General features: G+C 34.8%; 130 protein-coding genes and 1 riboswitch (2 of these 131 cut by a window edge). Of the genes, 93 read left to right on the plus strand and 37 right to left on the minus strand.

Going from position 1 to position 115,343, the window contains the following annotated elements; translation table 11 throughout:
- From HCJ45_RS00405 to HCJ45_RS00450, 9 genes are all read left to right on the plus strand, one after another.
- On the plus strand, positions 1-793 hold the 3' portion of the coding sequence (locus HCJ45_RS00405; protein ID WP_187123691.1) for a phage tail protein. The gene continues 233 nt to the left of window position 1, outside the view; the window shows 793 of its 1,026 coding nt (coding positions 234-1,026); its start codon lies beyond the left edge, outside the window; the stop codon is at positions 791-793.
- The gene (locus HCJ45_RS00410; RefSeq protein WP_187123692.1) at positions 794-1,822 is read left to right on the plus strand and encodes a hypothetical protein; all 1,029 of its coding nucleotides are present in this window, start codon (positions 794-796) and stop codon (positions 1,820-1,822) included. It abuts the gene before it with no gap.
- Positions 1,822-2,895, plus strand: coding sequence for a BppU family phage baseplate upper protein (locus HCJ45_RS00415; protein WP_187123693.1), 1,074 nt, complete (start codon positions 1,822-1,824; stop codon positions 2,893-2,895). The genes HCJ45_RS00410 and HCJ45_RS00415 overlap by 1 nt, the downstream gene beginning before the upstream one ends.
- An 11-nt stretch (positions 2,896-2,906) precedes the next feature.
- Positions 2,907-3,224: a hypothetical protein gene (locus tag HCJ45_RS00420; RefSeq protein ID WP_185419624.1), complete on the plus strand. Its 318-nt coding sequence runs from the start codon at positions 2,907-2,909 to the stop codon at positions 3,222-3,224.
- Between the two features lie 5 nt (positions 3,225-3,229).
- A complete protein-coding gene (locus HCJ45_RS00425; protein WP_185419625.1) occupies positions 3,230-3,388 on the plus strand; it encodes a CD1375 family protein in 159 nt (52 codons plus the stop codon).
- A 28-nt stretch (positions 3,389-3,416) separates the two neighbouring features.
- Complete coding sequence (locus tag HCJ45_RS00430) at positions 3,417-3,782, plus strand: Gp23 family protein (protein WP_119722547.1); 366 nt, start codon at positions 3,417-3,419, stop codon at positions 3,780-3,782.
- A 16-nt stretch (positions 3,783-3,798) separates the two neighbouring features.
- A complete protein-coding gene (locus HCJ45_RS00435) occupies positions 3,799-4,080 on the plus strand; it encodes a holin (protein WP_031643043.1) in 282 nt (93 codons plus the stop codon).
- A complete protein-coding gene (locus tag HCJ45_RS00440; RefSeq protein ID WP_246456411.1) occupies positions 4,080-4,877 on the plus strand; it encodes a DUF5776 domain-containing protein in 798 nt (265 codons plus the stop codon). The genes HCJ45_RS00435 and HCJ45_RS00440 overlap by 1 nt, the downstream gene beginning before the upstream one ends.
- Before the next feature lie 464 nt (positions 4,878-5,341).
- On the plus strand, positions 5,342-5,926 hold the full coding sequence (locus HCJ45_RS00450) for a PBECR4 domain-containing protein (RefSeq protein WP_246456413.1): 585 nt from the start codon (positions 5,342-5,344) through the stop codon (positions 5,924-5,926).
- Positions 5,927-5,992: 66 nt separating this feature from the next.
- Here the strand turns inward: HCJ45_RS00450 and HCJ45_RS00455 are convergent, their stop codons facing one another.
- From HCJ45_RS00455 to HCJ45_RS00465, 3 genes are read right to left on the minus strand one after another with little or no spacing between them, the layout of a single operon-like run.
- Positions 5,993-6,490 carry an AP2 domain-containing protein gene (locus HCJ45_RS00455; RefSeq protein WP_176902761.1) on the minus strand — a complete coding sequence of 166 codons (498 nt, stop codon included), beginning with the start codon at positions 6,488-6,490 and terminating at the stop codon, positions 5,993-5,995.
- 11 nt (positions 6,491-6,501) lie between these two features.
- On the minus strand, positions 6,502-6,930 hold the full coding sequence (locus tag HCJ45_RS00460; protein WP_069015712.1) for a helix-turn-helix domain-containing protein: 429 nt from the start codon (positions 6,928-6,930) through the stop codon (positions 6,502-6,504).
- Position 6,931: 1 nt separating this feature from the next.
- Entirely contained in the window at positions 6,932-7,333 is a 402-nt protein-coding gene (locus HCJ45_RS00465) for a hypothetical protein (protein WP_176902760.1), read from the minus strand.
- A gap of 287 nt (positions 7,334-7,620) precedes the next feature.
- On the opposite strand from HCJ45_RS00465, the gene HCJ45_RS00470 reads away from it, so the two are divergent.
- From HCJ45_RS00470 to HCJ45_RS00495, 8 genes are all read left to right on the plus strand, one after another.
- Entirely contained in the window at positions 7,621-7,854 is a 234-nt protein-coding gene (locus HCJ45_RS00470; RefSeq protein ID WP_046376635.1) for a hypothetical protein, read from the plus strand.
- Complete coding sequence (locus HCJ45_RS14900; protein ID WP_069027513.1) at positions 7,851-8,054, plus strand: hypothetical protein; 204 nt, start codon at positions 7,851-7,853, stop codon at positions 8,052-8,054. Before HCJ45_RS00470 ends, HCJ45_RS14900 begins: the two co-directional genes overlap by 4 nt.
- 320 nt (positions 8,055-8,374) lie before the next feature.
- On the plus strand, positions 8,375-8,509 hold the full coding sequence (locus HCJ45_RS14905; RefSeq protein ID WP_425489864.1) for a hypothetical protein: 135 nt from the start codon (positions 8,375-8,377) through the stop codon (positions 8,507-8,509).
- Between the two features lie 108 nt (positions 8,510-8,617).
- Complete coding sequence (locus tag HCJ45_RS00475; protein ID WP_187123694.1) at positions 8,618-9,163, plus strand: ankyrin repeat domain-containing protein; 546 nt, start codon at positions 8,618-8,620, stop codon at positions 9,161-9,163.
- Complete coding sequence (locus tag HCJ45_RS00480; protein WP_187123695.1) at positions 9,150-9,491, plus strand: immunity protein Imm33 domain-containing protein; 342 nt, start codon at positions 9,150-9,152, stop codon at positions 9,489-9,491. The genes HCJ45_RS00475 and HCJ45_RS00480 overlap by 14 nt, the downstream gene beginning before the upstream one ends.
- A 356-nt stretch (positions 9,492-9,847) precedes the next feature.
- Positions 9,848-10,177, plus strand: a complete 330-nt coding sequence (locus tag HCJ45_RS00485) for a hypothetical protein (protein ID WP_187123696.1) — start codon at positions 9,848-9,850, stop codon at positions 10,175-10,177.
- Between the two features lie 690 nt (positions 10,178-10,867).
- On the plus strand, positions 10,868-11,392 hold the full coding sequence (locus HCJ45_RS00490) for a matrixin family metalloprotease (RefSeq protein ID WP_185349518.1): 525 nt from the start codon (positions 10,868-10,870) through the stop codon (positions 11,390-11,392).
- 22 nt (positions 11,393-11,414) lie between these two features.
- Complete coding sequence (locus tag HCJ45_RS00495) at positions 11,415-12,035, plus strand: hypothetical protein (protein ID WP_187123697.1); 621 nt, start codon at positions 11,415-11,417, stop codon at positions 12,033-12,035.
- 55 nt (positions 12,036-12,090) lie between these two features.
- On the opposite strand, the gene HCJ45_RS00500 is transcribed toward HCJ45_RS00495, so the two are convergent.
- Positions 12,091-12,684, minus strand: a complete 594-nt coding sequence (locus HCJ45_RS00500; protein WP_187123698.1) for a YdeI/OmpD-associated family protein — start codon at positions 12,682-12,684, stop codon at positions 12,091-12,093.
- Between the two features lie 115 nt (positions 12,685-12,799).
- A complete protein-coding gene (locus HCJ45_RS00505) occupies positions 12,800-13,207 on the minus strand; it encodes a VOC family protein (protein WP_185349524.1) in 408 nt (135 codons plus the stop codon).
- 164 nt (positions 13,208-13,371) lie between these two features.
- Here HCJ45_RS00505 and HCJ45_RS00510 point away from each other — a divergent pair, with 164 nt between their 5' ends.
- The gene (locus HCJ45_RS00510; protein ID WP_187123699.1) at positions 13,372-13,983 is read left to right on the plus strand and encodes a histidine phosphatase family protein; all 612 of its coding nucleotides are present in this window, start codon (positions 13,372-13,374) and stop codon (positions 13,981-13,983) included.
- Between the two features lie 44 nt (positions 13,984-14,027).
- Here the strand turns inward: HCJ45_RS00510 and HCJ45_RS00515 are convergent, their stop codons facing one another.
- Positions 14,028-14,288, minus strand: coding sequence for a hypothetical protein (locus tag HCJ45_RS00515; protein ID WP_187123700.1), 261 nt, complete (start codon positions 14,286-14,288; stop codon positions 14,028-14,030).
- A 124-nt stretch (positions 14,289-14,412) separates the two neighbouring features.
- Between HCJ45_RS00515 and HCJ45_RS00520 the strand changes: the two genes are divergently transcribed.
- The 3 genes from HCJ45_RS00520 to HCJ45_RS00530 all read left to right on the plus strand — a co-directional run bounded on the left by HCJ45_RS00520 (position 14,413) and on the right by HCJ45_RS00530 (position 16,743).
- A complete protein-coding gene (locus HCJ45_RS00520; protein ID WP_187123701.1) occupies positions 14,413-15,825 on the plus strand; it encodes a DEAD/DEAH box helicase in 1,413 nt (470 codons plus the stop codon).
- Between the two features lie 24 nt (positions 15,826-15,849).
- The gene (locus HCJ45_RS00525; RefSeq protein WP_187123702.1) at positions 15,850-16,113 is read left to right on the plus strand and encodes a DUF3116 family protein; all 264 of its coding nucleotides are present in this window, start codon (positions 15,850-15,852) and stop codon (positions 16,111-16,113) included.
- A 153-nt stretch (positions 16,114-16,266) separates the two neighbouring features.
- Complete coding sequence (locus HCJ45_RS00530) at positions 16,267-16,743, plus strand: NUDIX hydrolase (protein WP_187123949.1); 477 nt, start codon at positions 16,267-16,269, stop codon at positions 16,741-16,743.
- Between the two features lie 41 nt (positions 16,744-16,784).
- On the opposite strand, the gene HCJ45_RS00535 is transcribed toward HCJ45_RS00530, so the two are convergent.
- Together HCJ45_RS00535 and HCJ45_RS00540 are read right to left on the minus strand one after the other, a co-directional pair.
- Complete coding sequence (locus tag HCJ45_RS00535) at positions 16,785-17,036, minus strand: hypothetical protein (RefSeq protein ID WP_187123703.1); 252 nt, start codon at positions 17,034-17,036, stop codon at positions 16,785-16,787.
- The gene (locus HCJ45_RS00540) at positions 17,033-18,238 is read right to left on the minus strand and encodes an MFS transporter (protein ID WP_187123704.1); all 1,206 of its coding nucleotides are present in this window, start codon (positions 18,236-18,238) and stop codon (positions 17,033-17,035) included. The genes HCJ45_RS00535 and HCJ45_RS00540 overlap by 4 nt, the downstream gene beginning before the upstream one ends.
- A gap of 204 nt (positions 18,239-18,442) precedes the next feature.
- Between HCJ45_RS00540 and HCJ45_RS00545 the strand changes: the two genes are divergently transcribed.
- Positions 18,443-19,102, plus strand: coding sequence for a Crp/Fnr family transcriptional regulator (locus tag HCJ45_RS00545; RefSeq protein ID WP_187123705.1), 660 nt, complete (start codon positions 18,443-18,445; stop codon positions 19,100-19,102).
- A gap of 44 nt (positions 19,103-19,146) precedes the next feature.
- On the opposite strand, the gene HCJ45_RS00550 is transcribed toward HCJ45_RS00545, so the two are convergent.
- The 3 genes from HCJ45_RS00550 to HCJ45_RS00560 all read right to left on the minus strand — a co-directional run bounded on the left by HCJ45_RS00550 (position 19,147) and on the right by HCJ45_RS00560 (position 20,714).
- A complete protein-coding gene (locus tag HCJ45_RS00550) occupies positions 19,147-19,338 on the minus strand; it encodes a hypothetical protein (RefSeq protein ID WP_185349619.1) in 192 nt (63 codons plus the stop codon).
- 64 nt (positions 19,339-19,402) lie between these two features.
- Positions 19,403-20,248, minus strand: coding sequence for a YitT family protein (locus HCJ45_RS00555; protein ID WP_185349617.1), 846 nt, complete (start codon positions 20,246-20,248; stop codon positions 19,403-19,405).
- A 328-nt stretch (positions 20,249-20,576) separates the two neighbouring features.
- The gene (locus HCJ45_RS00560; protein ID WP_185349514.1) at positions 20,577-20,714 is read right to left on the minus strand and encodes a hypothetical protein; all 138 of its coding nucleotides are present in this window, start codon (positions 20,712-20,714) and stop codon (positions 20,577-20,579) included.
- Positions 20,715-20,862: 148 nt separating this feature from the next.
- On the opposite strand from HCJ45_RS00560, the gene treR reads away from it, so the two are divergent.
- The gene (gene treR / locus HCJ45_RS00565) at positions 20,863-21,579 is read left to right on the plus strand and encodes a trehalose operon repressor (protein WP_185349512.1); all 717 of its coding nucleotides are present in this window, start codon (positions 20,863-20,865) and stop codon (positions 21,577-21,579) included.
- A 29-nt stretch (positions 21,580-21,608) separates the two neighbouring features.
- Here treR and treC read toward each other — a convergent pair whose 3' ends face one another.
- Both treC and treP read right to left on the minus strand, forming a co-directional pair.
- Entirely contained in the window at positions 21,609-23,252 is a 1,644-nt protein-coding gene (gene treC / locus HCJ45_RS00570; protein ID WP_187123706.1) for an alpha,alpha-phosphotrehalase, read from the minus strand.
- An 18-nt stretch (positions 23,253-23,270) separates the two neighbouring features.
- Positions 23,271-24,755, minus strand: a complete 1,485-nt coding sequence (gene treP / locus HCJ45_RS00575; protein ID WP_187123707.1) for a PTS system trehalose-specific EIIBC component — start codon at positions 24,753-24,755, stop codon at positions 23,271-23,273.
- 116 nt (positions 24,756-24,871) lie between these two features.
- On the opposite strand from treP, the gene HCJ45_RS00580 reads away from it, so the two are divergent.
- Complete coding sequence (locus HCJ45_RS00580; RefSeq protein ID WP_187123708.1) at positions 24,872-25,333, plus strand: NUDIX hydrolase; 462 nt, start codon at positions 24,872-24,874, stop codon at positions 25,331-25,333.
- A 37-nt stretch (positions 25,334-25,370) separates the two neighbouring features.
- Here HCJ45_RS00580 and HCJ45_RS00585 read toward each other — a convergent pair whose 3' ends face one another.
- Complete coding sequence (locus HCJ45_RS00585) at positions 25,371-25,835, minus strand: hypothetical protein (protein WP_185349498.1); 465 nt, start codon at positions 25,833-25,835, stop codon at positions 25,371-25,373.
- Positions 25,836-26,023: 188 nt separating this feature from the next.
- Between HCJ45_RS00585 and HCJ45_RS00590 the strand changes: the two genes are divergently transcribed.
- Complete coding sequence (locus tag HCJ45_RS00590; RefSeq protein WP_187123709.1) at positions 26,024-26,950, plus strand: alpha/beta fold hydrolase; 927 nt, start codon at positions 26,024-26,026, stop codon at positions 26,948-26,950.
- Positions 26,951-26,971: 21 nt separating this feature from the next.
- Here the strand turns inward: HCJ45_RS00590 and HCJ45_RS00595 are convergent, their stop codons facing one another.
- The 4 genes from HCJ45_RS00595 to HCJ45_RS00610 form a co-directional block, all read right to left on the minus strand.
- Positions 26,972-28,219, minus strand: a complete 1,248-nt coding sequence (locus HCJ45_RS00595; protein ID WP_187123710.1) for a glutamate-5-semialdehyde dehydrogenase — start codon at positions 28,217-28,219, stop codon at positions 26,972-26,974.
- Positions 28,212-29,033, minus strand: coding sequence for a glutamate 5-kinase (proB, locus tag HCJ45_RS00600; protein ID WP_185349492.1), 822 nt, complete (start codon positions 29,031-29,033; stop codon positions 28,212-28,214). Before proB ends, HCJ45_RS00595 begins: the two co-directional genes overlap by 8 nt.
- Positions 29,034-29,195: 162 nt before the next feature.
- Entirely contained in the window at positions 29,196-30,335 is a 1,140-nt protein-coding gene (locus HCJ45_RS00605; RefSeq protein WP_185349490.1) for a PrsW family glutamic-type intramembrane protease, read from the minus strand.
- A 79-nt stretch (positions 30,336-30,414) separates the two neighbouring features.
- Positions 30,415-30,810: a helix-turn-helix domain-containing protein gene (locus HCJ45_RS00610; protein WP_187123711.1), complete on the minus strand. Its 396-nt coding sequence runs from the start codon at positions 30,808-30,810 to the stop codon at positions 30,415-30,417.
- A 150-nt stretch (positions 30,811-30,960) separates the two neighbouring features.
- Between HCJ45_RS00610 and HCJ45_RS00615 the strand changes: the two genes are divergently transcribed.
- The 24 genes from HCJ45_RS00615 to HCJ45_RS00730 all read left to right on the plus strand — a co-directional run bounded on the left by HCJ45_RS00615 (position 30,961) and on the right by HCJ45_RS00730 (position 52,343).
- Complete coding sequence (locus HCJ45_RS00615) at positions 30,961-31,176, plus strand: helix-turn-helix domain-containing protein (protein ID WP_187123712.1); 216 nt, start codon at positions 30,961-30,963, stop codon at positions 31,174-31,176.
- Positions 31,177-31,520: 344 nt separating this feature from the next.
- A complete protein-coding gene (locus tag HCJ45_RS00620; RefSeq protein ID WP_222717870.1) occupies positions 31,521-32,015 on the plus strand; it encodes a T7SS effector LXG polymorphic toxin in 495 nt (164 codons plus the stop codon).
- Between the two features lie 5 nt (positions 32,016-32,020).
- A complete protein-coding gene (locus HCJ45_RS00625; RefSeq protein ID WP_187123713.1) occupies positions 32,021-32,170 on the plus strand; it encodes a hypothetical protein in 150 nt (49 codons plus the stop codon).
- 13 nt (positions 32,171-32,183) lie between these two features.
- Entirely contained in the window at positions 32,184-32,594 is a 411-nt protein-coding gene (locus HCJ45_RS00630) for a hypothetical protein (RefSeq protein WP_185380634.1), read from the plus strand.
- Positions 32,595-33,052: 458 nt separating this feature from the next.
- Complete coding sequence (locus HCJ45_RS00635) at positions 33,053-33,355, plus strand: hypothetical protein (protein WP_187123714.1); 303 nt, start codon at positions 33,053-33,055, stop codon at positions 33,353-33,355.
- Positions 33,356-33,371: 16 nt separating this feature from the next.
- On the plus strand, positions 33,372-33,758 hold the full coding sequence (locus HCJ45_RS00640; protein ID WP_187123715.1) for a hypothetical protein: 387 nt from the start codon (positions 33,372-33,374) through the stop codon (positions 33,756-33,758).
- 806 nt (positions 33,759-34,564) lie between these two features.
- Positions 34,565-35,503 (plus strand): hypothetical protein, encoded by a 939-nt coding sequence (locus HCJ45_RS00645; RefSeq protein ID WP_187123716.1) that lies wholly within the window; start codon positions 34,565-34,567, stop codon positions 35,501-35,503.
- Positions 35,504-35,618: 115 nt separating this feature from the next.
- A complete protein-coding gene (gene tig / locus HCJ45_RS00650; RefSeq protein ID WP_187123717.1) occupies positions 35,619-36,902 on the plus strand; it encodes a trigger factor in 1,284 nt (427 codons plus the stop codon).
- Between the two features lie 184 nt (positions 36,903-37,086).
- Entirely contained in the window at positions 37,087-38,346 is a 1,260-nt protein-coding gene (gene clpX / locus HCJ45_RS00655; RefSeq protein WP_185380862.1) for an ATP-dependent protease ATP-binding subunit ClpX, read from the plus strand.
- Between the two features lie 117 nt (positions 38,347-38,463).
- Positions 38,464-39,030: a type I signal peptidase SipX gene (sipX, locus tag HCJ45_RS00660; RefSeq protein ID WP_187123718.1), complete on the plus strand. Its 567-nt coding sequence runs from the start codon at positions 38,464-38,466 to the stop codon at positions 39,028-39,030.
- A gap of 33 nt (positions 39,031-39,063) precedes the next feature.
- Entirely contained in the window at positions 39,064-39,633 is a 570-nt protein-coding gene (gene sipY / locus HCJ45_RS00665) for a type I signal peptidase SipY (RefSeq protein WP_187123719.1), read from the plus strand.
- Positions 39,634-39,735: 102 nt separating this feature from the next.
- Positions 39,736-40,278: a type I signal peptidase SipZ gene (gene sipZ, locus HCJ45_RS00670; RefSeq protein WP_187123720.1), complete on the plus strand. Its 543-nt coding sequence runs from the start codon at positions 39,736-39,738 to the stop codon at positions 40,276-40,278.
- Between the two features lie 9 nt (positions 40,279-40,287).
- Entirely contained in the window at positions 40,288-41,151 is an 864-nt protein-coding gene (ylqF, locus tag HCJ45_RS00675; protein WP_187123721.1) for a ribosome biogenesis GTPase YlqF, read from the plus strand.
- On the plus strand, positions 41,148-41,933 hold the full coding sequence (locus HCJ45_RS00680) for a ribonuclease HII (RefSeq protein WP_187123722.1): 786 nt from the start codon (positions 41,148-41,150) through the stop codon (positions 41,931-41,933). The genes ylqF and HCJ45_RS00680 overlap by 4 nt, the downstream gene beginning before the upstream one ends.
- Before the next feature lie 133 nt (positions 41,934-42,066).
- Positions 42,067-42,927: a DNA-processing protein DprA gene (gene dprA, locus HCJ45_RS00685; protein WP_187123723.1), complete on the plus strand. Its 861-nt coding sequence runs from the start codon at positions 42,067-42,069 to the stop codon at positions 42,925-42,927.
- Between the two features lie 270 nt (positions 42,928-43,197).
- Positions 43,198-45,276 (plus strand): type I DNA topoisomerase, encoded by a 2,079-nt coding sequence (gene topA / locus HCJ45_RS00690; RefSeq protein ID WP_185348576.1) that lies wholly within the window; start codon positions 43,198-43,200, stop codon positions 45,274-45,276.
- Positions 45,277-45,340: 64 nt separating this feature from the next.
- A complete protein-coding gene (trmFO, locus tag HCJ45_RS00695) occupies positions 45,341-46,645 on the plus strand; it encodes an FADH(2)-oxidizing methylenetetrahydrofolate--tRNA-(uracil(54)-C(5))-methyltransferase TrmFO (protein WP_185348574.1) in 1,305 nt (434 codons plus the stop codon).
- 285 nt (positions 46,646-46,930) lie between these two features.
- Positions 46,931-47,833: a tyrosine recombinase XerC gene (gene xerC / locus HCJ45_RS00700; protein WP_187123724.1), complete on the plus strand. Its 903-nt coding sequence runs from the start codon at positions 46,931-46,933 to the stop codon at positions 47,831-47,833.
- Between the two features lie 20 nt (positions 47,834-47,853).
- Positions 47,854-48,393, plus strand: a complete 540-nt coding sequence (gene hslV, locus HCJ45_RS00705) for an ATP-dependent protease subunit HslV (protein ID WP_014092680.1) — start codon at positions 47,854-47,856, stop codon at positions 48,391-48,393.
- Positions 48,394-48,406: 13 nt separating this feature from the next.
- Positions 48,407-49,816, plus strand: coding sequence for an ATP-dependent protease ATPase subunit HslU (gene hslU, locus HCJ45_RS00710; protein WP_185348570.1), 1,410 nt, complete (start codon positions 48,407-48,409; stop codon positions 49,814-49,816).
- Between the two features lie 20 nt (positions 49,817-49,836).
- Positions 49,837-50,616 (plus strand): GTP-sensing pleiotropic transcriptional regulator CodY, encoded by a 780-nt coding sequence (codY, locus tag HCJ45_RS00715; RefSeq protein WP_003747412.1) that lies wholly within the window; start codon positions 49,837-49,839, stop codon positions 50,614-50,616.
- Positions 50,617-50,716: 100 nt separating this feature from the next.
- Positions 50,717-51,136 carry an acyl-CoA thioesterase gene (locus tag HCJ45_RS00720; RefSeq protein WP_187123725.1) on the plus strand — a complete coding sequence of 140 codons (420 nt, stop codon included), beginning with the start codon at positions 50,717-50,719 and terminating at the stop codon, positions 51,134-51,136.
- A 21-nt stretch (positions 51,137-51,157) separates the two neighbouring features.
- Positions 51,158-51,478: a hypothetical protein gene (locus HCJ45_RS00725; RefSeq protein ID WP_185348566.1), complete on the plus strand. Its 321-nt coding sequence runs from the start codon at positions 51,158-51,160 to the stop codon at positions 51,476-51,478.
- Positions 51,471-52,343, plus strand: a complete 873-nt coding sequence (locus HCJ45_RS00730) for an aldose 1-epimerase family protein (RefSeq protein WP_187123726.1) — start codon at positions 51,471-51,473, stop codon at positions 52,341-52,343. Before HCJ45_RS00725 ends, HCJ45_RS00730 begins: the two co-directional genes overlap by 8 nt.
- A 41-nt stretch (positions 52,344-52,384) precedes the next feature.
- Here the strand turns inward: HCJ45_RS00730 and plsY are convergent, their stop codons facing one another.
- The gene (gene plsY, locus HCJ45_RS00735; RefSeq protein ID WP_185348562.1) at positions 52,385-52,981 is read right to left on the minus strand and encodes a glycerol-3-phosphate 1-O-acyltransferase PlsY; all 597 of its coding nucleotides are present in this window, start codon (positions 52,979-52,981) and stop codon (positions 52,385-52,387) included.
- Between the two features lie 158 nt (positions 52,982-53,139).
- Between plsY and HCJ45_RS00740 the strand changes: the two genes are divergently transcribed.
- The 4 genes from HCJ45_RS00740 (at position 53,140) to HCJ45_RS00755 (ending at position 58,708) form a co-directional block, all read left to right on the plus strand.
- Positions 53,140-53,547, plus strand: a complete 408-nt coding sequence (locus tag HCJ45_RS00740; protein WP_187123727.1) for a CoA-binding protein — start codon at positions 53,140-53,142, stop codon at positions 53,545-53,547.
- Positions 53,548-53,737: 190 nt separating this feature from the next.
- Complete coding sequence (gene parE, locus HCJ45_RS00745; RefSeq protein ID WP_185348558.1) at positions 53,738-55,705, plus strand: DNA topoisomerase IV subunit B; 1,968 nt, start codon at positions 53,738-53,740, stop codon at positions 55,703-55,705.
- The gene (parC, locus tag HCJ45_RS00750; RefSeq protein WP_187123728.1) at positions 55,702-58,161 is read left to right on the plus strand and encodes a DNA topoisomerase IV subunit A; all 2,460 of its coding nucleotides are present in this window, start codon (positions 55,702-55,704) and stop codon (positions 58,159-58,161) included. Before parE ends, parC begins: the two co-directional genes overlap by 4 nt.
- 79 nt (positions 58,162-58,240) lie before the next feature.
- A complete protein-coding gene (locus tag HCJ45_RS00755; RefSeq protein ID WP_187123729.1) occupies positions 58,241-58,708 on the plus strand; it encodes an S-ribosylhomocysteine lyase in 468 nt (155 codons plus the stop codon).
- A 40-nt stretch (positions 58,709-58,748) separates the two neighbouring features.
- Here the strand turns inward: HCJ45_RS00755 and HCJ45_RS00760 are convergent, their stop codons facing one another.
- The gene (locus tag HCJ45_RS00760; RefSeq protein ID WP_187123730.1) at positions 58,749-60,608 is read right to left on the minus strand and encodes an acyltransferase family protein; all 1,860 of its coding nucleotides are present in this window, start codon (positions 60,606-60,608) and stop codon (positions 58,749-58,751) included.
- Between the two features lie 207 nt (positions 60,609-60,815).
- Here HCJ45_RS00760 and HCJ45_RS00765 point away from each other — a divergent pair, with 207 nt between their 5' ends.
- From HCJ45_RS00765 to glnA, 8 genes are all read left to right on the plus strand, one after another.
- Complete coding sequence (locus tag HCJ45_RS00765) at positions 60,816-61,523, plus strand: glycerophosphodiester phosphodiesterase family protein (protein ID WP_187123731.1); 708 nt, start codon at positions 60,816-60,818, stop codon at positions 61,521-61,523.
- A gap of 226 nt (positions 61,524-61,749) precedes the next feature.
- Positions 61,750-63,426 carry a glycerol-3-phosphate dehydrogenase/oxidase gene (locus HCJ45_RS00770; RefSeq protein WP_187123732.1) on the plus strand — a complete coding sequence of 559 codons (1,677 nt, stop codon included), beginning with the start codon at positions 61,750-61,752 and terminating at the stop codon, positions 63,424-63,426.
- A gap of 128 nt (positions 63,427-63,554) precedes the next feature.
- The gene (gene miaA / locus HCJ45_RS00775) at positions 63,555-64,472 is read left to right on the plus strand and encodes a tRNA (adenosine(37)-N6)-dimethylallyltransferase MiaA (protein ID WP_187123733.1); all 918 of its coding nucleotides are present in this window, start codon (positions 63,555-63,557) and stop codon (positions 64,470-64,472) included.
- Positions 64,473-64,584: 112 nt separating this feature from the next.
- Positions 64,585-64,818, plus strand: a complete 234-nt coding sequence (gene hfq / locus HCJ45_RS00780) for an RNA chaperone Hfq (protein WP_003719566.1) — start codon at positions 64,585-64,587, stop codon at positions 64,816-64,818.
- Positions 64,819-64,924: 106 nt separating this feature from the next.
- On the plus strand, positions 64,925-66,148 hold the full coding sequence (gene hflX / locus HCJ45_RS00785) for a GTPase HflX (RefSeq protein ID WP_187123734.1): 1,224 nt from the start codon (positions 64,925-64,927) through the stop codon (positions 66,146-66,148).
- Positions 66,141-67,400 carry a methionine gamma-lyase family protein gene (locus HCJ45_RS00790; RefSeq protein ID WP_187123735.1) on the plus strand — a complete coding sequence of 420 codons (1,260 nt, stop codon included), beginning with the start codon at positions 66,141-66,143 and terminating at the stop codon, positions 67,398-67,400. The genes hflX and HCJ45_RS00790 overlap by 8 nt, the downstream gene beginning before the upstream one ends.
- Positions 67,401-67,567: 167 nt before the next feature.
- Entirely contained in the window at positions 67,568-67,936 is a 369-nt protein-coding gene (locus HCJ45_RS00795) for a MerR family transcriptional regulator (RefSeq protein ID WP_185348541.1), read from the plus strand.
- 70 nt (positions 67,937-68,006) lie between these two features.
- Positions 68,007-69,341, plus strand: a complete 1,335-nt coding sequence (gene glnA / locus HCJ45_RS00800; protein ID WP_185348539.1) for a type I glutamate--ammonia ligase — start codon at positions 68,007-68,009, stop codon at positions 69,339-69,341.
- Positions 69,342-69,429: 88 nt separating this feature from the next.
- On the opposite strand, the gene HCJ45_RS00805 is transcribed toward glnA, so the two are convergent.
- Together HCJ45_RS00805 and lexA are read right to left on the minus strand one after the other, a co-directional pair.
- Positions 69,430-69,951, minus strand: a complete 522-nt coding sequence (locus HCJ45_RS00805; protein ID WP_187123736.1) for a GNAT family N-acetyltransferase — start codon at positions 69,949-69,951, stop codon at positions 69,430-69,432.
- Positions 69,952-69,982: 31 nt separating this feature from the next.
- On the minus strand, positions 69,983-70,597 hold the full coding sequence (gene lexA, locus HCJ45_RS00810; RefSeq protein ID WP_185348537.1) for a transcriptional repressor LexA: 615 nt from the start codon (positions 70,595-70,597) through the stop codon (positions 69,983-69,985).
- Positions 70,598-70,753: 156 nt separating this feature from the next.
- Here lexA and yneA point away from each other — a divergent pair, with 156 nt between their 5' ends.
- From yneA to HCJ45_RS00830, 4 genes are all read left to right on the plus strand, one after another.
- On the plus strand, positions 70,754-71,083 hold the full coding sequence (gene yneA, locus HCJ45_RS00815) for a cell division suppressor protein YneA (protein ID WP_185348535.1): 330 nt from the start codon (positions 70,754-70,756) through the stop codon (positions 71,081-71,083).
- A gap of 97 nt (positions 71,084-71,180) precedes the next feature.
- Positions 71,181-71,408: a DUF896 domain-containing protein gene (locus tag HCJ45_RS00820; RefSeq protein WP_187123737.1), complete on the plus strand. Its 228-nt coding sequence runs from the start codon at positions 71,181-71,183 to the stop codon at positions 71,406-71,408.
- A 146-nt stretch (positions 71,409-71,554) separates the two neighbouring features.
- Complete coding sequence (gene tkt / locus HCJ45_RS00825) at positions 71,555-73,549, plus strand: transketolase (RefSeq protein WP_187123738.1); 1,995 nt, start codon at positions 71,555-71,557, stop codon at positions 73,547-73,549.
- A gap of 220 nt (positions 73,550-73,769) precedes the next feature.
- A complete protein-coding gene (locus HCJ45_RS00830) occupies positions 73,770-74,009 on the plus strand; it encodes a YneF family protein (RefSeq protein WP_003723442.1) in 240 nt (79 codons plus the stop codon).
- 68 nt (positions 74,010-74,077) lie between these two features.
- Here the strand turns inward: HCJ45_RS00830 and HCJ45_RS00835 are convergent, their stop codons facing one another.
- From HCJ45_RS00835 to HCJ45_RS00855, 5 genes are read right to left on the minus strand one after another with little or no spacing between them, the layout of a single operon-like run.
- Entirely contained in the window at positions 74,078-74,809 is a 732-nt protein-coding gene (locus HCJ45_RS00835) for a class I SAM-dependent methyltransferase (RefSeq protein WP_185397692.1), read from the minus strand.
- Between the two features lie 20 nt (positions 74,810-74,829).
- A complete protein-coding gene (locus HCJ45_RS00840; RefSeq protein ID WP_187123739.1) occupies positions 74,830-75,336 on the minus strand; it encodes an IbrB-like domain-containing protein in 507 nt (168 codons plus the stop codon).
- Positions 75,337-75,345: 9 nt separating this feature from the next.
- On the minus strand, positions 75,346-76,650 hold the full coding sequence (locus HCJ45_RS00845) for a phosphoadenosine phosphosulfate reductase (RefSeq protein WP_187123740.1): 1,305 nt from the start codon (positions 76,648-76,650) through the stop codon (positions 75,346-75,348).
- A complete protein-coding gene (locus tag HCJ45_RS00850) occupies positions 76,640-77,839 on the minus strand; it encodes an SNF2-related protein (RefSeq protein ID WP_187123741.1) in 1,200 nt (399 codons plus the stop codon). The genes HCJ45_RS00845 and HCJ45_RS00850 overlap by 11 nt, the downstream gene beginning before the upstream one ends.
- Positions 77,823-78,197, minus strand: a complete 375-nt coding sequence (locus HCJ45_RS00855; RefSeq protein ID WP_187123742.1) for a hypothetical protein — start codon at positions 78,195-78,197, stop codon at positions 77,823-77,825. The genes HCJ45_RS00850 and HCJ45_RS00855 overlap by 17 nt, the downstream gene beginning before the upstream one ends.
- Before the next feature lie 301 nt (positions 78,198-78,498).
- Between HCJ45_RS00855 and pyrH the strand changes: the two genes are divergently transcribed.
- The 19 genes from pyrH to pnp all read left to right on the plus strand — a co-directional run bounded on the left by pyrH (position 78,499) and on the right by pnp (position 100,407).
- Positions 78,499-79,227, plus strand: coding sequence for a UMP kinase (gene pyrH / locus HCJ45_RS00860; protein ID WP_003723449.1), 729 nt, complete (start codon positions 78,499-78,501; stop codon positions 79,225-79,227).
- A complete protein-coding gene (gene frr / locus HCJ45_RS00865) occupies positions 79,227-79,784 on the plus strand; it encodes a ribosome recycling factor (protein ID WP_185349041.1) in 558 nt (185 codons plus the stop codon). Before pyrH ends, frr begins: the two co-directional genes overlap by 1 nt.
- A gap of 230 nt (positions 79,785-80,014) precedes the next feature.
- Entirely contained in the window at positions 80,015-80,773 is a 759-nt protein-coding gene (gene uppS, locus HCJ45_RS00870; RefSeq protein WP_187123743.1) for an undecaprenyl pyrophosphate synthase, read from the plus strand.
- A 13-nt stretch (positions 80,774-80,786) separates the two neighbouring features.
- Positions 80,787-81,575, plus strand: a complete 789-nt coding sequence (locus tag HCJ45_RS00875) for a phosphatidate cytidylyltransferase (protein ID WP_185349045.1) — start codon at positions 80,787-80,789, stop codon at positions 81,573-81,575.
- A 14-nt stretch (positions 81,576-81,589) separates the two neighbouring features.
- On the plus strand, positions 81,590-82,732 hold the full coding sequence (locus HCJ45_RS00880; protein ID WP_187123744.1) for a 1-deoxy-D-xylulose-5-phosphate reductoisomerase: 1,143 nt from the start codon (positions 81,590-81,592) through the stop codon (positions 82,730-82,732).
- A 13-nt stretch (positions 82,733-82,745) separates the two neighbouring features.
- Positions 82,746-84,008 carry an RIP metalloprotease RseP gene (gene rseP, locus HCJ45_RS00885; RefSeq protein WP_187123745.1) on the plus strand — a complete coding sequence of 421 codons (1,263 nt, stop codon included), beginning with the start codon at positions 82,746-82,748 and terminating at the stop codon, positions 84,006-84,008.
- Between the two features lie 34 nt (positions 84,009-84,042).
- Positions 84,043-85,749: a proline--tRNA ligase gene (locus HCJ45_RS00890; protein ID WP_187123746.1), complete on the plus strand. Its 1,707-nt coding sequence runs from the start codon at positions 84,043-84,045 to the stop codon at positions 85,747-85,749.
- 103 nt (positions 85,750-85,852) lie between these two features.
- Entirely contained in the window at positions 85,853-90,187 is a 4,335-nt protein-coding gene (locus HCJ45_RS00895) for a PolC-type DNA polymerase III (RefSeq protein WP_187123747.1), read from the plus strand.
- Between the two features lie 180 nt (positions 90,188-90,367).
- Positions 90,368-90,835: a ribosome maturation factor RimP gene (gene rimP, locus HCJ45_RS00900; RefSeq protein WP_185349055.1), complete on the plus strand. Its 468-nt coding sequence runs from the start codon at positions 90,368-90,370 to the stop codon at positions 90,833-90,835.
- Between the two features lie 26 nt (positions 90,836-90,861).
- The gene (gene nusA / locus HCJ45_RS00905; protein ID WP_187123748.1) at positions 90,862-91,980 is read left to right on the plus strand and encodes a transcription termination factor NusA; all 1,119 of its coding nucleotides are present in this window, start codon (positions 90,862-90,864) and stop codon (positions 91,978-91,980) included.
- A 14-nt stretch (positions 91,981-91,994) separates the two neighbouring features.
- The gene (gene rnpM, locus HCJ45_RS00910; protein ID WP_185349059.1) at positions 91,995-92,279 is read left to right on the plus strand and encodes an RNase P modulator RnpM; all 285 of its coding nucleotides are present in this window, start codon (positions 91,995-91,997) and stop codon (positions 92,277-92,279) included.
- Entirely contained in the window at positions 92,272-92,571 is a 300-nt protein-coding gene (locus tag HCJ45_RS00915) for a YlxQ family RNA-binding protein (protein ID WP_185349061.1), read from the plus strand. Before rnpM ends, HCJ45_RS00915 begins: the two co-directional genes overlap by 8 nt.
- Before the next feature lie 22 nt (positions 92,572-92,593).
- Positions 92,594-94,921, plus strand: coding sequence for a translation initiation factor IF-2 (gene infB, locus HCJ45_RS00920; protein ID WP_185349063.1), 2,328 nt, complete (start codon positions 92,594-92,596; stop codon positions 94,919-94,921).
- Positions 94,918-95,196, plus strand: a complete 279-nt coding sequence (locus HCJ45_RS00925; protein ID WP_185349064.1) for a DUF503 domain-containing protein — start codon at positions 94,918-94,920, stop codon at positions 95,194-95,196. Before infB ends, HCJ45_RS00925 begins: the two co-directional genes overlap by 4 nt.
- A 16-nt stretch (positions 95,197-95,212) precedes the next feature.
- Positions 95,213-95,557, plus strand: coding sequence for a 30S ribosome-binding factor RbfA (rbfA, locus tag HCJ45_RS00930; RefSeq protein WP_003719600.1), 345 nt, complete (start codon positions 95,213-95,215; stop codon positions 95,555-95,557).
- Between the two features lie 95 nt (positions 95,558-95,652).
- Positions 95,653-96,567 carry a tRNA pseudouridine(55) synthase TruB gene (gene truB, locus HCJ45_RS00935; protein WP_187123749.1) on the plus strand — a complete coding sequence of 305 codons (915 nt, stop codon included), beginning with the start codon at positions 95,653-95,655 and terminating at the stop codon, positions 96,565-96,567.
- Positions 96,568-96,637: 70 nt separating this feature from the next.
- Positions 96,638-97,582 (plus strand): bifunctional riboflavin kinase/FAD synthetase, encoded by a 945-nt coding sequence (locus tag HCJ45_RS00940; protein WP_187123750.1) that lies wholly within the window; start codon positions 96,638-96,640, stop codon positions 97,580-97,582.
- Positions 97,583-97,719: 137 nt separating this feature from the next.
- Positions 97,720-97,989: a 30S ribosomal protein S15 gene (gene rpsO, locus HCJ45_RS00945; protein ID WP_003719603.1), complete on the plus strand. Its 270-nt coding sequence runs from the start codon at positions 97,720-97,722 to the stop codon at positions 97,987-97,989.
- 246 nt (positions 97,990-98,235) lie between these two features.
- Positions 98,236-100,407, plus strand: a complete 2,172-nt coding sequence (gene pnp / locus HCJ45_RS00950; protein ID WP_187123751.1) for a polyribonucleotide nucleotidyltransferase — start codon at positions 98,236-98,238, stop codon at positions 100,405-100,407.
- 134 nt (positions 100,408-100,541) lie between these two features.
- Here the strand turns inward: pnp and rsgA are convergent, their stop codons facing one another.
- The 3 genes from rsgA to HCJ45_RS00965 form a co-directional block, all read right to left on the minus strand.
- Positions 100,542-101,597, minus strand: a complete 1,056-nt coding sequence (gene rsgA / locus HCJ45_RS00955) for a ribosome small subunit-dependent GTPase A (protein WP_187123752.1) — start codon at positions 101,595-101,597, stop codon at positions 100,542-100,544.
- 178 nt (positions 101,598-101,775) lie between these two features.
- The gene (locus HCJ45_RS00960; protein ID WP_187123753.1) at positions 101,776-102,255 is read right to left on the minus strand and encodes an endolytic transglycosylase MltG; all 480 of its coding nucleotides are present in this window, start codon (positions 102,253-102,255) and stop codon (positions 101,776-101,778) included.
- Between the two features lie 28 nt (positions 102,256-102,283).
- Positions 102,284-102,640, minus strand: a complete 357-nt coding sequence (locus tag HCJ45_RS00965) for a hypothetical protein (RefSeq protein WP_185349076.1) — start codon at positions 102,638-102,640, stop codon at positions 102,284-102,286.
- A 195-nt stretch (positions 102,641-102,835) separates the two neighbouring features.
- On the opposite strand from HCJ45_RS00965, the gene rpmG reads away from it, so the two are divergent.
- The 6 genes from rpmG to HCJ45_RS00995 all read left to right on the plus strand — a co-directional run bounded on the left by rpmG (position 102,836) and on the right by HCJ45_RS00995 (position 107,660).
- Positions 102,836-102,985, plus strand: coding sequence for a 50S ribosomal protein L33 (rpmG, locus tag HCJ45_RS00970; protein WP_003719608.1), 150 nt, complete (start codon positions 102,836-102,838; stop codon positions 102,983-102,985).
- Positions 102,986-103,042: 57 nt separating this feature from the next.
- Positions 103,043-103,582 (plus strand): 5-formyltetrahydrofolate cyclo-ligase, encoded by a 540-nt coding sequence (locus HCJ45_RS00975; protein ID WP_185349078.1) that lies wholly within the window; start codon positions 103,043-103,045, stop codon positions 103,580-103,582.
- 98 nt (positions 103,583-103,680) lie between these two features.
- Positions 103,681-105,219 (plus strand): rhomboid family intramembrane serine protease, encoded by a 1,539-nt coding sequence (locus HCJ45_RS00980; protein ID WP_187123754.1) that lies wholly within the window; start codon positions 103,681-103,683, stop codon positions 105,217-105,219.
- 12 nt (positions 105,220-105,231) lie between these two features.
- The gene (locus HCJ45_RS00985) at positions 105,232-105,444 is read left to right on the plus strand and encodes a YqgQ family protein (RefSeq protein ID WP_185349082.1); all 213 of its coding nucleotides are present in this window, start codon (positions 105,232-105,234) and stop codon (positions 105,442-105,444) included.
- Between the two features lie 25 nt (positions 105,445-105,469).
- Positions 105,470-106,438, plus strand: a complete 969-nt coding sequence (locus tag HCJ45_RS00990; protein ID WP_185349084.1) for an ROK family glucokinase — start codon at positions 105,470-105,472, stop codon at positions 106,436-106,438.
- A 130-nt stretch (positions 106,439-106,568) separates the two neighbouring features.
- Positions 106,569-107,660, plus strand: coding sequence for a YqgU-like beta propeller domain-containing protein (locus tag HCJ45_RS00995; RefSeq protein ID WP_187123755.1), 1,092 nt, complete (start codon positions 106,569-106,571; stop codon positions 107,658-107,660).
- Between the two features lie 19 nt (positions 107,661-107,679).
- On the opposite strand, the gene HCJ45_RS01000 is transcribed toward HCJ45_RS00995, so the two are convergent.
- The 7 genes from HCJ45_RS01000 to comGA are packed head-to-tail and all read right to left on the minus strand — an operon-like array spanning position 107,680 to position 111,501.
- Positions 107,680-108,009 carry a competence protein ComG gene (locus HCJ45_RS01000; protein WP_187123756.1) on the minus strand — a complete coding sequence of 110 codons (330 nt, stop codon included), beginning with the start codon at positions 108,007-108,009 and terminating at the stop codon, positions 107,680-107,682.
- Positions 108,006-108,473 carry a competence type IV pilus minor pilin ComGF gene (gene comGF, locus HCJ45_RS01005; protein ID WP_187123757.1) on the minus strand — a complete coding sequence of 156 codons (468 nt, stop codon included), beginning with the start codon at positions 108,471-108,473 and terminating at the stop codon, positions 108,006-108,008. The genes HCJ45_RS01000 and comGF overlap by 4 nt, the downstream gene beginning before the upstream one ends.
- Positions 108,436-108,720: a competence type IV pilus minor pilin ComGE gene (gene comGE, locus HCJ45_RS01010; protein ID WP_187123758.1), complete on the minus strand. Its 285-nt coding sequence runs from the start codon at positions 108,718-108,720 to the stop codon at positions 108,436-108,438. Before comGE ends, comGF begins: the two co-directional genes overlap by 38 nt.
- Positions 108,707-109,135: a competence type IV pilus minor pilin ComGD gene (comGD, locus tag HCJ45_RS01015; protein ID WP_187123759.1), complete on the minus strand. Its 429-nt coding sequence runs from the start codon at positions 109,133-109,135 to the stop codon at positions 108,707-108,709. Before comGD ends, comGE begins: the two co-directional genes overlap by 14 nt.
- The gene (comGC, locus tag HCJ45_RS01020) at positions 109,132-109,455 is read right to left on the minus strand and encodes a competence type IV pilus major pilin ComGC (protein WP_187123760.1); all 324 of its coding nucleotides are present in this window, start codon (positions 109,453-109,455) and stop codon (positions 109,132-109,134) included. Before comGC ends, comGD begins: the two co-directional genes overlap by 4 nt.
- A gap of 14 nt (positions 109,456-109,469) precedes the next feature.
- Complete coding sequence (comGB, locus tag HCJ45_RS01025) at positions 109,470-110,501, minus strand: competence type IV pilus assembly protein ComGB (RefSeq protein WP_187123761.1); 1,032 nt, start codon at positions 110,499-110,501, stop codon at positions 109,470-109,472.
- Positions 110,488-111,501 carry a competence type IV pilus ATPase ComGA gene (gene comGA, locus HCJ45_RS01030; RefSeq protein ID WP_187123762.1) on the minus strand — a complete coding sequence of 338 codons (1,014 nt, stop codon included), beginning with the start codon at positions 111,499-111,501 and terminating at the stop codon, positions 110,488-110,490. Before comGA ends, comGB begins: the two co-directional genes overlap by 14 nt.
- Positions 111,502-111,864: 363 nt before the next feature.
- A riboswitch (glycine riboswitch) is annotated at positions 111,865-111,956 on the plus strand.
- An 83-nt stretch (positions 111,957-112,039) separates the two neighbouring features.
- Here comGA and gcvT point away from each other — a divergent pair.
- The 3 genes in view from gcvT to gcvPB are tightly spaced (at most 15 nt apart) and all read left to right on the plus strand, a layout consistent with a single transcriptional unit that may run on beyond the window.
- Positions 112,040-113,128, plus strand: coding sequence for a glycine cleavage system aminomethyltransferase GcvT (gene gcvT, locus HCJ45_RS01035; RefSeq protein ID WP_187123763.1), 1,089 nt, complete (start codon positions 112,040-112,042; stop codon positions 113,126-113,128).
- Between the two features lie 15 nt (positions 113,129-113,143).
- Complete coding sequence (gcvPA, locus tag HCJ45_RS01040) at positions 113,144-114,490, plus strand: aminomethyl-transferring glycine dehydrogenase subunit GcvPA (RefSeq protein WP_187123764.1); 1,347 nt, start codon at positions 113,144-113,146, stop codon at positions 114,488-114,490.
- On the plus strand, positions 114,487-115,343 hold the 5' portion of the coding sequence (gene gcvPB, locus HCJ45_RS01045) for an aminomethyl-transferring glycine dehydrogenase subunit GcvPB (RefSeq protein ID WP_185348185.1). 604 nt of this gene lie beyond the right edge of the window; 857 of the gene's 1,461 nt are visible here — the first part of the coding sequence; it begins with the start codon at positions 114,487-114,489; its stop codon lies off the right edge, out of view. The genes gcvPA and gcvPB overlap by 4 nt, the downstream gene beginning before the upstream one ends.

Consider the following 115,343-nt stretch of genomic DNA (forward strand, 5'->3'; position numbering starts at 1 on the left):
CGGAAAAACGCTATCGAAAGATATTAAAGCGCCTCACATTTATTATACATGTCAAGATGGGCGACAAGACGACACTATAACAGGTTCTTTTACTTTAGAACAGTGCTTAACTCATATCTTTAAATCTGATAGCAGGGGTTTTTCATGGGAGATAATAGACCCTGCCAATATACTAGAAAAAGTTCAACAAGAAAACTTTGGAAATAACAACTACTTAACACTTATTGATCAATTATTGGATGATTATGGAGTAGTCGTTATTCCAGATAACCGACACTTAGTATTTAAACCGCGTGAAAATTATGGAACTAAGACAGAAAATTTCATCAGATATAAATACAATACAGACGAAGCAAGTTTTGATATTGATACTCTTTCGTTAAAAACGAAAATTAAAGGATATGGAAAAGTTGATAGTAACGGAAATAACTATTTTTCTCCAGTCACATACACTAGCCCGGAAGCAGAAAAATGGGGCATTCGTTGGCAAGAACCCGTTTCTGATGAACGATACACTGTTGTAGGTAACATGCAACGGCGCCTTAAGCTCGAATTACAAGACTATCCAGCGACGACGGGAAGTGTGACATTGAAGAATGATTATGAGTGTGAAAAAGGTGATTATGTTCTATTTATTTATGAACCACTTAACATTGATTATGACGTACAAATAGTTGCATACAAAAAATACCCATTCACGTTGAAAGCGACAGAGATAACTTTATCTAATAACAAAAAATCGATTGTAGCAATAATGGCCCAGTTAGCAAAAGTATTGAAAGGAGCGAAATAGATGTTAAATCTTGAAAAATGGGGAAATACACTTTTTGATTCTAATAAGTATCAGCAGTTTAATGCTAATATGGAAAAATTAGAAAAAGATTCATTAGCAAAAGATGTAGATATAAATGCAACTAATAACAGAATTGATAATGTTGTTTTAGAAGCTAGCGGAAATAATATTACTGAAGTAGTAGATGCTAGAACTAGCAAAAACGGTCAAGTCTACAGCACTTTAAACTCGCGGCTAAATGGTGACTATTCAGCAATTGCAAATGATTTAGCTGAATCAAATGCGCTACTTCAAATAGTAAACGAAGAAAATAAAGTATTAAAAAGTAAACTAGATGAATTATACGGTAATTCTGCATCAAATATTGAGTACTATGTCAGTTCAACAAACGGAAATGATGTAACAGGAACAGGAGCTATTGATGCACCATTCAAGACGATTCAAAAAGCTGTAAATATGGTTCCGAAAGTAAAAGTAGGAGGCTTTATTTATATCTTTTGTGAGCCGGGTCAATATAACGAAGATGTAGTAGTACAGTCGTTCAGCGGCGCAGAATGTTTTTATATCCAGCCTACAAATTTAGCAACAATCGACCCAACAACTGGACAAACAGGTTTTTTTGTTAAAAGTATCTTGTTTTCTGGCATTATGTTTCAGTGTGTAGTACAAGGACTTAATTCAATGAGTACCGCAGTGAATAACAATTCTACGGTAATTCAGTTTGCAAGGTGCTGGTACGGCACAGTTACTAAATGCCGATTTGACACTAATTTGAAAGCTACAAATATTACAACTGTGCAATACAATCAATCTAGAGGTAACTGTTATAGCAACTATTTTAAAAATCAAAACATTATTATGTCCTCTGAATACATGGGACATGCTTTATTCGCATCAACAAACACATGCGAAGCAACTTCTAACGTTGGGCTAAAGGCTGCCAGTGGTGGTATTCTAGCTAAGTCTGGCACTCCAAACCTTAACGCTACTACTGCTGAAGTGAAGCAGGCAGGGGGGCAGATATTCTAATGACAAATCAAATTTTTAAATCAGCCATTCTTGATTTTTCTGTTAGTGCACAGAATGCTAAAGCTAATGTCCCTCAGATTTGCTTTAATACACAAGATACAGGAGGAACCGCAAAACTAATAGTGAAGGCAAAAAAAGATGATGCTAACTTGCCATTGTCTTCAGCGGCGCAAATAACACTCGCTATGAGAATGTCGGTTGGGAAAGAGTATGAAAGTACTTATGTTGTAAATCCAGTAATAACAAGGCGTGCAGATGGGGTATTTGAATACTCATTGACTGATGATCAAATATCCCACGATGGACAAACTAATGCAGAATTGTACGTTAAATACCAAAATCAATCAATGCAAATTCATCGCTTTAGTTTTATTATTGAAAAAGCGATGATTGATGATAATTTCTTGCCAGCGGTTACATATTACGTTGCCCGTTGGGATGATTACGAAAAAATATTTAACGAAAAAGTTGATATTCTTCAAAATGAAATTGATAATTTGCATGAACAAGCTACTGAATTAAAAATCACACTCGAAAGTCTCAATCCAGACCAATTCCCCAAGAAAGTAGATTTTGAAAATCATATAAACGACACAAATATTCATGTAACAACTACAGATAAAACAAATTGGAATTCAAAAGAAACTACTGCGGGAGCACAAGCAAAAGCTGCACAGTCTTTTTTAGATGCTAAAAATTATGTAGAAACAGTAAAAACGGTTTATGGGTCATGGGTAAATCTTTCTCTTGTTGCAGGCTTTGCAACGGGCGATAACAATACACCCCAATACAGAATAAAAAAAATATTTACTAAAGATGGTGAACGAACATTTACAGAGTTTAGAGGCGCTATAGCTGGCACGTTTATTAGTACGGCAAACAGCACAGTGGCAAATATTCCTGCGGGAACAAGACCTGCAGTCACTGAATATTTTGCTGTTAGTTCGAATAACGGAAACGGCGCACGTATAGCGATACCCGTTGACGGGAAAATGTTACAAGTATCATCAACGGATAATGCTAATCCTAGCTATATAAGCCTTTCTGGTATTAGCTATGAAGTCGGGAACTAGGAGGAGTGAACATGAACTATAAACAGTTTTACACATATGATGAAAATGGTGATTATCTCGAAACAATACTTGTGTTTGAAGATGAAAAAGGTTTAATCAATCAACCGAAAAATTCTACAAATATTGAACCTTCCATAATCGAAAACGGCATAGCAAGAGCAATGTATTATCCGCATTGGAATGGGGATGATTGGGACGAAGACAAGGCGAAATGGGAGTTGGAAAATCCAATCATACCAGCGGAAAAGACGGAAATAGAAAAATTAAGAGAGGAATTACTACTCACCCAAGAGGCTTTAGCCGCACTATTTGAAAGTAATTTAGGGTGAATAACATGGCATATATGATACCTATTTATGTGAATTTAGTGATGAATAATCGAAAAACTATTGAAGAAGTTCCTGCGAATTTGCGAGGGCAGGTAAAAGCAAAAGTGGATGAGTTAAAACAAGAACAACAACGAATGCAGTCAGAAGAAATAGAAGCCGAATAGGCTTATTTTTTTATGGGGGATGATGAAAATGTATGATGGTCTAGCAAAAGTATTTGATTATGCATTAGCAAAAGAAATGTTCTTCGCGGCGCTCTTTGTAGCGCTTTTTATAATCTTACTAATTATCACAAAAAGAATTTGGGATGATTCTAAAATTGTAAGAATAGAAATGAAAGAAGAACGCGACAAAATGGAGTTCGAGCGCCAGAAGCGAGATAAAGAATCAAAAGAAGAACGGGATAAGTTTATTAGCACGATGAACGAGCAACAACGCTTGATGGATAAGCAAAACGACATGATGGGACAACAACAACAGTCAATTGACAGTTTATCAAAATCAGTCGGAAAGTTAGCTCACAAAGTAGATTTACTGGAACACAAAATAACAAAGTAAAGGATGGATGATAGAAATGGAATTTGGAAAAGAGTTACTTGTATATATGACCTTCTTAGTAGTCGTAACACCTGTTTTTGTTCAGGCGATTAAGAAGACTGAGTTAATCCCGTCTAAATGGCTTCCGACAGTAAGTATTTTTATCGGCGCAATTCTGGGTGCATTAGCAACGTTTTTGGATGGCTCTGGATCGCTTGCAACGATGATTTGGGCAGGTGCTTTAGCAGGAGCTGGCGGCACTGGATTATTTGAACAATTTACTAATCGAAGCAAAAAATATGGAGAGGATGATAAGTAATGACAACACTAAAATATAATTATATTAATAAAAATAAATTTTCGCGTTCAGGTTTTAAGCTACTAAGAGTAAGTAAAATTGTTATGCACTATACTGCAAATCCTGGAGCTGGAGCAGACAATCACAGACGATATTTTAGAGATTTAAAAGGGCGTTACGCTTCTGCACATGTCTTTATTGATGATAAAGAAGCTATTTGTATTATCCCTTTGAATGAAGTTGCATACCACGCGAACGAGAAAGCTTGCAGGGTACAAGCGCTTAAAGCAACAGCGGGTTACTATTCTGGCGGAAATGCAAACCTAACAAGTATTGGTATTGAAATGTGCTTAGATAAAAACGGGAATATTACTGCAGCAACATTTAATCGTTCTGTTGATGTAGTTGCGGAGCTTTGCAAAACATATAATTTAACAGCTAGTGATATTATTCGACATTATGACGTCACTGGTAAAAATTGCCCTGCGCCTTGGGTTGCAAAGCCGAGCGAGTTAACACGTTTCAGAAATGCGGTTAATGCGAAACTAAAAGGTGCTGCTACCACAAGTAAACCACACACATCAGCAAGCAAAAACACATACTACACAGAAAACCCACGAAAAGTTAAAACACTAGTACAATGTGATCTATACAATTCAGTAGACTTTACAACAAAAAACAAAACGGGTGGCACATATCCGGTAGGCACTATCTTCACGATTACAGGAATGGCTAAAACAAAAGGCGGAACACCTCGCTTGAAAACGAAATCTGGTTACTATCTCACTGCTAACACGAAGTTTGTTAAAAAGATTTAGTTTAATGCCCTCGCGTTTGCGGGGGTTTTTTAAACTGCTACATTCATTTCAAAGAAGTGTTTTTAAGCAAGAATTAACTCATATTGTGTGACATAAACACAATATATAGAATGTGGAAGTTCAATTTCCTTGTACTTGCGTTGTTTCACTTTTTATTAAACTATATGTTGTGTATTATAGTGTCGAATGTAACACTATTTGTTTAGCTTTGTGCAAAGTTATTTACTTTGGTTGTGGGATTAGTTATGATGATAGAGAAGAAGGGCTCTGATGCTGTTTTTGCCTTGTCTTCTATCCATCGTAGCTATATAAAGTTATGTTGATATGGTAGTGTGGTAGCCATATTGCCCGACAGAGGCCTTATATCTGTTCACTAGTCCCGGCAGGTGACACCTTCCTGTCCATACCCTTACATAGACCCTGCTTTTTGCAGGGTTATTAATTTGGAGAGGGTGTATAAGCATTTGTTAGTAGAGGGTAAAGCTTTAAAATCTAATTTTTATCTGTGCTGCGAAACAAATCATATACATTTACTTAACATCTTAAATGATTATATTGATAATTTTCATAATAAAGATATAGTTATACATACAAACTATAAAAAATTAGAAGTCATAAAAATACATTTCCATAAAAACGATCTTCCTCATTTGCTAGGTTGGGATAAGTCATCTAGTTTAAATAGTGCAAAAAAAATATGTGATGCTATTTCGAAAGAGAAAATAACTCATAAATCAATTAAAAAACACCATCGCTATTCAGAGTCTAAAAAAAGAATGTTACAGTATAATTTTTTGCATGAGATTTTTTTTCATGGAGGAATTAACGCTTGTGTGATGACTATGGATATGAAGCCTAACAATATGAATCTAGATGTTGTTTTCTATGAAGAGAAAATTGAAGAGTTCGTCGTTTTAGGATTAAGAAAGAGAATAGATACAGGATTCTTTGTTTTAACTACTTTACATACTACAGGGAAAAGTAATTGTCCTTATAATTATAGAAGAAAAACGAGAATAAAATTTATAGAGTGGCAACCAAATCCCTAACCCACCAGTTAGGGCTTTTTTTATGCAAAAAAACACGCTAAACATAAGCTTAGCGTAATTGTTATATCAATTCGTTTTATCTAAAATCGGTTTAAAGTACTTTTCTTCTGCATCTTTACGCGCTTTTACAGCATCCTCTTTTTTTTCAAATCTACCTAAAAAATGTGCTTTTTTTTGAAAGGTGATAGAAGCTTCCCATTTATTTCTCGCTTCATTCCAACGCACACCCTTTATCCCACTTTTGTTTCTTGTTGATAGGCTTCTAGTTAAAGCTGATTTCATAGTGCCGTCGACTGCGTCTACTTCTAGTTTTCTTTTAAGTGCGTTTTTCTGTGCGGTTTCAGACCTTAAATTCTTATACGCATATTTACGACCAGTATCTTCGGATAAACATCCACAAGATCGAACATATCCGCGCTTCAAGTTGTGCGCTAATACTTCTTTTTCATTACCGCAAACGCAAACGCATTTCCACAACGCATTTCCATTTTCTGAACGAACAAACTCTTTAACTGTCAATCTTCCAAATTTCTTACCTGTTAAATCAATAATATGATTGTTCATCAGTATTCACCTCAAATTTTTTCTATAATCATAAAATCAGTAGAAGCATCCACATATGCCGTAAAGTATTTAGTAGCATTAACAGCGTCAGCGAGTTGCGTTATAGTATCATCAGACATTTCCAGCTTAATATCTTCACCATCTAGCAATTCAAGACTTATTTCATCTGTGTTATAGCCGTATTTTTCAAATACATTAATTAATTCTTGTATAATAGCATCATTATTTATTTCTTCTTCAATTTCGTAGAATTCGTCTAAGATTTCACCAGGTGTAAATCCGAAAACATCCGATATTAAACGCACATTTTTTGCAGACATTTGGTCGACAGTTTTTGAATCAGCACTTCTTATTGTTTGATGTGCAAGTCCAGTTGCATTTCCTAATTGATAAATTGTCCAATCTTTATTTTCTAAGTATTTTTTAATAAATCCAGCCATTTTATTTTTCCTCCTCTACGTATCTAAAAATAACAGTATAAAATCCCATTTCTTCATTATCGTCTTCGCGCTCTCCGTACACAACTTCTAACTTAGTCCCAGCTGGCAACAATACTTCTTTTTCTTCTTCGCAATCTTCTGCACCTAGCGCTACTACTTCTTCTTTATTGGTGTAATCAACGATGTGGCAAGGTGTTTCGTTTTCAATTTCAAAATTATATTCCACCGGGCAATCATTACAAACCGTAAAAGCGCCACCGTCCGTCCAACTTTCTTGCTTTTCTAATGTAATTACTTGACCTTCCTCAAAACCTAATTCCCAATTAGTTCTTATATTACGTCCAAGCCCTGAAATTTTAGCGTTGATGTCTTTAGCGATTTCATTTCTGTCTATTGTTTGCATTATGTATTCCTCCCGTTTCTTTACTATATTTATATTATAGCACGATATATTTGATTAGTCAATTATATTTGATTATATAAATAAAAAAACACCCCGAAAATTTTATTCGAGGTTGCTGTTATATTCAAAAATAAAAACGGGATGTCAAACAGCTAATAGTTGAATGAAATAATGAACGAAAATCGTTCATGTGATTATTATTACACATATTTTTATGCAACACAATACTTTTTAATGCTTGATTTTAAGAACGTTTGTTCGTATAATGTTAGCAAGAGGTGAAGAAGATGTATAATTTAATTGATGATATTTTAGAACATTCAATAGTTTTAGTAGATGCACTTAAGCGTAACTGGTCAATAGAAGTACTATTTTTAAAGAACAATCATCATATGCGATACAAGTATGTAGTTCCTGTTTATCTGGACCATGAAAGAAACATAGTTCAATTACAGCGCTTTGACGAACGAATAATTGACATTAATATAGAAGATATTGTTTTTTGTGAGGTTATGACGTGAGATTATATAGCTTTAATGATTTTAAATATATATGTTATGTGGAAGGGAAGAAGAAAGCTGTAGAAAAGTTGTTCGCGGAGTTGCTTGAAGTAAAAAAGTTAAAAGCTTTTTGTAGAAAAGTAGACAAGAAAGATATAGATTTAAAAACTATTTATCAAGAGTATTTAAATAATTATGACTCCGGTAATAATCGAGCCTAGTTTATACTATATTAATAAACTAATGTTAAAAAGTTCAAATAAAGTACAAATTTTTCTAGATTTTATTTTATTTAAAAATCATTAAATTTGATTTAAATTATAATATCTTGATTTTGCCGTCTTATCTTCATTTAATAATCTTTTTATTTGATTTAAATTGATTTAAAAAAAGGCGACATTGCCCTCTCAGGACGTTAAAAAGTAATTTAAAGAGATCTCTAAAACATTGAAAGCCCATGATATTTAAGGGTAGATGAATGTTTTAGAGATTTTTTAATAGCTTATAATCCCCGTTTTATTTCGTTGTTTTTGTGGCATTTGTGGCAAAATTTGTGGTATTTTCATCTGTTTTTAGTGCTCCTTATGGAACGGATATAGAATGGTTATATGAAGAAAATGTGCATATAGGATTTTATGATTTAGTCACTGAAAAAGAAACAATACTAAACCAGTAATAATTGTTATAAAAAGAACCCCTCCAAAGTTGCACTGACATGGAAAAGTGAGAATTGAAAAACCTTCTAATAATAGGGGTCATAAATATGAATAACGAGGTGTGAAAAATGAGAATTATAGATATATTTGATGCAGTAAGAGAAGGAAGCTATGAAGGTTTTTTATCATTTTTTGATAAGAATAATGTTAATATGTATAGTAAAAGTTTAGATTTAACTTTATTAGGAATGTCAGTAGCAAATTGTAAGAGTCCAGAAGGTAAGTTAAGAATTATCAAAACATTATTAGCAAATAATGCAGATGTGAATGTAACGACACGTAAAGAAGGACGGAATCCACTCCATTTATTATATTTTTGTAATTGGCGTCCAGATACAAATTATATGTTGGAAGCATCCGCTTTATTAGTGCAGGCAGGCGTTGATGTAAATCATAAAGATAAATACGGAGCGATCCCATTGAAATATGTCATTACATTAAATAAATTTCCAACCGAAGAAATACAGCCACTACTCAAGTATTTATTAAAAGTGAAGTCAGATTACAACCATAAGGATAATTTTGGGAAATCTTGTTTAGATTATGCGAGAGAATATAGTTGGCGGAATGGATTTATTGATATTGTAAAGGAGTTTGAAGATGAAAATAAATAATAGTGAATATGGTGGATTTGTTGTTTCTAATAATATTATAAGCGGACAACCAGTTCATTTTAGTTATCGAGAAAAAAGTGCTATCCCACAACTGAATGGTTGGACATTATATTCTATTATTGATAATCAAGAATATGTAAGTGAGGCGAGTAACTTTAAAATTTTAAATGCAGAATCATTATTTCGGATTGTTCCTGTTATGGCTGAAATTTTTAGCGCTCCTTATGGAACAGATATAGAATGGTTATATGAAGAAAATGTGCATATAGGATTTTATGATTTAGTTACCGAAAAAACAACAACGATAGAAACAATATTAAACCAGTAATAATTGTTATAAAAGTAACCCCCACAAAATTTTGTGGGGTTTTTCATACAGAAATAAATATCATTTTATATAAAAAAAGACGAAAAAAAGTTAGAAAATCGCTTATATTGTGAAAAATAATTAATTTGTTTGAAAAGTAAGCGATTTCAATGTAATAGTAGAACTACTAACCAAGAAAGGAGCTAACGATGAAATACTGATAAAACAAACGTTATACAGGAGATTAAAGTATTAAAAATAGCGGTTAAATTTAGATAGAGGAATTGAGTTTTATGAAGAAATATAACATGGAGTGCTGCGATGGCAATAATATAGTTGTAATCCAGAATAAAATATTTGAAGGAGTATAACAAATTATGGGACAGATTTTTACTACATGGTATATGTTTATTTATTTACTCATTATTATAGGGGTGTTTGAATCAATATTTGCTTTGGTATTAGAACAATATAAATTTACTTTAGCAGGAAAAGCTTTAATAGGACTAACATTTTTTTCTCTAGTAGTTCTATTTGTATACGAACTGAATTACTTCTACATGGTAGATGAAATAGGATTAATATCTCAAGGCATAGGAGCATTTGAAGTGCTTTTATTAACTCATCCATATATATTCTTGATACTTGCAATACTCTTAGGTGGAGAGAAAAGACCAGTACGAAAATCAAAAAAATTTAATAGTTAATAATACTTTGAAAAACACAGAATATCTTTTTGAGATATAATTTGGTTATAATGAAAAGAGAAAAATATAGGACTTGAAAGATAGAGAGCAGAAACGAAAATTGTTTAAGTAGATTTTTGTTTCTGGTTTTTGTTAGATTTGATAAATAACTATTGAGCTAAATAAAGAAGCTATAATTTAGTTGATAAGGATTATTCAAATGGATAAAGACATAGAAGTTATAAAGTTTGTAGGATGATAATTTTAACCCGCTGATTGGCGGGTTTTTTTATGCATAGAATGGAAGTTGAATTATAATTTTTCTCTCAGATAGCACCTCATAAATATACATACATATACATTATTTATTTTCCTTTTTTATTAAAAATAATAGTTAAATTGCCGTATTTAATATGAAAATGGGCATAAATATGATTCAGAAATGAACTTTTTGTGACAATCTAATATAGCTGTGCATAAATTGTAAGTAATGACTCAAATGAAGAATATTTAGAGTGGGAAAATCCATTTCATAGACAAGCGAAAATAAAAACTTTCTTAAATTAGCCATCTTTTTAATCAAATAAAATAAGAATATCTTGCTTCTTTACATTTTGGGTTATACATAAAGCTAGGATGTTACAATTTTTTTGAAAACAATATCGAGTTTACCTGCTCTTTATTATTTTAAAAAAAGGAGGCAACTAAGAAATGCTAAAAAGGAAATTTGTGTTTATTTTGTTCGCTGTTTTTTCTATGTGTGCAGTGCTGTTAAATCCAGTGGAAGGGGAGGCCTATATTCTAAACGGTCAAAAAGCAACTAATCCTAAATTTATTAGTTATTTTAATAATTCATCTATTGTAAAACAAAAAATGGAGGGCTATATGAATTATGCAACAAAATGGAACTATTCTGGCAGCCCGGTGAAATTAGTGAAATGTTCAGGTCCATTCGGAGTTATTATTACCAATTCGTATAGTAGTGAAAGTAATGGAACCTATGCTACGACGTATTACAAGACTAAAAGAAGTTCAAGTATTGTCTATTATGCTGCATTTAAAAAAGCTAGTGATGCAAATAAAAAAGAAACAGTAGTCCATGAAGTAGGGCATGCAATTGGATTATCACATACTCAAGCTAAAAATAATTCAATTTCCGTTATGCGAAAAACGAAATTTAATGGAAAAGCATATCCTTTATCAGATGATAAAAAAGGTATAAATGTAAAATATTAAATAGAAAGAGTGGATGATGTTTATGATGAAGAAAAAAATAACTATTATTAGTATAATCGCCGTTTTTTTACTAAGTGTAGGGGGGTATATCACTTATCAAAAAATGAAACCATCTACCGTTTCTGCTAAACCTAAGGAAATTTCAGTAGAAGCTAAAATTGATGGTTATTCTACAGAAGAAGAGTTGACAAACGCTAGTGATCTGATTGTTATCGGTAAACTTGATAAACAAGGTGATTCCGAAGTGAAACGTAGCGAAGAAGGAGATATTTTAAATGTGTATAGAATGTCTGATTTCAGAGTATCGCAAGTAATTAAAGATGCAACCACGCAAAATATAGTAGAAGATTCCATTATCCCAATTTATGAAAATGAAGGTTATGATAAAAAAACCAATACTACTTATCATGTAGCTGGCTATGAAAAAATGGAAATCAATGAAACTTATATGCTATTTTTATCCTATGAAGTAGAGAACAAATATTATATTCCATTAGGCGTTAATTTTGGAAAAATGAATATTGATAGTGAGAAAGAAACGGAATTGTTTGGTGAAAGTGGTGAAACAGAAAAAGAAATTAATGATGTACAAGCCGATGCATTAGATGAATATAAAGAGGAAATAAACGAAGAAAATAACTAAAAAATAAGCGTTGATGGGAGAACTTCAAAAGGCTCCTATCGACGCTTATTAAAATTTAATCTTTAAGCCCTAAACCATCGAATATTTGCTCTTGATATTTTTCAATCCGAGAAATCCGTGTTTTAGATTGCTTTGGAGCTGCAAAAAATAACAAGTATGCTCTTTGACGTCCAGGTGTGAGTGCTTCAAAAGCTTCTTTAAAGGCAGGCAATTCATCAAATCTTGCTTGAAGTTCTTCAGGAATAGGAAATGTTCTATCTTGTTTCACTTCCACTTTTAATCCAGCTGCCTCCACTTCAATTGCATTTTGAATGTAACTTTTTAAAGTATCCTTCATATCTAAAATTTGTTGAAGGTTGGTAAATCTGATTTGTCTGGCTGCTTGTACATTTTCAGTTTGTTGAATTAAAATATTATCGGGATCGCGTAGAAGAGCTCCTTTCATAAATAAAAGAGCGCAATACTCGTTAAAACCATGAATAAGAAAGATATTACCACCATTTAAAGCATAGCAAGGTTTGCCCCATTTAAACTCTTCTGTTAGTTCAAATTCAATTGCAATTGCTCGTAACGCTTTAAATTCAGCTTGCCAATTACTTGGTTTGTTAAGTAATGAATCTACTTTTGGATTTAATTCAGTTTTTGCCATCTAAGAATTACCTCGTTTCTGTTGATTATCATGTTAAAAATTATTTTTTGGTATGTGTTAGTTTACCTTAATAAGAACCCCTCGTGCAAATTTGCTGAGAAGAAAGTGGCTAATATTAAGATAAATTAAATTGCCATCCAGTACCAAAACGATCAGTAACCTGCCCATATTTATCTGACCAAAAAGTTTTGGCAAGCGGCATAGTGACCGTACCGCCTTCAGCAAGTTGGTTAAATTGCTTGGTTAGTCGCATTTCGTCAGTTGTGTCAATCACTAAGGTAATATTATCACCAAAAGTGAGTGGCATCGATTTGGGAATATCCGAAAACATTACTTTTACACCATCAATGAGCAAACTAGCATTCATAACTAAATCTTTTAATTCGTCATCAATAGGTTCGTTTTCTGGATGAACTTCACCGTATGTCTTTAAATCCATGCATTTAGTCCCAAAAACCTCTTCATAAAACGTAATAGCCTCTTTGGATTGTGTCCTGAAAGTTAAATAAACATTTAAAACCATTGGAACTCCTCCTCGATTTATATTCGTTTAAGTAAGAATTATTTAAGTGCTTTTATTATAGCAGATACGATTGAAAAGAGGAAAAGTTAAGATAATCATTTACTTGACTTGGAGTTACTTCAGGGTGATAGACTATAAATAAGCTATATTTTGGAGGGAATTGTATGAAAAAAACATTATATTTAATGCGTCATGGACAAACATTATTTAATGAACGAAAAAAAATTCAAGGCTTTTGTGATGCCCCGCTGACAGAACTTGGAATCAAACAAGCCAAAATAGCGGGAAGCTACTTTCAAGAAAATAATATTCAGTTTGATAAAGCCTATAGTTCCACATCAGAAAGAGCTTCAGACACTTTAGAATTAGTCACAAAAATGGATTACATAAGATTAAAAGGGTTAAAAGAGTGGAATTTTGGAACATTTGAAGGAGAAAGTGAAGATTTAAATCCAGCACTGCCATACGGGGACTTTTTTGCAGCATATGGCGGGGAACGAGAAAAAGACTTTCAAAATCGAATAGTTACGACGATAGAGAGTATTATGAGTCAAGGGGAGCATGAAGTGATTTTTGCTGTTTCTCATGGAGCGGCATGTGCGCAATTTGCTCGTTACTGGGAGAACACAAGTAAGATTGGCAAAATAAGTGGGTTAAAAAACGGGTGTATTTTAAAATTCGAATATGAAAATGGCGCATTTAGTCTTGTTAACTTTATCAATCATGATTTTGAGAACGCAACACATATCGAGGCAGTTAAAACAGTCACAACTTAAAAAATAGCCTCTTATTAGAAATTGGTTCTAATAAGAGGCTATTTTTATTGAAATAAATTCTTTATCTTATCCAAAAAACCACCAGTTAGTTCATTTGCAGTATCTTGCAAGTTTTCTGTGAGACCACCTGCTTGATCTTGCAAGGTCTCTGTAATATTGGTAGCTTTATCTTGTAGATTTTCGGTTACATTAGTTGCTTGCTCGCCGAGTTCAGAAGCTTTAGTAGTTGCATCTTCTGTCAGTTGTCCTAAATTTTCCAGTGGCAATGACTCCGTTACTTTATTCTTTAAATCCTCTAAATTCATCATTTTCCTCCTTATTTTGGGGGCTTATAGTTCATTTTAGAGGAAAAAAGCAAGAAGTTCAAACAATTTGTATTATCCTTGATGTCTAAATATGATATGATGGGATGAGGAAATGAGGACTGACATGAATAAGTTAAAGTTAAGTGAAGAAATTAAACGAGCAATTAATGAGCTAGGATATAAAGAAGCGACCCCTGTTCAAAAAGAAGTAATCCCTGTAGCATTAACAGGTAAAGACATTGTCGCAAAATCACAAACCGGAAGCGGAAAAACAGCTGCATTTGCAATTCCACTTTCTGACCAAGTTATTTGGGAAGAAAATAAACCTCAAGCTTTAATTATTGTGCCGACAAGAGAGCTTGCCATGCAAGTAAAAACAGAATGTACTAATATTGGTAGATTTAAACGAATTAAAGCAGCCGCAATTTATGGACAATCACCATTTGCTAAACAAAAACTAGAATTAAGTCAAAAAAATCATATTGTAGTTGGAACACCAGGACGATTATTAGATCATATTGAAAAAGGATCACTTAAAGTTGATAAGGTGACACATTTAGTACTAGATGAAGTAGATGAAATGCTTAGTATGGGCTTTATAGATCAAGTAGAGGATATTCTTCAATTTTTACCTAGCAAACGCCAAAATCTATTTTTCTCCGCTACATTACCAGAAGAAATGCAAGCGTTAATTGAACGTTATCAAGTCAATCCCACTGTTATTGAAATTGCTTCCGAAAAAGCAAATCTGATTATCCATATGGAAATGCAAACTGACAATAAAGAAAAAACACTTCAAGACGTTTTAATTACTGAAAATCCGGATAGCGCCATTATTTTTTGTAATACCAAAAATCAAGTAGATGAACTAAGTGACTTACTTCAAGTAAATACAGCTAAAATCCATGGGGGTTTACGACAAGAGGACCGTTTTCGTGCACTGAATGATTTTAAAAGCGGTAAATCGCGCTTTTTAATTGCCACAGATGTAGCAGGTCGAGGCATTGATGTGGAAAATGTGACGCTAGTAATTAACTATGATTTACCAATCGAAAAAGAAAATTATGTGCACCGAATTGGTCGTACTGGTCGCGCAGGAAATAGTGGCAAAGCAATCAGTTTTGTCAAAACAAACGAAAATCCCTTGCTTAGAGATATTGAATCTATGTTAAATATCACGATTGAAAAGAAACGCAAGCCAACCGTTATCGAAGTAAAAGCAAGTGAAGAAGCATTCCGCAAAAAACAACAAAAACGTCCAACCATCAAAAAAGCTCGTGGCGAAAAATTAAATAAAAATATCATGAAACTTTATTTTAATGGTGGGAAAAAGAAAAAAATTCGGGCGGTAGATTTTGTAGGTACCATTTCCAAGTTGGATGGAATCACATCAGAAGATATTGGAATTATAACTATAGAAGATCAAGTTTCATTTGTAGAAATTCTCAACGGAAAAGGTCCTGCTGTGCTTGAAATGATGCGCTCACGTAAAGTAAAGGGCAGGAGGCTAAAAGTGAATGAGGCAAGAAAACGATAATTTAATGAAAAGAAGGTTGCTGGCATGGAAAGACCTAGAAATGATCTTATTTTTATGGTGTTAAATATCGTTAAAAATCCAGCCTATAATATAAAATCATTAACCATTAATTTCTTGGAAAATGACATCGTTGGAGATGCTACTCGAAATGAGCTTCTCTACTGCACCTATTGGTTGGAATTTCACGGTTTTATCCAGCGTGATAAGAATAACCTTCAACAAAAGTATTATAGCATTACCAAACAAGGAGACTTTTTACTGCAAAAAATAAAAAATGAATCTTCATAGTTTGTTCATAATCTATTCATATTTATTCGGTATATTAAAAGTAACCTTTTTTTCAAAATCATATCTCACCTGACAGCATCCGTCTCCCTACTAAAAGCGGATGCTGTTATTTTTATGCTATAATGATAGAAAAATGAAAATGCAGGTGAAATGATGTACCGATATACGCTTTGTTTTATAAAGCGAGGGGATGAAATATTATTACTTAATAGACAAAAATCTCCTTGGATGGGAAGTTGGAATGGCGTGGGAGGAAAGATAGAGCAAGAAGAAACATTACTACAGTCGATTAAACGAGAAATTACCGAAGAAACGGGTATACCTTCATCCGATTATCAAATTCGTGATATTGGGGTAATGAAATGGTTTGCAGATGATACAAATCTTGGAGGAATGCATTTATTTATCGCGAATCTTCCAGATGATTATTTGTATACTACTCCAAAAGCTACAGAAGAAGGAATTCTAGATTTTAAAAAAATAGATTGGATTTTAAATCCTGAAAATACGGGAATTGTGAATAATCTTCCATACATAATTCAACATACTCCAGTAGAAACTAAACAAATAGAAATCACAACTAATTATCAAGGACACACCTTATTACAAATTAATCATAAAACCTTATAAATAAGCATTGCGCCATATCAGAAGCGCAATGCTTTTTTTTCTTATGAAGTTGTAAAATAATTAGTTTGCCATCTGCTAAGTAAATTTTGGGCATCATAGGCTGATAAATTTTTATGTCCAATAATTTGTTCTTTTGCAATTTCTAGACTTTCAAAGTAGTCGACAAGTTGTTGGGAGGGGTTGTTGATCGAAACATCCGTTAAATGAATGGATTGTTTGGCCTCTATTTCCAAATTTCGTGTTCCTATAATATATCCGGCAGCAGTAATTAACAATAATTTATTCGTATTCATACTTTTTCACTCCTTTGTAATCGTTCTTCGCTTTTAACAGCCTTATTATTTCTAGATAAATACATATAAATAAAGATACAAGCAAAGGCAATAGCCCCAGCGATAATATAAATGCCTTGAAAAGATAAAACATGATGAATTTCTCCCAAAATATATGGACCAATTCCTAAACCTAAATCAAGCCCAATAAAATAAGTAGAAAGCCCAATTCCAATTCGATGTGGTTCACAAACTTTTAAACAAACTGCTTGTCCATTAGACATAAAAGTACCATAACCGAGTCCAATCAACCCGCCAGAAATTAATAAAACTAAACTAGAAGAACTCATACTAAGAACAACTAAACCAACTGCTAAAAATAGGTAACTAGGATACATTACATATTTTTCCCCTTTAGCATCAAAAATTTTTCCAGACATGGGTCTTGTGAAAGTAATGACTAATGCATAAACTACAAAGAAAAAAGTACCAGCGCTAACTAAATTAATTTCTTTTGCATAAGAAGCTAAGAAAGTAAGCACACTTGAATAAGAAATCCCCATTAAAAAGGCAATGAAAGTTATAGGAATCACTTTGTACTCGATAAAACTTTTTACAGTCCAAGTTTGTAAAGCTTTCTTATGTTCTGATGTTAATTCGATATTTTTAATTGGAAGGGAAAAACATAAAATAGTTGTTAAAAAGACAATAACTGTAGAAAAAATAATAATAGTATAAAAACTAGTGTTGCTTAATAAAATCATCCCAATAAACGGTCCAATAGCAGCGGCTAAGCTTGTACTAAGACCATAATAATTAATTCCTTCCCCATTTCTAGAATTCGGAATATAAGCTGTTACAATCGCGTTGGTGGCAGTCGATGTTGTTCCGTACGCAAAGCCATTTAAAAAACGAATAAAGAACATTACCCCAATAGTCGGCATATATATGTAAGCCATCGTAGTTATTAAGAAAAAAATAATCCCATATCTTAAGACTTGTTTTCGCCCAAACAACTCTAGCTTTTTCCCCATATATAATCGTGCCAATAATGTGCCAATAATATAGATGCCAGAAGCAAAGCCTGCCTCAGCAAGTGATGCATTTAATTCTTCCTGGGCAATCACAGCGATAATAACCATTAGTAAATAATATACAAGATACACAACGAAATTAATCAAGGTAATCAGTATAAAACCCTTATTAAATAGTTTTTCTTTCATAAATAAAATCCCTCTCTACTTGTAATTTGCTATTTATCTTAGCAACAAGCCATATTATAGGTGATTTTATTGTAATGTACTTTTTAATTTGTTAAATCTTTCTGATATAGACAAATATATATAACATATGTTGAAAAAAATGGTAATATTATTTTGTATGATTAGTAGGGCGTTTGGAGAAAAAGACGAAAAGGAGGGGGAGAAATGGATCATGACATTCTAAACAACTATGTTAGCTCCAATGACTTCCAAGTGATTACTAGGAAAAAACGAAAATATTTAACATATGAAGGCCTTGAAGATTCCTACGTTTACATATTAAAAAAAGGCATTATTAAAACCAGCATTATTTCAAGAGATGGTCGGGAATTTAATTTAGGATATATCAATAAAATGGACATTGTTTCCCTATTAAAAGATGAATATTCCCAGTTTGCTAATGCACCATTTAATATTCGGGTTGAATCAGATAGCGCGGAGCTTTACCAAGTGGATAGAGTTCGGTTTTGGCGTGATGTCAATCAGGATAAAGATTTGCAGTTTTATGTAAAAGATTATTACCGGACAAGATTATTACAATCTATAAAAAAAATGCAACAAATGTTGATGAATGGAAAATTAGGCGCAATTTGCACTCAATTATATGAGTTATATACTTTATTTGGTGTTGAAATAGCAGAAAATCAATTTTTGATAGACTTTTTAGTTAGTAACGAAGAAATTGGTCATTTTTGCGGGATAAATTCAGCTAGCAGCGTTAATCGTATTTTTCAGCAATTAAAAGCAGAAGGGGTTATTACAATGAAAAATCGCTATATTATTATAAAAAAAATTGAAGTTATCCAAGAAAACGTCATTTTTTAAAAGAAGGTATTAGAAAAGCACTACAAATTGCTTGCAGTGCTTTTCTAGCCCTTTTTTTTCGTATAGCGGATTTTTAATGTAACTATTCCGATGATTATTAATAAAAAGCCAACCATCAAATTCTCCCAGTCACTAAAATCCCAGAAAATCGAAATGCCGATATTTGATAGCCCTAAAAAAACAAAAACCAAGCCAACAACAAGTAAAAAACAATACGCCGGTTTAGATATTTTCATAAGGACGCCTCACTTAATTAGAATAATTTCTTCATCATTGTATCATAAGTTTTGCTAAACGACATTATTCACTAGTAATTTGTTTTGTAAATCCTTCGCCAACCACACTTTGTACATCGTTTATTATAAAGAAAGCTTTTTCATCATATTTATTAACGATTTTTGTAAGGGGGAGAAGTTGATCGCGACTAATTACAATATAAAGAATTTTTTTATCTTGACGCATATAAAAACCTTGGCCATTGAATAATGTAATTCCGCGTTCTAAGTTTGCATCAATTTCTGCTGCAATATCTTCATAATGGTCAGAAATAATTGTAACAGATTTCTTTGGATTATAGCCTTCTAAAATGAAATCAAGTACTTTTGTTGAGATATAGAGGGAAACCACTGTAAATAACATGTTTTCAAAACCAATAACAAATACAGAAGGAATAACGACAATTAAATCAAAGAAAAGTAATGCATAACTTGTATTCCAACCAAGATATTTATTAGCAATTTTCGCTAAAATAGCACTCCCAGCAGTTGTTCCACCACCGTTCATAATAAGTCCCATACCAAGTCCCATCATAATCCCAGCAAAAATTGCAGCTACGATTGTCTGATTTGCAACAAAGGCAAGGGGTTCCGAAAAATGTAGAAATAGTGAGGTAAAGCTGATGGCAACAATTGTCCAAACGATTGTCATGCGGTCCAAAAATTTATAACCAATAATAAGTAAAATACCATTAAATATTAGCGTTGTTATAGCTGGTGTCCAATCGAATAAGTAATAAAGCATCATCGTTAGTCCCGTAACCCCGCCTTCACCAAGATTATTCGGAATCGCAAAGACATTGACTGCAAGCGAGAAAATCAGTGCTCCCACGATAATTTTTGCAATGTTCCAACCTGTTTTCTTTTTCATTTACATTTCTCCTTTCCACACAAAAAAAGACCCAAGAATACCACCAAATAGGCACTCTGGAGTCTTTTTATAAAAAAAGCATTAACTGACATCCCTGTCATTAATTGTCTCACCATAAAAAATTGCTATTCATTTCAACACAATTTAAAATATAACATAAAAAATAACGACCTTCAAGCAGTTTGAAGAAAAAAAGTTAGCCAAATATAGCTAAAAATGGCATTAAATTAAGTAAAAATAAACCTATTAGAACGCTAATAACGATTTTAATGACTAGTGGTTTTTCGCTTGCTGCTTTTTTCATTTTGTTTCCCCCCTTAACTCACGCTTACTTTGCCCAGTGCACAAATTCATTTTTAAGTGGCATATAAGTGGTAGTTTTTTTCTTATAAATTTGATAAGCAAATAAAAATCCTAAAAATGCTGGAACGATAATTGCGATAATAGTTAAAATAACTTTAGTCAAAAAAATTACCTCCTTTTATTCAAACACTTGAACAAAACTGTCTACTCATAGTGTACCAAATTTCACGTGATTTTGGTAATAAAGTGAGTTAATGAATTTCGGTTACAATTAATAATAAATGTGCTACAATTACGTTGGGTGAGTTAATTTGAATAAGAAAAATAAATTTTTTGATATTTATCTAGAACTAGAACAAGATATTACATCTGGTGTATACCCAGCAGGAACATTACTACCTAGTGAAAATGTTCTAGCCAAGCGCTTTTCGGTATCTCGTGAAACGATTAGAAAAGCATTGGTTTTATTACTCGAAAATGGGTGCATTCAGAAACTTCAAGGAAAAGGGTCTGTTGTACTTGATCGTGAGCGTTATTCATTTCCAGTTTCTGGTCTCACAAGTTTTAAAGAATTACAAAAATCAGAGCATATGAATGCCACCACAAAAGTCATAAAAAACAAGCAAACAACTTTGCCAAGTCAGATAGCTGATTTTGCTGGCCTTCCTAAGGATACTAAATGTCTGGAGATTCTTAGAGTTAGATATTTAGAAGAAGAGGCGACCATATTAGACTATGATTATTTACTAGGTGGAGAAACTGAGCCAATTGCAACTAACATTTTAGAAGATTCGTTATACCAGTATTTAGAGAATGAAAAGGGCTATGAAATCAGTTATGCGCAAAAAGAGATTACAGTGGAACCATTGAATGCGAATGATAAAAAATATTTAGCTTTGCATGGTGATACGCATGTTGTAGTTGTGAAAAGCACGGTGTTTTTAAAAGATACAACACTATTTCAATATACAGAATCACGGCACCGAATGGACAAGTTTCGCTTTATTGATTTTGCACGTAGACGATAAAAAACCGAGAAAATCTCTCGGTTTTTTTATTAAAGCAATGTTAATGTTTCATAAGGAGAAAGTTCCATTATTGGAGTGATTTCTGTTCGGTGATAGTTTGAAAGTAAAATCTGAGCGTTTAAAAATTCGTTCGGGATAACTATGGTTTTTTTACTTGTTCCAAAGTAGTGAATGGAAAGTAATGTAGCTCCATCAGTTGATCGCGTGTAAGCAATAATATTCTCTTCATTTGTAAACGCTGGTGTATAATCGCCAGTTTGAATAACAGAGTGTTTTTTACGCAAAGCAATTAATTTTTGATAGAAATAAAAGATACTTGCTTTATTAATTAGTGCTTCCTTAACGTTTATTTTTTTTGCATTATCAGCTACTTTTAGCCAAGGAATTCCAGTAGTAAAACCAGCATTTTTAGTGGTATCCCATTGCATAGGTGTTCGACTATTATCTCTCGAGCGCTCCTTAATAATGGACATTACTTCTGTTTCACTAAATCCTTGTTCTCGCAGAATATCAAAATGGTTTAGCGTTTCAATATCTACATATTCATCTATAGTAGCAAATTTCGGATTCATCATCCCGATTTCCTCTCCCATATAAATAAAAGGAGTTCCCCTCATAAAGTGAATAGTCGCTGCAAGTAGGGTAGCCGAATGATAGCTATATTTAGGATCATCCGAAACAAAACGTCCAAGCGCTCTCGGTTGATCATGATTATTCCAAAATAGTGCATCCCAACCATTTTCTTTAGACATGGCGACTTGCCAAGTATGGAAAATCGCTTTTAAACTTGTAAAATCAACTTCAGCTAAACGCCATTTTTCACCATTCGGGTAATCCACTTTTAGATGATGGAAATGAAAGACCATGGATAGTTCTTTTTCTGCTGGATTACTGTAACGAACACAATTATCAATATCGGTGGATGACATTTCACCAACTGTAATAATCGGTTTTTCGCCAAAAGTAGCTTGATTTAATTCTTTTAAATAATTATGAATACCTGGTCCATCAGTATAGAAACGACGTCCATCACCTTCAAAATCATCCTCTAAAAATTTAGGTTTTGCAATAACATTAAGCACATCTAATCGAAAACCTTCGACACCTTTATCTATCCAAAAATTAACTACATCATATAATGCTTTTCGTACATTTGGATTAGCCCAATTTAAATCTGCTTGTGTGACATCATATAAGTGCAAGTAATAGTCTGTCGTATCAGGCAATTTTTCCCATGCACTGCCTCCAAATTTAGATTCCCAGTTTGTAGGAGGGGAGCCATTTAACTTACCTTGACGGAAAAAATAAAAATCTCGATAATAAGGATCCCCATCTAGTGCTTTTTGAAACCAAATATGTTCTGTTGACGTATGATTTAGTACTAAATCTATCATAATGCCAATATTTCTTTTTTTAGCTTCAGAAATTAATGTTGTGATATCATTCATTGAACCAAACAGTGGATCAACTGCAGTATAGTCTGCTATATCATAACCATTATCATTTTGAGGAGAGGGGTAGAAAGGATTAATCCAAATCATTTCTATCCCCAATTGTTGTAAATAATCAAGTTTTGCTGTAATACCTGGAATATCACCAATCCCATCGCCATCAGTATCGTAGAAAGATTTCGGATATACTTGATAAATTGTTTTTTGAGAAAAATTTTTCATAAAGAAATGCCTCACTTTTTAGTTGGTTGTTTTTGCTGTTTTCCGATACTCATTTTTACCAAAAGTACGAATTGGCTCAGTATCTACTTTATTTAGAATATTATATTTGCGGAATAATATAGTAAGGATAAATGGAACAACTATCGTAATCAACATACAGAATGCAAAAATTGTAAAATATTTTGGATTAATTGATAGAATACCTGGAATCCCACCGACACCAATAGAATTGGCCATTACACCACTTGAAACTGAAACAACGGCAGCAATCGAAGACCCTATCATTGCAGCTACAAAGGGATATAAATATTTTAAATTAATCCCAAACATGGCAGGTTCAGTTACACCAAGATAGCAGGAGATAGTCGCTGGAATGGAGACTTGTTCTTCTTTTTTATTGCCACGATGTAAGAAAATTACTGCTAAAACTGCAGAACCTTGCGCAATATTAGAGAGAGCGATCATTGGCCAGAGATTGGTACCACCAAATTGGCTCATAAGTTGTAAATCAATCGCATTTGTCATATGATGCAAACCAGTGACGACTAGAGGCGCATATAAGAAGCCAAATAAAGCAGCGAATAGCCAGCTTAGCCCACCAGTTAATCCCGCATATACTACGTCCGAGATGGCATCACCAATTTTCCAACCAATTGGTCCAAGGATGACGTGAGCCGCTAGAACGGTGGGTACGAGCGCAAAAAACGGAACAAATATCATCGAAATTGCATTTGGAATAAATTTCCGTAGCCAAATTTCAAGATAGGCCAACATAAATCCAGCCATAATTGCTGGTATAACTTGAGCTTGATAACCAATCATTTGTACTTGAGCAAAGCCAAAATCCCAAACTGGAATATCGCCAGCTTTTGTCTCAACAACACTGTAGGCATTAAGTAATTGCGGGGAAACAAGTGTTAAACCAAGTACAATCCCGAGAATTTGTGTTGTTCCCATTTTCTTTGCAATAGACCATGTAATTCCAACAGGTAAGAAATGAAATACGGCTTCACCTATAAGCCATAAGAAGCTATAAACACCAGCCCAAAATGGATAAACATCTACAATTGTTTTTGTACCTTCTTCTAAAAATTTAATATCACCAATAACATTGCGAAAACCTAAAATTAGTCCCCCAACCACAATAGCTGGAATTAATGGAGTGAAGATTTCTGCTAGACCAGCAAGCATTCTTTGCAGTAAACTCATATTTTTCTTTGCATCTACTTTGGCATCATCTTTATTAACGCCTTCAATACCACTAATTTTTGAAAATTCATTATAAAAAATAGCAACATCATTACCAATAATTACTTGAAATTGCCCAGCCTGTGTAAATGTCCCTTTTACAGCTGGAATGTCTTCAATTGCTTCAATATTCGCATTATCTGGATTGTGTAAAACGAAGCGCATCCTTGTAGCGCAATGCGTAACGGATGAAATATTTTCTTTACCACCAATTAAATCTAAGAGCGTTTTTGCATCTTTTTGATAGTCAACCATAAAACTTCCTCCTTTTTAACTTGTATATACAAGTTGTTCGCCATTACTATACTATAAAAAAATTGAAAGCGCAACCACTTTTTCTATGATAAAATAAAAAAGAAGAGGTGAATTTAATGAAACATATTAGAACGGCGGCAATTATACAGCATAAAGACAAAATTTTACTACATTCAGCTCAAAATGAAAATTATTGGACACTTCCAGGTGGAGCGGTGGAGGAAGAATCTACAAAAGAGGGGTTAATCCGAGAAATGATGGAAGAATTAGGTGAAGCGGTCGAAATTAAGGAATTAAAAATCATTGCGGAAAATCAGTTTTTCTATCGGGGAAATAAAATCGATAGTGTGGAGTTTTACTATCAGGTTGAATTATTACCGAAAAGTCTTTTAATTGAAAAAGAATCATTTGTAAGAACAGAAGCATTTGGACAGTTTGGAGATCAGCCATATGAGTTAATGTTTAAATGGTTTAATCTAAATCAGTTGGATAATCTAGTACTATTACCAGCGTTTCTTGCTACTGAATTACAACAAATGGAACCAAATCAGATGAAACATATTGAACAGCTTACATAAAAAAAACCACGAAATTTGATTTTCGTGGTTTTTACGTTTATTTTGTTAAAGAAACAAGTGTAATTTCTTTTTTACTAATATCTAAAAATGGTAATTTAACTCTTGTATCCAAGCAGTAAGCATTATAAAGTAATGGTTTTAAGGTGGTAGTAGAACTTTCTACTTGTCTGACGAAGCTACCAATCTCTTGATATAAAATCTCGATATTTTTTAGACTACCAATTTTGGAATCAATGCGGTTTTCACTAACATTAACATTAGAGTTAGTTACTTTTTCATTAAATTCATCATTGATTGCATCTTTTGTACGTTCTATTCTGGTAAATCTTGTATCTTCCCAATCAATTTCAATAATGTGACAGTCATCTAGCTGTAAAAAATCACCAGTCCAAAGTTTTCCATCAATTTCGACAATCATTTTAGTTTCTGGGAAAATTTCTTTATTACGGTATTTTTTTAGTAAATAATCATACATTTGTAATTGCGCTAAACAGTTATCCATGTGTGTCATCTCCTTATGGAAATAGTATACCATATTGTGATTATGTGAACAATCTTATCCATGTAAATGAATAGTTGGAACTGTAACTTTTTAACTAGTTATACAAAAGTCCTAATATAATTGCTTCGAATAGTGAAAATAAATCCTCGATGTTATACTAAATATAAGATGAGCTGGGGGGAAGACTTATGTATAAAGAAATAAAATTAAAAGCAGCTGATGGATTGAATTTGCATTTACATATATGGGATAAAGTAGAAAATCCAGTCGGCATTGTTCAAATTGTTCATGGAATGGCTGAGCATGGTGCAAGATATAGCCTATTTGCAGAACGTTTAAATCAAGCTGGTTATATAGCAGTTGCCGATGATCATCGTGGTTTTGGTAAATCTGCTATAGACGAATCTGACTTAGGTCATTTAGACGGGGAATCAGGTTTTAAAAATATGCTAGAAGATGAAGTAATGGTAAAAGACTATTTAATGAAAACTTATCCAGAGTTAACTTATTTTATATTTTCACATAGTATGGGGAGTTTTTTAATGAGAAATTTTGTTGCAAAATATGAAGCAGATGGAGTAATTTTTTCAGGTAGCGGTTTGCAACCAGATGTATTACTAAAGATGGGGCAACTCATTACAGCGAAGCGAATTAAAAAAGATGCAATGAAACGAAGCGGCTTTCTCAATAAGTTGGCATTTTGGGGATATAATAAACCATTTAATGAAAATCATCGTTTCAGTTGGCTTACAAGAGATGTATCTAGTTATAATGCATATGAAGAAGATCCATTCTGTGGTCCTGTCATTGGAACAACAGGTTTCTTTCATAGTCTGTTTGAAGCAGTGAAAATTAGTCAACAAACAGAAACATATCAAAATGTGCCCAAAACATTGCCGATATTATTACTATCAGGAAGTGACGATCCAGTGGGACATTTTGGAAAAGACATACCCAAAATTGCTTTAGCCTTTGAAAAAGCAGGAGTAGAAGATGTAACATACAAAATATATGAAAATGCTCGACATGAATTGGTAAATGAACTTTGTAAAGAAATTGTTTTTCAAGACGTAATAAATTGGATGAACAATAAAATAAAACAAAGAGCAGTCTAGTTGTTAGGCTGCTCTTTGTTTTTAATTTCTAATTTGTCCATCTCCAAAAATGATATATTTAGTAGATGTTAGTTCTGCTAATCCCATAGGACCACGTGCATGAAGTTTTTGTGTGCTAATACCAATTTCTGCACCAAATCCCATTGCAAAACCGTCAGTAAAGCGAGTAGAAGCGTTGATATAAACAGCAGCAGCATCAACTTTTTGGTGGAACGATTGGCCAGTCGCATAATCATTTGAAACTATTGCTTCTGAATGTTTGGTACCATATTTATTAATGTGCGCAATTGCCTCATCAGCGGAATCAACTACTTTTATAGCTAAAATAAAGTCTAAAAACTCATCTTCCCAGTCAGATTCTGTTGCTACTTTGGCATCAGTTAAGATTGCTCTAGCTCTTTCATCAGCTCGTAGTTCTACTTGATATTTATTTAGTTCGGCTTCCATTTCTGGTAAAAATTTCTCAGCAACATCACGATGAATGAGTAAAGTTTCAGCAGAATTACATACAGAAGGACGAGAACATTTTGCATTTACTAAAATATCAATTGCCATTTGTTGTTCAGCGCTTTTATCTACATATATATGACAATTTCCAGTACCAGTCTCAATCACAGGAACTGTAGCATTTTCAAGAACAGTTTGAATTAATTTAGCTCCTCCGCGCGGGATAAGTACATCTAAAAAACGATTAAGGCGCATCATATCTCGAGCTGTTTCTCTTGAGGTATCTTCAATTAATTGGACACTAGCGCGCGGGAAACCTGATGACTCAATAGAATCTTGAATAACAGACATTAAAGCTGTATTGGAGTTTATTGCATCGCTTCCACCACGTAGAATAACAGCATTACCAGTTTTAAAACAAAGCGCAGAAGCATCCACAGTGACATTTGGCCGAGATTCATAAATAATCCCTATAACACCAAGTGGGACTCTTGTTTTTCCAATTGTTAATTCTGCTTCATTTTTCCACATATGGATTACTTCACCAATAGGATCACTAAGCGTTACTACTTGCTGAACAGCATCTGCTATTTCCTTGATACGTTCCTCAGTTAAACGTAATCTATCAATCATCGTTTCTGGTGTTCCTTTTTGCCGCGCCTGGGTAATATCTTTCTCATTTTCTTGAAGGAGTTTGGCTTTGTTTTTTAGCAAATCGGTACTTAATTGCAGTAGCGCTGTATTTTTTTCTTTTGTACTAGCCTGTGCTAAAAATGTTGCAGCTTCTTTTGCAGCCATGCCTTTCTTTATGAGTTCAGTCATGCGAATATTCCTCCTTTGGGCTAGCGAATAGTGTTCCAATTGATTTGCCTTGCATAATATCAAAAATAATGGCAGGATTTTTTCCATTGGTTAAAATCATTTTTTGACCAGCATTGATGCAGTAGGAAGCAGCTGAAAGTTTTGTTAACATACCACCAGTCCCAAATTCTGATCCTTTTCCTCCAGCAAGTGTTTCCATTTCAGGGGTAATTTGTTTTATTTCTGAAAACATAACTGCATCTGGATTTGTTGATGGGTTCGTTTCGTAAAAACCATCAATATCAGATAACATAATAAGTAAATCCGCTTTAACTAACTTAGCTACGATTGCAGAAAGGAGGTCATTATCACCGTATTTTGTAACATGCTCAAGTTCCTCTACAGCCACGGTATCATTTTCATTAACAATGGGGATAATCCCGCTGTTTAAAAGACTTTCTAGTGTATTCATCACATTTTCACGACTAATAGGAAAGTCGGTCACATCACGAGTAAGCAAAACTTGTCCAACCACTTGTCCATATTCACCAAAAAATTTACTATAAATATGCATTAACTCGCTTTGACCAACGGAAGCAACTGCTTGCTGTTCTGGAATAGTAACTGGTCTAACCGGGAGTTGCAATTTGTGACAGCCAACGCCAATTGCACCAGAAGAAACGAGAATTACTTCTTTTCCTTCATTTCGTAAATCAGATAAAACCATTGCTAATTTTTCAATCGTGCGTAAATTAATATGGCCATTTTCATACATCAATGTACTTGTACCAACTTTAATTACTAATCGCTTGCTATTTTTCAAAGATTCGCGCATTTCTATGACCCCTCTGCTAAATAGATAATACTTCTATTTTACATGAAAATCGGGATATGTCTACATTAGTTATCGTTTTAAAAGCAGAATACCTAGCTTCATTTCTTAAAAATGCATATAAAAAGAGTGCTAAGAAGGTATTATTCTTAGCACTCTTTAAAATTATTTAGCTGTTTTACTTGCAGCGGATATAGCAGATACTTGTTTTAGCCCTCTACTAATTAGCTGTAAAATAACAAACCAAACAATGATAATTAACACAATTTGTTTAAATGCAATTGCTGGAAGTGGGTTTAACGGACAATCCCATACAAAATGAAGTAAAATCGGGATTATAAATAATTTCCAGAATGTACCAGTAAAGATATGTTGCATACCTAGTTTTTGGTCTCCTTTAGCAATAACAAGCGCTGCCCCAGTTATTGCTGCCCAAACCACATGACCACCGATAGACTGCCAGCCACGACTGAAAATCACATTAATCATTGTTTCGCCAGCAATATGAATATCTTTAAATAAAAATGCAGCATCCACACTATAATTAAATGCATAACCGAGCGATTCAAAGGCAGCAAATCCAGCGCCAACAGCTGCTCCAATTAGTAAACCATTTAAAATATATTTAGAATTTAATGAGCGAATGAATAGTGCTACAATAATCATTTTTCCAGTTTCTTCAATAAAACCAACTAAAAGAGCATTAAAATAATTCAATTTACCAACTGGAATAATCGAATAAATAATAAGTGTTGCAACTAATGCTGCTACTCCTCCGATAAAGAACATGCGAACAACATCAAAAACACTAATATTACGAGGTGCATTCGTTTCAAAAAAGAATAGTAACACAGAAAATGGTACAGCGAATGAACCAATCACCATAAGACCAGGGATAGTATTGCTATTATCAAATAAATATGTACATGCAAGAAGTAAGAAATAAGTGATGATTAAAACTAAGAACACTCTTGCAAATACCCATGGATGTGGCCAAGTATGCGGAATGTCACTAGTTGCTGGAGTGGTATATTTTGTCCCAGCGATAAATACTTTTTCTCCTTCTTCTTTAGTGTGTTTTTTGAAAACAGACGAAAATAAGTCTCCAATTTTTAATTCTGAATTCCCGCGGCTTTGAACACGTTGGTGCAATTCTGTTTGTTTAAAGGCTACCCACTCTGGATGAGGGGATTTTTGAACTAAGGTAGTGTCGTTGATTTCCTTTTTTTTGTACAGAGTAACCATCTCTAGATTAGTAAAAGGTCCAACTTTCTGTTCATTCTTTTTGAAGTACCATTCTGACAAATGAAACTCCCCCTTTGTATTTTATTTTTACAACTTTAATTATTCCCGATAATAAAAGATGTTAAACAAAAATTAGCAATTAATTATTTAATTTTTTTGCTTGCTCGTAAATAAAATCAAGGGAGTCAGCTAGATAATGTGTAGTTTTATCTGTTAAAGGTTGACCGTCAAACTTTAAGTCATCTTCATATTTTAAATCTTCACTAATTTTCATGATCCTTTTTGCAATTTCTTTTTCACTCTCAAGTTCACTAGGCGCATACGTCGGTAAGCTATGTTGCCCTAGTAAATAATCAACACTAACATCATAGAGTGTGGCAATTTGTGTGACCATTTCCAAATCTGGTTCGCGAATACCATATTCCCAATTGCCGTAAGTAGATGGTGCTTTTAAACCAAGTCTTCTAGCTGTTTCTGCTTTCGACCAGCCTTGTTTTTCTCTGAGCAGTGTAAGTCTATTACTTAAATTTGGCATTGTTTCACTCCTTTTTGTTCGATTATACAATATCTTACTCAATTTAGCTATAATTTAACACAAAACGAATTATTTTGCAATTGACATACCCTTACCGAGTTGGTATTATTGTATTAACAACTCAAACTGTGTAGATAAGAAGAAGATAACATGAAAACAGTAGACACTAGAAGCATTAATACGGATAAAATTCGAGAGCTACGATTACAACGGGGAATTACACAGGCTTTTATCGCAAGGAAGATGGGATATAAGTACACTAGCGGTTACAGTAACATAGAAAAAGAAACAGTAAGACTTTCACATCAAAATGCAGTTATTTTAAGCGAAATTTTAATGTGCGATTTAAAATGTTTTTACGAATGAAATAGAGAAAGAGACATAAGAGATAAAGATAATATCCCTTAAGACACGGGGAATATGGAAAAATAATGAGAAGGCACACGTTTTGAGTGCTTTCTTTTTTTTTATAAAAACATTCAGTTAGGAAGGGAAGTTATTTATGTTTAGAGGAGCGAGAACTGGCTGATTAACAAAAAGTAGCACCGATTATTAGTGTGTGGATGATAGGAAAATTCCATAACATATTTAGTTTTCTTGCTCCATGTTTTTCCTAGTGTTTCCATTTGTGAATGATATAATAAGAACAGGAGAATGGACGCCTAACAAAAGAAGAGAGGATACGAATACATGCAACGGGAGGAAAAACCATGAGTATCGATATGTACGTATCAAAATCCAAAGCCCAAGCAACGAGTACAAGCCAAGTTTGCCAACAACACTTGGAAGGCTATGAAGCACTCCAACAAGCGATTAGTCAGTTTACGCTAGAACCTTTTTTAAAAGGAAAAGCATATGACTCGGCCAAAGCTTATTATAGCACCGTGCTTTACCCCCTTGTGCAGGGAGGGATTTTATTAACAGAAGCGACCGAAGCAGCCGTCAAAAAATTCCCAGAACGTTACCAAAGTGAAGTAGACAGTGGGGATCTCACACAGTCTGAACTGGAAGAACAAATACGACGAGTCAATGAACTCATCCACCAAGCGAATGACCTTGAGAATCAAGTGAGGCAATCCCCATTATCCGAAACAGATCAGCGCATGCAGCTACAATTTAATCAGGCTCTAAAGGAAGTGTATCAAACGAGTAAACAAGAATTAGAAGAGAAACTTCAAATAAAGATTTTGACAATATGGAATTAAGTGATGTGAAAAATATAGACACAAAATATGGACCCGGAAAAGTTGGGAAAATGAAAGATGGAACTGTTGTTTCGCTGAGACCAGGTAGTAATACTGGCGGGACTACAGTAGAAATTAGAATATCAAGTAAGAAAATTATAAAAATTAGATATTGAAGGGAGTAAAATTATGGAAATATGGAAAGACACATTCATTAAACAAATACCCAAAGATGAATATACTATTGATTTGAATAATGGAGAAGAGGAAGGTTTAAAAATAGTATTGAATGGTGAAAATGATGGTCATAAAGTTTTGTTAGATTTTGGTGCTGTGTCTTCTTACAGGCTGTTGGATGAAGGAATTGTTTTAAATGAAAATCTTTTTAATCAAGATGAAGTTGAAAAATATAAAAAAGATAATTTTCAAAGCACAATATATAAAATTGAAAATGGTGAATTTTCAAAGTTTATTAATGGCATTAGTAACGATATGTTTGATGTATATGATATGAAACACTTTATGATTATTACATTGAATTATGTGATTGAGGTCGTTAGCTCCTTTGAACCAACGATAGAAATATTAAACGAAGAATAGGTATAAAGACAGTTTGGTGTATATCAAACTGTCTTTATATGTAATTGTTCTGAAACTCAATTAGAATGGATAAGCGAAGTATTTGAAGATATATCAGAAAATCTACAAAGTGAAGATTTTATTGATACATTAGAAAAACTTCAAAAAAATTTCCAGATTTAGATTTGGAGATGGATATTTCATACGCGAAGGAAGCATTGAATAATTAAATTAGTAAAGTAAAAAGGCTCTTTACTATCTAATTGGTGTCGGATAGTAAAGTGCTTTTTTATTTTAAGCGAGATTGACAAAGTGGAAATTGATTGTAATCGTTTCTTTTTCTACATTAGAGCTAATTTAGTCCCAGAGGGCTATTTAGTAAAAGAGGAATGAAGTATAATATGTAAAGCAAAACGGTCATATACATATTTAAAAGATAGGTTTCCCACTTTAAGAAAGCCAGTGGGGCTGGAAAAAGATTGGATATTAACATTAAAAAATTTGAAATTAAGAATAAACATTTGAATAGTTCAACTGCTAAGCGAGCTAGAAAGTTTAATGTTTCTTCAGCAGAAGAAGCTAATAAAATAGTTCAAGACGCATTAAAAAATGGAAAACTTGTAGAAACTATACCAAATGGAATAGGGAGCCAAGGACAAAATTCTTTTTCTAGTATTATTGATACAAGGAAAGTTATTGGAACCAAAGGGGAAACACATATAAAAATAGTTTATGATGAATTAAAAAATGTGTGGACTACCTATCCTGTCCCAAAACCTTAAATAGGAGGTAAGCAAAGTGATTGATAAGCAAATAATAAATATTTTACAATCATATAAAAAGCAACAAATATTTAAAATAGAGGACTTCTTACTTTCTGAAATTGATGAAGATAATTTACAAGAAACAATAGATTTTGTAGTTTCTGATGATGTTGGTAAGAAATCTAATTTTAGTGATGAATTATATGATGGGAACGAGTACGAAGGTGTATTTTTAGAAGGTAATCAATATTTATTATCTAGTTCAGAAGGAAAAGTAATAATAATTGATATGTTAAGTGAGGCTCATGGTGTTAATATAAAAGATACTCGAGTTCAATTTGATGAAGAAAATTTTATCAAACTAATCACGAACAAAAAAGAAATTCTTAATTGGACTAAAAATTATAAAATGGATAAGTAAATAAAATAAAAAATGCACTTTACTATCTAATTGGTATCGGATAGTAAAGCCTTGAATAATAAGTCTAAGCTCATTATTCAAGGTGCCAATAGCTAACAAAAGCTAGATGTTTTATTGTACAAAAATTCAAAGAACTTTTCTAGTCTTTTCGAATGTTTATTTGAAGCAATATCAGCTAAATTGAAGACTACTGAAACGGTACTAGTGGGCCAACCACTGATACCGTTTTTCATGTATCAAAAATTAAAGGAGTGAAAGAAATGATTCAAACAGAAAATAAGTAAGAGCTCACCAGAAAATACCGTAAAACATGATAAATGGGCAGGAAAAGATGGGGGATTAGGGAATATGTTAGCCCAAGCAAAAGACGTTGACCCGGTGAAGGTGATTTTTTAAAATTTTACAACAAATGAAATAGAGGAAAAAACCTACAGCATAAAGAAAAGTTACTTATGTTCAAGGGAGTGAGGTCAGACTAAAGATACAATTGACAAAAAGTAGCACCAATCTCATTTTAAAGCAATAATGGTTAAAGAAAACATGATAAAGGCCGCGATTACATATTGGAGTTTTTTTGATTTTCTAAAATGAAAAATGAATCAGTAATTAATAAAGGTTAAGCGGATCCTTAGTAAGAATATTTATAAGAATTAGCCACTAAAAACCCCCTTGACAGAACCAAACTATCCAAGTAGAATAAACCAAACAAAATCAACCTATTTTGCTAAAATTGGTTAGAATTTTTACAATTAGGGTAAATCCAATAAGAATAAATAAAGTTTTTTCAACTAAAAGGAGATAAAACAATGAATGGAAGTGGCGCTTTTTTTCCAGTAAGTGTTAAAAAATTTTTGGAAAAAGGGATTGCTTCGTTGTCAGAAGATGAGTTAATGAGCACGCTAAATTATTTGGAAAACGCGTATCATCAAGAACCTTGCAACGAAGAAATTGTACATAGATTAATTAAGTTTTATAATCAAACAGATAAAACGAAGAAAGCACAAGAAATAGGGCAAAACTTTTTAACAATGAATGGCTATAGTAAAGAAATTTTAGGAGAACTATCCGTTACTTTTATGAAAGAAGATAATATGGATACCTACTTTACTTTAGTACGACATTATATGGAAGAAGAACAAAGCGAGCCGAACGAACCAATGGCGGATAATGTGATTCAGTTCCCCAAAAAGTTTGTTTCTCGAAAAGATATTCGCGAATTTGCATCTTGGCAAACAGCGGAGCAACTTGAATTTTTACAAGAAGCTAGATTTTTAGAAATTGATACATTTTTACCAGTTTTTAAAAATTTCCTAGCTGATGAAAATTTTTCGCCATTTGTACAGTCAATGATTTTTGAGCTAATGCAAGAAAAAGAAGTAGATGAAGAAATACAAGTGCGAAAAATAGCGAAAACAGGCTTTTTTAATCCGACAACTGTACCTATGCTCGCAGAAAATGATTTTGCACAAGCTTTATTTGCTGGATTAACAGAAGAACTAGAAAATAGCAACCCTAGTTTACTGGAGCAGGTTTTAGGTATCATACAACAACATTTATTTTTGCTCTATCCATTTGAGCTAGAACCAAAAGATTCCGAAATATGGGTGAGTGCATATTACCAATGGGCAAATGCTTTGTATGGTGATAGTAGTGTTCTTTCGGATAATGTAAATCCTAGCAGCGTAGAGGAAGCAATTTTGTTTATTGAAGAGTTGGAAATAAGGCAGCAAAATTATTTAATATAATGATATTTGTTGTTTTCAAGTCAGGGATATCTGTGTTATTATTAATAAGTATGGCTGAAACTTGTCATGAGAGTAATTAAATTTGATCTAAATAGATGATGGAGGGAATTATACCATGTCAGTAAAATGGGAAAAACAAGAAGGTAATGTTGGAAAACTTACTTTTGAAATTGAACAAGAAAAAGTAAAAGAAGGTTTAGATAGAGCTTTCGTAAAAGTACGTAAAACTCTTAATGTGCCTGGATTCCGTAAAGGAAAAGTTCCACGTCAAATTTTCAATCAACGTTTCGGCGAAGAAGCTCTTTATCAAGATGCACTTGATATTTTGCTTCCAGAAGTATACTCTGCAGCAATTGATGAAGCTGGAATCGATCCAGTTGACACTCCTCAAGTAAACATTGAATCTATGGATAAAGGTGAAACTTGGGTATTAACAGCAGATGTCACTGTAAAACCAGAAGTTAAACTTGGAGACTATAAAGGTCTTGAAGTAGAAAAACGTGAAACAGAACTTACAACAGAAGAATTAGAAGAAGAATTGAAACAATTACAAGAGCGTCAAGCTGAGTTAGTTGTAAAAGAAGATGCCCCAGCTGAAAATGGCGACACAGTAATTCTTGATTTTGAAGGATTCAAAGATGGTGTAGCTTTCGAAGGTGGACAAGCTGAAAATCATTCGCTAGAACTTGGTAGCGGACAATTTATTCCTGGCTTTGAAGAAAAATTAGTTGGTTTAAAAGCTGGCGATGAAGCAGATATTGAGTTAACTTTCCCAGAAGAATATCATGCGGAAGATTTAGCTGGACAACCTGTAGTTTTCAAAGTGAAATTACATGAAATCAAAACAAAAGAAGTTCCTGCTCTTGATGATGAACTTGCAAAAGACATTGACGAAGAAGTAGAAACTTTAGATGAACTAAAAGAAAAAATCTCTAAACGTTTACAAGAAGCAAAAGAAGATTCTGTAGCTCAAGCTAAGCAAGAAGAAGTGATTGCTAAAGCTGTTGAAAATGCAGAAGTGGACATTCCACATGCAATGGTTCATCATGAAGCAGATCACTTAATGAATCATTTTGCACAAGATCTACAAGCTCAAGGATTAACTCCTGAATTATATTACCAATTTACTGGTCAAACAGAAGAAGCAATGCATGCACAAATGGAAAAAGACGCTGAAAAACGCGTAAAAATGAACTTAGTGCTTGAAGCAATTGCTGAAGCAGAGAATATTGAGCCAACTGAAGAAGCTATTGATGAAGAAATTGCAACATTAGCTGAAAAATATGGTATGGAAAAAGATGCAGTTCGTGCCGCACTTGGTGACATGAGCGAACTTAAATCAGATCTTAAAATCCGTAAAGCTATTGATGTATTATTAGATAGCGCTGTGGAAAAATAAGCCAAAGTTGATTTAATAATTTCATTCAAAAATGAAGGACATGAGTTATACTCGTGTCCTTCTGAATGTAGAAATATGAATACAGATGATTGGCATTTCTATAAAACAAATGCTATTATTAACACACATAGGAGATGAAAAATTCACCTATATGAAACATACCTATGCGAAGGGGTGAAATATTATGTTTAAATTTAACGATGAAAAAGGCCAACTTAAATGCTCCTTTTGCGGAAAGACTCAAGATCAAGTACGTAAATTAGTGGCTGGTCCAGGCGTTTATATTTGTGATGAATGTATCGAGCTTTGTAACGAAATTATTGAAGAAGAGCTAGGTGTTTCTGAATTTGTTGATTTTGGTGAAGTGCCAAAACCACAGGAAATTCGTCATATATTAAGTGATTATGTTATAGGGCAAGAGCGTGCCAAAAAGGCTCTTTCTGTAGCTGTTTATAATCATTATAAGCGTGTTAATTCTAATGAAACTAAAGAAGATGAAGTAGAACTTTCAAAAAGTAATATTTGTTTAATTGGCCCAACCGGTAGTGGTAAAACGCTACTTGCTCAAACATTAGCGCGAATTCTTAACGTTCCATTTGCAATTGCAGATGCGACTTCACTTACAGAAGCTGGTTATGTCGGAGAAGATGTAGAAAATATTCTTCTTAAACTTATTCAATCAGCAGACTACGATGTGGAAAAAGCCGAAAAAGGTATTATCTACATTGATGAAATTGACAAAGTTGCTCGTAAATCTGAAAACCCATCTATTACTAGAGATGTTTCCGGTGAAGGCGTTCAACAAGCTTTACTGAAAATTTTAGAAGGGACTGTTGCAAGTGTTCCTCCACAAGGCGGTAGAAAACATCCTCATCAAGAGTTAATTCAAATTGATACAGGAAACATTCTATTTATCGTTGGTGGAGCATTTGATGGAATTGAGCAAATCGTAAAAAATCGAATGGGTGAGAAGGTCATTGGATTTGGTACGGATAATGCAAAACTCAAAGAAGACGAAACTTACTTGTCTCGTGTTGTTCCAGAAGATTTACTGAAATTCGGTCTAATACCTGAATTTATTGGTCGTTTGCCAGTAATTGCAACTTTGGAACAGTTAGACGAAGCAGCATTAGTTTCTATTTTAACAGAACCAAAAAATGCGCTAGTAAAACAATATAAACGCATGTTAGAGCTAGATGATGTAGAACTTGAATTTGAACCTACTGCATTGATAGAAATTGCGAAAGAAGCGATTGAACGTAAAACAGGTGCACGTGGTCTTCGTTCTATTATTGAGCAAATTATGCTAGAAGTAATGTTCGAAATTCCTTCTCGTGATGATATTACAAAATGTATTATTACTGAAAAAGCAGCACGTGGGGAAGAAGAACCACAACTACAATTAGAGGATGGTTCCATAATTCCAATTAAAACATCAGCATGATTTTAGATGCGCGTCATAATTGGCGCGCATTTTTCTATTAAATCAGCTTTTTTATTTCAACATTTGGCTTGTTTCGTGCTATACTTTACTAATATTAGTTGGAGAGGATAAAAAAACATGAAAAATGAAAATAAATTTTTTTCAGGGGCATTTGGATGGATAAAAATAATTATCATTGCGCTTGTGCTAGCTTTCGGCATTCGCTATTTTTTAATTTCTCCAGTTACTGTTAATGGTGAATCAATGGACCCAACACTACATGATGGGGAACATTTATTTATTAATAAAGTATCAGAACCAGATCGTTTTGACATCATTGTGTTTCCAGCTCCTGATGAAGAAAATGCAGAGTATATTAAGCGGGTAATTGGACTTCCTGGAGATAAAGTAGAATATAAAGAAGATCAATTGTATATTAATGATAAAAAATATGATGAACCTTACTTAGATTCGGAAAAAGATGCGTTACAAAGTGGTTATTTAACAACAGATGCGAATGGAGATCCTAATTTTACTATGGCTGAAATCAAAGGTTCTAATGGCGCACTTACTGTTCCTGAAGGCAAATTATTTGTATTAGGTGATAATCGCCAAGTGAGTAAAGATAGTCGTTATATTGGCTTTATTTCACAGGATAGTGTACTTGGAAAAGTAATTTCATTTGGAAAATCATTAAAACGATAATTAAAACTGCAGCAAGCCTAGGAGGAGACATGGATGCAAGAAAATGACAAAGAACAGCCCAAGAAAAAAAGCGGGGCACAGCAATTATTAAGTTGGGTGCTTGTTATTGTAGTGGCATTGGCAATAGCTTTAGTAGTTCGCCATTTTGTTATTGCACCCGTAAAAGTAGAAGGCACATCTATGGAGCCAACCTATCAAGATGGTGATCGGATTTTTATCGAAAAAATAACGAATCCAAAGCGTTTTGACATTATTGTGTTTGATGAGCCGCCGATGATTGGAACTGGAGAACATTTCATCAAACGAGTAATCGGTTTGCCCGGAGATAAAATAGCATTTAAAAATGGAGAATTATACTTGAATGGTAAACGTAAAGTAGAAAGTTATTTGCCAGAAAGTACATTAACATTATGGAATCCGGATCCAACTCAAAAACCTTATATTGCGGACTATACATTAGAGGATATGACAGGTGAGAGCAAAGTACCAGAAGGAAAACTGTTTGTGCTTGGAGATAATCGTGGAGGAAGTTCAGATAGCCGCGTTTTTGGATTCATTGATGATACAACTGTAAATGGAACAGTTTTGCAATTTGGAAATTAACTAGAAATCCGTGAAAGCTACTTTTTCACGGATTTCTCTATTAAATGAACGTTTTTTCGTATATAATAATACTATTAGTAAAAAACAGGGCGGTGCAATTTCTTGAAAGAAAAGAATTTAAAACGGTTATGGTCTTGGATTTGGGCGGCTGTTTTAGCAGTGTTAATTGCTGTTATAATCCGTTTTTATTTATTTGTCCCTATCCTGGTAGATGGAATTTCGATGATGCCGACACTCCATAATGATGATCGCGTAATTATTAATCGATTTGGACATGTAGATCGTTTTGATGTCATCGTTTTTCGTGAAAATGATGGAAAAGAATACATTAAACGAGTAATTGGGCTCCCTGGCGATACGGTAGAATATAAAGCAGATCAGCTCTATATTAACGATAAAAAATATGATGAGCCGTATTTAGATACTTACAAGGAAAAACTAAAAGACGGTTATTTAACAGATGATTATAGTTCCAAAGATCAATTGGAGGGTGGAAAAGTACCAAAAGATACTTATTTTGTTTTAGGTGATAATCGTAGAGCAAGTAAGGATAGTCGCATTATTGGTCCTATTCCACAAAGCATAATACTCGGGACAACACCAATTTGTTACTGGCCAATTGAAAATGCCAAACTTATAGATTAGGAGTAAATAATGACAATTCAATGGTTTCCAGGTCATATGGCCAAAGCTCGTCGTGAAGTAACTGAAAAATTAAAACTAGTTGATGTGATTTTTGAATTAGTGGATGCACGTATTCCGCTTTCTTCTTCTAATCCAATGCTAGAAGAAATTATTCATCAAAAAAGACGAGTGATTATTTTAAATAAAGCAGATACAGCTGATGAAAAAACAACAAAAGAATGGATAGATTATTTTGCTGAGAAAGGCTTACCGGCAGTTGCGGTCAACGCGCAAGAAGGGAAAGGTCTATTCAAAATTGAACAAGCAGCTGAAAAATTAATGGCTGAAAAATTTGAACGCCTAAGAAGTAAGGGAATGAAACCACGTGCAATACGTGCGATGATCTTAGGTATTCCTAATGTTGGTAAATCCACATTAATAAATCGACTTGCAAAGAAAAATATTGCGCGCACTGGTAATAAACCAGGTGTAACAAAAGCGCAACAATGGATTAAAGTTGGGAAAACTTTAGAACTTTTAGATACACCAGGGATACTGTGGCCTAAATTTGAAGATCAAGAAATTGGTTATAAATTGGCATTAACTGGTGCAATTAAAGATGATTTACTTCAAATGGAAGAAATTGCAGGATATGGCTTACACTTTTTAGAAAAGCATTACCCAGATCGTTTAGAGAACTGGTTAAAAGTGGAGAAAGTGTCTGAAGATCCTATTGAAACACTAGCTTGTATTGCTGAAAAAAGAGGACTTTTAGATCGATATAATGATCCAGATTATTCGCGTGCCGCCGAAACAGTAGTTAGAGAAATTCGTCAGCAAAAATTAGGAAGAATGTCCTTTGATTTCCCTAATTGGGAAGAAGATGCAGAATGAGTGACTCTATTTCAACTATTCAAAAAAAACTAAGTCAAGTGTCTTCAAGAAATGATCCTTTTTTTCAATTGTGTTTAAATGATAAACGCAAAGGAGTTCAAAAGCTACTTATTTCTGTTCAGAAGAAATGGGAAAAAGAAGCCCAATTAAAAGAAAAATTGCTTGAAATGAAACAATACGAAATAGACTTATATAAACAAGGGTATAAACTAATTGCTGGAGTAGATGAGGTTGGGCGAGGTCCGCTCGCTGGTCCAGTAGTTGCGGCTGCTGTGATTTTGCCAGAAGATTTTGCTGTGGTTGGAATTAATGATTCTAAACAGTTAAATGAAACGAAAAGAGAAGCGCTTTTTGAGTTGATAAGACAGCAAGCCATTTCTATTGGAGTAGGTATCATTGAGCATGATATAATTGATAAAGTAAATATTTATGAGGCGACTAAATTAGCTATGAGAAAAGCATTAAATGAACTAGAACCTAAAGCAGATTTTGTATTAATTGATGCAATGCCTCTAAAATATCAAGATGCAGAGTTATCGATAATTAAAGGCGATACGAAAAGTATATCCATTGCTGCTGCTTCCATAATAGCTAAAGTAACGCGAGATAAGCTAATGAAAGAATATGAGATTTCTTACCCAGGGTATGATTTTGCGCAAAACATGGGTTACGGAACAAAAAAACATTTGCATGGGTTAGACACATTGGGGATTTGTCCAATCCATCGTTTAAGTTTTTCGCCAGTAAAAGAAGCAAAGTTACATTTTGACAGTTTAAAATAGCATTTTCTTTTAATGAAAAAGCCTGTTTTCTATTTGGATAATAGGCTTTTTTTCGTTGTATAAGGATTTTTGCTCATTTTACAAATAAAGCAGATATTTGTAAACTCTATTTAACTACTAGGAGGTGCATTTATTGAATTTTAAAGAACGAACAACTTGGCTGAAAATAGCATCATGCCCATCAATTTCTGCAAAAAAACGAGCTGGAATTTGGCAGAAGCTGTCTGACTTTAATCAGTGGGATATACAAGTGACAGAATTTGTTGCTTCTTTTTTTAATGAGGATAAAGCTAATCAGATAATTAACGAATTAGAAAATGCTGCACCTTACACAAATGATGAAGTAACAATAATTTTTATACTGGATGATGAATATCCAAAACTACTAAAAGAAATTTATGAAGCACCACCACTACTTTTTTGCAAGGGTGATGTGGAATTATTTCATAGACAAGCCGTTGCAGTAGTAGGAACTAGAAAAATGAGTGATTATGGTCGTAAAGCTTGTATGTCGATTGCAAAACAATTAGCTCGTCAAAATATAACAGTCGTTAGCGGACTCGCGAATGGGATAGACACCGAGGCACATTTAGCAGCTTGTATAACAAATGGAAATACAATTGCTGTGCTTGGTTCAGGTGTAGAAAACATTTATCCAAAGAAAAATATACAGTTAGCAAACGAAATTTCTCAAAAGGGCTTAATTTTGAGTGAATATTTACCAACAGAAGAAGCAAGGCGTTGGTATTTTCCTGAACGAAACAGAATTATTAGTGGATTAGCACTTGGAACAGTGATAATTGAAGCTGCCGAAAGAAGTGGCTCACTTATTACAGCTGACTTTGCCCTGGAACAAAATCGGCAAGTTTTTGCAGTGCCAGGAAGTATTTTTAGTGATACATGTAAAGGGACAAATAATTTAATTCAAGAAGGTGCAAAGTTAGTTATAAATGCAAACAATATAATAGAAGAATTTTTTCAAATAAAGCTATAAAAGTAGTGAAAATACTATTTATAAGTGATTTGACTTGCAATTCCTGATTTTTTAAGATAAGTTTGCTAAAGAAAGCTGAAAAAAACATAAATTAATGATTTTTTATTTAAAGTCATTGACAAACGCAGTAGGAAGGGCTATTATTTACTACTGAATTATGTGAAAATAAAGCATGCAAAACTTATTGAACGCGAGGCTAGGGCTGAAATCTTTTTTAACACCACTAGTAAAGCCCGTGTATTGACCCAAATCAGGGAGGAATATATTAATATGGCAGATTATTTAGTGATTGTAGAGTCACCTGCAAAAGCAAAAACGATTGAAAAGTATTTGGGAAAAAAATTTAAAGTCAAAGCATCTATGGGACATGTACGAGATTTACCGAAAAGTCAGATGGGTGTTGACACAGAACATGACTACGAACCAAGATATATCACGATCCGTGGTAAAGGTCCGGTTTTAAAAGAATTAAAACAAGCAGCAAAAAAAGCAAAGAAAGTCTATCTAGCAGCCGATCCAGATCGCGAAGGAGAAGCAATCGCATGGCATTTGGCGAATAGTCTTGATTTAGATCAAACAGATGACCTTCGAGTTGTATTTAATGAAATTACAAAAGAAGCAGTGAAAGAATCATTTAAAACTCCTCGGAAAATTGACATGGATTTAGTAAATGCCCAGCAAGCACGGAGAATATTGGACCGGTTAGTTGGATATAATATTAGTCCGATCTTATGGAAGAAAGTGAAAAAAGGTTTAAGTGCAGGACGGGTTCAATCAATTGCACTTCGCATTATTATTGATAGAGAGAAAGAAATTAATAATTTTAAACCAGAAGAATATTGGACAATTGATGGTAATTTTCTTAAGGGTAAGAAGAAGTTTCAAGCCAATTTTTATGGAGTAAATGGCAAAAAGAAAAAACTTTCAACAGCTGATGATGTAAAAGAAGTCATGTCTGCCATTAAAGGAAAAAACTTTGACGTTACAGATGTAACCAAAAAAGAACGGCTTAGAAATCCCGCAGCTCCTTTTACGACATCCAGCTTACAACAAGAAGCAGCACGAAAATTAAATTATCGAACTCGTAAAACAATGATGCTTGCACAACAACTGTATGAAGGTATTACACTTGGTAAACAAGGTACAGTTGGGCTAATTACCTATATGCGTACCGATTCCACCCGTATTGCAGATTCCGCTATTTTAGAAGCTGGCAATTACATTAAAGAAACTTATGGATCTGAATTTTCCCGTGAGCATAAACGTTCCGATAAAAATGCAAAAGGCGCTCAAGATGCCCATGAAGCAATACGTCCAACGAGTGCGATGAGAAGTCCACAAGCAATGAAAGAATATTTAACGCGCGATCAACTTCGCTTGTACCGTTTAATTTGGGAACGATTTATTGCTAGTCAAATGACTCCAGCAGTCCTTGATACAATGCGTGTCGACCTTGATAATAATGGCGTGAACTTTAGAGCAAACGGGTCCAAAATTAAGTTCCATGGTTTTATGAAAGTATATGTTGAAAGTAATGATGATAACACAGAAGAAAAAGAAAATATTTTACCAGATTTAAAAAAAGGTGATACAGTGCAGTCAGAATCACTAGAACAGCGTCAGCACTTCACACAGCCACCTCCACGTTATACGGAAGCTAGATTGGTAAAAACACTTGAGGAAATAGGGATTGGTCGTCCATCTACCTATTCACCAACGTTAGACACTATTCAACGTCGAAATTACGTATCATTGACGAATAAACGTTTTATCCCAACGGAACTTGGCGAAATTGTCAATGAGATGATTGAAGAATACTTCCCAGAAATTTTAGATGTGAAGTTCACAGCTAACATGGAAAGCGAGTTAGATGAAGTAGAGCATGGACAATTGGAATGGGTTAAAGTAATTGATGAATTTTATAAACAATTCGAACCAAATGTGATAAAAGCAGATGCTGAAATGGAAAAAATTGAAATCAAAGACGAACCAGCTGGAATCGATTGTGATCTTTGCGGTGCGCCAATGGTATTCAAAATGGGGAAATATGGTAAATTCTTAGCATGTAGTAGATTCCCTGATTGCCGAAATACTAAAGCAATTGTAAAAGAAATCGGTGTTACTTGTCCGAAATGTGATAAAGGACACGTAATAGAAAGAAAGAGTAAGAAAAAACGAATTTTTTATGGTTGTGATCGTTATCCAGATTGTGATTATGTTTCATGGGATAAACCAGTAGAAAGAGCTTGTCCAAAATGTAATGAGCGAGCATTGGTTGAAAAGAAACTTAAAAAAGGCGTACAAATTCAATGTACAAATTGTGATTATAAGGAATCAACACAACAATAAATAGAAAAAATGGCAGCACTGGGAGTTCCTTTGTGTTGCCATTGTTGCGCGAGGAGGCGGACTAATGGAAAAAAGAGTAAATGTAATTGGAGCAGGTCTTGCAGGAAGTGAAGCAGCATGGCAATTAGTAAAAAGAGGCGTAGCGGTTGATTTATATGAAATGCGACCGGTGAAACAAACACCAGCGCATCACACAGACAAATTTGCAGAACTCGTGTGTACCAACTCATTAAGAGCAAATGGGTTAACTAATGCAGTAGGTGTAATAAAAGAAGAGATGCGAATACTTGATTCTATTATTATTGAAGCTGCTGATAAAGCTTCTGTACCAGCAGGAGGAGCGCTTGCAGTAGATCGTCATGAATTTTCTGGCTATATTACTGATAAGGTGAAAAATCATCCACTGGTTACAGTGCATAATGAAGAAGTAACAACTATTCCTGAAGGCCCAACAATTATTGCAACAGGTCCATTAACAAGTCCAGCCCTTGCAGAAGAAATAAAACAATTAACTGGTGAAGAGTATCTTTACTTTTATGATGCAGCAGCACCAATTATTGAAAAAGATAGTATTGATATGGAGAAGGTATATTTAAAATCTAGATATGATAAAGGTGAAGCAGCATATTTAAATTGTCCTATGTCGGAGGAAGAATTCCACGCTTTTTATGAAGCTTTAGTAACTGCAGAAACAGCAGCATTAAAAGAATTTGAAAAAGAAGTGTTTTTTGAAGGATGCATGCCAATTGAAGTGATGGCAAAACGTGGAATTAAAACAATGTTATTTGGTCCGCTAAAACCTGTGGGGCTTGAAAATCCGAAAACAGGCAAAAGACCATATGCAGTATTACAATTACGCCAAGATGATGCAGCAGGAACACTCTATAATATGGTAGGTTTTCAAACACATCTTAAATGGGGCGAACAAAAACGAGTTTTTGGTATGATACCTGGGTTAGAAAATGCGGAAATTGTCCGTTATGGAGTAATGCATCGTAATACTTTTATTAATTCGCCAACAGTACTGGAACCAACTTATCAACTTAAATCAAGAAATGACTTATTTTTTGCTGGTCAAATGACAGGTGTTGAAGGATATGTTGAATCGGCAGCTAGTGGACTTGCAGCTGGAATTAATGCAGCCAAGTTTGTAGAAGAAAAAGAACTAATTATTTTTCCAAATGAAACTGCAATTGGTAGTTTAGCAAATTATATTACAAGTACAAGTAAAAAATCATTTCAACCAATGAATGTCAATTTTGGACTATTTCCTGAATTAACATCCAAAATCAGAGCGAAACAAGAACGTAATGAAAAGCTAGCAGAAAGAGCACTAAATGCAATTAAAGGGGTTGCAGAACAAGTATAAAAACACTATAATGATTTAGGGCAATTAGTTACTGTTCTTTTCATCATGATTTTCATTTTTAGACTTTTCTAAAGAGTAAATTGGGATGAAAAGGCAGTTTTTCTTTCGAGTGAATAGTTAAAGAAACCTTTTGTATATAAATGTTGTTTTTTTCACAAAAGAAAAGCTAATTGTTTAAATTGAATATAAAACCTAATTAATTCGAAAAGTTGCGAAAAATGGATAAAATCATTGCAACTAGTATGTTGTTATGTTAACATGAGAGTGTTTGAGAGGTGTATTAGCATGAATCAGGAGGGAAAGTGGGAGCAACTATTTCTTGACTATCTCCATTCAGAACGAAACTATTCAGACAATACAAGTACTGCCTATGAAAATGATTTGCTTGATTTTCGTCGTTTTCTAAATGAACAAGCTATTACGCACTATGAACAAGTTACGTTTCTAGACGTTCGAATTTATTTAACCGAATTGAAACAGAAAGCTTTTTCACGAACAACTGTTGCGAGAAAGATTTCAAGTTTACGGAGTTTTTACACTTTTCTTTTAAGAGAGAATGTAATTGCTGAAAATCCGTTTACTTATGTATCACATGCGAAAAATCAGCTAAGGCTTCCCAAATTTTTCTATTCAGAAGAAATGGAAGCTTTGTTTCAGGTAGTTTATGAAGATAATGAAACGCTTACACTGCGAGATAGAGTGCTTTTAGAAGTATTATATGGCACTGGAATACGGGTAAGTGAATGTGCAGGTATTTTGTTAACAGATATTGATAAAAGCTACCAAGCAATACTTATTCGAGGAAAAGGGAATAAAGAACGGTATGTGCCTTTTGGTGTATACGCAGAGGACGCGATTACAGATTATTTGGATAAGCGATTAGAATTAATGAAACGTTTTAACAAAACACATGATGCACTATTAATTAATCATTATGGAGATCCACTTACAACTAGAGGAATCCGTTACTGTCTTACAAAAATAATAAGTAAAGCATCATTGACTCGAAAAATTCATCCTCACATGTTGCGTCATACTTTCGCGACTGATTTGCTTAATAATGGCGCAGATATGAGAACTGTTCAGGAGTTACTAGGGCATGCTAGCTTATCATCGACACAAATTTATACACACGTTACAAAAGAACATTTAAAATCTACCTATATGAAACATCATCCGAGGGCTTAAATTTGGAGGAGGTAAAGGAAATGGAACTACATGCTACAACGATATTTGCAGTTCATCACGATGGAAAAGCTGCAATGGCAGGAGACGGTCAGGTAACACTGGGAGAATCTGTTGTTATGAAGCACACCGCAAAAAAAGTTCGTCGTCTTTTTCATGATAAGGTAATTGCTGGATTTGCTGGATCTGTTGCAGACGCTTTTACATTATTTGAAAAATTCGAAGCAAAACTTAATGAATATAATGGTAATTTAGAAAGAGCATCTGTAGAACTTGCGCAACAATGGCGTAGTGATAGTGTTTTACGCAAATTGGAAGCAATGTTAATTGTTATGGATAAAGATACATTACTACTTGTTTCGGGTACAGGAGAAGTTATTGAGCCTGATGATGGAATTTTAGCGATTGGTTCTGGCGGAAATTATGCTCTTGCGGCCGGTCGAGCGCTAAAACGTCACAACGGTGGTCAAATGGAAGCAAAAGATATTGCGCGTCATGCATTAGAGATTGCTTCAGAAATTTGTGTTTTTACAAACGATCATATTACGGTAGAAGAGCTTTGAAGGAGTGATTAATTTGACAAATCAAATGCTAACGAGCCAGTTAACACCAAAACAAATTGTTGAAAAACTGGATCAATATATTATTGGACAAACAGGGGCTAAAAAATCAGTTGCGGTAGCACTTAGAAATAGGTATCGTAGACAACTTATGGACGAAGCTATTCGTGATGAAATCATTCCGAAAAACATCTTAATGATTGGACCAACAGGGGTTGGGAAAACAGAAATTGCACGCCGAATTGCCAAAATTGTTCGAGCGCCATTTTCAAAAGTGGAAGCAACTAAATTCACAGAAGTAGGCTATGTAGGTCGCGATGTAGAATCAATGGTTCGCGACTTAGTAGAAGTTTCTGTGCGTTTAGTAAAAGAAGAAAAAATGCAACTTGTTCGTGTTAAAGCAGAAAAAAATGCTGAAAAACGTCTGATTAAATTATTGGCACCAAGTCAGAAGAAAAAACAAACGACATCACCAAACCCACTAGAAGCATTGTTTGGTGGCATGAATCAACCAGAAGAACCAGTAGAAGAAGAAGTGGACCAAGAGCTAAAAAATAAACGCAGCCAAATCGAGTGGCGTCTTCAAAATGGCGAACTTGATGAAGAAATTGTAACAGTGGAAGTTAAAGAACAACAAAATCCAATGTTAGATATGATGCGTGGGGCTGGAATGGATCAAATGAATGGCATGCAAGATGCGCTTTCAGGAATGTTTCCAGCGAAGAAGAAAAAACGAAAAGTAGCTGTACGAGAAGCGAAAAAAATTCTTTTTGAAGATGAAGCCTCGAAATTAATAGATGCTGAAGAATTAGCAGCAGAAGGAATTCATCGCGCAGAACAAATGGGCATGATTTTTATTGATGAAATTGATAAAATCGCCAGCAAAGAAGGTGGCGGAAATGCGCAAGTTTCTAGAGAAGGTGTCCAGAGAGATATTTTGCCTATCGTTGAGGGGTCGCAAATTTCTACTAAGTATGGTACAGTCAACACGGAGTATATTTTGTTCATTGCAGCAGGAGCTTTCCATATGTCGAAGCCAAGTGATCTCATTCCGGAGCTTCAAGGCAGATTTCCAATTAGAATCGAACTAGATAAATTAACACAAGAAGATTTCTACAAGATTCTCACGGAGCCTGATAATGCGCTAATCAAACAATATAAAGCCTTACTTAAAACAGAAGGAATTGATTTGATTTTTACTAAAGAAGCTGTTGAACGAATTGCAGAAATTGCTTTCCAAGTGAACCAAGATTCGGATAATATTGGCGCAAGAAGACTTCATACCATTTTAGAAAAATTACTAGAAGATTTGCTTTTTGAGGCTCCAGAAATCAATATGGAATCAATAAAAGTTACTGAAAACTATGTAAATGAAAAACTTGCACCAATTATGAAAAACAGAGATTTAACTCAATTTATTTTATAAAATACTAGGAGGATCTAATAATGACTTTATTAGAAAAAACAAGAAAAATTAATGCAATGCTGCAAAACGCTGCAGGAAAAACTGTAAACTTTAAAGAAATGGCAGATACACTAACAGACGTAATTGAAGCAAATACTTATATTGTAAGTCGTAAAGGTAAGTTATTAGGCTATTCTGAAGCACTTCCCATCGAAAATGACCGTATGAAACAAATGCTTACAGAACGCCAATTCCCAGAAGAATATACGCAAAGTCTTTTTAATGTTGGTGAAACTTCATCAAATCTAGAAGTTTCAAGTCAATATACAGCATTTCCAATCGAAAATAGTGATTTGTTTACAAAAGGCCTAACAACTATCGTACCTATCGTTGGTGGTGGTGAACGTCTTGGAACATTAATTTTATCCCGTTTAGAAAGCAATTTTACTGATGATGATTTACTTTTAGCTGAATATGGTGGAACTGTTGTTGGTATGGAAATCTTACATGAAAAAGCAGAAGAAATTGAAGAAGAAGCTCGTAGCCGTGCTGTTGTACAAATGGCAATTAGTTCTCTTTCTTACAGTGAATTAGAAGCGATTGAACATATTTTTGATGAATTAAATGGCAAAGAAGGCCTTCTAGTTGCTTCTAAAATTGCAGATCGTGTAGGAATCACCCGTTCTGTAATCGTCAATGCACTTCGTAAATTAGAAAGTGCTGGTGTTATCGATTCTCGCTCTCTAGGAATGAAAGGAACATTTATCCGTGTATTAAATGATAAATTCCTCGTAGAACTTGAAAAATTGAAAAACAACTAAAAATCTTTAAAATGCTTTCTCTGTAAATATTCAGGGGAAGCTTTTTTTTATCGGCTTTGGTAAAATAAGGAAGAGAAAGTTGTGACGGGAGGAAATACAAATGGAAATTGCTGAAACAACAATTGAAGTACGTTATGCCGAAACAGACCAAATGGGAGTAGTTTATCATAATAATTACCTAGTTTGGATGGAAATCGGTCGAACAAGATTAATCGAACAATTAGGTTTCCGTTATTTTGATATGGAAGAAGCAGGTTATTTATCACCAGTATTAGACGTGCATCTACATTACGGAAAACCTTTACGTTATGGGCAAAAGGCAGTTGTAAAAACATGGATAAAAGGGTATGATGGACTTCGTGTTACTTATGGCTATGAAATTTGCTATGAAGATACGAAAGAAATTGCCATTACAGGAGAAACAGCGCATGTATGTGTAACAAAAGAGGATTTTCGCCCTGTTTCCTTAAGAAGAACATTTCCGAACTGGCATAAAGCCTATCTAAAAGCGTTAGAATAAATAAGACTGGTAGTGATAAAAATGGCTTTTGGCGTAAAGCGTGATGAAATGGAATTATGGAAAGAAAAAGCAAGCCGTGGTGAGATAGCGATTATTACACATTATTGGCTAGATGACCGTTTTCCCGACTCTAAAACAGTAACAAAAGTTGCTTGTTCTGATTTGAAAAAATTGCAACTATGGGGAAAACAATATGGGCTTGCACCAGATTGGATTGATAATCGTCGAAAAAATATCCCGCATTATGATTTGTTTGGTGAAATGCAATTAGTTGTGCTGAAAAGAGAGCATGAATGGGAACAAATTGAGCGGTTTCATTTGGAGGAGAAAGAAAATGATTAAACTAGAAAACGAGTTCATAATTGTAGAAATGAAAGAAGCAGGAGCTGAATTAACACGAATTTTCCATAAGGATACGGGTTTAGAGTATTTGTGGAATGCAGATAGTAAATTTTGGGGACGTCATTCGCCTGTATTATTTCCAACAGTGGGAAGGCTTATAGAAGATACTTATTTTGCAGATGGGAAACCATATCATTTAGGTCAACATGGTTTCGCTCGTGATCGTAATTTTCAAGTGGTTGAGCAAACAGACAACATGATTCGTTTTGATTTAGACGCAGATAAAGACTCGTTAAAAATTTATCCATACAAATTCAAATTATCTATTAGTTACAAAATAGAAAAAAGTACAGTTTCTGTTTTTTATGAAGTAGAGAATACTGATACTAAGCGGATTTATTTCTCTATCGGCGCGCATCCGGCTTTTAATTTGCCGCTTGTTGAAGGAACAACATTTGAAGATTATTATTTGGATTTTGGAACAGAAGAAAAATTAGAAACCCTTTGTTTAGAGGGGCCTTATCGTAGTGGTGAAATTCAAGATATTACCGGAAAACCAACACAAATTTTGCCACTAAGTTATGACTTGTTTAAAAATGATGCACTTATATTTGAAGGTTTACACAAAAAAGAAATTACCATTAAATCCAATAAAACACCTCATTTTGTTCAAGTTGCTTTTCAGGAATTCCCTTTTGTTGGCATTTGGACTGCCAAAGAAGGTACGCCATTCCTTTGTATTGAGCCATGGTTTGGTATTGCTGATGGTGTTGGGAATTCAGTAGAACTCCGTGATAAAGCTGGAATTGAACATTTAGAACCAGAAGCAGTTTTTTCTTCTGAATATCAAATAACGATTGGATAAATGAAAAACCCAGAAGCTAGACAATGCTTCTGGGTTTTGTACTACATCCATTTAATTTTCGGTTCTTCCCCGCTACGAATCCGGCGAATATTTGCTCGGTGACGCCAAATAACAAAGCTTGCAATACAAGCAACAAGGATAATTAAAATCCAATCTCCTAAGAATAAAGAAATAATTAGAGCTGCAAGTGCGCCTATCATTGAGCTAAGTGATACATACTTGCTTAATTTTAATGTAATCAAGAAGACAGCTAATGCAGCTACAAATAATAATGGGGCATAAGCGAGAATAACTCCTGCCGATGTAGCAACTGCTTTTCCTCCTCGAAATCCAGCAAAAAGTGGAAAGCTGTGACCAATGATGGCAAACGCGCCAGTGAGTAACCAGAAATGGTGATCTACATTTAATTGGAAGAAGAAAGGAAGCAAAGTAGCGACAGTTCCTTTTAAAATATCCATTAAAGTGACAATACTACCAGCTTTCATGCCTAAAACACGAAATGCATTTGTAGCCCCTAAGTTACCACTACCAAAATCTCGAATATCTTTTTTGTAAAATATTTTTCCAATCCATAAACCAGATGGTATCGATCCGATAACATAGGCTAATAATGAAAGCAAAATCAAGTTAATAGTCATATTTAAACCCCTCAAGTAGAAATGATGTTTTCCATAAAGAATTATAGCATAAAAAAGAGATATTTGGCTAAATTGTATGTAGAAATCACAAGGAAAAGTTGAAAAAAACCTAAAAATAGCTTATGATTAAAAAGAATAGTGAGGGGGCGATTAGACTAATGCAAAATCCAACAAAAGAAGAAATCAATCAGATTTTAAAGCAAGCAAAAGTAATCGCAGTCGTTGGCCTGAGTGATAAGCCAGAACGTACAAGTTATCAAGTAACGCAATTAATGCAGCGTGCGGGCTACAAAATCATACCAGTAAACCCTAATGCAGAAGAGATACTTGGCGAGAAAGCTGTAAAACAATTGAGCGATATTGAAGAACATGTTGATATTGTTAATGTATTTCGCCGTTCAGAGTTTTTACCTGAAATTGCTAAAGCGTTTGATAAGATAGACGCAGATGTGTTTTGGGCACAACTTGGCATTTTTAATCAAGAAGCATTTGATTTTTTGACAGAAAAAGGATATCCTACTGTCATGGATTATTGCATTAAGGTTGCTTATCAAGAAATGGATTAAATGAAAGACCATTTTAGGACAGAGCAGGTTCTTATAGCAGAGCCTGTTTTTTTATGAAAAAGAAATTGTCACTAAACTATCACTTTATTAATTAGCTGGTTAATGCTATTCTGATAAAGTGGTTTTCAGAAGATAACAACAAATGAACAACAAACGCTAGAGATTGATGGAATGAAGGGAGTTTTGAAATATGAATCGGAATGAGTATAATGATGATTCTATTCAGGTGCTTGAAGGGCTAGACGCTGTTCGAAAACGCCCAGCGATGTATATTGGTTCAACAGATGTACGCGGGTTGCACCATTTAGTATATGAGATTGTGGATAATTCGGTCGATGAGGCTCTTGCAGGTTTTGGTAAGAAAATAGTTGTCACACTACATGATGATAATAGTGTCAGTGTGAGTGATGAAGGTCGTGGAATGCCGGTTGGGATGCACAAAACTGGTAAATCTACTGTAGAAGTTATATTAACTGTACTTCATGCAGGTGGTAAATTTGGGCAAGAAGGCGGTTATAAGACTAGTGGTGGTCTCCATGGTGTTGGTTCCTCCGTTGTAAATGCGCTTTCTGAATGGTTAGTTGTAACAATTAATCGAGAAGGAGCAACGTACGAACAAAGATTTAAAGATGGTGGGAAACCTGACGGAAAGCTTAAAAAAATCGGTAAATCTAAAGCAACAGGGACAACCATTCGCTTTAAACCGGATCCAGCAATTTTCCCAACAACTTCTTTTAATTATGAAACACTTTCCGAACGATTAAGAGAGTCTGCATTTCTTCTAAAAGGCATGCTCATTCAATTAATTGATGAACGTGTTGGCATGGCAGAGTCTTTCCATTTTGAAGAAGGTGTGAAAAACTTTGTAGAATATATTAATGAAGGCAAAGATGTACTTCATCCAGTAGCAAGTTTTGAAGGGGAAAACGCGACTATCGAAGTTGAAATGGCGTTCCAATTTAATGACGGCTACTCAGAAAATATATTAAGTTTCGTAAATAATGTACGAACTCGTGGAGCAGGTTCTCATGAATCAGGTATGAAAGCTGCTATGACGCGTATTTTTAATGACTATGCTCGCCGTGTTAATTTACTTAAAGAAAAGGATAAAAATTTAGAAGGTAGCGATATTCGCGAAGGTTTATCAGCTGTACTTTCTATTCGCGTGCCGGAAAAAATTCTTCAATTTGAAGGCCAAACAAAAGAAAAACTAGGGACGCAGGAAGCTCGTCAGGCAGTGGATGCTGTAGTAGCGGAACATTTAGCTTACTTCCTTGCAGAAAACCCTGAGACAAGCTCTCTTCTTGTTAAAAAGGCAGTAAAAGCTCGTGAAGCAAGAGAAGCTGCCAGAAAAGCCCGCGAAGAAACTCGAAATGGGAAAAAGAAGAAACGCTCAGAAACACTTCTTTCCGGAAAATTAACTCCTGCTCAATCGCGAAACCCAAATAAGAATGAGCTTTATCTTGTCGAAGGAGACTCGGCGGGAGGTTCTGCCAAGCAAGGTCGTGACCGTCGTTTTCAAGCGATTTTGCCACTTCGAGGAAAAGTAATCAATACAGAAAAAGCAAAACTACAAGATATTTTAAAAAATGAAGAAATTAGTACGATTATCCATACGGTTGGTGCAGGTGTGGGTACAGAGTTTGATGTAGAAGATTGTAATTACGACAAAATAGTAATTATGACCGATGCCGACACAGATGGTGCTCATATTCAAGTACTATTATTAACTTTCTTTTATCGTTATATGAGACCACTTGTTGAAGCTGGTAAAGTATTTATTGCGTTACCACCACTTTATAAAGTAAGTCGCGGCTCAGGGAAAAAAGAAGTAATTGAATATGCTTGGACAGATGAGGAGTTAGATGCGGCAATTCAAAAAATTGGTAAAGGTTATATGATTCAACGTTATAAAGGTCTTGGTGAAATGAATGCAGACCAACTTTGGGAAACAACAATGAATCCAGATACGCGTACTTTAATTCGAGTCCGCGTGGATGATTCTGCACGTGCAGAACGACGCGTTGCAACATTGATGGGAGACAAGGTAGAACCTAGACGTCAGTGGATTGAAAAGCATGTTGAGTTTTCTATGGAAGATAACCAAAATATTTTAGAAAATGAGAACATGATGGTTGAGGAGGCGAAAGACATTTGAGTAATCCAGAACAACATATCCAAGACTTAGCACTTGAAGAAGTAATGGGCGACCGTTTTGGTAGATATAGTAAATATATTATTCAAGAACGTGCTCTTCCAGACGTGCGTGATGGGCTAAAGCCGGTACAACGTCGGATTTTATTTGCAATGAATGTGGAAGGAAATACAGCGGAGAAAGGTTTCCGTAAATCAGCTAAAACAGTCGGAAATGTTATTGGTAATTACCATCCGCATGGTGATTCTTCTGTTTATGAAGCAATGGTACGGATGAGCCAAGACTGGAAAGTTCGAAACATGCTAATTGAAATGCACGGAAATAACGGTAGTGTTGATGGTGATTCACCTGCAGCAATGCGTTATACCGAAGCACGTCTTTCGCCAATATCCGCAGAATTATTGCGTGATATTGAAAAAGAAACTGTCGATTTCATTCCCAATTTTGATGATACTTCTAGTGAGCCAACTGTTTTACCAGCACGTTTTCCGAATCTTTTGGTGAATGGATCTACTGGTATCTCGGCCGGATATGCAACTGATATTCCGCCGCACAATTTAATCGAAATTATTGAAGCAGTTATTAAACGCCTGGATAAGCCCCTTTCAACAACAGAAGATATTATGAAAATTGTCAAAGGTCCTGATTTTCCAACTGGTGGAATTATCCAAGGTATTGATGGAATTCGTAAAGCTTATGAAACAGGAAAAGGCCGTGTAGTTGTTCGTTCTAAAACCGAAATTGAAGAAATTCGTGGTGGCAGAAAACAAATTACCATCCATGAAATTCCCTATGAAGTTAATAAAGCTAATTTAGTCAAACGAATGGACGAACTTCGTATAGAAAAGAAAATTGAAGGGATTTCAGAAGTTCGTGATGAAACAGATCGTACTGGACTCCGCATTGCTGTAGAATTAAAGAAAGATGCAAACGCGGAAGGTGTACTTAATTACTTATTTAAAAATACAGATTTACAAGTAAGTTATAATTTCAACATGGTAGCAATTAATCATAAACGTCCAGAGCTAATGGGGATAATCCCAATGCTTGATGCTTATATTGAGCACCAAAAAGAAATTATTACGAAACGTTCAGAATATGACATTAGAAAAGCACGTGCCCGTCAACATATTTTAGAAGGGTTAATTAAAGCTTTATCTATTTTAGATGAAGTGATTAAGTTAATTCGTGGATCTAAAGACAAGCGCGATGCAAAACTAAACTTGCAAACAACGTATGATTTTAGTGAAAAACAAGCTGAAGCGATTGTATCTTTGCAACTTTATCGTTTAACAAATACAGATATTCATGAACTTCAAAGTGAAGCAAAAGAATTGGCAGAACAAATTAGCGTTCTGGAAAAAATCTTAGGTGATGAATCGGAGCTAGTTGCTGTTTTAAAATCAGAACTAGCAGACATTAAGAAAAAATATAAAACACCTCGACGTACAGAAGTCCAAGCAGAAATCACCGAAATTAAAATTGATACAGAAGTACTTGTCGCTAATGAAGATGTGATAGTATCTGTAACAAAAGAAGGTTACGTTAAACGTACAAGTCAGCGTTCCTATGCGGCATCTAATGGTGCAGAGCTAGCGATGAAAGAAGCGGATCATGCCATATTTATTAAGAAAATGAATTCACTGGACACACTCCTTTTATTTACTAGCAAAGGGAACTTCATTTATCGACCAGTACATGAATTACCAGATATTCGCTGGAAAAACTTGGGGGATCATGTTAGTCATCTTGCAAGTGACTTATCTGCGGGAGAAGAAATTCGCTCCGTTATTGACATCCAAACGTTTACAGAAGAAAAACGCCTTTTATTTATTACAAAAAATGGAATGACCAAACAATCCTTAATAACCAACTATAAACCGCAACGTTATTCAAAATCAATGATGGCAATTAAATTGAAAGATAACGATGAACTTTTGAGTGTACATTTAATAGATGGAACAGAAGATGTTTTTCTTGCTACTAAATGTGGTTATGGTCTTCGTTATCCTATTGTGGAAATACCGGAGTCAGGTGCTAGGACAGCTGGAGTTAAAGCAATTAACTTAAAACAAGAAGACAGTGTGGTTGATGGTGTTGTTCTCGCGCAAAATAATGATAAACATATCTTACTTGCGACACAAAGAGGTTCTTTAAAACAAATGAAAGCTAGTGAATTTGAACCTATATCTAGAGCGAAACGTGGCTTACTAATGTTAAGAGAATTAAAAAATAATCCACACCGCTTTATTGGTATCACACTTGCTGACAATAAAGATCATTTGTTTATAGAAACCAATACCGACCAAATAGTTGAAATTGATGTTGCTAATCTTCGTGTAACAGATCGTTATTCTAATGGTTCCTTTGTATTAGATGAAACCATGGAAGGCGAGCCAACAGCAATTTGGTTAGAAATACCTGAAATAAAAGATACGACAGATTCTAAAGATGAGTAAAAAAAGAATCTTTGCTTAGAAAATAGGCAAAGATTCTTTTTTTTGATATAATTGCAGGAAATAAAAGGAGGGTACATAAGTGGCGGAAAAAATGAATGTAGAAAGTTTTAATTTAGATCATACGAAAGTTAAAGCACCTTTTGTTAGGTTGGCCGGAACAAAAGTAGGCGAGCGTGGTGATGAAATTTATAAATATGATGTGCGTTTTAAACAGCCCAATAAAGAACATATGGAGATGCCAGCACTTCATTCGCTTGAACATTTAATGGCAGAACTTGCTAGAAATCATACTGATAAATTAGTAGATATTAGCCCAATGGGATGCCAAACTGGTTTTTACGTATCTTTCATTAACCATACTGATTATGATGATGCGCTAGAAATCTTAGCTACTACTTTAGAGGATGTACTAATTGCAACGGAAGTGCCAGCATGTAATGAAGTACAATGCGGTTGGGCAGCAAGCCATAGTTTAGAAGGCGCTCAAGCTTTAGCAAAAGACTTTTTAGCCAAAAGAAATGAATGGAAAAATGTGTTTGGTGAATAATTAATTTAAATAACGATCCGCCCGTTCATTGGGCAGATCGTTATTTTTTCATCGCATTAGTAAGCAAGTTAACATATGCTTTAGCACCAGATTCAGTAAGATGAACACCATCAGAAGCAAAATACTGTGGGTTATCAACAGCTAATGAATACCAATCAACTACAGTTACATTAGAAAGTTCAGCTGCATTAGCGATACTGTTATTTACTTCGGATTCCCATCCACGTGGTACTTTTGTATTGACCAGATAAATGGAAGCATTTTTAAATTGATCTAATAAAGTGTTTAATTGAGATTCTGTAAAAGGTCCATTTGTTCCAAGTTCCAGAATAACTGCACTACCAGCACTATTATATTTTTTATAGCCAGTTGCGGTAGTTATAGCATCTCGCAATTGCCGCCCGATAAGCCCATTAATTGTAATATTAGGAACTGCATCTTTTAAATAAGGCTCAATATCTAGCATTAGAGAATCGCCAATAGCTAATGTTTGTGTATAAGTAATCGTTCCAGAAGAAGTTTTACTTTTTTTATCTGACTTATTCACTTTTGGTGGATTGGATGATTTGTCTTTGTTATCAGCTTGTTCTTTATCGGCAGTAGCTTTGTTAGCTGGTGTTTTTTCTTTTTTTGGTGATGCTGTTTCTGTCGATGTAGCTTGTTTTTCTGCATTTGTACTAACAGGTAGAACATTGGTCATTCCAAGAGAAAATAGTGTTAAAACGGTCACTAGCCCAGCGATACCTAGCCATTTCCCAACAGGTTTATTTTTCCAAACAAAATAGTTTTTGCTTTTGAAACTTTTGAAATAGTTAATAAAACCGTTTTTACGAATGGGTGTTTCAATAAATCGGAAAGATAACTCAGCAATAATAAAAGTAGCTGCAACTTGTAAAATTGCTCGCCAAATGTTAGCTTGGCCAACCTCGAAAACTGGTGTGGTTAATGTGATAATCGGGTAGTGCCATAAATAAATACCATAAGAACGCGTTCCAATCCATCTAAGTGGTTTAAAACTAAAAATTCTACTTAAATAAGATGCCGGATGAGAGATGGTTGCAATCATTGTCACACCGATGATTGCTACAAATAACAAACCACCACGATATAAAAATGGCTGGTACTCACTAACTAAAGCTGTAAATGCAAAGAAGAGTATAATACTAAGGGTTCCAGCTATATTTAAAGCAGCCTTACTTCTTTTTGGAACAACTGGACTTAGTCGATTAAAAGGCCAAACGAAGGCAAGGGCGCAACCTGCAAGTAAATCGAATGCCCGTGTATCTGTACCGTAATAAACACGACTAGGGTCGGTTCCTGGGTCATAGAGAACAGTCATCCAAATAGCAGAAAGTAATGCAAGCCCAATAACGATTTTTAAAAGTAATTTTGGATTTTTAACCCAGCGCAAAAATCCAAGTAAAAATACCGGCCAAACGAGATAAAATTGTTCTTCTATCGCAAGTGACCATAAGTTTTTTAGAGGCGAAGGAAGCCCAAAAGAATCAAAATAGGAAACATCGTGGAAGATAAACCACCAATTACTTACATAAAAGAAAGAAGCAAAGGCATCCCCACGCAGATTTTTTAAAATTTCAGGATGAAATAAAACGGAATAAATAACAACAACGACAATCATTATATATACTGCTGGAATAAGTCGTCTAAAACGTCTAAGCCAAAAGGTTTTTAATTGAAGGGTTTGTGTTTTTTCCCATTGTGTTAATAAAATATTGGTAATTAAATAACCAGATAATACAAAAAATATGTCAACTCCAATAAATCCGCCTTTTGCCCAGCTAAAATTCAAGTGATAGGCTATAACAGCAAGTACAGCGAGTGCTCGAAGTCCGTCAATACTCGGAACATATTTTCTACTGTAGCGAGTAGTTCTTTTCAAAATAACATCTCCTAAATGTGATAAGTGAATGTTTATGCGACTTAAGACAGAGAAAAAAGCTTTCTGTTTTTAGCTCCATACTATAATAACACAGATAAATCAAGAAGTAAGTTAAAAAGACGGTTTTATAGATTGATTTTAATAATTTGAGTATATTGGCTTATTTTTGTTATAGTAAAAATAAGTAAATAGTTTGGAGGGAGTATAGTGACGGAGATTTTTGCCCATCGTGGTAGTAGTGGAACTCATCCAGAAAATTCTTTACCAGCAATAAAAGCAGCCATAAATTCAAAAGCAGATGGCATAGAATTAGACATCCATTTAATTAAAACAGGAGAATTAATTGTTATGCATGACGAAAAAGTAGATCGGACGACCAATGGTTCTGGTTATCTAAAGGATTTTACACTTGCAAAACTAAAAAAATTGGAAATTGGCAACCGGTTCTTTCGTAAAATTCGTGTACCAACCTTAGAAGAAGTTTTTAAATTAATCGGAGACGCGGAGATAATTTTGAATATTGAGCTAAAAACGGATGTCTTTGAATATGCAGGAATAGAACAAAAAGTGATTGATTTAGCTAATAAATATCCTCACATCAATGTCATGTACTCTTCTTTTAACCCAGCTACATTAGTCCGTTTGAGAAAAATCGATAGTACATCTCGATTAGCACTTATTACACATGAAAATTTGGATGCTGTGCTAGATTTACATAAAAAAATTCAACTAGATGCCGTACACCCACCAATCAAAGCGAAAGATAATCCCGTTTTAAAAGAAATACCTGCACGATACTGGACAGTGAATAAAGAGGAAGATATAGCTTATTTCTATGCTATTCATGCTAAAGGAATGATGACAGATTTCCCAGAAGTAGCCGTATCAATAAGAAAAAAGGAACATATACAATGAGCAAAACGCTTTCATTCTAAACTATTAAAAGCTATAATAATAGCAAGTTAATAAATATTATTGTCTGAGATATGGAGAGACTGCAAAAGACGAGCGCAATCGTCTTTGTTTGCAGTCTCTTTTTTTGTTTTTTCAGCTTAATCAAGTTTCAGTTACTTTGAAAAGTGGAAAAGTGAAGAGAACGCCGTAATGCAGATAATAAACAATTTGAAGGGGGCAATTCATAATGGTACAATTATTTTCAGCATTTGATAGAGAAACGATAGAACGAAATCTGCAAGAGGAAAAATTTGATTTAGTGATTGTTGGTGGAGGAATTACTGGTGCGGGTATCGCGTTAGACGCAACCGCTAGAGGTATGAGTGTAGCACTTGTTGAAATGGGGGACTTTGCTAGCGGAACATCCAGCCGTTCTACCAAATTAGTCCATGGTGGTTTACGTTACTTACAACAATTTGAAGTAAAAGAAGTGGCCGATTTAGGGAAAGAACGAGCAATTGTCTATGAAAATGGGCCACATGTGACAACTCCTGAGTGGATGATGCTACCGTTCCATAAGGGTGGAAATATGGGGAAAACAACCGCATCATTTGGTATTCGTTTATATGACTACTTAGCGGGTGTAAAGAAAAATGAACGTCGTAAAATATTAAGTGCAAAAGAAACATTAGCGAAAAATCCATTTGTAAAAAAAGATGGCTTAAAAGGATCAGGTTATTATGTTGAATACCGTACGGATGATGCACGTCTAACTATTGAAGTCATGAAAAAAGCCGTTGAATTAGGAGCTAATGCAATTAACTATACAAAAGCGGAGAACTTTTTATATGATGAAAAAAAACAAGTGGTTGGTATAACTGTCACAGATCGATTAACAGGAAAAGCATATGATATAAAAGGATGTCGAGTGATAAACGCGGCAGGCCCATGGGTGGATAAAGTACGAAAATTAGATTACGCCACTAACAATAAACATCTACGTTTAACCAAAGGGATTCACTTAGTCATTGATAAACAAAAATTCCCAATGGAACAAGCTGTTTATTTTGATACGCCAGACGGTCGAATGGTGTTTGCAATCCCACGTGATAAGAAGGTGTATGTAGGAACGACAGATACGGTTTATGATGAAGCAGTTATTAATCCAAAAGCATTAGAGTCAGATCATAATTATGTGATTAAAGCAATTAATTACATGTTCCCAGAAGTGCATATTACGGAAAAAGATATTGAATCAAGCTGGGCAGGCGTTCGACCATTAATTTATGAAGAAGGCAAGGATCCATCTGAAATTTCTCGTAAAGATGAAGTATGGTTTTCTGAAAGCGGCTTAATTACGATGGCTGGTGGGAAATTAACTGGTTACCGCAAAATGGCTGAAAAATTACTAGATGATGTCTCTAAAACCTTAGCGAAAGAAACTGGAAAAAAATATAAATCAGTACAAACAAAACATTTACCAATTTCAGGTGGAAATATCGGTGGTTCAGAACATTTAGAGGAATTCCTTGCTAAAAAAGCAAAAGAAGGAAATAATCGTTTTGGTTGGACACTTGAAGAAGGACGAGAAATTGCGAAACGTTTCGGTAGCAATATCGATCAATTATTTACCTATGCACAAGAACATAAAGACACAAATGAAACTACTCTACCAAATAGTTTATACGCCGAATTACGTTATTCTATTCAACATGAAGCAGTAACGACACCTGTAGACTTTCTGTTAAGACGGACTGGTTACTTACTTTTCGATATGCCATATTTACTTGAGTGGAAAGAGGCAGTTGTGGATGAAATGGCCAAACAGTTTCACTGGAACGAAGAAATAAAACAAACTTATACGGAAGAATTAAATCAACAAATAAAAGATGCTAGAGAACCAGCAGATTGGCATGATAGATAAATAAACATAAATAAGAAAAACGCATTTCTATCCAGATATGCGTTTTTTTTTATGAAAATACATTTTCGCTATTCTCAAGATAACTTTTTCATGGTACATTGATTACAGACGAAAAAGGAGGTTTTTTTTTGGGTAGTATTCCTGTCATCGTCATTGTTGGTCCAACCGCTGTCGGAAAAACAAGTCTGAGTATCGAACTAGCAAAAAAATTTAATGGGGAGATTATTAGTGGGGATTCTATGCAGGTTTATCGTGGCCTGAACATTGGTACGGCGAAAATCACATCAGAAGAAATGGAAGGGATTAAACACCACTTAATAGATGTGACGGAACCGGCAGAACCATTTACTGCTGCGAAATTCCAATTAGAAACAAGACGCCTTATAGAGTTGATACATAAACGAGGAAAAACGCCAATTATTGTCGGTGGAACGGGTCTTTATATACAATCCGTTTTTTATGACTATGATTTTGGTAATTCCAGTGGAGACAAAGTTTATCGGTTGGAATTAGAACTTTTAGACAATGATGCTTTATGGCAAAAGTTAAATCAGCTTGATCCGAAAAGTGCTACACTAATTCATGCAAATAATAAACGGCGTGTCATTAGAGCGCTAGAGGTGATGCATTCAACTGGAAAACCATTTTCAGAGTATCAAATCCATCACGAACAAAATAAATTATATAAGCCTCTTTTTTTAGGATTAGATTTAACAAGAGAAATACTTTATCAACGAATCAATGACCGTGTAGATGAGATGTTTAAGCAAGGGTTAGAAGCAGAAGCAAGAGCTTTATATATGCAAAAGCTAGTGGATGTTCCAGCCATTAAAGGCATTGGTTACAAAGAATTATTTGCGTATTTTGAAGGTAATATATCTTTAGAAGAAGCAAAGTCGTTAATTCAGAAAAATTCGCGTCATTTTGCCAAACGACAATTAACCTGGTTTAGAAATCGTATGGATGTTAATTGGATTGAAGCAAATACAAAGACAACATTTACCGAAGCAATAAAACAAGTAAATGAATTTTTGGAAGCGAAATAAGCTTTTCTGTTTGGTAATAAGAAATAAAGGGTATTTGAAATTAGCCAACCAAAACAAAAGTTGGGTTTTTGGGAAAAATTTGTAGAAGATATAGAGATTGGAGAGGGAAATTATGAAACAAGGTGGACAAGGCTTACAGGACTATTACTTAAATCAATTACGTAAGGAAAAAATTCTTGCAACGGTATTTTTAACAAATGGTTTTCAATTAAGAGGACGCGTTGTAAGTTTTGACAATTTTACGGTATTACTTGATGTAGAAGGAAAACAACAACTTGTGTTTAAACATGCAATTTCAACTTTCTCCCCGCAAAAGAATGTAGCTTTAAATCCTGATGCGGAATAAGTAATTCATTTAAAAGGCAGGAAACTCGTGTTTGCGATGTTTCATGTCTTTTTTTTATGCAGAAAATATGCTACGATTAGTTTTGTCTGAAAAGGGAGAAGTGGTTATGGAACAGGAGAAAATAATCCTCGTTGGAGTTTTTTTGCCAAATAGAACAGAAGAAGCTTTTTGGAATTCCATCAGAGAGCTTCGTAGCCTCACTAGTACTGCTAATGGAGAAATTGTAGATGAGCTGATTCAAAAATTAGAACGAGTGAATCAAGCTTCTTTTATCGGTTCAGGAAAGTTGTTAGAATTAGCTGAATTAGTGGAAATGCATGAAGCGGATGTAGTTATTTTTAATAGTGAACTAAGTGCTACCCAAGTGCGAAATATCTCTAAAGTTGTTGCCGCTCGTGTTATCGACCGAACGCAATTAATTTTAGATATTTTTGCGATGAGAGCTAAGTCAAGGGAAGGTAAGTTACAAGTAGCATACGCGCAATATAAATATTTACTTCCACGGTTAAGTGGGCAAGGAGCTTCCCTATCTAAACTAGGGGGCGGCATTGGTTCAAGAGGTCCTGGTGAATCAAAATTAGAAATGGACAAACGACATATTCGTGAAAAAATGGATGATATTCGAGCGCAATTAACTCATGTAGAAAAACATCGAAAACGTATTATTAATCGGCGTAATGAGCAAGCGATTTTTCGTTTTGGCTTGATAGGTTATACAAATGCTGGTAAATCCACTATATTTAATCGACTTACACATGAAACAACGATAGAAGAGGATAAATTATTTGCCACACTTGATCCAACAACTAGAAAAATTCGATTTGCTGGAGGATTTCAAGCGCTTTTAACAGATACGGTAGGTTTTATTCAAGATTTACCAACCACATTAATTGCAGCATTTCGTTCAACACTAGAGGAAACGGCTAATGTAGATGTCTTAATTCATGTTGTAGATGCATCCGATTCGGATTATTTGCAGCATGAAACGACTGTACTAGCACTATTAACTGAATTAGAAATGAACCATATTCCAATATTAACTGTCTATAATAAAATAGATCAAATCACACAAGGTTTTATTCCGGATAGACCAGAACATCTCCTAATTTCCGCTCTAGCTACAACCGCACCTACTAGCTTGAAACAACGAATGATTGAATTAATTGAAAAGAATTGGCACTATTTTTCAAAAGAGATTTCAGAAGAGCAGGGAAAAGAATTAGCACAAATAAAACAACGAGCTTGGATTACTAAACTAGAATATTTAGAAGATAACAAAGCTTATTTAGTCGAGGGTTATCAGCCTAGGAAGGAGCCTACTAATGACTGAGATTCAAAAAATTAGGGCAAAAGTAGAACAACAAATTACTTTTTTACAAAACGAAACCGATCAAATAGCAGAATTCAATCAAGCAAAAGTACTACATGCATTTCAAGAAAATAAAGTAAGTGATTTTCATTTCCATCCATCCACTGGATATGGTTATGATGATGAAGGAAGAGACACTTTAGAACGAGTCTATGCCACAGTTTTTCGTACAGAAGCTGCTATAGTTCGACCACAAATCATTTCGGGCACACATGCGATTTCAACAGTACTTTTTGGCATTCTTCGTCCTAATGATGATTTGCTTTATATCACTGGCAGCCCATACGATACATTAGAAGAAATCGTTGGAATTCGTGATAAAAAACAAGGCTCATTACGAGATTTCAATATTGGATACGATGCCGTTCCTCTCACTAAAAGTGGCGAAGTAGATTTTATAGAAGTAGCTAAAAAAATAACAAGCAGAACAAAAATGATAGGGATTCAACGCTCCAAAGGTTATGCTAATCGACCTTCTTTTACCATTGCCAAAATTGCTAAGATGATTACATTTGTGAAAAAAATTAATCCGGAAATCATTGTTTTTGTTGATAATTGTTATGGAGAGTTTGTAGAAAAATTAGAACCGACAGAAGTTGGCGCTGACATTATAGCAGGATCTTTAATTAAAAACCCGGGTGGTGGACTCGCAAAAACAGGTGGATATATAGCCGGGACAGAAAAATTGGTCGAATTATGCGGCTATCGATTAACTACCCCAGGAATTGGTAGAGAAGCAGGAGCCTCTTTATATAGTTTATTAGAAATGTATCAAGGTTTCTTTTTAGCTCCACATGTTACGGCTCAAGCTGTCAAAGGAGCTAGATTCACAGCTGCTATGCTTGCGGAATTTGACGTAGAAGCAGATCCGGTTTGGGATGCGCCAAGAACAGATTTAATTCAAAGTGTCTCCTTTCATAATAAAGATAAAATGGTTGCCTTTGCACAAGCAATCCAAGCAGCATCTCCTGTGAATGCACATGTCTTACCAATTGGTGCATATATGCCAGGTTATGAAGATGACGTGATAATGGCAGCAGGTACATTTATACAAGGAGCGAGTCTAGAATTAACCGCAGATGGACCAATTAGAGAACCATTCCAATTATACGTGCAAGGCGGTTTAACCTACGAACATGTTAAAATTGCCGTCACACGAGCTATTGAAAATACACTTTTAAAAAGTAACATTGATATTTCAAAAAAGTTTTAAAAATTTTACCGCGAATTTAAAGTTCGCGGTTTTTTGGTGCGTAAAAGACTGGTATATAAAGGTTTTGGTATATGTTAGATTATCTTACATAAATTTGACAAAACATCTGACGTACATTATAATGCTACTATCATCAAAAAATAATTATGTTTTGAGGAGGAATTGTCGTGAGTGAAAAGGAAATACGCAGATCTATGCCGCTTTTTCCAATTGGACCTGTGATGAAGCTAACCGATCTCACCGCTAGACAAATTCGCTATTACGAAGACCAAGAATTAATCCACCCAGCTCGCAATCAAGGAAATCACCGTTTGTATTCACTTCAAGACATTGATGTTTTACTGGAGATTAAAGATTATTTGAATGACGGTCTGAATATTGCGGGAATTAAGAAAATGTATCAAATGCAGCAAAGAGAATCCAAAGAACCTTTAACAGATGAAGATGTTCGAAAAATACTTAGAAAAGAAATGCAACAAGCTGGCCGTTTTGTTAAGCAAGATTCAACAGGCAAACAACAATTACCAAGGTTTTAAAAAGATAAAAAGAGGTATTTACTTTATTTAGAAGTTAATATAATTAGACTATTTAGGAGGAATTTAGATTATGGCAAAATATACAAAAGAAGACATTTTCCGCTTCGCAGATGAACAAAACGTAAAATTTATTCGCTTACAGTTCACGGATATACTCGGGATTATAAAGAATGTGGAAATTCCTGTTAGCCAACTAAAGAAAGCACTAGACAATAAAATCATGTTTGATGGTTCCTCCATAGAAGGTTTTGTACGAATTGAAGAGTCTGATATGTACTTATTCCCAGACCTAGACACTTGGGTTGTATTCCCTTGGACTGCTGAAAAAGGGAAAGTTGCAAGAATGATTTGTGATATTTATAATCCTGACATGACACCATTTGCAGGAGATCCGCGTGCTAACTTAAAACGTGTACTTAAAGAAATGGAAGAGCTTGGTTTTACTGAATTTAACTTAGGACCAGAACCAGAATTTTTCCTATTCAAATTAGATGAAGATCGTCGTCCGACACTTGAGCTAAATGATAGTGGTGGTTACTTCGATTTAGCACCTACTGATTTAGGTGAAAATTGTCGTCGTGATATTGTACTTGAATTAGAAGAAATGGGCTTTGAAATTGAAGCTTCTCACCATGAAGTAGCTCCAGGTCAGCATGAAATTGACTTTAAATACGAAGATGCTATTACGGCTTGCGATAGTATTCAAACATTTAAACTAGTTGTTAAAACAATTGCTCGTAAACATGGCTTGCATGCTACATTTATGCCAAAACCATTATTTGGCGTGAATGGTTCAGGAATGCACTTCAATATGTCATTATTTACCGAAGAAGGCAATGCATTTTTCGATAAAGACGGCGAACTTGAATTAAGTCAAACAGCTTATCATTTCTTAGGTGGTATGTTAAAACATGCTCGTGGGTTTACAGCTGTTACTAATCCAACCATTAACTCGTTTAAACGTTTAGTTCCAGGTTACGAAGCACCATGTTATATCGCTTGGTCAGGTAAAAATCGTAGCCCGCTTGTACGTGTACCAAGTTCTCGTGGTTTAAGTACCCGTTTAGAATTACGTAGTGTTGACCCGTCCGCTAATCCGTATTTAGCGATGGCAGTACTATTAAAAGCTGGTTTATCTGGAATTAAAGATGAACTAACTCCTCCAGCTCCAGTTGATCGTAATATTTATGGAATGAATGAAGAAGAACGTGAAGCAACTGGGATTTATGATCTTCCGGAAAGCTTGGGCCATGCTTTAATTGAACTTGAAAAAGATGAAACAATTAGAGCTGGTTTAGGTGAACATATTTTCGAACACTTTATTGAAGCGAAAACAATTGAGTGCGATATGTTCCGTACAGCAGTTCATCCGTGGGAACGCGATCAGTATCTGGAAATCTATTAATACTAAAAATCTCGCTTCCTAATTTAGGAGGCGAGATTTTTATTTAGGATGAAAAAACACTCTGCACAAAAATATGCAGGGTGTTTACTTATGCTTTATAAAGAACATGTGGCTTTAACGGATCTCCATCGATTAACGCTGGATGTTCAAAAGTAGCTATTTTTGTTAAATTGATTTTTTTCATTACTTGTTCGGAAGGCTTATTTAAAGCAGCTGTAAAACTATATATTTCAGCTATGGATGTTTCTTCTTTTGCGAATGTCAGAGCTCTTAAGGCGCCTTCAGTGGCATATCCCTGATTCCAGGAGCTTTTTCTTAAGCGCCAACCTATTTCAATACAGGGAGTAAAGTCGGCTTCGAAAGTAGTTTTATGAAAACCAATAAAACCAATAAATTCACCGCTAGATTTTTCTTCTATAGCAAATAGTCCATAGCCAAAAGAAGTTAACTCTGCTTGATTTCTAGCTATTAAGGCGTTACTTTCTTCTTTCGTTAAAATAGAAGGAAAGTATTTCATAACGTCTTTATCCGCATTCATCACACTAAATGGGGCATAATCGCTTGGTAAATAATCTCTTGCAAGTAGTCGTTCCGTTTCAAAATAGATCAACCTAGACACCACCTGTCAAAAATAAGACTTGTTAGCGAATATCGCGATATAGACCAATCACTTTACCAAGAATAGTTACATTATTAAGGATGATTGGTTCCAATGCATCATTTTCTGGTTGCAATCTAAAATGATTAGATTCTTTATAGAAACGTTTGCAGGTTGCTTCATTTTCATCTGTCATTGCTACAACGATTTCTCCATTTATAGCAGAATTTTGTTGGCGAACAATAACTTTATCTCCGTCTAGAATTCCAGCATTAATCATGCTTTCTCCGTCAATTTCTAACATGAAGACATTTGTCTCACCAGCAGCCATATATTCAGGAAGTGGAAAATACTCATCAATATTTTCGATTGCTGTAATAGGCATACCAGCTGTTACTTTTCCGATAATGGGAATATTAACCACATTTGGCGTTTCGGCCTCGTCTTCTAAGGACAATATTTCTATTGCACGAGGTTTAGTTGGATCACGTCTAATTAATCCTTTGCCTTCAAGACGAGCAAGATGGCCATGGACAGTTGAGCTAGATGCAAGTCCAACAGCTTCACCAATTTCACGTACGGAAGGTGGATAGCCTTTTTCTTTTACTTCGGACTTTATAAATTCATATATATCTTGTTGACGTTTAGATATTTTCATGGTTTCACCTCATTGATTTAATGGTTATTTTATAATTCAAGTATAGCAAAAGAAAATCCAATATGCAAACAAAGGTTCGTTTTTTTTATTGACATATGCGAACGACTGTTCTATAATATAGAAAAGCGAACATACATTCTTTTGGAGGGATTATTAATGACTTTAAAATTATTTTGGGATAAATTCTATGTTTCTATTATATTTGTAATTACTTGTTTAGTTTTGGGGATTGTTTTGATGTGTACGGTTGTTGGAAGTAGCAGTGATTATTCAAAAGTGAATGTAGATGAAGGAGATTCACTTTGGGCATTAGCAGATCAATATGCCGGAAAAAGTGATATGGCAAAAGCGGATTTTGTATCTTGGGTGGAAAAAGAAAATAATCTAACGGACGGGCATATTAAAGCAGGAGAATCAGTGGTTATTCCAGTCCATGAAACAAAGCTATTAAATAGTGATACAAGTATTCAATTAGCAAATCAATGAGCAGGTTTTGGCTTTTATATATGATATAATGATAAGAAAGTGGTGACGATATGCTGCTTTCTTATTTTTAATATAATAAAGAAAAGGATGAAGCGCTATGTTAGAGAAAGCTAAAATAGACCGTATTAATGAACTTTCAAAAAAGAAAAAAGCAGGAACCTTAACTGCTACTGAAAAAACGGAACAAGAGAAGTTAAGAAAAGAATATATAAAATCATTTCGAACTCATATGAAAGGCACGATTGAAAATACGACGATTATTGATCCTAAGGGGAATGACGTAACGCCGCATAAAGTGAAACAAATGAGAAAGAATAATAACTAGAAATTAGTACCAAATGAACAAAAGTGCGCAAATGAACAAAAATAACAATCAATTAAGCAATTTAAAGCAATTTTTAGTTGTGTTAATTGCTTTTTAGGCTTATTATTAAAAGTAGTTAAAATTATATTGAAGAGAGGATGTTTCATTTGTTCGATAACACAGATACTTTAGCAGTGAATACAATTCGTACATTATCAATGGATGCAATTCAAAAAGCAAATTCAGGTCATCCAGGCTTACCTATGGGAGCAGCACCAATGGCTTATGCACTATGGTCTCGCGTACTAAATACCAATCCTAAGAATTCTCATTGGTTTAACCGTGATCGTTTTGTACTTTCTGCTGGACATGGTTCAATGCTTTTATATAGTTTACTACATTTAAGTGGATTTAAATTAGATTTAGAAGACTTAAAAAACTTCCGTCAATGGGAAAGTAAAACTCCAGGACACCCAGAATATCGTTATACGGATGGTGTAGATGCAACAACTGGCCCACTTGGTCAAGGGATTGCAATGGCGGTCGGTATGGCAATGGCAGAACGTCACTTAGAAGCCAAATATAATAAAGATGGCTTCCCAGTAGTAGATCATTATACTTATGCATTATGTGGAGATGGCGACTTAATGGAAGGTGTTGCTTCAGAAGCGGCTTCCTATGCAGGTCATCAACAATTAGGTAGATTAGTATTATTATATGATTCCAATGATATTTCGCTTGACGGTGATTTAGATAAATCTTTCTCTGAAAATGTAAAACAACGGTTTGAAGCATATGGTTGGGAACATTTACTAGTAAAAGATGGAAATGATACTGCAGAAATTTTAGCAGCAATCGAAAAAGCAAAACAAAATACTTCTCAACCAACGATGATTGAAGTAAAAACAGTTATTGGTTTTGGTGCTCCTAATGAAGGTACTAGCAAAGTGCATGGTGCTCCACTAGGTGAAGAAGGTATTTTAGCAGCGAAAAAAGCATATGGTTGGAATTACGAAGAAAAATTCTTTGTTCCTGAAGAAGTAACTACACGTTTTAAAGAAACTATTGCTGAGCGCGGAGAGAAAGCAGAAGCAGCTTGGAATGAACTATTTGCCGATTATAAAGCAAAATATCCAGAGCTTGCTAAACAATTAGAAGATAGCTTAAATAATAAATTACCAGCGGATTGGGCTGCTGATTTACCAGTATATGATGATACAAAAGCATTAGCTAGTCGTGCATCAAGTGGTGAAGTAATCAATGCATTAGCTGCAAAAGTTCCAACACTGTTTGGTGGTTCTGCTGACCTTGCTGGTTCTAATAATACAACAATTAAAACGGATGGTGAATTCACAAAAGCAACACCTGCTGAACGAAATATTTGGTTTGGTGTGCGTGAATTTGCAATGGGTGCTGCTTTAAATGGTATGGCTCTTCATGGTGGTTTACAAGTGTATGGAGGAACATTCTTCGTCTTCTCGGATTATGTTCGTGCAGCCATTCGTTTATCAGCTATACAACATTTGCCAGTAACATATGTGATGACACATGACAGTATTGCGGTTGGGGAAGATGGACCTACACATGAACCTGTCGAACAACTTGCTAGTCTGCGTGCAATGCCAGGACTTTCTGTTATCCGTCCTGCTGATGGTAATGAAGTTGTGGAAGCTTGGAAATTAGCTATTACATCTGTTTCTACTCCACATGTGCTGGTACTAACTCGTCAAGGTTTACCAACACTACCAAATTCTGCTAAATTATCTGCAGAAGGTGTTAAAAAAGGTGCTTATGTTATCTCACCGGCTACAAAAGAAGTGCCAGATGCTATTATTCTTGCAAGTGGTTCGGAAGTTAACTTAGCTATCGAAGCGCAAAAAGAACTTCTAGCGGGAGGAACAGACGCATCTGTTGTAAGTGTACCTTCATTTGACCTATTTGAACAACAGTCAGCTGAATATAAAGAAAGTGTTCTACCAAATGCGGTAAGAAAACGTGTTGCAGTAGAAATGGGCGCTAGCTTTGGCTGGGAACGTTATGTTGGTTTAGATGGAAAAGTAATTGGTATCGATAAATTTGGTGCTTCTGCTCCAGGTGAAACAGTCATTCATAATTATGGCTTTACTGTCGAGAATGTTGTAAAAACAGTTAAATCATTATAATTATTCGAAACAGGTCGCTACTAGTTTTTCTTGTAGGGCCTGTTTTTTATTGCGATAATTGATTGCGTGGTATTCCCTTTAATGATATAATTACGAGGTTGTTTGAAGCTTTTATTGCTAAATTGATCAAGATGATATGTTTTAATGAAAAGTATTGTCTGTTTAATATAAATCAAGTACAATAAAAGAGGATTTTGTTTCAAGGAGGAGAAAAGAGACTATGTGGATTTACATTCTTGTCGGCATTATTTGTTTGCTAGCTGGTCTTGCGGGAGGATTTTTTATTGCGAGACGTTACATGATGAGCTATTTAAAAAACAATCCGCCAATTAATGAACAAATGTTACAAATGATGATGGCTCAAATGGGTCAAAAACCATCACAAAAGAAAATTAACCAAATGATGAGCGCGATGAACAAACAGCAAGAAAAAGAAAAACCAAAAAAAGCGAAGAAATAATATTGAACAAGTTAAAACCCTTCTAAAAAGTATGCGTAATTGCTACTAAGTTTAGAAGGGTTTTTTATTTATATTTTTGTAGAAGAAATTATCAGCATCATAGGGCGACGGTATTCATCTTGCATTTCGGGCAAGTTTTTTAATTCCGGTGCTGGTTGTGGCTCAATAATACTTTTAATTTGGAAACCATTTTGAATGAGTGTTTGAATATAACTAGTTAATGTTCGATGATACTTTTGAACTTTTTCACCCAAAAATGTAGTGGTTCGTAGTGATTCATTAAAATACTGATCTACTGGCCAGTGCAAAGAGGTACCGTGTGAGTCTGTGAAAAAAGTTTGTGAACCTTCCGCTGTAAATACAGGATGCTCTACAGAAAAAACGAATGTGCCATTTGGTTTTAAATTAGTGGATACTTTTTGGCAAACAGAGTGAAAATCTGCAACATAGTGAAGAGCAAGAGAGCTTAAAACAACATCATAGCTTTCTGGTTCAATATCCATATCTTCTATTGCTTTCTGTTGATAGCTAATCACGGGAGAAGTCGTTTTTTGCCGTGCTTCTGTTAGCATTCGATTAGATAAATCTACTCCTACAACTTTTTTTGCGCCATGTTCGGCAGCATATATACAGTGCCAACCAAATCCACAACCTAAATCAAGAACAGTTTTTCCGTTGAAATCAGGAAGCAACTTTTTTACTTCATGCCATTCACCAGCAGCTTTTAGACCTTCTTTGGAACGGGGCATTTGGCTATATTGATCAAAAAATGTTTTATTATCATATTTATTTTCTTGCATGTTAATCCTACTTTCTTTGGTTAATCGGATGCTTGACTGAATTCTTTATCCAGGAAGAGGTGAGCAAGACCACTCACTTGTTTTAAACGCAAGATTTCATTGGCATCCATTCCGATATTTTTCATAATCCAGTTGTCAGACATTCCACTATCTGCAAGTTCTCCGACAATATTCGACATTAATTCGACATTATGAAATCCTCTTGCTCGGTTATGACGAATAGTAGAAGCAATTCGATTAACTGTATTTTTTTCTAAAATAACCACAGGAACCATTTCATTTTCTCGTTCTCGAATACGTTTCGAAGTTTTCATTATAGTAAAACGATGAAAACCATCGATTATTTCGTAATTGCCGGAATCTTCTAGTGGATAACAAACAATAGGTTGTGTAAAACCATCTTCCCAAATAGATTTTTCAAGTAATTTTAATTCAGTTGCAGGGACTTTGTTCGGATTATAATTATTAGCTTGAAGTTTGGAAAGATGAACAGGGATAACGTTGTAAACAGGGCTTTTGTAATTCATCAAATCACCTCATAAAATATTATTATATTTTTCTAATGCTCTTTTTCGCTTTTCTAATTCCAATTTCGTTTGGCCAAATCCCATGTATTTACAAGAATAATCATTTTTCAAAATCGCTATACACATTCGTTTATATGTGGGGACGCTCGAAAATTCTTTGATTTTAAGGTCATCTGGATATTCTTTGAAACGCACAACCTCCATTTTATTCGTATAGGTTCGTTTGTTTCTTGGTGCACCGAGGAAATCAGCTTGTACATTTAAGTCTTTTAATTCTTGTACCGTTTCAACTTTTAATGCACCGCCCGTTTCGGTCCAGTAGTTGATACTAGTTTTAAATTTTTTTAGATAGCGTTCTCTTGTATAGCTTGGTAAAGTTGTCAATAAAAATTCTAAATAGGATTTCCATGTATGGTTTTTTGGTAAGTTAATTTCTTTCCAAGCCATCGCGGAAGTACCTCCATAGATAGCGGTGAAATTGGCTCCGTTCACTCTACCGACTAGTTTTGACCAAAGTGCTGGTTCGATAACTCGATATAATTTGAGGCTTTCTGTCGCAGAATCATTAAAAGGACTAGCGACACGCATATCACTTATAGTTAAACCAGCGTGAAAGAACAAATCATAAATTTTGTTATAATCCCAATTGAATTTGGCATTTGCAATCCAAATATCTTCTACCGACCAATCGTGGATAGGATAGCCGTTATAAATATTATTTGTAATCTCGGTTGTCCAATTGTAGGTTTTATACATTCGTTCTTTTTTATGTATGGCATTGTATCGATTTAATGATTCTTGTTGTCGAATGCCAATTAATGCTATCGTTTTTTTTGCTCCGCTATGCTTATGTAACCACTGAATAATTTTTCGATTAAATTCATAGTCCCAAATACCGTGGAAATCGAAATCAAAGGGGGCGTTGTCTTCATTAATAACAAAAGGAAAATCAGGCATTTCTCTTACCCAAATAGGTTGTTTTGCTTTTTCCCAAGGTATCCAATGATCCGTGAACATTGAAACTGCTGACTGTGCTGCAATAGGAAGGCAACACCATAGCGGTTCGATAATATCTAGATTACTTGTTAATGTATCTGTTACAAAGTCTGTTGTTGCAGTATATTGTCCTTCATAATCTAAATGATAAACATAGATTTTTTTGCGAATTTGATGTTTGCGCATATAATCAATAACTAACTGGAGCATAACAGCACTATCTTTTCCACCTGAAAAGGAGACAATTATATTATCGAATTCATTAAATATCACATCTAATCTTTCTTGGGATGCTTCAAGAACTGTTTTAGAATACATTCATTATCACCTCAAAGGAGTTTTTTTGTGAAAGTTCTTTTTTTATTTCATGTAATAAATTAGTTTTTTGGGATATATTTGAGTCAATGATATTATCAAGCCCAACGTTGCCACTTAGATCATGATAGTAACAATCATTTATTTGTCCAGTGCGATAAATACGACGTTCGGATTGATCACGTTGAGAATAGTCAAAAGTTTTATCAAAATAGATAATTTGGTTATATGCTTGTAAATTAAGTCCGTATGCAGATTTTGCAAAAGTAGTTACTTTAACATTTGGAAATGCTTTGTGAAGTGCTTCTTCAGATCGTTTATACTTACAAAAAATAATAGTAGAGTCTTCTTTATCTGCAATTAAAGATTCTGTTATGGTAAATTTTTCTGAAGAGAGGCAATAACTATGTTGCATGACTTGGGACATTTCTAGAAAATTTATATTTATTGTGTAAGCAGCTGCTTTTTGAAGATAATCTTCTTTTAGCTCATAATATTTTTTTAAGAGATCCTCGTCAATGTTATAATCGTGCCGGATATAATGCCAATCAATTTTTAAGTCAAGTGAGGACGAGAAAATAAACGGAGTAATTAAGTTATATAAGTACTCTAAATTATGATACTTTTTAATAATATCAATGGATTGTTTTTTCGTTTCAGTTAGTTGAGTAATGGTGACATATTCGCAAAATGTTTTTTTGAATTGAGAAAAAGATAAATTTAATATTTTGGGAGATAGAAATTCTAACTGAGACCATAAATCTAAAATATTACGACTTAATGGAGTTCCATTCATAATTAGACGATAATTTGCCAAACGAGCAAGCTTAATCGCTCTTTGGGTTCGAAGTGCATGTTTGTTTTTAATTTTCAAACTTTCATCCATAATAATGTAACTATTTTTAGAATTCTTCAGTTTTTCTCGACAATGTAGATAAAGTTTGTCTGAATTAGAGAGTGACTCAATACCAACAATATCTTGTGGAAAATGATAGTCCCATTTTTTAATTTCATTTGCTAAATTTTCTTTTGTTTGAAAAGGAGTAAGCCAAAGTACATAATCAGGTTCTACTTCATTGATTAATTCGCAAGCAACTCTTGTTTTTCCAGCTCCTGGTTTCATAAACAAGGCGCCAACTTTATATTGCCGTAATTTTTCTATTGCTAATTGTTGATTATCTAATAAGGTCATTATTAATTATCACATCTTTTTTCAGTTTTTTTGGTATGTGTGTTTGGACTCTAATAATCGTATCATTGACTTTTTTAGTATGAAAGGACTGCATAATAACTTTATTATCTTTTTCAAAAATGTCTATCATTTCAGTTGCATCAATTACTTTTTTTTCTGTATGCTTCTTTATTTGAAACTTCCAAGTATCCGGAAAGTAAAAATAACTGAATTTTGATGAAATAGAAAAGACCATTTTTTTAGGGAGTAAGAAAAAATAACCTTGATAGAGGCTTTCAGACGGCATTTCTATTATGGCTTGTTTATCCCATGTTTCAATTTGTTCGCTATATGTATAAAGTTTGTTCCATTTAACCATAAAAAGCAAATCTCCCGAGCATTTTGTCATTTTAGTTCAATTTTATCTATTTTATGTATTCATTTTATCACAAAAATTATAGCTATACGTTAAAAAAAAGGTATTTATGTAATTTTTTTTACTAAGAGTTTTTAAAAATGAAAGATTTATATTGTTAAAAACTGGCTAATTACTCCTTTTTAAAATGTTTTTTCATTTTTTAGTAGAAAACACTTTTGTAATAGCCAGCTTTTTAGTAGAATAGATAATGGTGGATAGAGCTTTTTCTATCTATGAATAGAATATGAAATTGGAGGCTATTATGGATACCCCAGATTATAAACGAGTTGTATTAAAATTAAGCGGTGAAGCACTTGCCGGAAATGACGGCTTTGGAATTAACCCGAGCGTTGTCAATTTGATTTCTGCTCAAATTAAAGAAGTGGTAGAATTAGGAGTGGAAGTAGCTATTGTTGTTGGCGGCGGAAATATCTGGCGTGGTAAACTTGGTAGCGAAATGGGAATGGACCGCGCGGCAGCTGACCAAATGGGTATGCTCGCTACTATTATGAATTCACTATCCCTACAAGATTCTCTGGAAAATATTGGTGTAGCTACACGTGTACAAACTTCCATCGATATGCGTCAAATTGCTGAACCTTATATTCGCCGTAAAGCGATTCGTCATCTTGAAAAAGGACGGGTAGTTATTTTTGCAGGCGGTACAGGAAATCCGTATTTCTCAACAGATACAGCAGCAGCGCTTAGAGCAGCTGAAATCGAAGCAGATGTTATTTTAATGGCAAAAAACAATGTTGATGGCGTCTACAATGCGGATCCAAAATTAGATGAAAATGCTAAAAAATATGAAGAATTATCCTACTTAGATGTTATTAAAGAAGGTTTAGAAGTAATGGATACAACGGCTTCATCATTAAGTATGGATAATGATATTCCGTTAATTGTCTTTTCGTTTACAGAACAAGGTAACAATATTAAACGTGTTATTTTAGGTGAAAAAATTGGAACAACTGTTAGGGGGAAAAAATAATGAGTAAAGAAGTATTATCAAAATCAAAAGAAAAAATGGAGAAGGCAGAGCAAGCACTAACTAGACAACTTGGGACAATTCGTGCCGGTCGTGCAAACGCCTCACTACTTGATCGTTTATCTGTAGATTACTACGGAGCAGCAACACCAGTAAATCAAATGGCATCCATAAGTGTTCCGGAAGCTAGAATGTTACTTATCACTCCATATGATAAAACAATTTTAGGGGAAATTGAAAAAGCTATTTTAAAATCCGACTTAGGATTAACACCTAATAACGATGGCTCGGTTTTACGTTTATCTATTCCGCAATTAACAGAAGAACGTCGTAAAGAACTTGTTAAAGAAGTGAAAAAAGAAGCAGAAGAAGCAAAAGTAGCTGTCCGTAATATTCGTCGTGAAGCCAATGAAGACTTGAAAAAATTAGAAAAAAGCGGTGATATCACAGAGGATGATTTGCGTTCTTATGGTGAAGATGTACAAAAACTAACAGATGAAAGTATTAAAAACATCGACAGCATCACGAAAGAAAAAGAAGCGGAAATCTTAGAAGTTTAATTGATACTTATACTAGTAATAACAAATAAAGGAACGAACCTTTTAAGTTGAACTGACATTCCTAATTCTTTCCATATGTGTTGGGTTAGGAATGTTTTTTTATGAGTAATTCCATCTTTCTCATGAAACTCTCATCTGTTCACATGGAATTTTTAGTACATTAATTGATTCTTTTTTGTTATTATAGGTATAGACATGCTCTAAGAAGTGTATCAATTGGAGGATTTATGATGTTTAAAAAGCTATTTCGACAAGATGAAAATATATTAAATAGTGAACTTGCAGAAGATTTGCCTATCCCTCGCCATGTTGCCATTATTATGGATGGTAATGGAAGATGGGCGAAAAAACGTTTTTTGCCGAGGATTGCTGGGCATAAAGAAGGTATGGACGTTGTGAAACGTGTGACACGATATGCGAATGCTATTGGTATTGATGTGCTAACCCTTTATGCTTTTTCAACTGAAAATTGGAAACGACCTACAGATGAAGTGGATTTTTTGATGAAGCTACCTGTAGAATTTTTTGATTCTTTTGTACCAGAGTTGATTGAAGAGAATGTTCGTGTTAATGTGATGGGATATAGAGAAAATTTACCAGACCATACGATGCGTGCCGTTGAAAAAGCAATTGCGGATACAGCACATTGTACAGGGCTAACGCTTAATTTTGCCTTGAATTATGGTGGACGTTCAGAGATTGTCACTGCAGCGAAAGAAGCTGTGAAGGAATTAGTATTAGAAGGAAAGTCAGCAGATGATTTAACAGAAGACATGTTGAATAACCACTTGATGAGTAGTGGGCTTGGGGATCCAGACTTATTAATAAGAACAAGTGGAGAGCTTAGATTAAGTAATTTTATGTTATGGCAATTAGCTTATAGCGAATTTTATTTTACAGATACACATTGGCCTGATTTTTCAAAAGAAGATTTTTTACAAGCGATGATTGAGTATCAAAATCGTTCGCGCCGTTTTGGAGGGCTTTAGGGAGGAAACAAGATTGAAAACAAGAATTATTACTGCAGTTGTTGCGCTGATATTTTTTATTCCTTTTGTTATTTACGGGGGGATTCCATTTGAATTATTAAGTATTTTATTGGCGACAATTGCGCTTTATGAAGTACTTGTTATGACAAAACAGCGAATTTTTTCAGTGAATGGAATAGTCACTTTGCTACTTATGTGGTTAGTTGTCGTTCCAGATCGATATTTGAACTTTCTGGAAGAATTGCATATTACCGAAATGGAAATTATTTTTATTTTAATGGCATTGTTGCTTGCTTATACTGTGTTTTCACGAAATAAATTCCATTTTGATCAAGTGGGAATTAGTATGGTTGCCGCTTTTTATACAGGATTTGGTTTCCACTACCTTACATTAACTCGTGATGCAGGTTTAATGTTTGTGTTATTTGCACTATTTATTGTTTGGTCTACTGATACTGGGGCTTATTTTATTGGAAAGGCAATGGGTAGACATAAACTCGCGCCAAATGTTAGCCCTAATAAAACAATCGAAGGTTTTATTGGTGGAATTGTATGTGCATTAGTTATTGCAGGTGGTTTTTATTATTTTGCTGATTTGCCAGGAGATATCGCTATCATTTTAATATTACTTGTATTTTTATCTATATTTGGACAACTTGGAGATTTGGTAGAATCTGCATTAAAACGGTTTTATGGTGTGAAAGATTCTGGGAAAATTTTGCCAGGGCATGGTGGGATTTTAGACAGATTTGATAGCTTATTGTTTGTATTACCGCTGTTACATATACTTCAAATTATATAATTGGAGATGGGATAATGAAAAAAATCATTTTACTGGGAGCAACTGGTTCTATAGGTACACAAGCATTAACGATTGTTCGGGATAATCCAGATAAATTTCAAGTTGTCGCTATGAGTTTTGGGCGCAATATGGAACGAGGTCGAGCAATTATTCAAGCATTTAAACCACAAATGGTTGCAGTCTGGCACTCAAGAGACAAAGCAACTCTAGAAGCTGAATTTCCTGATGTGAAAATTTTTAATGGAATGGATGGGCTTAGAGAAGTGGCGACTTGTCCTGATGGGGATGTATTGCTAAATGCTGTAATGGGAAGTGTTGGTTTACTGCCTACTTTGGATGCAATTGAAGCTGGTAAAAATATTGCGATTGCGAATAAAGAAACACTTGTTACAGCGGGACATTTAGTAATGAACGCAGCTCGAGAAAAAAAGATTTCATTATTGCCAGTAGACAGTGAACATTCAGCTATTTTACAAGCATTAAACGGTGAAAACCCTGAAAGAATAAAAAAAATCATACTTACAGCAAGTGGTGGAAGTTTTCGTGATAAAAATCGTGAACAACTTAGCGAAGTTACGGTTAAGGAGGCGCTTAAGCATCCTAATTGGAACATGGGAAATAAACTAACGATTGATTCTGCAACGATGTTTAATAAAGGGCTAGAAGTTATGGAAGCACATTGGTTGTTTGACGTCAGCTATGATGCAATTGATGTTGTGATTCAACGTGAAAGTATTGTCCATTCTATGGTTCAATTTGTTGACGGTAGTTTTATGGCTCAACTTGGGACACCAGATATGCGCATTCCCATTCAATATGCGCTTACTTGTCCTGATAGATTCTTAGTACCGTTTGAAAAGGAGTTCCAAATAACGGATTTTTCTGCACTTCATTTTGAAAAAGTGGATTATGAAAGATTTCCGGCATTGAAACTCGCGTATAATGCTGGTAAAATAGGTGGAACAATGCCGACTGTTTTAAATGCGGCAAATGAAATTGCGGTAGCTGGCTTTTTAAATGGCCAAGTTGCGTTTTATAATATTGAAGCACTTGTTGAAAATGCAATGAATCGGCATGCTAGTATTTCGAACCCTGATTTGGATACTATTTTGCAGGTAGATAAAGAAACTCGAGCGTATGTAAAGACACTTTTATAGAGGTGAAACTATTTTGACAACTATTATTGCTTTTATTTTTGTATTTGGATTGATTGTATTTTTCCATGAGCTTGGGCATTTTTTGTTTGCAAAACGTGCTGGAATTATGGTGAAAGACTTTTCCATTGGATTTGGACCGAAAATTTTTGCTTATCGAAAAAAGGAAACACAATACACGATTCGCTTATTACCAATTGGTGGATATGTACGGATGGCGGGAGAAGATGGCGAAGAGATTGAGTTGAAACCTGGTTACCGAGTAGGTTTAGAGCTTACGCCAGAAGAAACCGTTAGCAAGATTATTGTTAATGGGAAGGATCAATATGTAAATGCACAACCCATTGAAGTATCCGCTTGCGATTTAGAGAAAGAACTATTTATTGAAGGTTATGAAGACTACGATGATACGAAAAAAGTGCGTTATCAAATAGAACGTGATGCGCTTGTCATTGATGGGAAAATCGAAACAATGATAACACCGTATGATCGTTCCTTCAATGCTAAATCATTAGGTAACCGAGCAATGACTATTTTTGCCGGTCCGCTCTTTAACTTTATTTTAGCAATATTAATATTTACGGCACTTGCTTTTGCACAAGGTGGGGTCCCGAGTACTGATAATACACTTGGAAATGTTCTTCCAGACGGTGCTGCAGCTGAAGCAGGACTTAAAAAGGGTGATGAAGTTCTTTCTATTAATGGGAAGGAAACTAATTCTTGGGCAGACATTGTTCAAAGTGTTTCTGAAAACCCGGGAAAAACGCTTGATTTTAAAATAGAGCGAAATGATAAAACGCAAGATGTAGATGTAAAACCTGAGACACAAAAAGAAAACGGTAAGGAAGTCGGCAAAATTGGAGTAGAAACGCCAATGGATACTTCTTTCTCTGCTAAAATAACTAATGGCTTTACACAAACATGGAATTGGATTGTACAAATATTTACTATACTTGGCAATATGTTTACTGGCGGATTTTCATTAGATATGTTAAACGGCCCTGTTGGTATTTATACAAGTACACAACAAGTCGTTCAATATGGCTTTATGACCGTCCTAAATTGGACAGCTGTTCTAAGTATTAATTTAGGTATTGTAAATCTATTACCGTTACCAGCACTTGACGGTGGACGCCTCATGTTCTTCCTTTATGAACTTGTTCGCGGAAAACCTATCGATCCAAAAAAAGAAGGAATAATCCACTTTGCTGGATTTGCACTTTTGATGGTTCTAATGATTCTTGTCACTTGGAATGATATCCAACGAGCATTTTTCTAAACAATAAATAAAAAGGGAAAAAGGGGTGTTTTAAATGCGTCAAACGATGACATTTATACCAACATTAAAAGAAGTCCCAGCTGATGCAGAAGTAAAGAGTCACCAACTACTTCTTCGCGCTGGTTTTATAAGACAAACAGCTAGTGGGATCTATAGCTATTTACCACTTGCAACATTGATGCTACGAAAAATCGAAACAATTATCCGAGAAGAACTTGAAGCAATCGGGGCTGCAGAACTCCTAATGCCTGCACTTCAACCAGCGGAACTTTGGCAAGAGTCTGGACGCTGGAATGATTATGGTCCAGAGTTAATGCGTCTAAAAGATCGTGCTTCTCGTGACTTTGCACTTGGACCAACACATGAGGAAGTTATTACGGCACTTTTACGTGATGAAGTGAAATCATATAAACGTTTACCATTAACTTTATACCAAATTCAAACAAAATTCCGTGATGAAAAACGTCCACGCTTCGGTTTATTACGTGGTCGTGAATTTATTATGAAAGATGCTTATTCTTTCCATGCAACAAGTGAAAGTTTGGATGAAGTCTATGAGTTAATGCACCAAGCTTATTCTAATATATTTACCCGTTGTGGACTTGAATTTCGTTCTGTTATTGCGGATTCTGGTTCAATCGGTGGAAATGAATCCAAAGAATTTATGGCATTATCTGATATTGGAGAAGATACAATTGCCTATAGTGATGCTTCCGACTATGCAGCGAATACAGAAATGGCAACCGTTTTATATATGGAGAAAAAATCACATGAGCTAGAAAAAGAACTTGAAAAAGTGGCGACTCCAGACCAAAAAACGATAGCGGAAATTGTTGCATTTTTAGAAGTTCCAATCGAAAAGACGATGAAATCAATGCTTTATCAAGTAGATGATGAAGTGATTATGGTACTAGTTCGTGGGGATCATGAAGTAAATGATATTAAAATCAAAAATGCTTTAGATGCTACCAATGTAGAGCTAGTTGATCCAACTGTAGCAATTGAACTATTAGGTGCTAACTTTGGGTCACTTGGTCCAATTGAAGTACCTGAAAATATCCGTATTTTTGCTGATAATGCTGTAAAAGATATGGTTAATGCAGTGGTTGGTGCTAATGAAGATGGTTTCCATTATATTAATGTGAATGCAGCGCGTGATTTTAACGTAGCTAGTTATTTTGATTTACGAATGATTCAAGTAGGTGATTTATCGCCAGACGGTCAAGGAGTTATTAAATTTGCTGAAGGAATTGAAGTAGGTCATATTTTCAAACTAGGCACCAAATATAGCCAGGCGATGAATGCTACAATTTTAGATGAAAATGGACGTGCTCAACCAATTATTATGGGATGTTATGGAATTGGTGTTTCTCGTATTTTATCCGCCATTGCAGAACAGTCTAATGATGAAAATGGTCTAGTATGGGATAAAAAAATCAGTCCATTTGATTTACATTTGATTCCTGTTAACATGAAGAGTGAAGAACAAGTTGCATTTGCTGAAACGCTTTATGATTCTTTACAAAAAGCTGGTTTTAGTGTCCTAATTGATGATCGTGCGGAACGTGCTGGTGTTAAATTTGCGGATGCTGATTTGATAGGCTTACCGATTCGCATCACTGTTGGTAAAAAAGCAACGGAAGGTATTGTAGAAGTGAAAATTAGAAAAACTGGTGAAATGATTGAAGTTCGTCAAGAGGAACTTTTAAATACATTGCCAATTCTTTTTGGAGATAAATAATTACAAGCAACACTTTGCCAGATGAAACTTTTTTACTCGTTCGATAACGAGTTATAAGGGACGTCTGGCTTTTATAAATTTGGAAAAAGGGGTGTTATTCGGAATGACAGCTAAAGAAGAAGAAAAACAAGAACGATTTCAGCTGCTAATGGCACAAATTGGCTTAGAAAACGAGTCCGCCTATGAGGAATTTACAAAAGAAGCAAAAATAGAAAAATTAGTTGCTGATAAAAAAAATAAAACTTGGCAATTTCATTTACATGTCCCGCAAATTTTCCCAGCAGCACTTTTTCATATGATGGATGTTGGTATGAAAAGAGCTTTTAGTCAAATAGCTACAACTGAAATGCAAATAGTCCCTCAAAACCAATCCATCAATGAAAAGCTTATTCAAGACTATTGGAATTTGATTGTTGAGCCAATTTGCAAACAATCTCCTATGATTGGAAACTTGCTATTAGAGCAAAAACCAACCTTTAAAGAACCGCATTTTATTGAAATTGCCGTTCATAATGACATGGAAGAAACAACTATTCAACAAAGATTCCAAGCAAAAATCATCGAAAGTTATGGAAATGCTGGATTTCCGCGTTTAGCGCTTAAAACACATATTTTAGATCAATCAGAAACAGAGGAATATAAAGCTTTCGCACAGGCCAAACAAGAAGAAGATCAAAAAAAAGCAGCCGAAGCCGTTCAAGTGATGCAAAAACGACAAGTGGAAGCGCAAAATGGCAATACAGCAGCTGCACCACTTTCTGGTCCATTCCAAGTTGGCTATAAAATTAAAGATGACGAAGAAATTAAACGACTTGGAGATGTATATGACGAAGAACGTCGCATTACAGTCCAAGGTTTCATTTTTGCAACTGAAATTAGAGAACTCCGTAGTGGTCGTAGTCTGTTACAATTTAAAATTACAGATTACACTAGTTCGATGATTATAAAGATGTTTTCTCGTGATAATGAAGATGCAGCCATGTTTCAGAATTTGAAAAAAGGCATGTGGGTTAAGGTTCGCGGTAGTGTCCAAAACGATACATTTGTCCGTGACTTAATTATGATGGCACAAGATATTAACGAAATCGCCGGAGTGAAACGTCTCGATAAGGCCGAAGAAAAAAGAGCAGAACTACATCTGCATTCCCCAATGAGCCAAATGGATGCTACCTCCTCTGTTGATTCGCTATTTAAACAAGCAGCAGACTGGGGCCACAAAGCAATTGCGATTACAGATCATTCTGTGGCGCAATCTTTCCCAGATGCCTATGGAGCAGGGCAAAAATATGGTCTAAAAGTCATTTTTGGTATCGAAGCAAATTTAATTGATGACGGAGTACCTATTGCCTATAACGACCAACATATTTTACTAAAAGATGCTACTTATTGTGTATTTGATGTGGAAACAACTGGTTTATCGGCAGTGTACGATACGATTATTGAATTAGCTGGCGTAAAAATGAAAAATGGTGAAATTATTGATAAATTTGAAGCTTTTATTGATCCAGGTCATCCACTATCGGCAACTACCATTAATTTAACAGGTATTACGGATGATATGGTAAAAGGCTCTGATCCAATGGATGTTGTGCTTAAGCGTTTCAAGGAATGGAGTGCAGATGATATACTAGTTGCCCATAACGCTTCTTTTGATATGGGATTTATTAATACCGCTTATGAAAAAGCAGGCATACCAAAAGCTGAAAATGCGGTAATTGATACACTTGAACTAGCACGTTTTCTATACCCACATTTCAAAAATCATCGTTTAAACACCTTAACGAAAAAGTTCAATATTATTTTAGAACAACATCACCGAGCTGTTTTTGATGCAGAAGCTACTGCCTATTTAGGTTGGAAATTAATTAAAGATGCCAAAGAGATGCATAATATTGATTACCATGATTCTTTAAATGATTACATGGGAGAAGGCGATGCATATAAACGTGCAAGACCTTTCCACGCAACGATTTATGCTCAAACTGCTGTAGGTTTAAAAAATCTATTTAAATTAATTACGATGTCAAATATTAATTATTTTTATCGTGTTCCGCGTATTCCTCGCTCACAACTAAAAAAACTTCGAGAAGGTTTAATTATCGGAACAGCTTGTAGCCAAGGGGAATTATTTGAAGCAATGATGCAAAAAGGAATGCAGGCAGCTGAAAAAGTAGCGGAATTCTATGACTTTATTGAAGTGCAACCAAAACCAGTATATGCACCATTAATTGAGCGAGAACTTGTTCGTGATGAAAAAGCATTGGAAGAAATTTTAAAAAATATTGTTCGTGTTGGTGAAAAAACAGGAAAACCTGTTGTTGCAACTGGTAATGTACACTATAAAGATCCTGTAGATAAAATTTACCGTAAAATTTTAATTCACTCACAGGGCGGAGCAAATCCATTAAATCGTGCTGAATTGCCAGATGTTCATTTTCGTTCAACCGATGAAATGTTAAAAGAATTTGCTTTTCTTGGTGAAGATAAAGCAAAAGAAATTGTAGTTACAAATTCTAATTTAGTAGTCGATTGGATGGAAGAGTTAAAACCAATTAAAGATGAATTGTATACTCCAAAAATTGATGGAGCAGAAGATGAAGTTCGTAATATGAGCTACAATATGGCCCACCAATTATATGGCGAAAATTTACCAGAAATTGTCGAAGCAAGACTCGAAAAAGAATTAAAAAGTATTATTGGCCATGGTTTCGCGGTTATTTATCTAATTTCACATAAGTTAGTTAAAAAATCATTGGTAGATGGTTATTTAGTTGGTTCACGTGGATCAGTTGGTTCTTCCTTTGTTGCCACGATGACAGAAATCACAGAAGTAAATCCATTACCACCGCATTATCTCTGTCCGAATTGTAAAGCCTCAGAATTTTTTGATGATGGTTCGATTGGTTCAGGATTTGACCTACCTGATAAAGACTGCCCGCATTGCGGAACAACCTACCAAAAAGAAGGGCAAGATATCCCGTTTGAAACATTCTTAGGATTTAAAGGTGATAAAGTACCCGATATTGATTTAAACTTTTCTGGTGATTATCAACCAGTCGCCCATGCCTACACAAAAGAAATTTTTGGAGAAGATTATGTTTTTCGTGCTGGGACCATTGGTACGGTGGCAGAAAAGACAGCATTTGGTTATGTTCGTAACTATGAACGAGATATGAATATGACAATTCGAGGAGCGGAAATTGACCGCCTTGTAGCCGGCTGTACAGGGGTTAAAAGAACAACCGGGCAACATCCAGGGGGGATTATTGTTATTCCAGATTATATGGATGTATATGATTTCACGCCAGTACAATTTCCCGCCGATGCAACAGATTCAGAATGGAAGACAACTCACTTTGATTTCCATTCTATTCACGATAATGTTTTAAAATTAGATATACTTGGACACGATGATCCGACCGCTATCCGAATGTTGCAGGATTTAAGCGGTATTGATCCTAAAACTATCCCAACAGATGATCCCGATGTGATGAAACTATTTGGTTCTACTGAATCGCTAGGTGTCAAACCAGCAGATATTGATTCTAAAACTGGAACGCTAGGTATACCTGAATTTGGGACACGTTTTGTACGTCAAATGCTTGAACAAACCAAACCAACCACGTTTTCTGAGTTAGTCCAAATTTCCGGACTTTCTCATGGTACAGATGTTTGGCTTGGAAATGCCGAAGAACTAATAAAGAATAAGACTTGTGAGCTGCCAGATGTAATTGGATGTCGTGATGATATTATGGTATTCCTAATTTATCAAGGTCTAGAAAGTTCCTTAGCCTTCAAAATTATGGAATCTGTCCGTAAAGGGAAAGGCTTAACAGAAGAAATGGAAGAAGCAATGATGGAAAATAAAGTGCCAATTTGGTACATTGAATCTTGTAAAAAAATCAAATATATGTTCCCGAAAGCCCATGCGGCAGCTTATGTGCTTATGGCAGTGCGTATCGCCTACTTTAAAGTACATCATCCGTTGTTCTTCTATGCCACTTATTTCACTGTTCGTGCGGATGATTTTGATTTAACTTCGATGGTAAACGGAAAAGAAGCCGTAAAAGCGACAATGAAAGAAATCAATGATAAAGGAATGGAAGCTTCTACAAAAGAAAAAAATCTATTAACAGTTTTAGAAATCGCTAACGAAATGCTAGCTCGCGGTTTCCATTTCCAAAAAGTAGATTTGTATAAGTCTTCCGCTGATGAATTTATTATTGATGGCGACTCCCTTATCCCGCCGTTTAATGCGATTCCAAGTCTTGGAACCAACGTAGCGAAACAAATTGTAGCAGCTCGTGAAAACGGGGAATTTTTATCCAAAGAAGATTTGCAGCAACGTGGGAAAGTCTCTAAAACAATTATTCAATATATGGATGATCAAGGATGTTTAGAAGGACTGCCAGATCAAAACCAATTATCACTATTCTAAAATGGAGCAAAACTTGCTTGTAGTCACAATTTGTGATAAACTTATTTAAGAAATACTACGATAACTCAGCCAAGCGTGGGCCAATGCCCACGCTTTCGTTTTGCAAATCTGTCAAAGAGTCACCTATGGCAGGAATAGAGACGAATTAGCTGGAAAAGCGTATCTCTTAAGGAGGCTGAAATGAGTAAAGTACTAGATCAAGTAGAAGCAATTGTTGCACCGATTACGGACGAACTTCATTTGGAGCTAGTAGACATTGCCTTTGAAAAAGAAGGTCCAAACTGGTTTTTGCGAATTTTTATCGATAAAGATGGTGGCGTAGATATTGATGAATGTGCGGTTGTCAGCGAAAAAGTCAGTGAAAAAATGGATGAATCAGATCCAATTACCCAAAATTATTTTTTAGAAGTTTCCTCTCCAGGGGCTGAACGTCCACTGAAGAAAGAGCAAGATTTTGTTAATGCAGTATCTAAATATGTCCATGTTACTTCTTATGAGCCAATTGATGGTCGTAAAATGTGGGAAGGTACTTTAGAAAGTTATGATGGAGAAACGCTGGTCATTACTATTACAGATAAAACACGCAAAATCACTTGTGAAATTCCTAAAGAAAAAGTAGCAAAAGCAAGGTTAGCAATTCAATTTTAAAAAGTGAATAAGGAGTTGAATCAAAAATGAGCACAGAATTATTAGATGCTCTTCATGTGTTAGAACATGATAAAGGTATTTCAAGAGAGGTATTAGTGGAAGCGATTGAAGCCGCTCTTACTTCTGCATACAAACGAAATTTTAAAGATGCTCAAAACGTTCGTGTAGATTTAAATATGGAAAATGGTTCTATCCGAGTTTTAGCAAGAAAAGAAGCAGTAGAACAAGTATTTGATTCTCGTCTTGAAATTTCGATGGAAGAAGCACATAAAATCAATCCAGTTTATCAACCTGGTGATGTAGTGGAGCTTGAAGTGACACCGAAAGATTTTGGCCGAATTGCTGCACAGACAGCAAAACAAGTTGTTACCCAACGAGTTCGTGAAGCAGAACGCGGTATTATTTACGATGAATTTATCGACCGTGAAGATGATATTATGACTGGTATTGTAGAACGTCAAGATTCTCGTTTTATTTATGTAAATCTAGGTAAAATCGAAGCTATTTTATCTCAAAACGAGCAAATGCCAAACGAAACATACCACGCACATGATCGTATTAAAGTTTATTTAACTAAAGTAGAAAAAACAACAAAAGGACCGCAAATTTTTGTATCCCGTACGCACCCTGGACTTTTAAAACGCCTTTTCGAAATGGAAGTTCCAGAAATTTATGATGGTGTTGTGGAAATTAAATCCGTTGCACGTGAAGCAGGAGATCGCTCTAAAATCTCTGTTTATACAGCTAATGAAGAAGTAGATCCTGTTGGTGCATGTGTTGGACCTAAAGGCGCACGTGTTCAAACCATCGTTAATGAACTAAAAGGAGAAAAAATCGATATTGTTGAATGGTCAGAGGATCCTTTCACTTTTGTTGCCAATGCACTTAGCCCTTCCAAGGTATTAGATGTTATTGTAAACGAAGCAGACCAAGCAACAACAGTTATCGTACCAGATTACCAACTATCCTTAGCAATTGGTAAACGTGGTCAAAATGCCCGTTTAGCAGCGAAATTAACTGGTTGGAAAATTGATATTAAAAGTGAAACAGTTGCAACTGAACTAGGAATCTATCCTCGTAATAACGAAGAAATGACTCCGGTAGAAGAAGTAGAGAGCGAAACTTTTACAGAAGATGAAGAGTAAAAAGGAGAATTATCATGCGTAATAAAAAAATCCCCCTTCGAAAATGTATTATTACCGGTGAACGCTTGCCAAAAGGCGAACTTCTTCGTATTGCGTATTCGAAAGACGGAGCGCTAACGATTGATCCTACAGGCAAAGCACCTGGACGCGGCTTTTATATCGTTAAAAATGTAGAAGCATGCAAAAAAGCAAAAAAGAAAAACGCTATCTTTCATCAACTAAAAATGCCAGAACAAGAGGCCTTTTACGACGAGCTAATTGATTACGTAAAGTCTCTCGAGGAACCTACTAATGGATAAAAAAGCACTTTCCTTATTAGGCCTTGCAAATCGAGCACGGAAAATTACAACTGGTGAAGAATTAGTATTAAAAGCAGTTAGAAATGGGAAAGCAAAAATGGTTCTCATTTCAGAAGATATATCCGAAAAAACTGAGAAAACAATCCGCAACAAGTGTGAATATTATAATGTTGTCGTGAAACAAGCCGGTACCCGGGAAATGATTGGGGGTGCAATCGGCAAAGATACACGTGCAATAGTTGCCATACTTGATAAAGGATTTGCTGTTAAATTAGCAGAATTACTCGGTTGAATCTTATACGGAGGTGTACGACATGAGTAAAGTTCGTGTATATGAATATGCAAAAGAACATCAAGTATCAAGTAAAAAAGTTATTGAAGCTCTTCAAGGTTTAGGTATTGAAGTGGCGAATCATATGTCCACTATTAATGAGAACGCCTTAAGACAATTAGATAAAGCCGTTGATGGCACAAATAAAAAAGCCGAAGCACCTAAGAAAGAAACAACTAGCAATGAAAATGGAAATAGTAAGGGGCCAAACAAACCAAATATGACAAATAGTAATGAAAAATCGAATAAACCAAATACAAATAAACCAGCAGGACAAAATACAAAACCTGCAGCGGGTAACAAAAGCCAAGGTGCAAAACCAGCGTCAACCAAACCGGCAAGTACATCTAATCAAACACAAACTGGTGGACAGAAACGCAATAATAATAACAATCGTCCAGGTGGTGGAAACTCTAACCGTCCAGGCGGTAACAATCGTCCTAATCGTGGTGGGAATTTTAATAACAAAGGACGGAACACCAAGAAAAAAGGTAAATTAAACCATAGTACTGTTCCACCAACTCCACCAAAACCAAAAGAACTTCCTGAAAAAATTGTTTTCAGCGAATCTTTAACAGTTGCAGAACTGGCAAAGAAATTATATAGAGAACCATCTGAACTAATCAAAAAATTATTTATGCTTGGTGTTGTAGCAACAATCAACCAATCATTAGATAAAGATGCAATTGAACTTATTTGTTCCGACTATGGTGTAGCCGTAGAAGAAGAAATTAAAGTCGATGTAACCGATTTAGATGTTTACTTCGAGAATGAATTGAATGAAGCAATTGATGAATCAAAACTTATGGAACGCCCACCAGTAGTTACTATCATGGGACACGTTGACCATGGTAAAACAACCTTACTAGATTCCCTTCGTAATACTAAAGTGACTCTTGGAGAAGCTGGCGGGATTACGCAACATATCGGTGCATATCAATTAGAAATTCATGATAAAAAAATCACTTTCCTTGATACACCTGGACATGCGGCATTTACCGCAATGCGTGCTCGTGGTGCGCAAATCACAGATATTACTATTTTAGTTGTTGCGGCGGATGATGGTGTTATGCCACAAACAATCGAAGCAATCAATCACGCAAAAGCAGCTGGTATGCCAATTATTGTTGCTGTAAACAAAATTGATAAACCACAAGCAAATCCAGACCGCGTAATGCAAGAATTAACCGAATATGAATTAGTGCCCGAAGCATGGGGCGGCGATACTATTTTCGCACCTATTTCCGCTAAATTCGGTGAAGGTTTAGAAAACTTATTAGATATGATTTTACTTGTATCTGAAGTAGAAGAGTTAAAAGCAAATCCAGATCGTCGTGCCATTGGTTCTGTTATTGAAGCAGAACTTGATAAAGGGCGTGGTCCAGTTGCTACATTACTAGTACAAGATGGAACATTAAATATTGGTGATCCAATTGTTGTTGGTAACACATTTGGTCGTGTCCGTGCAATGGTCAATGATTTAGGTCGTCGCGTGAAAAAAGTCGGACCAAGCACACCGGTTGAAATTACTGGTTTAAATGATGTACCTCAAGCTGGCGATCGTTTTGTTGTTTTTGAAGATGAAAAAACAGCGAGAAATATTGGTGAAACTCGTGCCAGTCGTGCCTTAGTAGCGCAACGTTCGGCAACCAATCGTGTAAGTTTGGATAACTTATTTGAACATATGAAGGCTGGCGAAATGAAAGAAGTTAACGTTATTATTAAAGCAGACGTACAAGGATCTGTAGAAGCACTCGCTGCATCGCTTCGTAAAATTGATGTCGAAGGTGTTAACGTTAAAATTATTCATACTGCCGTGGGTGCAATCAATGAATCAGATATTACTCTAGCGGCAGCTTCTAATGCGATTGTTATTGGATTTAACGTTCGTCCAACAGCACAAGCACGTGAAGCCGCAGAAAATGAAAGTGTAGATATTCGTCTACATCGTGTTATCTATAAGGCGATTGATGAAATCGAAGCAGCAATGAAAGGAATGCTTGATCCAGAATTCCAAGAAAAAATTATCGGTCAAGCACAAGTGCGCCAAACAATCAATGTTTCTAAAGTGGGGACAATTGCTGGCTGTTACGTAACAGATGGTAAAATTACTCGTGATAGTGGCGTCCGTATTATCCGTGATGGAATCGTTGTTTTCGAAGGTGAAATTGCTACACTAAAACGCTTTAAAGATGATGCGAAAGAAGTAGCAAAAGGTTATGAATGTGGTATTACAGTACAAAACTTCAATGATATTAAAGAAGACGATGTAATTGAAGCGTACGTTATGGAAGAAATAGAAAGAAAATGATTCAATCAGTCATTAGTGAATTTTTCATGCAGGAACCACAAAACCTCAAAGAAAAACGCGCTATACTGAAACGGATTTTAACGAGAGCAAAACAAAAATTCAATATCTCTATTGCCGAAACGGATTATCAGGATTTATGGCAGCGAGCTGAAATTAGCTTTGCTGTCGTATCTGCCTCGCACATCCAAGCTGAAAAAGAAGCGAGGGAAGTACTTGCTTTTCTAGATTCTTTTCCAGAATGGGAGCGAGCCGAGACAGTAATGGAGAAGTTATAAAAAGAGGTGAATACACTTGAACGTAAGAGCAAATCGTGTCAGTGAGCAAATGAAAAAAGAATTGGGCGATATTTTAAATCGCAAAATTAAAGACCCGCGCTTAGGGTTTGTGACTGTAACTGGAGTAGATGTTACTGGTGACTTACAAGAAGCTAAGGTGTTCATTTCCATTCTTGGTACCGATAAGGAGAAAGAAAATACATTACTTGCACTTGCAAAAGCGCATGGCTTTATCCGCTCAGAAATCGGTCGCCGTATTCGACTTCGTAAAGTTCCAGAAATGTCTTTTGAAATAGATAATTCCATCGCTTACGGAAATCGAATCGATGAATTGCTTCGTGACTTAAATAACGATCAATAATAAATAAAAGTTTAAGGCAATCCCTTTATCTTCTCATTCAAACGGGATGTAAGCGGAAATTGTCTTAAACTTTTTTTGTTAGAAGGAGGAGCCGGATGAACGGAATTATCCCACTGTGGAAAGAACGTGGAATGACAAGTCATGATTGCGTTTTTAAATTAAGAAAAATTTTACATACAAAAAAAGTTGGCCATACTGGTACACTGGATCCTGAAGTAGAAGGTGTACTCCCAGTTTGTGTTGGACGTGCGACAAAACTCGCGGAATATGTAACGGATGAAGGGAAAGTTTATGTAGCCGAAATCACGATAGGTAAATCAACTACTACAGAAGATGCTACTGGTGAGACGGTTGAAACCAAAGAGCTAACAGAAATCACGGCCGAAGCACTTCAAGTTGCATTAACAAAACTTACTGGAAAAATCACCCAAATTCCACCAATGTTTTCAGCTGTCAAAGTTAATGGTAAGAAATTGTATGAATATGCAAGAGCGGGAATAGAGGTTGAACGTCCATCCAGACAAGTGGATATTTATTCATTAACCCGCTTAGATGGCGCCACTCCGCTAAATGAAGCAAATCCGACTTTCCGTTTAGAAATCGCATGTGGCAAAGGAACGTATATTCGCACGCTTGCTGTCATGATTGGCGAACTGTTAGGGTATCCTGCGCATATGTCTAAGTTAGAGCGAGTACAAAGCGGCTTTTTCAAAAAAGAAGATTGCCTAACCCTGATAGAAGTGGAAGAAAAGTTTCAAAAGAATGAAAATGATTTTTTATATCCGCTTGAAAAAGGGATTGAATCAATGGCAAAACTAGTCATTGATGAGGAAGTGCATAGCAAAGTTTTAAATGGCGGATTATTACCAGAATCTTTATTTATGACAGTAGAAAATGAACCTCGTGTTGCGCTTATTTTTAAAGAAAAATTAACTGCAATTTACAAACCGCATCCAGAGAAAAAAGACATTTGGAAGCCAGAAAAAGTCATTGAATTAAATCAAGCATAGTAATTGCGACTGCAACTTTCTTATATTATGATATTAAAGGAATTCAAATTTAGAGGAGAAGTGGCAAAAAATGAAGACGATATACTTGCATCATCCGCTTACAACGGATGAGTGGACAGACGTAAAAAAAGTAATGGCGCTTGGCTTCTTTGATGGCGTGCATTTAGGGCATCAAGCGGTCATTAAACAAGCAAAACAGATTGCTACACAAAAAGGACTTCAAACAGCGGTTTTAACGTTTGATCCGCACCCATCTGTCGTTTTAAGCAATATCCGAAAACAAGTAAAATATCTAACCCCACTGGAAGATAAAGCAGAAAAAATGGCTGACCTTGGTGTTGATATTATGTATGTAGTTCGCTTTACTACACAGTTTTCCGAATTATCTCCGCAAGCATTTGTTGATAAATACCTCGTTGCCTTGAATGTAGAACATGTTGTTGCTGGCTTTGATTATTCTTATGGTAAAAAAGGGGAAGGAAAAATGACCAATTTAGAAAGTTATGCAAATGGTCGTTTTGAAGTTACTATCGTGGATAAACAAACCGCATCTAGTGATAAGATAAGCTCGACTAATATTAGACGAGCAATTACAGAAGGTGAATTGGAAGAGGCAAATCAGTTATTAGGCTATCCCTATACAACGAAAGGGACAGTAATTCATGGAGATAAACGTGGTAGAACAATTGGATTTCCAACAGCGAACATTCTTGTTAATGAAGATTATTTGATTCCAAAACTTGGGGTATACGCAGTGAAATTCCGTGTTAATGGGGAAACTCATCTGGGAATGGCAAGTATCGGCTATAATATTACATTTAAGGATGATCAAGCATTATCTATTGAGGTTTATATTTTAGATTTCCACCGCGAAATTTACGGCGAAGAAGCTGAAATTGAATGGTTTCAATTTTTCCGACCAGAACTTAAGTTTAATGGAGTAGAAGGTTTGATTACTCAATTAGAAAAAGACGAGCAAGATACAAGAGCATTTTTTGCTGATTTAGAGGATTAAACTACTATTTCTACTTGCTTTTGAGCGTTAAATAGTGTATCTTTAAATCTGTACGAACAGAACCATTACTTGGCTTTTTGCGAGTCACCGACGCTAGGCTCAGTAATTGGGGATATTTTAGAAGGAGGTGGAAAGAAATGGCTTTAACTCAAGAACGCAAAAATGAAATTATTGCAGAGTACCGTGTCCATGATACAGATACTGGTTCACCAGAAGTACAAATCGCTGTATTAACTGCTGAAATCAATAGCTTAAATGAACACGTTCGCGTACACAAAAAAGATCATCACTCTTACCGTGGATTAATGAAGATGGTAGGTCACCGTCGTAACTTATTAACTTACCTACGTAAAAAAGATGTTCAACGTTACCGCGAACTTATCAAACGTTTAGGTTTACGTCGATAAAAACCAGACGAAAGCGGGATACCAAAAGTTCCCGCTTTTTTTTGAGTAATAAGTATGCCAAATTTTGGAAAACACGGCGAAGAAATGAAACTTTATCGCATGAATCCAAAAACGTGTTAAGAAAATCGCTTGTTCGTAACAGGTTTTTGGATTCATGTGTGCTTTAGAAATTCTAAAGTGTGCGTGAACATTATTATGCATGGTAAAGTTTCTGGTTCGTGTTTCCTCACAAAAGGAGATTAAATTATGTCTGAAAAACAAGTATTTTCAACAGAATGGGCAGGTAAAACGTTATCTGTCGAAGTAGGTCAATTAGCAAAACAAGCAAGTGGAGCAGCATTAATTCGTTACGGGGATACAGTTGTTTTAACAGCAGCAGTAGGTTCCAAAAAACCACGTCCAGGCGACTTTTTCCCACTAACTGTTAACTATGAAGAAAAAATGTACTCTGTCGGGAAAGTTCCCGGTGGCTTCTTAAAACGTGAAGGACGTCCAAGTGATCGTGCAACATTAACAGCACGTTTGATTGACCGTCCAATTCGCCCACTATTTGCGGAAGGTTTCCGTAATGAAGTACAAATCACATCCACTGTTTTTAGTGTGGATCAAGATTGTTCTCCAGAAATGGCAGCAATGCTAGGGTCTTCTGTGGCTCTTGTAATCTCTGACATTCCGTTTGAAGGTCCTATTGCTGGTGTAGATGTTGGTCGTATCGACGGGAAATACGTTATTAACCCAACAATCGAGCAAGCAGAAAAAAGTGATATTAGCTTAACTGTTGCAGGGACTTATGATGCAATCAACATGGTAGAAGCTGGAGCAAAAGAAGTATCAGAAGAAGCAATGCTTGAAGCAATTATGTTTGGTCATGAAGAAATTAAACGTCTTTGTGAATTCCAACAACAAATTATTGCTGCCGTTGGAAAAGAAAAGCGCGAAATTGAATTATTTGTAAGTGATCCAGAACTTGAAGCAGAAGTAAAAGCAGCAAGTGAAGGGAAAATGAAAGCAGCAATCAAAACAGAAGAGAAAAAAGCCCGTGAAGCTGCTATTGAAGAAGTAAAAGAAGAAATTTTAGAAAGCTATAAAGCGAAGGAATTAGAAAACGAAGCAGAAATTCTTGGTGAAGTAGCACATATTCTAGAAATGATTGAAAAAGATGAAATGCGTCGTCTTATTTCTCAAGATAAAATTCGTCCAGATGGTCGTAAAGTAAACGAAATTCGTCCGCTTTCTTCTGAAGTTGGTTTACTTCCACGTGTCCATGGCTCTGGTTTATTTACTCGTGGCCAAACGCAAGCATTAAGTGTATGTACGCTTGCACCTTTACGTGAACATCAAATTATTGATGGTCTAGGAACCGAAGAATACAAACGCTTTATGCATCATTATAACTTCCCACAATTTAGTGTTGGTGAAACTGGTCCTCGTCGTGCGCCAGGTCGTCGTGAAATTGGTCATGGTGCTTTAGGTGAACGTGCTTTACAATATGTAATTCCGTCCGAAGAGGATTTCCCATACACAATTCGTCTTGTATCAGAAGTACTTGAATCGAATGGTTCTAGTTCTCAAGCAAGTATTTGTGGCTCTACGCTTGCCATGCTTGATGCAGGTGTGCCAATTAAAGCGCCAGTTGCAGGTATCGCAATGGGACTTGTGAAACTTGGCGATGATTACACTATCCTTTCAGATATCCAAGGTATGGAAGATCACTTTGGCGACATGGATTTCAAAGTTGCAGGAACAAAAGATGGTATTACAGCACTTCAAATGGACATTAAAATTGACGGATTAAGCCGCCAAATTTTAGATGAAGCTTTAACACAAGCTAAAGAAGGCCGTTTACACATTCTTGACCATTTAACAAGTACAATTGATGCACCACGTGAAGAACTTTCAGCGTATGCACCAAAAATTATTACACTTAACATTAAACCAGAAAAAATTAAAGATGTTATTGGACCTGGTGGAAAACAAATCAATGCAATTATTGAAGAAACAGGCGTGAAAATTGATATTGAGCAAGATGGTACAGTTTATATTGCTTCTCAAGATCAAGCAATGAACCGTAAAGCAATTGCGATTATTGAAGATATCGTTCGCGAAGTTCAGGTAGGGGAAGTTTACACTGGTAAAGTTCGTCGTATTGAAAAATTTGGCGCATTTGTTGAATTATTTAAAGGAACGGACGGTTTAGTTCATATCTCTGAATTAGCCCACGAACGTGTTGGAAAAGTAGAAGATATCCTAAAACTAGGGGATGAAGTGACTGTAAAAGTTATCGAAGTAGATCATCAAGGTCGTGTTAACTTGTCACGTAAAGTATTGCTTGAGAAAAAGGAACAACCAGAAGGCGATAAAAAGCCACAAGCAGAGAAAAAATACTATCCTAAAACAAAGAAACCAGAATCTAAATAATATAAAAAGGAAGTAGCGGATGAAAAGAGCTACTTCCTTTTTACGTATATCTAATAAGTGTTAATCACTCGATCTTGAAACTTTCGAAATCTAAAAACCAGAAGTAGCCCATTTTTAGGCTACTTCTGGTTTTTTTATCTGTTTTTAGGTCCATGCTTATAATGTTTTTTGATAATTTTTTGAATAACTTTTCGTTTATCTCGTTCTTGTCTAGCTAGTGCAGGACTATTTTTCCTTGCGTGATAAGCTAGTTCTTTTTGTAATTTTAGCCAGTTTTCATAATGTTGCATAGAAAGTGATCCTTCTGTTAATGCTTCTTGAACAGCACAGCCTGGTTCTTGTGTATGAGAACAATCATGAAAGCGACAATGCTCAGCTAATTCTTCCACATCAGAAAAAGTAGTATCCAAACCAGCTTGATTAAGACCAATCCCGAATTCTCTCATTCCAGGAGTATCAATGACAATCCAGCCATTTTCGAGTAAATGCATTTCTCGGTGTGTTGTAGTGTGCTTTCCTTTACTGTCATCTTCTCGAATACCAGCCGTTTTCATTAAAGTCTCGCCAGCAAGTGCATTAATAAAAGAGGACTTTCCCACACCTGATGAACCTAGTAATACTAGTGTGCTACAAGGCTTTAAATCACGTTCTAACGCTTCAAAGCCTTTATGCGATAAATTATCCACATAATATGTTGGAACGCCGTAAGCAACAGTTTCTAGCTGCTTCGTATAGGAAGATAGGTCTGTAACTAAGTCTGCTTTTGTTAAAATGATAATTGGAGACGCGCCGCTATCCCAAGCAACTGTTAAATAACGCTCCAAACGATTTAAATTAAAATCATGATTTAAGCTCATTACAATTAGGGCATAATCAAAATTCGCTGCAATTAACTGCTCTTCAGAATCTTTATTCATTCGAGAAAAAACCGTTTTTCGCTGAAGGACTGAAATAATTTGAGCGGTTTGTGCCAAATCGATACTAACCTCAACAAAATCACCAACAGCAGGAAGGGAAGAAGACGATAATTCATAAAAATTTCCCCGTTTGAGACTAGCTAAAAATTCTCCTTGTTCAGTTATAACTCGACAAGAATCTCTAAAAACAGCAGTAACTCTACCATAATTGGAATTATTTCCTATCTTTTGCTCTTCAAAAAAACTTGTAAAACCATATTTTTCTAAAATCAATTTTTTCGCTCCTTTTTAGGTGGGAGCATTCTATAAATAAGATACCCCCGTATTATTTATGAGGTTTTCCATCTTTACAATTGCCATAAATCATCATCCTTTCTTGCTTAAATAATAACATAAAAATAGCTAGAACATAAGAGGGGATTAACCACTTTTTGTTCTAGCTATTTATTAGTTAATTTTGATGTGCTAAGATTTTTGCAATAGTTTCGTAATTCATATCACTCTTTAAGTTATACTTCCCATCACGAACATATTTTTCGTAATTATTATCTTTTAAGTATTTATCAAACTCAGAAGCACTCTTAATAATTCCATTAGCTTGTAATTCTTCACCAGCTTTGGAGGAAGGGTCTCCTTTAGATATTGTCAAAGTATAATTTTTTACTTGTTTAGCTTCTTCTGCTTTCTTTTTAGCGGCTTCATCAGCTGCTTTTTTAGCTTCATCGTCAGCTGCTTTATCAACTTCTTGCTGAGCTAATAATTTTTCATATTTTGTTTTCCAAGTGTTAGACTCATCTTTAGAAACTTTTTTTGTAGAATTGGTATTGGTTTCATCTGCTTTTGTTGGAGTCGAGAAAAACTGATCATAAACCAGTAAGACAACGGCAGATACTAAAAAACCTAATGCCAACATCCGTAAGTTCTTCTTCACAGATTAGGCTCCTCCTTTAATTTTAAAATTAATGTTTTAAATATTCTTCAATGATTTGTTCCACTTCTTCTTTAGGTAGGGAAGATTGTTCCGCAATATCTGATGTAACGATTCCAGAAGTATAAAGTGTAATCACTTGTTTTTTCATTAATTCACGAACTTTTGGACTTTCTGGAACTTGCTCAATTTGGATATCTGGGCTGTCCAATTTCATTGCCTTTTCCAATTCAGAGACACGTTTTTTTAGCTCGAAATTTTCTTGCATCCACTGAGAAGCAACGTCTTCCAGTTCTTTTTCTAATTGCTTATTATCTCCTTTTTGTAAGAACGAAATAACAAACAGTACGATAGCAGCAACTAATAAAATAATTATGACTGTGGTCATGGGTTTTATACACACCTCTCTTCCATAAACTCTACTACTAGTTATAGCATAATTTACTTTAAAACACCATCAGAAATCAAGTTTTGTAAAGAAAATAAAAAGAAAATGCATAGAGACCTTGCAACAACTGCATAAAAATGATATTATTATACAGGTTTAGTAAATAAATTCGTCAGTCGAGTTGGAGGGAAAACAATGCGCGTTAATATTACTTTAGAATGCACTGAATGCGGTGATCGTAATTATATCACTACTAAAAATAAGCGTGAAAATCCGGAACGTATTGAATTAAAAAAATATTGTCCAAGATTACGCCGTGTAACTTTACACCGCGAAACTAAGTAAGCAGCAGGATTTTCATTCTGTTGCTTTTTTTATTTTGTGAAAAAAGGAGATGTCGAGATGGAAGACAAGGGTCTAATCAGGGAAAAAGTTTTACGAAACCTGAACGATATAGATAAAGTAGAACATCGCGAACGATCTATCAAACTTGCAGAAAAATTATTTGAATTGCCAGAATGGAAAGAAGCAACAGTAATCGGCCTAACTTTGGCAAGACATCCAGAAATTGAAACAGAAACAATTATTTTACAAGCAAGAAAACATGGAAAAACGGTGCTTATTCCAAAAACATACTATCCAAGTAGAAATATGGAATTTAAAATGATGGATTCTGTATATCCGCTCGTACAATCTAAGTTTGGTATTTTAGAGCCAAATGATCTCACAGAGACGGTGACAAAGGATAAAATTGATTTATTAATAGTTCCAGGTGTTGTTTTTAATAAAGCTCATTACCGAATTGGTTTTGGTGGTGGATTTTATGATCGCTATTTAATGGATTTTAAAGGAGCAACTATCTCATTATGCTTTTATGAACAAAAGCGAGAATTTTTGCAAGAAAGCCATGATAAACCAGTTTCTATCCTCATTGAAGGATAAGTAAAAATAAATACATAGAAAATAGAGTGGATTGTTTACAACATCCATTTTTTTGCGTATAGTAGTAATTATAATTTGTAATGAAAGCAGGGAATTTTTTGAGCTTCCAAGAACAATATGTCTTCTGGCGCCTAACCAACTATTTCTTGGGTGTTGAAAAATACCGTTTAATCCATCTTCATGAGGAGAAACAAGAACTTTGGTTAGAAAATACTAGTCAGAAAAAACGACCAGTCATCCGTATTCAAATGAAAGAACTAAGTTGGGCTAATGTAGTAGATCGTGACGTTACCCATACAATGCATGTTTCTGAAAATCTTCGGAAACAGATGGGGCGTATTAAGTTGCCTCTAATTAATATTTATATAACTCCATTTGAACCAATGGGTGATATTTCGCCTTATTTTGGAAAGCCGCTTACTTCTCCAAATGAAAAAGTAAAGTTAGAGAATATTTTACTGGCAAATGAACAGATGAGAGAACATCTAGATGTATTAATTAAATCATTGGAACTACCAAAAGATGCTTTTATTCTTCCAGATGAAATAACAAAAGAACTAGTAGCAAAAGAGCGAGAACAAGTAATTACGTATATTACAACTAAAGTAAATGAAGAACAAAAAGTTGCTAGAAATTCAAAACCGACTGTCACTTATACATTCATCGGTCTGTTGATTGCTGCTTTTTTATGGGTTACTCTTCAAGGTGGTACTACAGATTCATTTAATTTAATTAAATGGGGAGGAAAATTTAATCCACTTATTTTTGCAGGTGAATGGTGGCGCTTTATTTCACCAATTTTTCTTCATAGTGGTTTGATACATTTAGCATCCAATGCCGTCATGCTCTATATTGTGGGCGCTTGGGCAGAACGTATTTATGGAAAATGGCGTTATGTGCTTATACTGCTTATAGGTGGTATTTGCGGTAATATTGCTAGTTTTGCTTTAAATATGAACTTATCTGTTGGAGCAAGTACAGCGGTGTTTGCTGTCATGGGCGCACTTTTATATTTAGTTGTTTTAAAACCAAATGTTTATGCAAAAACAATCGGTGTTAGTATTGCCTCTCTTGTAGCTGTAAACTTATTGTTAGACGTATTTTCTGCTCAAATTGACATAGCAGGACATATTGGCGGTTTAGTTGGTGGATTTTTACTTGCAGGTGCTTTGTCATTACCAAATCAATTTTTCCATTGGCGTCGTCTGGCGTATGGTATATCACTTGGTGGAGTAGCCATTTTATTTCTCTATTTTGGCTTCCAAAAAGGAACGCAACATTATGATCCAGCGCAAGCAAACTATGCAGTACAAAAGTATCTACAATCGGATAATAAGAAAGAAGCAACTAAAATCACAACAAGTTTAATTGAAAGTGGCAGTGCTGATGCTTATTCCTACACCTATGCAGCCTCAATTGCGTTACAAGATAAACAAATTAACACCGCTGAGGAAATGGCAAAGGAAGCTATTGAGTTAGATAAAGATTTACCAGAACCACATTATTATTTATCCGTTTGTTACCAAATAAAGGGTGATCACCTAAATGCACTCAAAGAAGCAGATATTGCTAAACAACTCTCGAATGATCCATTTTTCGATTCTTATTATGATAAGTTAAAAGAAACAAAAGAATAAGAGGTTTTTAATGTGAAAACAGTTTATGATGTTGCTCAATTGTTAAAGAAGCATGGCATTATTGTTTATTTAGGGAAGCGACAATATGACATTGAAATGATGGAATATGAAGTAACAGAACTTTTTAAACACAATATTTTGGATAGAGAAGTATTTGCTAATGCGAGAAGTATTCTAAAACAAGAGTTAATTAAAGAACAGCGAAAAAATAGTAGTTTAAACTAATATAACTATAAGGAGAACAGAAGTGATGAACAAAAAATTAATTGGTGTAGATTTAGGTGGGACAACAGCAAAATTAGCTATTTTAACAAAAGAAGGCGAAATAGAAGAAAAATGGACTATCGATACAAATATTGAAGACAAAGGTTCTCATATTGTAAAAGATATTGGCGATTCCATCAATCAAAAATTGACCGACTTACAACTCGATAATGATATATTTTATGGAATTGGCATGGGAACTCCTGGAACGGTTAACTATGATACTGGAACGGTTAAAGGAGCTTATAATCTTAACTGGGCAGAAGAGCAAAATGTAAGTGAAGATTTAGAAAAAATTACTGGCCTAAGCATTTCATTAGATAATGATGCTAACGTTGCAGCGCTAGGTGAACGCTGGAAAGGTGCGGGAGAAGGTGGTGCAAATGTTGTGTTTGTAACGCTTGGAACTGGTGTTGGAGGCGGCATTTTCGCAGAAGGAAAAATATTGCATGGTATTCGTGGTGCAGCTGGTGAAATTGGTCATGTAACAGTTGTTCCAGAAAATGGTTATGATTGTACTTGTGGTAAAAAAGGGTGCTTAGAAACTGTAGCATCTGCAACAGGAATCGTTCGAGTTGCAAAAGATTTAGCTAAGGAATATACAGGTGAATCAGACCTTAAAGAAGCAATCAAAAAAGATGAAAATATTACATCTAAATTAATTTTCGAATTAGCTGCTGAAGGAGACGCTTTAGCTAATGCTACAATTGATAAAATTTCTTTTTACTTAGCACTTGCACTTAGTCATATTGGTAACATGCTAAACCCAGAAAAGATAATTATTGGCGGTGGAGTTTCAGCGGCAGGAGATCAATTATTGACACCAGTCAGAAATTATTTTGAAACAATGGTATTTCCAGCAGTAAAAGAATCTACTAAATTATCTATTGCGACAAAAGGGAATGACGCTGGGGTAATCGGTGCTGCATGGTTAGCGATACCAACGGAAGATTAATACTACCTCTACAGCTACAATAATACTCCGTTATTGTAGCTTGTTTTTTGAAGTGTATCTTTCTATGAGAATTGTTTTAGCTTACTACGAAAAGGGTAAAATTTTAGCATAGAGAGATTGGAGGCAAAAGATGAAAAAATCAACTACATTTATGCTTATTGTTGTATCCATAGGCTTGATTTTTATCTCTTTTGGTTGCGTAAAAGAAAAAGAACCGCAAAAAAAGACTACAAAAGATGTTCAGGCTATTCAACTTAAAACGAAAGAATTTCAGCGTATAGTGGGCTGGTTATCAAAAGATTCGGTATTACTACAGACCAAAGTAAAAGGTATCAGTTATTTTAATGAAATAAATATCTATAATGGAAAAAAGCGTGCTATTTTTAATACAAAAGAACCTATCTCGGAAGTGCAAATCAGTCCAGATTATCGCAATATGCTCCTTTATTCTGCTAAGTCCAATAAAAAAGCGGTAATGCGAGTAATTGATTTAAGCGATGGAAAGATTATTGCTTCCAGAGAAACTAATCCACTTACAACTAATTTTTATTGGAATAATGAATCACCAGAGAAAATAATGTTAGTCGTTTATAGTCCGGAATGGGATTTTCATGTGGAAGATTGGGATTATACACTAAATCAGGTTAATAAAGTGGAGCTAACTTCTCCGTTTGTATCTTGGTATGGAGATAATTTAATAGTTTCCAATAACAAAGATAAGCCAGACGATGAATTAGGCAATTTGTATTTACAAGATATTAGAGATAATGCTTCAAAGAGTTTAATTGTAGCAAATATTATGCAATTTGCTGTACATGACAACGTGTTAATTACAATTGAAAAAGCTTCTGATGAAAAATTGTTATACGAGTTTAGAACTATTGGGTTTCAAAACTTTTACTCTTATAGCTCTGCACGAGAGTATGATGAGTTAGGCACTTTTATCCCTTATTTCGATGCGAATTTTGATAAAAATGCTTTCTTAACTTTTGAGCCATATGAGAGTGCAAAAATAAGTGGAAATCAAAATGAATATAAATTAGTAAAAGTTAATCCAACGACTAAAAAAGAGACTACGGTTTTAGATTTAATGGACAATCAGCCAATATTATCTTATGAAACAGGTGACTTGGTTCTTTATGGTTACTTATTTGATAAAGTAATAGATACTAAAACTGGCAAAATGTATAATCTGATAAATACGCCAACAAAATCATTTTAAACAACGAACTTCTATTTATTTAGGGTTTGTTGTTTTTTATTGTAAATTTTTTTGAAAATAAATAGCCGTTTTCTAAAAGAATTTGGCAATTATATTCTTCAGATATATTAGTAGTAGATGCACATTTAATCTTGGATGAACCATATTTTCTTGTGAAACTAGCTGGAATAGAAGCTTCTTTTGCATTCATAACTACTAGATTAAGTTCTGCAGAAGCCAAGTAATAATTTTGGATCATCTTTTCATATGCAATTTGTCTTTTAAAAATGGAAGCACTGCCAGTTACAATCAAAATAGTTATTAAAGCAATGAATATAGTAAAAGGAAGTGTAAATGCATTTTGTTTCATGGATGCTCCTTTAGTTGTGGCAAAGGGAATCGTGATGTATAGCGTGTTGTATTTGAAAAGTTTGCTTTTAAAATTAATTGATTTTCTTTTTTTATAAACTCCCATTCTTTGAGTTGTGTTAACAAAGGTTCATGTCCCTTACCGTCTACTTGTCTTCTTAGTAAATCATTAAATTTAGTATAGGTGATTTGTTTATCTTCTACTTGAAAAGTTAATTTCTCTTTATCAATTGTAATATTACTCGCATTTTCCCATTCTAATCGCATTTGCATTAAGAAAAGTTGCCATTCTGTTGTTTGATCTAAATTACTGAGTTCTATCGTTTTGCTATAGCACTGAAAAAAGAGCGGGACAAGGTAGCTAATGCTTAAAATTATTGTGATAGAAAGAATGGTTTCAAGAAGAGTAAAGGCAGGAGAAGTACCTCTACAAAGTACATTGTTCTTGCTGATTATTTTTTGCACAAATTTGAATACCTCCTTCTTCGTAAAAACTTTTTATTTGATTATCACTATAGATAACTGGGATATTTTTATGAAGTAATAATTCGCTATATTCAAATAGTTGCTGATATAGTATACTTTGTTCTTTTTCATGTTCAATTTGTTGGAAAATAGTCATGGAAAGCGGTAGTAAGAAACTACAAACTAAAGTGAATAATAATAGGGAAACCATACTCTCAACTAAAGAAAAACCATTAATTTTTCTCAATTCTAAATCGCCCCTTTCCAATTTGAAATATTAGTTTGTAGTTGTTAGAATTACCCAGCAATCGGACTGTAGTAAAGCGATTGATAGAACCATTTATGCTAGAGAAACGGAATTTTTCTGGTTTAGTATGATCAAGTTTTATTGATGGTGTTAGTGGCAATGTAAAAAGTAACTGATTTTTTGTTATAGCAGTTAATTGATTTTCCTGAGGAGAAAAGGTAATAGTAGTATCTTGACCGCTAGTAATAGCATTTAATTGGGCGTAGTAAATGGATGCTTTCACTTCTTCTAACAATTGTTCTTCGTTTAGTTTTGAAATAGTATTTGCTATTGGGAAGATAGTTAAATTAATCATTATCAGACTAATAGAGAGAACAAGTAACATTTCTATCAATGTAAAAGCATTAATTTTCATCGACTATCCGTTACATTTCCAGAACTATCAATTTTAATACTATTTCCATTCGGGCATGATTTTTGGTTGGATTTTAAGTAGCCTTCACTAACTAAATCATTAACAGATGGAATACTATTTTTCTCAAGTTGATAGGATTGAACTTGACCTTGTACCATAGAAACAAAAGCCTCGCACCCTTTATTATTAATAGATTTACTTTGAGAAACAATATTCGGTATAGTTAATAAGAGTAAAACACTAACAACTAATAAAACAATAAGCATTTCAACGAGTGTAAAGCCTCGCTCATCACGCCAATCAATTTTTCTTTTAAACATGTAAACGGCCTCCTTTAAATTTGATTTACCATGGAAAACATTGGATATAAAATGGATAGGTAGATTGATATAATTAAAATACCGATGATAATAAATACAACAGGTTGAATAAATGTAAATATTTTTTCTGTTTTTATTAGTGCTTTTTGATGGCATAAATGATAATAAAATAATAATTCTTCTGCTAAATTACCGTTCTTTTCTCCATGAATAACAATATAATAAAGTTCTTTTTCAAAAATAGGCATTTGTTCAAGTGCTTTTGTTAAAGGGAGACCAGCTTCTAGGGAAGGGAGGATTTGTTTAGCAAGCGCCTGGAAAAAAGGGGAAGAACTCTCGCTTCCAAACAATTGCATGATATGTGATATGGATAATCCACTTTTTAAAAGGTAACCCATTTCACGAGAGAAAATCTGTGAATAATGAATTTGCGAAAATTGACGTATATAAGGGATTCGACAATAAAAATAAGCACGTTGATAAGCATTTTTTTGATTTTGTTTTTTTATAAGGAAACTAATACTAATAAAAAGCAAGAGCATGAATCCACCTAAAATAATAGGTACTTGTTCTAGTAAAAAATAAGTGAAGTTGGATCCAAGTGAGTCACTATTAGATAGCTGCGAAAATAAAAGATCAAATTTTGGGAGAAGAAAAATTCGTAGTAAAAAGAAAACGATAATAACAGTAGAAATTAGAACAAGTGGATATTGAAAAGCTTTTTTTAATGCGGTTTGTTCTTCGGCTTTTCTCTTCATATGGACACCGGTTTCTTGAATTGTTTGAATAAAAAAACCGTGACTTTGTGCATAATGAAGTTGGGAGCAGATAAACTCTGGAAAGTCATTTTGTTGAAGTGAATTGGCAAAGGAGTTTCCAGATGCTAGGGAAGAAATAATTTTTTTGTAGCGTTCCTGATGCTTGGTAGAAGTAATACTTAAAAAACGAATGGCAGCATCAAGTGAAAACCCTTTATCTAGCAAATTAGCAACTCTGACTAAAAATTCGCCATCATCTTTCCAATTAATACGTTTAAAAAAAGCCATAAGCAACTCCTTTTTGTTGAACTTCTTGAAGTGTGTACTTGGGTTTGGTTTGTTGTTTTTTAGAATGGAAATATGTCTGAATATCTTGTTTTGATAGTACTTCGTAGATCGCAGTTCGTTTTCGCTGTAAATGAGTACAATATGGTTGGCATTTAGAACCGCAATATACACAATATAAATGGACTAGTTGTTGAAAACTAATTCCAAGTAAACATTGAGCTAATTCTTCGCGACTTATACCTAATTCCAACAACCTAAATAAAACGCCATAAGAATCTCCTGCGTGAACAGTACTTAATACTAAATGACCTGTCAAAGCAGCTCGGATAACCATTTTTGCTGTTTCAGTATCTCTAATCTCTCCAATTATTAATATATCTGGATCGTGACGCAGAACTGCTTTGATTAGGTTGGCATAGGTTAGATTTGCTTTTTCATTGATTTCAACTTGAAGAAATTCTGGAGAGTGATGTTCTACTGGATCTTCAATCGTGATAACCTGAAGTTCGGTATTTTCTTTAATAAAAGAAACCAAACTATACATTGAGCTGGATTTTCCACTACCGGTACTACCTGAGAACAAAAATAAACCAGTTTTATCTTTACATTGTTTTATAATTTGTTTAGTTAGTTGAGGGAAGAGGCTAGATTGTAAAAATGGAATAGGATATTTGTAACGAAAAATACGGATAACAATACTTTCTAGAAAATCTTTATTTGGGATAGTGGATAGTCTTAAAGCTATTTTTTCTACATTAGTTTCTTTCTCATAACTACCAGATTGTGGCTTTCTTTTTTCGCTTATGTCTAAAGCAGCTTGGAATTTAAGATAAGAAATTAATTTTTCACCAATTTCTAACGAGAAGTAGCGTAACGGAAGTAAAGTACCATTTATCCTTAAACGTAATAAATAGCGATTATTTGAAGGATGAATATGGATATCGCTTGCGTTAACTTGAAGTGCTTGTAATAAAATAGAATTCATTAAATTTTGTGGCATAACAACCTCCTTACAAGTCATATTCCACATATTATGTTTAAATCCTCCTTCAACTTTTTTTCACAAAAACGAAAATTTATCATTAGGAAGCGAAATTCATTTTTTGATATTAAATTTAAACCGAAAAAATATGTTTTTAAGTGGATAAATGGGGGAAAAATATTTTTTGTGTTTTGGAATATTTCACAAACTCTGTGCAAAACATCACATGCGTATGATTGGAAAGAGAATAAGTAATAAAGCCCTTACATTCCGAACGAACATCCTTAATTAATAAAAAAATAGGATTAAAACTAATTATTTGCCGAACAATAGAAGTCATGATAAGCTATAGAAAAGGCAAATACATAATAGAATTAGCGGGTGAATGTAAACAGAGAGACTGCAAAAATGCAGCGCCGACGGGGAAAGCATGCAGATGTGAAACTCTCAGGCAAAAGGATGTTTACGGGACGCGACTCTGGAGTTTTTTGTTTCACGACAGGGCTTATGAACCATATAAGCCTTTTTGTTATGTGAAAAAAAGGAGGATATAACTATGACAGAATTATTAAAAACACCTATTCATCCACTTTATGAGAAATACGGCGCTAAAACAATTGATTTTGGTGGATGGGATTTACCTGTACAATTTTCTGGAATAAAAGCAGAACATGAGGCCGTGCGAACAGATGCAGGGTTGTTTGATGTATCTCATATGGGAGAAATTTTAGTGGAAGGCGCTGGAAGTACAGCATATTTACAATACTTATTATCTAATGACATAGGAAAAATAAAAATAGGCAAAGCGCAATACAATATTATGTGCTATGAAGATGGAGGGACAGTCGATGATTTAGTTGTTTATAAATTATCTGAGACTAAATACATACTAGTTGTAAACGCGGCGAACACTGATAAAGATTATGAATGGATGTTAAAAAATATTAAAGGAAATGTCTCAGTTACAAATGTTTCTTCTATGTATGGTCAGTTAGCGCTTCAAGGACCTAACGCGGAGAAAATTCTTGCTAAGTTAACCGATGTTGATTTAAGTGCGATTAGTTTCTTTGGATTTGTAGAGGACGCAAACATAGCAGGTGTGAAAACAATTATTTCGCGTAGTGGTTACACTGGAGAAGATGGTTTTGAAATTTATATGCAAAAAGAAGATGCAACCAAAGTGTTTGAAGCAATTATGGCAGAAGGGGTATTACCGATTGGTCTAGGTGCTCGAGATACTTTGCGATTGGAAGCAGTTTTAGCATTATATGGTCAAGAATTAAGTAAAGATATTACACCTCTTGAAGCAGGGCTTAATTTTGCTGTTAAATTAAAAAAAGATGCTGATTTTATCGGAAAAGATGCACTTATTAATCAAAAAGAAGCTGGCTTAGTGAGAAAATTAGTTGGTATTGAATTAATAGAGCGAGGAATACCGCGGCATGATTACCCAGTGTTTTTAAATGATAAAGAAATTGGTGTTGTAACATCCGGAACGCAATCGCCAACACTTGGAACCAACATTGGATTAGCTTTAGTAGAAACGGCATATACTGAAATTGGACAAGAAGTAGAAGTGGGAATTCGAAATAAAAAAGTAAGAGCAAAAGTAGTAGCAACACCATTTTACAAACGCGCAAAGTAAAAAGGAGGAAATGTGATGGCAAAACATCGTTATTTACCAATGACGGAACAAGATGAAAAAGAAATGCTTGACACTATCGGGGTAGGGTCAGTGGATGATTTATTTCAAGATATTCCAGAAAAAATTAGATTTAAAAGAGAGTATGATTTAAAACCAGCAAAATCAGAACCAGCATTACTTCGAGAACTGTCTAAACTTGCTTCCAAAAATGCAAATACAACCGAATATGCTTCATTTTTAGGAGCTGGAGTATATAGTCATTATATTCCTACAGTAGTGGATCATGTGATTTCTCGTTCTGAATTTTATACAGCATACACCCCGTATCAGCCGGAAATCTCTCAAGGAGAATTACAAGCTATTTTTGAATTTCAAACGATGATTGCGGAATTAACCGGAATGGATTTAGCGAATTCTTCTATGTATGATGGGGGGACTGCGCTTGCGGAAGCAGCAATGCTAGCAAGCGGACATACTAAACGCAAAAAAATTCTTATTTCAGGAGCTGTTCATCCCGAAAATATAAATGTATTAAAAACATATGCCACTGGACAACATATTGAAGTGGAAATTATCCCAGAAATAGATGGGAAAACAGATATAGAAGCGTTAAAAACGGCACTGAACGATGACGTTGCAGGGTTTGCGGTACAATATCCGAATTTTTATGGTCAAGTAGAACCATTAGTTGAAATAGAAAAACTCATTCACGAGAATAATTCATTATTGTTAGTTTCAAGTAATCCGCTTGCGCTTGGACTTCTTACGCCACCGGGAGAATTTGGCGCTGACATTGTTGTTGGCGATTCGCAAGTCTTTGGTATTCCAGAGTCATTTGGTGGTCCACATTGTGGTTTCTTTGCAGTAACAAGTAAATTAATGCGTAAAGTGCCTGGACGACTTGTTGGAGAAACCGTAGATGAAAATGGAAAGCGTGGTTATGTATTAACGTTGCAAGCGAGAGAACAACATATTCGCCGTGATAAAGCTACTTCAAATATTTGCTCTAACCAAGCCTTAAATGCACTGGCATCATCCGTTGCGATGGCGACATTAGGTAAAGTCGGATTACCAGAAATGGCAAAACAAAACTTAGATAAATCTCATTACGCTAAACAAAAATTCCAAGAGAGCGGGTTTAATGTTTTATTTTCAGATAGTTTTTTCAATGAATTTGTTATTAAACTTTCTAAACCTATCAAAGAAATAAATGAAGCGCTTTTAGATGAAGGGATTATCGGTGGATATGACCTTGGATTTTATGAGGATAAATATAAAAATCATATGTTAATTGCAGTAACGGAAATGCGTACAAAAGAGGAAATTGATGCCTTTGTGGCAAGCTTGGAGGGTGTAAAATGAATTTAGAAGAAACAATGCCATTGGTTTTTGAACGCTCTATTCCAGGAAGAATTGGCTTTAGTTTACCAGAAAGTGATGTGCCAGAAACAAAAGCGACGGATTACTTGGACCAAGCATATATTCGTTCTACACCAGCTGATTTACCCGAATTAAGTGAACTGGAAATTATGCGTCATTATACAAATTTATCTAATCATAATTTTGGCGTAGACTCTGGTTTTTATCCATTAGGTTCTTGTACTATGAAGTATAATCCAAAAATAAATGAAAAAGTTGCGAGATTTCCAGGCTTTGCTAACATTCATCCTAATCAGCCTGAGAGTTCCGTTCAAGGTGCACTTGAGCTGTTATATGATTTGCAAACGAGCCTAGTTGAGATTACTGGGATGGATGAAGTGACACTGCAACCAGCTGCGGGGGCACACGGGGAGTGGACTGGGCTAATGTTAATCCGAGCTTTCCATGAAAAAAATGGCGACACCAAGCGAACAAAAGTAATTATCCCAGATTCTGCACATGGTACCAACCCTGCATCTGCTGCAGTAGCAGGATTTGATGTAGTAACAGTTAAATCAAATGAAAAAGGTTTAGTAGATGTAAATGATTTAAAGAAAGTAGTGGGCGATGATACAGCAGCGTTAATGTTAACTAATCCGAACACATTAGGATTATTTGAAAAAGATATTGTTGAAATGGCAGAAATTGTTCATGCGGCTGGTGGTAAATTATACTATGATGGCGCGAATTTAAATGCAATCATGGCAAAAGTTAGACCAGGAGATATGGGGTTTGATGTAGTTCATTTAAACTTACACAAAACATTTACTGGACCACATGGTGGAGGCGGTCCGGG

This window comes from Listeria immobilis (assembly GCF_014322845.1).
Classification (GTDB): domain Bacteria; phylum Bacillota; class Bacilli; order Lactobacillales; family Listeriaceae; genus Listeria; species Listeria immobilis.

What these genes read in the sequence shown, in the direction of transcription:
- trmFO (WP_185348574.1), top strand. Translation starts at nt 45,341, where the DNA reads ATGGAAAAAAGAGTAAATGTAATTGGAGCAGGTCTTGCAGGAAGTGAA.
- hslV (WP_014092680.1), top strand. Translation starts at nt 47,854, where the DNA reads ATGGAACTACATGCTACAACGATATTTGCAGTTCATCACGATGGAAAA.
- HCJ45_RS00740 (WP_187123727.1), top strand. Translation starts at nt 53,140, where the DNA reads ATGCAAAATCCAACAAAAGAAGAAATCAATCAGATTTTAAAGCAAGCA.
- HCJ45_RS00880 (WP_187123744.1), top strand. Translation starts at nt 81,590, where the DNA reads ATGAAAAAAATCATTTTACTGGGAGCAACTGGTTCTATAGGTACACAA.
- HCJ45_RS00730 (WP_187123726.1), top strand. Translation starts at nt 51,471, where the DNA reads ATGATTAAACTAGAAAACGAGTTCATAATTGTAGAAATGAAAGAAGCA.
- HCJ45_RS00925 (WP_185349064.1), top strand. Translation starts at nt 94,918, where the DNA reads ATGATTCAATCAGTCATTAGTGAATTTTTCATGCAGGAACCACAAAAC.
- plsY (WP_185348562.1), bottom strand. Translation starts at nt 52,981, where the DNA reads ATGACTATTAACTTGATTTTGCTTTCATTATTAGCCTATGTTATCGGA.
- HCJ45_RS00460 (WP_069015712.1), bottom strand. Translation starts at nt 6,930, where the DNA reads ATGGCTGGATTTATTAAAAAATACTTAGAAAATAAAGATTGGACAATT.
- HCJ45_RS00505 (WP_185349524.1), bottom strand. Translation starts at nt 13,207, where the DNA reads ATGGTTTTAAATGTTTATTTAACTTTCAGGACACAATCCAAAGAGGCT.
- comGB (WP_187123761.1), bottom strand. Translation starts at nt 110,501, where the DNA reads ATGGCTTTTTTTAAACGTATTAATTGGAAAGATGATGGCGAATTTTTA.
- ylqF (WP_187123721.1), top strand. Translation starts at nt 40,288, where the DNA reads ATGACAATTCAATGGTTTCCAGGTCATATGGCCAAAGCTCGTCGTGAA.
- rpmG (WP_003719608.1), top strand. Translation starts at nt 102,836, where the DNA reads ATGCGCGTTAATATTACTTTAGAATGCACTGAATGCGGTGATCGTAAT.
- HCJ45_RS00845 (WP_187123740.1), bottom strand. Translation starts at nt 76,650, where the DNA reads ATGTATTCTAAAACAGTTCTTGAAGCATCCCAAGAAAGATTAGATGTG.
- HCJ45_RS00595 (WP_187123710.1), bottom strand. Translation starts at nt 28,219, where the DNA reads ATGACTGAACTCATAAAGAAAGGCATGGCTGCAAAAGAAGCTGCAACA.
- HCJ45_RS00580 (WP_187123708.1), top strand. Translation starts at nt 24,872, where the DNA reads ATGAAACATATTAGAACGGCGGCAATTATACAGCATAAAGACAAAATT.
- uppS (WP_187123743.1), top strand. Translation starts at nt 80,015, where the DNA reads ATGTTTAAAAAGCTATTTCGACAAGATGAAAATATATTAAATAGTGAA.
- comGC (WP_187123760.1), bottom strand. Translation starts at nt 109,455, where the DNA reads ATGTTTAAAAGAAAAATTGATTGGCGTGATGAGCGAGGCTTTACACTC.
- comGD (WP_187123759.1), bottom strand. Translation starts at nt 109,135, where the DNA reads ATGAAAATTAATGCTTTTACATTGATAGAAATGTTACTTGTTCTCTCT.
- rimP (WP_185349055.1), top strand. Translation starts at nt 90,368, where the DNA reads ATGAGTAAAGTACTAGATCAAGTAGAAGCAATTGTTGCACCGATTACG.
- comGA (WP_187123762.1), bottom strand. Translation starts at nt 111,501, where the DNA reads ATGCCACAAAATTTAATGAATTCTATTTTATTACAAGCACTTCAAGTT.
- treP (WP_187123707.1), bottom strand. Translation starts at nt 24,755, where the DNA reads ATGGTTGACTATCAAAAAGATGCAAAAACGCTCTTAGATTTAATTGGT.
- nusA (WP_187123748.1), top strand. Translation starts at nt 90,862, where the DNA reads ATGAGCACAGAATTATTAGATGCTCTTCATGTGTTAGAACATGATAAA.
- treC (WP_187123706.1), bottom strand. Translation starts at nt 23,252, where the DNA reads ATGAAAAATTTTTCTCAAAAAACAATTTATCAAGTATATCCGAAATCT.
- HCJ45_RS00940 (WP_187123750.1), top strand. Translation starts at nt 96,638, where the DNA reads ATGAAGACGATATACTTGCATCATCCGCTTACAACGGATGAGTGGACA.
- HCJ45_RS00465 (WP_176902760.1), bottom strand. Translation starts at nt 7,333, where the DNA reads ATGCAAACAATAGACAGAAATGAAATCGCTAAAGACATCAACGCTAAA.
- HCJ45_RS00770 (WP_187123732.1), top strand. Translation starts at nt 61,750, where the DNA reads ATGGTACAATTATTTTCAGCATTTGATAGAGAAACGATAGAACGAAAT.
- HCJ45_RS00790 (WP_187123735.1), top strand. Translation starts at nt 66,141, where the DNA reads ATGACTGAGATTCAAAAAATTAGGGCAAAAGTAGAACAACAAATTACT.
- HCJ45_RS00525 (WP_187123702.1), top strand. Translation starts at nt 15,850, where the DNA reads ATGGAAAGACCTAGAAATGATCTTATTTTTATGGTGTTAAATATCGTT.
- HCJ45_RS00470 (WP_046376635.1), top strand. Translation starts at nt 7,621, where the DNA reads ATGTATAATTTAATTGATGATATTTTAGAACATTCAATAGTTTTAGTA.
- hflX (WP_187123734.1), top strand. Translation starts at nt 64,925, where the DNA reads ATGGAACAGGAGAAAATAATCCTCGTTGGAGTTTTTTTGCCAAATAGA.
- pnp (WP_187123751.1), top strand. Translation starts at nt 98,236, where the DNA reads ATGTCTGAAAAACAAGTATTTTCAACAGAATGGGCAGGTAAAACGTTA.
- HCJ45_RS00645 (WP_187123716.1), top strand. Translation starts at nt 34,565, where the DNA reads ATGAATGGAAGTGGCGCTTTTTTTCCAGTAAGTGTTAAAAAATTTTTG.
- lexA (WP_185348537.1), bottom strand. Translation starts at nt 70,597, where the DNA reads ATGAAAATATCTAAACGTCAACAAGATATATATGAATTTATAAAGTCC.
- HCJ45_RS00610 (WP_187123711.1), bottom strand. Translation starts at nt 30,810, where the DNA reads ATGCCAAATTTAAGTAATAGACTTACACTGCTCAGAGAAAAACAAGGC.
- gcvPA (WP_187123764.1), top strand. Translation starts at nt 113,144, where the DNA reads ATGGCAAAACATCGTTATTTACCAATGACGGAACAAGATGAAAAAGAA.
- HCJ45_RS01000 (WP_187123756.1), bottom strand. Translation starts at nt 108,009, where the DNA reads ATGAAACAAAATGCATTTACACTTCCTTTTACTATATTCATTGCTTTA.
- HCJ45_RS00975 (WP_185349078.1), top strand. Translation starts at nt 103,043, where the DNA reads ATGGAAGACAAGGGTCTAATCAGGGAAAAAGTTTTACGAAACCTGAAC.
- sipX (WP_187123718.1), top strand. Translation starts at nt 38,464, where the DNA reads ATGAAAAATGAAAATAAATTTTTTTCAGGGGCATTTGGATGGATAAAA.
- HCJ45_RS00540 (WP_187123704.1), bottom strand. Translation starts at nt 18,238, where the DNA reads ATGAAAGAAAAACTATTTAATAAGGGTTTTATACTGATTACCTTGATT.
- HCJ45_RS00630 (WP_185380634.1), top strand. Translation starts at nt 32,184, where the DNA reads ATGGAAATATGGAAAGACACATTCATTAAACAAATACCCAAAGATGAA.
- HCJ45_RS00840 (WP_187123739.1), bottom strand. Translation starts at nt 75,336, where the DNA reads ATGAATTACAAAAGCCCTGTTTACAACGTTATCCCTGTTCATCTTTCC.
- HCJ45_RS00495 (WP_187123697.1), top strand. Translation starts at nt 11,415, where the DNA reads ATGATGAAGAAAAAAATAACTATTATTAGTATAATCGCCGTTTTTTTA.
- glnA (WP_185348539.1), top strand. Translation starts at nt 68,007, where the DNA reads ATGGCAAAATATACAAAAGAAGACATTTTCCGCTTCGCAGATGAACAA.
- HCJ45_RS00615 (WP_187123712.1), top strand. Translation starts at nt 30,961, where the DNA reads ATGAAAACAGTAGACACTAGAAGCATTAATACGGATAAAATTCGAGAG.
- HCJ45_RS00430 (WP_119722547.1), top strand. Translation starts at nt 3,417, where the DNA reads ATGTATGATGGTCTAGCAAAAGTATTTGATTATGCATTAGCAAAAGAA.
- hfq (WP_003719566.1), top strand. Translation starts at nt 64,585, where the DNA reads ATGAAACAAGGTGGACAAGGCTTACAGGACTATTACTTAAATCAATTA.
- HCJ45_RS00915 (WP_185349061.1), top strand. Translation starts at nt 92,272, where the DNA reads ATGGATAAAAAAGCACTTTCCTTATTAGGCCTTGCAAATCGAGCACGG.
- yneA (WP_185348535.1), top strand. Translation starts at nt 70,754, where the DNA reads ATGACTTTAAAATTATTTTGGGATAAATTCTATGTTTCTATTATATTT.
- HCJ45_RS00435 (WP_031643043.1), top strand. Translation starts at nt 3,799, where the DNA reads ATGGAATTTGGAAAAGAGTTACTTGTATATATGACCTTCTTAGTAGTC.
- tig (WP_187123717.1), top strand. Translation starts at nt 35,619, where the DNA reads ATGTCAGTAAAATGGGAAAAACAAGAAGGTAATGTTGGAAAACTTACT.
- rpsO (WP_003719603.1), top strand. Translation starts at nt 97,720, where the DNA reads ATGGCTTTAACTCAAGAACGCAAAAATGAAATTATTGCAGAGTACCGT.
- HCJ45_RS00420 (WP_185419624.1), top strand. Translation starts at nt 2,907, where the DNA reads ATGAACTATAAACAGTTTTACACATATGATGAAAATGGTGATTATCTC.
- pyrH (WP_003723449.1), top strand. Translation starts at nt 78,499, where the DNA reads ATGGATACCCCAGATTATAAACGAGTTGTATTAAAATTAAGCGGTGAA.
- HCJ45_RS00555 (WP_185349617.1), bottom strand. Translation starts at nt 20,248, where the DNA reads ATGAAAAAGAAAACAGGTTGGAACATTGCAAAAATTATCGTGGGAGCA.
- HCJ45_RS00590 (WP_187123709.1), top strand. Translation starts at nt 26,024, where the DNA reads ATGTATAAAGAAATAAAATTAAAAGCAGCTGATGGATTGAATTTGCAT.
- HCJ45_RS00480 (WP_187123695.1), top strand. Translation starts at nt 9,150, where the DNA reads ATGAAAATAAATAATAGTGAATATGGTGGATTTGTTGTTTCTAATAAT.
- HCJ45_RS00535 (WP_187123703.1), bottom strand. Translation starts at nt 17,036, where the DNA reads ATGAATACGAATAAATTATTGTTAATTACTGCTGCCGGATATATTATA.
- parE (WP_185348558.1), top strand. Translation starts at nt 53,738, where the DNA reads ATGAATCGGAATGAGTATAATGATGATTCTATTCAGGTGCTTGAAGGG.
- HCJ45_RS00490 (WP_185349518.1), top strand. Translation starts at nt 10,868, where the DNA reads ATGCTAAAAAGGAAATTTGTGTTTATTTTGTTCGCTGTTTTTTCTATG.
- HCJ45_RS00510 (WP_187123699.1), top strand. Translation starts at nt 13,372, where the DNA reads ATGAAAAAAACATTATATTTAATGCGTCATGGACAAACATTATTTAAT.
- HCJ45_RS00850 (WP_187123741.1), bottom strand. Translation starts at nt 77,839, where the DNA reads ATGACCTTATTAGATAATCAACAATTAGCAATAGAAAAATTACGGCAA.
- HCJ45_RS00965 (WP_185349076.1), bottom strand. Translation starts at nt 102,640, where the DNA reads ATGACCACAGTCATAATTATTTTATTAGTTGCTGCTATCGTACTGTTT.
- HCJ45_RS00500 (WP_187123698.1), bottom strand. Translation starts at nt 12,684, where the DNA reads ATGGCAAAAACTGAATTAAATCCAAAAGTAGATTCATTACTTAACAAA.
- truB (WP_187123749.1), top strand. Translation starts at nt 95,653, where the DNA reads ATGAACGGAATTATCCCACTGTGGAAAGAACGTGGAATGACAAGTCAT.
- HCJ45_RS00720 (WP_187123725.1), top strand. Translation starts at nt 50,717, where the DNA reads ATGGAAATTGCTGAAACAACAATTGAAGTACGTTATGCCGAAACAGAC.
- HCJ45_RS00520 (WP_187123701.1), top strand. Translation starts at nt 14,413, where the DNA reads ATGAATAAGTTAAAGTTAAGTGAAGAAATTAAACGAGCAATTAATGAG.
- HCJ45_RS00425 (WP_185419625.1), top strand. Translation starts at nt 3,230, where the DNA reads ATGGCATATATGATACCTATTTATGTGAATTTAGTGATGAATAATCGA.
- HCJ45_RS00440 (WP_246456411.1), top strand. Translation starts at nt 4,080, where the DNA reads ATGACAACACTAAAATATAATTATATTAATAAAAATAAATTTTCGCGT.
- HCJ45_RS00990 (WP_185349084.1), top strand. Translation starts at nt 105,470, where the DNA reads ATGAACAAAAAATTAATTGGTGTAGATTTAGGTGGGACAACAGCAAAA.
- HCJ45_RS00725 (WP_185348566.1), top strand. Translation starts at nt 51,158, where the DNA reads ATGGCTTTTGGCGTAAAGCGTGATGAAATGGAATTATGGAAAGAAAAA.
- HCJ45_RS00890 (WP_187123746.1), top strand. Translation starts at nt 84,043, where the DNA reads ATGCGTCAAACGATGACATTTATACCAACATTAAAAGAAGTCCCAGCT.
- HCJ45_RS00410 (WP_187123692.1), top strand. Translation starts at nt 794, where the DNA reads ATGTTAAATCTTGAAAAATGGGGAAATACACTTTTTGATTCTAATAAG.
- HCJ45_RS00895 (WP_187123747.1), top strand. Translation starts at nt 85,853, where the DNA reads ATGACAGCTAAAGAAGAAGAAAAACAAGAACGATTTCAGCTGCTAATG.
- HCJ45_RS00830 (WP_003723442.1), top strand. Translation starts at nt 73,770, where the DNA reads ATGTGGATTTACATTCTTGTCGGCATTATTTGTTTGCTAGCTGGTCTT.
- HCJ45_RS00680 (WP_187123722.1), top strand. Translation starts at nt 41,148, where the DNA reads ATGAGTGACTCTATTTCAACTATTCAAAAAAAACTAAGTCAAGTGTCT.
- codY (WP_003747412.1), top strand. Translation starts at nt 49,837, where the DNA reads ATGACTTTATTAGAAAAAACAAGAAAAATTAATGCAATGCTGCAAAAC.
- infB (WP_185349063.1), top strand. Translation starts at nt 92,594, where the DNA reads ATGAGTAAAGTTCGTGTATATGAATATGCAAAAGAACATCAAGTATCA.
- rnpM (WP_185349059.1), top strand. Translation starts at nt 91,995, where the DNA reads ATGCGTAATAAAAAAATCCCCCTTCGAAAATGTATTATTACCGGTGAA.
- HCJ45_RS00455 (WP_176902761.1), bottom strand. Translation starts at nt 6,490, where the DNA reads ATGAACAATCATATTATTGATTTAACAGGTAAGAAATTTGGAAGATTG.
- HCJ45_RS00620 (WP_222717870.1), top strand. Translation starts at nt 31,521, where the DNA reads ATGAGTATCGATATGTACGTATCAAAATCCAAAGCCCAAGCAACGAGT.
- HCJ45_RS00485 (WP_187123696.1), top strand. Translation starts at nt 9,848, where the DNA reads ATGGGACAGATTTTTACTACATGGTATATGTTTATTTATTTACTCATT.
- topA (WP_185348576.1), top strand. Translation starts at nt 43,198, where the DNA reads ATGGCAGATTATTTAGTGATTGTAGAGTCACCTGCAAAAGCAAAAACG.
- clpX (WP_185380862.1), top strand. Translation starts at nt 37,087, where the DNA reads ATGTTTAAATTTAACGATGAAAAAGGCCAACTTAAATGCTCCTTTTGC.
- HCJ45_RS00585 (WP_185349498.1), bottom strand. Translation starts at nt 25,835, where the DNA reads ATGGATAACTGTTTAGCGCAATTACAAATGTATGATTATTTACTAAAA.
- HCJ45_RS00515 (WP_187123700.1), bottom strand. Translation starts at nt 14,288, where the DNA reads ATGAATTTAGAGGATTTAAAGAATAAAGTAACGGAGTCATTGCCACTG.
- HCJ45_RS00820 (WP_187123737.1), top strand. Translation starts at nt 71,181, where the DNA reads ATGTTAGAGAAAGCTAAAATAGACCGTATTAATGAACTTTCAAAAAAG.
- HCJ45_RS00415 (WP_187123693.1), top strand. Translation starts at nt 1,822, where the DNA reads ATGACAAATCAAATTTTTAAATCAGCCATTCTTGATTTTTCTGTTAGT.
- HCJ45_RS00475 (WP_187123694.1), top strand. Translation starts at nt 8,618, where the DNA reads ATGAGAATTATAGATATATTTGATGCAGTAAGAGAAGGAAGCTATGAA.
- xerC (WP_187123724.1), top strand. Translation starts at nt 46,931, where the DNA reads ATGAATCAGGAGGGAAAGTGGGAGCAACTATTTCTTGACTATCTCCAT.
- sipY (WP_187123719.1), top strand. Translation starts at nt 39,064, where the DNA reads ATGCAAGAAAATGACAAAGAACAGCCCAAGAAAAAAAGCGGGGCACAG.
- HCJ45_RS00995 (WP_187123755.1), top strand. Translation starts at nt 106,569, where the DNA reads ATGAAAAAATCAACTACATTTATGCTTATTGTTGTATCCATAGGCTTG.
- HCJ45_RS00545 (WP_187123705.1), top strand. Translation starts at nt 18,443, where the DNA reads ATGGATCATGACATTCTAAACAACTATGTTAGCTCCAATGACTTCCAA.
- HCJ45_RS00550 (WP_185349619.1), bottom strand. Translation starts at nt 19,338, where the DNA reads ATGAAAATATCTAAACCGGCGTATTGTTTTTTACTTGTTGTTGGCTTG.
- HCJ45_RS00530 (WP_187123949.1), top strand. Translation starts at nt 16,267, where the DNA reads ATGTACCGATATACGCTTTGTTTTATAAAGCGAGGGGATGAAATATTA.
- HCJ45_RS00835 (WP_185397692.1), bottom strand. Translation starts at nt 74,809, where the DNA reads ATGCAAGAAAATAAATATGATAATAAAACATTTTTTGATCAATATAGC.
- frr (WP_185349041.1), top strand. Translation starts at nt 79,227, where the DNA reads ATGAGTAAAGAAGTATTATCAAAATCAAAAGAAAAAATGGAGAAGGCA.
- gcvT (WP_187123763.1), top strand. Translation starts at nt 112,040, where the DNA reads ATGACAGAATTATTAAAAACACCTATTCATCCACTTTATGAGAAATAC.
- proB (WP_185349492.1), bottom strand. Translation starts at nt 29,033, where the DNA reads ATGCGCGAATCTTTGAAAAATAGCAAGCGATTAGTAATTAAAGTTGGT.
- HCJ45_RS00855 (WP_187123742.1), bottom strand. Translation starts at nt 78,197, where the DNA reads ATGGTTAAATGGAACAAACTTTATACATATAGCGAACAAATTGAAACA.